We start from the raw sequence: 114,607 nt of genomic DNA on the forward strand, positions 1-114,607 counted from the left end.
CCGACCGCGCGGCCAGGGCCCGGGCCGTCGCGACGGCCCTGCACGCGAGGCTCACCGCCGCAGGGCTGACCGCCGCCCGCCCCGACGCGGCCGTCGTCTCCGTACGGGCGCCGTCGGCGGACGCGGCGGTGCGCTGGGCGGCCGACTGCCGCACGGCCGGAATCGCCGTGGGCTGCTTCCGCCCGCCGTCGGTCCCGGACGGCATCTCCCGGCTGCGGCTCACCGCCCGGGCCGACCTGACGGAGGAGCAGATCACGTCCGCGGTGGCCACGATCGCCGCCACCGCTCCCCAGGAGGCCTTCGCCCCGGTCGGCTGACCCGCGCAGCGGCGCGGTGCCCGGCCACGCCGTACGGGTCCCGAATTCACCGCTTCGAGCGACAGATATCTGCATATCCTGGCCGAACACCGTTACAGAGAGCTTCATCGGTGGCAATCTGGCGCGAAGCACAATCCCGGGCGGCCACGGCCGACCGGGGCGGGAAAGGGACGGCGTCGCCATGGCAGACCATCAGGAAGCAACCGTCACTCTGCCGAGCGATCCGGCCTCGGTCTCCTCGGCCCGCAGATATGTCGCCAGCACCCTCGCCGACTGGGGTCTGCCCGATGACACCGAGTTCGCCGACACCGTCCGGCTGATCATCTCGGAGCTGGCGACCAACGCCGTCCAGCACACGTTCGGCCAGTCGCCCACCTTCACCGTGGACCTGCGCCTCGAACGCGACGAGGAACTGCGCCTCGGCGTGACGGACAGTCACCCCCGCTGGCCCCAGCGGCTGCCCGCCGCCGTCCGGCAGGACAACGGCCGCGGCATGGTCATCATCCGGGCGCTGGCCAAGGAGTGCGGTGGCCGCCTCCAGGTCACCCCGACCGCCGAGGGCGGAAAGACGGTCCTGGTCGCGCTGCCGTGGGCGGTCCAGGTCCAGGGCCTCGCGGGCTGAGCACGTCGGTCGTACGGGGGCGGGGACGCGGGCGGGCGGGCGGCGGTCAGCCCGCCCCTGACCCGCCGCTTCCGCGCCCGAACCCGCCCCGCAGCAGGGCGAGCAGCGTCGCGGCGGCGGCCGTCGCCCGCTCGCCGTGGTGTACGACCGAAATGGTCCGGCGGAACGACGCGGGCTCCAGCCGTCGCACCGACAGCGGGGCCGACGACATCGACGCGACCATCTCCGGCACCACCGCCACGCCGAGCCCCGCGCTGACCAGCGCGCACACCAGGGCGTACCCGGGGGACTCGCAGACCACCGCCGGGGTCGCGCCGGCCTCGGCGAGCGCGTTCTCCACTCCGCGCCGAGGCGGATGCGTGGGCGCGCTGCTGATCAACGGCCGCCCGGCCAGCTCGGTGACCGCGAGCCGCCCGGTGCCCTCGGCGAGCCGGTGGCCGACCGAGGTCACCAGGACCAGCTCCTCGACCAGCAGGGGCTCGACGACGATCCCCACCGGCGGCGGGCCCGAGCCCGACGGTTCGTAGGTGTGGGTCAGGGCGAGATCGACGTCACCCGCGACCACCGCGGCGATCCCGCCGGGCGGTTCGTAGTCCGTGACGGCCAGCTCGACATCCGGATGGGCCCGCCGGAACGCGCTCAGAACCGGCGGCAGCAGATGGACCCCGGCCGTCGTGAACGTCCCCACCCGCAGCCTGCCCCCGGAGAGCCCGGCCAGCTGCGCCAGCTCGTGGCGCGCCTGGTCCAGCTCGTCCAGCACCCGCCGGGCCCGCACCGCCAGCAGCTCGCCCGCCGCCGTCAGCCGCGCCCCGCGATGGTGGCGCACCAGCAGCGCCGCCCCCGCCTCCCGCTCCAGCTTGGCCAGCTGCTGGGAGAGCGCGGGCGCGGTGTAGCCCAGGCGGGCGGCCGCCTTCGTGATCGATCCGGCCTCCGCGACCGCGACGAGCGCCGCGAGCCGTGTCGCGTCGTACATGAAGCGTTCCTTTAGGCAGACCCAGAAGATTGCAAGTACACGCTAAAGGCTCCGGCGGTCCAGGCTGGACCTCATGGACGCACAGCTGATCGCCTTCACGGGGGTCGCCGCCGGGATGGTCGCGCTGCCCGGTGCCGACTTCACCGTCGTCGTACGCAACGCACTGGCCTCACGCACCGCCGGACTGGCCACCGCCCTCGGCGTCGCCGGCGGGCTTCTGGTGCACACCGCGCTCGCGGTCGCCGGGCTCGCCGCGGTGCTGGTGACGATGCCCGTGCTCTTCCGCACCGTCCAACTGCTCGGCGGCGCGTATGTCCTCCACCTCGGGCTCAGCGCCCTGTACGCGTTCCACCGCCGACGCCGCGAGGACCCCGGCGCGACGCCGGACGACGCGCCGGGCCGGGCCGCGCCCAGGGAGTTCGGGCGGGCGCTGCGCCAGGGCTTCCTGACCAACGCCCTCAACCCGAAGGCCCCGGTCCTCTTCCTCAGCCTGCTGCCGCAGTTCGTCCCGCACGGGCAGCCGCCGCTGCCCAGGACCCTGCTGCTGGCGGCCGTCGTGGTGGCGCTGGCGCTGATCTGGTTCCCGGCCGTGGCGCTGCTCGTGGACCGGCTGGGCCGGTGGCTGCGCCGACCGCGTACCGCCCGCGCCATCGAGGGCGGCAGCGGTGTGGCGCTCACCGGTCTGGGGCTCGTGCTGGTGACCGGCCCGCTCCTGCGCTGAGGAGAGCGTCGCTCCCGCACGGAAAGAGAGCGTCCGGTCGGCGGGTCAGCGGACCCGTCCGTACCAGACGCTCTTGGACCAGATCTTCGCCAGTCGCACCACGTCCCCCGATTTGGGGGAGTGCCAGATCTTCCCCGACCCGGCGTAGATGCCCACGTGGTAGACGCCGCGCCCCGAATGGAAGAAGACGAGGTCGCCGCGTTTGCGCTGCGACTTCGGGATATGCCGGGTCTTGTTGTACTGCTGCTGTGCCGTACGCGGAAGCTTCTTCCCGGCCTTCTTGAACGAGTAGAGCGTCAGCCCCGAGCAGTCGAAGCGGCTCGGACCGGCCGCCCCGTACTTGTAGGGAGCCCCCTTCTTCGACGCGGCGACCTTCAGCGCCTTCGTCGAGTGGGTGGCGGCCTCGGCATCGTTCACCAGACCGGGCGCCAGCATCGCGGATGTCACGGCGAAGGTGAGTGCCGAGGCCGTTCCGACCCGGGCGAACAGAGACGGGACATGAACCTGCGCAGTCATGCGCAACCCTTCGTCAGCCGCCTGTGAAGGATGACCTGTCGGGTTCGGGCTGGCGAAGTTGCCCGGCCGTGATGCGGCTTCACCCCGAGGGCCTCCCGGTCTCCCGGTCGGCCCGTTGTGCTCGGGTCCTCCACTCCTGCCGATCCACTTCTGTCGACCAGTCATCCGGGCGGCGGCAGGACTCGGCGTCCGCCCGGACCGCCCCGCCGCGGCGGCGGGGGCTTGTCGTCCCAGGGATCTTGGCCTACTCGTCGCCGGATTTCCGCACTGAAACGGTGATATGTGAGTCTCCTCACCACTGATCCATACGAGTGGACAGGGAAGATCCGCCGCTGTCGACACGGCGGGCGCCCCGCCTCGCACCAGCAATGAAAGCGAACATTTCGAGCACGGTCCGCGCGCCGAACGCAAGTTGAGTCATCCCTCGTGAGGGTGATCGCCTAAGCCGAACGAGCGAGGAGAACTGATCGCCGGGCCGGGCGTGTCGTGCGGCTCCGCGACCGGTCCGCTCCCGTAACGCGCTCCCGGCGCGCGGAGCCGTTCAGTTGGCGGGAGGCGGCATGCCGACCCGGCCCGCCCTGCGCTCCCCGTCCAGGATGCGCAGGGCCCGCGCCAGGGTGGCCGCGTGGATCCGCGACTCGCCGCGTTCGTGCATCAGGGCCAGGGAGTCGCGCAGGGCCGCCGCCCCGGAGGCCAGGGCCTGGGCGGCCCGCAACGCGCTGTAGGTGTCGCTGCCGCGCGCCGGGTTGATCCGGCCCACCTGGTCGAGTACGGCCAGATAGCAGTCGACGAACTGCGCCTCCGCGCGGGTCAGTGCGGGCAGGGGCGGGAACTCCGGTGGGGGCATGGGCGGTTCACCTCGCGTCGTGCGGCAGGCTGGGGAGAGGGAACGGTTCAGCGGTTCTCCACGACGTGGTCGACCAGCCCGTAGGCGCGGGCGGCCTGCGCGTCGAGGATGGTGTCGCGCTCGATGTCGGCGGTGACCTGCTCGGCGGTCCGGCCCGTGTGCCGGACCAGCATGGCCGCGAACATCTCGCGGGTGCGCACCAGTTCGCGTGCGTGGATCTCCAGATCGGACGGCTGGCCCCGCATCGGTTCCTCCAGTGCGGGTTGCTGAATGACTACCCGCGCGCCGGGCAGGGCATGTCGGCGGCCCGGCGCCCCGGCCCCCAGCAGGGCGGCGGCGTAGGAGCCGGCCTGCCCCAGGCAGAAGGTCTCCACCTCGCAGGTCAGGTACTGCATCGTGTCGTAGACCGCAGCCATGGCCCCGAACGAGCCGCCGGGGGAGTTGATGTAGAGCGACAGCGGCCGGTCGGGTTCGGCGTGCTCCAGATACATGAACTGGGCGATCAGATCGCTCGCCGCGGTGTCGTCGATCGGGGTCCCGAGGAACACGATCCGCTCGGACAGCAGCTTGGAGTACGGGTCCAGCGTCCGGCTGCCGGTCGCGGTGCGCTCGGTGAACTCGGGCAGTACATATCGGGCGGCGGGGCGGATCATGGCGATGCCTCTCTCCTGGGTGCGCTGCCTGCGTACGCGGCTCAGTAAAAAATGTACAGGACGTACAGAAGGTTATGATGGGGACTATGGCCTATGAGATTCCGGTGACGCAAGCACGGGCGGAGCTCGCCGAACTGATCAACCGCGTCGTCTACGGCGGTGAACGCGTCGTCGTGACCCGGCACGGGAAGCCGCTGGTGGCGCTGGTGTCCGCCGCTGACCTGCAACGACTCGAAGCCGAGGAGGCCGCCGCCGAGGAGCAGGTGATCAGTTCGGTCTCCTCGATCGGCTCCGCCGCCTCAGCTCAGGGCGAACGCCGCCGCTTCGGCATCGCCGCCGAGCACCGCGGCCACGACGACCGCGACCTCTGACACCCGGGCCGCCGCGCGGGGCCCCACGGGTGGCGATGCCGGGTCCGTATACGACCCGCCCCCCGGCCGAAGGGCGCGCGGTGGCCTCGGCCGATGTCCACGGCTCCGCAAAAGGTCAGTTAACGCAACGGAAAAACTTCCGCCCTAACGTGCAATACCTGGTCGCGAGGACCCGTTTCCCCGGTCGGCGAACTGCCGGGCGGGGTTAGGGTCCCGCTGCGTCCGGAGCCAGGAGCCGGGCGGAAGACGATGAGGTGGAAGCGTGCAACTGACCCCGCACGAGCAGGAACGTCTGCTCATCCATGTGGCCGCGGACGTGGCCGAGAAGCGCCGGGCACGCGGGCTGCGGCTCAACCACCCCGAGGCCGTCGCCCTGATCACCGCCCATCTGCTCGAAGGCGCCCGGGACGGCCGCACCGTCACCGAACTCATGGCCTCCGGCCGCAAGCTCCTCACCCGGGACGAGGTCATGGACGGCATCCCCGAGATGCTCCACGACGTCCAGGTCGAGGCCACCTTCCCGGACGGCACCAAGCTCGTCACCGTCCACGACCCGATCGTCTGACGGGCCGCGCCGATGATTCCCGGAGAGATCCTGTACGGGGACGGGGACATCCCCCTCAACGAGGGCCGGACTGTCACCCGGCTCACCGTCCTCAACGCCGCCGACCGCCCCGTCCAGGTCGGCTCCCACTACCACTTCGCCGAGGCCAACCCCGGGCTCGCCTTCGACCGCGCGGCCGCCCACGGGCTGCGGCTGAACATCGCCGCCGGTACGGCCGTCCGCTTCGAACCCGGCATCCCCGCCGACGTCGAACTCGTTCCCCTCACCGGCCGCCGCGTCGTCCCCGGCCTGCGCGGTGCGACCGGAGGTGCCCTCGATGCCTGACCTCAGCAGGGCCGTGTACGCCGACCTGTTCGGGCCCACGACCGGAGACCGCATCCGCCTGGCCGACACCGATCTGTTCGTCGAGGTCGAGGAGGACCGCTCCGGCGGCCCCGGACACGCGGGCGACGAGGCGGTGTTCGGCGGCGGCAAGGTGATCCGCGAGTCCATGGGCCAGGCCCGCACCACCCGGGCCGAGGGCGCACCCGACACCGTCATCACCGGGGCCGTCGTCATCGACCACTGGGGCATCGTCAAGGCCGACATCGGCATCCGCGACGGCCGCGTCACCGGCATCGGCAAGGCCGGGAACCCGGACACCATGGACGGGGTCCACCCCGACCTGGTGATCGGCCCGGAGACCGAGATCATCGCGGGCAACGGGAAGCTGCTCACGGCCGGAGCGGTGGACGCCCACGTCCACTTCATCTCGCCGACCCTGATCGACCAGGCGCTCTCCAGCGGCATCACCACTCTGGTCGGCGGCGGCACCGGACCCGCCGAAGGCACCAAGGCCACCACCATCACCCCGGGCCCCTGGCACCTCGCCCGGATGTTCGAGGCGTTGGAGACCTTTCCCGTCAACATCGGGCTGCTCGGCAAGGGCAACACCATGTCCCGGGACGCCATGCACTCCCAACTGCGCGGCGGCGCCCTCGGCTTCAAGATCCACGAGGACTGGGGCGCGACGCCCGCCGTGATCGACGCCTGTCTGAACGTCTGCGAGGAGACGGGCGCCCAGCTCGCCATCCACACCGACACCCTCAACGAGGCCGGGTTCGTCGCCGACACCCTTGCCGCCGTCGCCGGGCGCACCATCCACGCCTACCACACCGAGGGTGCGGGCGGCGGGCACGCGCCCGACATCATCACCGTTGTCTCCGAGCCGTACGTCCTGCCGAGCTCGACCAACCCGACCCGGCCGCACACCGTCAACACCATCGAGGAACACCTCGACATGCTGATGGTCTGCCACCACCTCAACCCCGCCGTCCCCGAGGACCTGGCGTTCGCGGAGTCCCGCATCCGGCCCTCCACCATCGCGGCCGAGGACATCCTCCACGACCTCGGCGCGATCTCCATCATCTCCTCCGACTCGCAGGCGATGGGCCGGATCGGCGAGGTGATCCTGCGGACCTGGCAGACCGCCCACGTCATGAAGAAGCGGCGTGGAGCCCTGCCCGGGGACGGCCGGGCCGACAATCGCCGGGTCCGTCGCTATGTCGCCAAATACACCATCAATCCGGCGGTCGCACAGGGCATGGACCACGAGATCGGCTCGGTCGAGACCGGCAAGCTCGCCGACCTCGTGCTGTGGGACCCGGCGTTCTTCGGCGTCAAGCCGCAGACCGTCATCAAGGGCGGGCAGATCGCGTACGCGCAGATGGGCGACGCCAACGCCTCCATCCCGACACCCCAGCCGGTCATGCCCCGGCCGATGTTCGGCGCGCTGGGCCGGGCGGCGGCCCAGGGCTCCTTCAACTTCGTCTCCACGGCCGCCATCGAGGACGGTCTGCCCGAGCGGCTCGCCCTGAACAAGCGGTTCGTGCCGATCACCAGCACCCGGGGGGTCACCAAGGCGGACATGCGGGAGAACGACGCCCTCACCGACGTCCACGTCGACCCCGACAGCTTCGCCGTCACCATCGACGGGGAGCCGGTCGAACCCGCACCCGCGTCGGAACTGCCCATGGCCCAGCGCTACTTCCTCTTCTGAGCCGGACGGCCACCCATGTCACGAGCAGCCCTCCTCGTCCTCGCCGACGGCCGGTTCCCCGCCGGCGGCCACGCCCACTCCGGTGGCGCCGAACCGGCCGTCGCCCAGGGGCGCGTCCGCGACGCCGACTCCCTCGCCGCCTTCTGCCGGGGCCGTCTTCACACGACCGGGCTCACCTCCGCCGCCCTCGCCGCGGCGGCCGCCCACGGCATCGACCCGCTCGCCCTTGACGAGGCCGCCGACGCCCGTACGCCCTCGCCCGCCCTGCGGACCACCGCCCGGAAGCTGGGCCGACAGATGATGCGGGCCGCCCGCGCCACCTGGCCCAGTGCCGAACTCGACGCCCTGGCCGGGGCCCGGCCGCGCGGTGCCCACCAGCCCGTCGTCCTCGGGCTCACCGCGCGGGCGGCGGGCCTGGGCCCCGAGGACGCCGCGCACTGCGTCGCGTACGAGACCGTCAGCGGCCCCGCCACCGCCGTCGTCCGGCTCCTCTCCCTCGACCCCTTCCACGCCACCGCCGTACTCGCCCGCCTCGCCCCCGACCTGGACCGGATCGCCGAACGGGCCGCCGAGGCCGCCCGCCGGGGCATCGGCGCCCTGCCCGCCGCCTCGGCCCCGCTCCTCGACATCACCGCCGAGGCGCACGCCGCATGGCCGGTCCGCCTCTTCGCCTCGTAGCCCGCACACAGGAGTCCTCATGCACCTCGGACACACCCACGACGGCCCCGCCGCTGTCAGCGCCGACGCCACCCGCCCCGACGGAACCCGGCGCGCCCTGCGCATCGGACTCGGCGGGCCCGTCGGCTCCGGCAAGACGGCCACCGTCGCCGCCCTCTGCCGGGAACTGCGCGACCGGCTCTCCATCGCCGTCGTCACCAACGACATCTACACCCGCGAGGACGCCGCCTTCCTCCTCCGCAACGCCGTCCTGCCGCCCGAGCGCATCCAGGCCGTCGAGACCGGAGCCTGCCCGCACACCGCGATCCGCGACGACATCTCCGCCAACCTCGAAGCCGTCGAGGACCTGGAGGACGCGGTCGGCCCCCTCGACCTGATCCTCGTCGAGTCCGGCGGGGACAACCTCACCGCCACCTTCTCCAAGGGCCTCGTCGACGCCCAGATCTTCGTCATCGACGTCGCGGGCGGCGACGACATCCCGCGCAAGGGCGGCCCCGGCGTCACCACCGCCGACCTCCTCGTCGTCAACAAGACCGACCTCGCCCCCTACGTCGGCTCCGACCTGGAACGGATGGCCCTGGACGCCAAGCAGCAGCGCGGCGAACTCCCCGTCGCCTTCACCTCGTTGACCTCCGCCGAAGGCGTCGGGCCGGTCGCGGACTGGGTGCGCGCGCAGCTCGCCGCCTGGACCGCATGAGCGTCCGCGCCACGGCCCGGCTCCGCGCCGAGCCCGACGGACGGGGGTCCACCGTCCTGCCCGTCCTGGAGAGCGACGGGCCGCTCGCCCTGCGCCGCACCCGCTCGCCGCACCCCGCGTACGCCCGGGTCACCGTCGTCGGCGCGATGAGCGCCCCGCTGGGCGGCGACCGCCTCGCCGTCCGGGCGGAGGCCGCCGACGGCGCCCGGCTCACGGTCGACTCGGCGGCGGCCACCGTCGCACTGCCGGGGCCGCTCGCGGACGGCGAGCCCGCCACGTACACCGTGGAGCTGCACGTGGGGGAGGGGGCCGTCCTGCGCTGGCTCCCCGAACAGCTGGTCTCCGCCCACGGAAGCGACCTCCACCAGGCCACCCGGGTCGAACTCGCCGCCACCGGCCGCCTGCTGCTGCGCGAGGAGCAGGTCCTGGGCCGCCACGGCGAACCCACCGGGGCCCTCACCACCCGGCTCACCGTCCACCGCGCGGGCCGCCCCCTCCTCGACCAGCAACTGGCCTACGGACCCGGGGCGCCCGGCGGCTGGGACGGCCCCGCCGTGCTCGGCGGCCACCGGGCCGTGGGTCAACTGCTCCTGGTCGACCCGGCGTTCGGGGAGGCGCCGCCGCCCGCACGCCTCCTCGGGCCCACCGCCGCCCTCACCCCGCTCGCCGGGCCCGCCGTCCTGGTGACCGCCGTGGCCGCCGACGCCCGACTGCTGCGCTCCATCCTGGACGACGCGATGCACGAGCTGAAGGCCTGCCCGGAGTGAGGGAGGGCCGCCCGGGTCCCGTTCAGCGGCGGTCCCGGTCGTACGCCTCCAGCCAGGCGTCCTCCGCCGCGTAGTCGAAGAGACCCTCGCCGTAGTTCCTGAGCATCTTCGGGAACGCCTCCCGCCAGTCCCGACCAGCCAGCTCACCGGCGAGCCACTCCACCGTCTCCGGCAGCGACTCGGTATATCCCGTCACCGGCCGGTACCCGAGCTCCTTCTCGGCGGCCGTCATGTCGTACACCACGGGATACGGGATGCTCCAGGGGCTGTCGCCCACGGTGCCCTCGGGCGGCGCGCCGTCGATCAGCACCGTCTCCGTCTCCCGGCCGAGCACGTCGTCGACGGCCGACGCGATCTCCGCCACCGTGGGGGCCTCGGGGTCGCCCGCGTTCAGGACCCGTGAGCCCGGTCGCCGGGCGGCCAGCCGGATCAGCTCCGCCGCGTTGGAGACATGAACCGGGTGGAAGCGGCTCTCCCCGCCGTAGGCCAGCACCCGCCGCTTCCGGCCGTCGAGCAGCCGCTTCACCAGATACAGCTCGCGAGGCGTCCGGCAGTACGGGCCGTGGATCGCGCCCGCCCGCAGCAGGGTCACCGGCAGGGCGTCGCCCGCAGCCAGCAGTTCCCGCTCCAGCAGCACCTTCCGGGTACCGTACGAGGCGTCCCCCGGTGCCACCGTGCGCTGGGTCTCCGGCAGCGGCACCGGGTAGCGGGGGAAGCCGTCCGGCTCGGCCTGGGTGTCGAAATTGCGGCCCCGCTCGTCCTCGTACACCGCGCCGCTGGAGATCACGACCACCGAGCCGATCCGTCCGGCCAGCCCGGTCAGCTGCCGGGCATGCGCGCCGTCGAACGCCACCATGTCCACCAGCACGTCACAGCCGTCGCCCAGGGCTCTGCCGAGGGCCCCCTCCTCGTCCCGGTCGAGCGCGACCGCCCGGACCCCGTCGTCCCACCGCCCGTCCCGGCCGCCGCCCCGCGAGGCCGCGGTGACCTCCCAGCCGTCCGCGGTCAGCGCCCGCACCGCGGCCCGCCCGATCTGCCCCGTCGCTCCCAGCACCCATGCGTGTCCCTGGCTCATGCGCCCGACGCTAAGGGAGCGGGCCCCGTCCGGGCCAGAGCGCTCCGCTGACGGCGAATCCGCCGTCAGCGTCGCAGTCCGGGGAACTTCCGCGACGGCTCGGCCGCCTGCTCGGCCGCCTTCACCTTCGCCGCGTACTGGTCGACGTACTCCTGGCCCGACAGTTCGAGGATCGCGTACATGATCTCGTCCGTGACTGCCCGGATCGCGGCCTTCTGGTTCTCCATGCCCGCGTAGCGGGAGAAGTCCAGCGGTTCGCCGAAGCGGATCGCGACCCGCTTGATCTTCGGCACGAGTCGGCCGGGCGGCTGGATCTCGAAGGTGCCCACCATGGCGCAGGGGATCACCGGCACCCCCGCCGTGATCGCCATCACCGCCACGCCGACCTTGCCCTTGTAGAGCCGCCCGTCGTGCGAGCGGGTGCCTTCCGGGTAGATCCCCAGCAGCTCGCCCCTGTCCAGCACCCCGAGCCCCTCGCGGATGGCGGCCTGCCCCGCGTCCTTCCCGGACCGGTCCACCGGGATCTGGCCCGCGCTGCGGAAGAACGCGGCGGTCAGCCGCCCCTTGAGCCCCGGGCCCGTGAAGTACTCGGCCTTCGCCAGGAAGGTGATGCGGCGCTTGATGATGGCGGGCATGAGGAAGTGGTCGGAGAAGGAGAGGTGGTTGCCCGCGACGATCGCCGCGCCCTCCTCCGGAATGTTCCCCAGGCCCTCGATGCGAGGCCGGAAAAGCAGCCGCAGGACCGGCCCCAGCACGACATATTTGAGGATGTAGTAGAACACCTTGTGCGTCCACCTCGCTCTGCCGGGCCGGCGTCAGGGCTGCGTAGGGGCCCCGGCGCCCGCCCGCAGCGCACGGTCAGATGTCCTGGGTGGCCAGCATGCCGAGGGTGCACAGACCCAGCACCACCCAGCCGAACCACAGCCAGCCACTGCTTCCCAGCGCCACCGTGTACGCGGTCACCGTGACCAGCGCCCCGACGGTCATGTATCCCATGGTTTTCGTCGATCCGGACATGCGCGCACGCTCCTCGTCGGCCGCGCGGCCGTTGTCCCCATGGTCACCCCGGATGCGTCCCGGGCGCTACCGTCCGCGGGCCTGCAATGACGCCAGATAGGCGTTGTACGCCTCCAGCTCCTGGTCGCCGTCGCGGTCGGCGGCCCGGTCCGAGCGCCGGGCGGCGCGCTGCTCGGAGTGGTACCACTGGTAGACGAGCGCGATCAGGACCAGCACGGACGGGATCTCGCTGAACGCCCAGGCGATGCCGCCCGCCCAGTTCTGGTCGCTCAGGGCGTCGATGCCCAGCGAGGCGGGCGGATTCTCGTACGTCTTCACCATCGGCGTCGTCGCCATCATCAGCGCGATCCCGAAGAACGCGTGGAACGGCATCCCGGCGAACAGTTCCAGCATCCGCATCACATAGCCGGGGCGGTGCGGGCCCGGGTCGACGCCCATGATCGGCCAGAAGAAGACCAGGCCGACGGCGAGGAAGTGCACCATCATCCCGATGTGGCCGGGCTTGGAACCCATCAGGAAGTCGAAGATCGGCGTGAAGTACAGCGCGTAGAGGCTGGCGATGAAGATGGGGATCGTGAACGCGGGATGCGTGACGATCTTGATGTAGCGGCTGTGCAGCAGCTTCAGGAGCAGTTCGCGCGGCCCGGTCCGCCCCCGGCCCGCCGGCGGCAGTGCCCGCAGAGCCAGCGTCACCGGAGCGCCCAGGAGCAGCAGGATCGGCGACAGCATGCTGATCACCATGTGCTGCACCATGTGCACGCTGAACATGACCATGCCGTAGTCGTTGAGCTTGGTGCACATCACCAGCGCGATGCTCAGCACGCCCACGACGAAGAACACGATCCGGCTCACCGGCCAGCCGTCCCCGCGCCGACGCAGCCGCACCACGCCGTACCCGTACAGGGCGAGGGCGAGGAGGCAGCCGGTCAGGAAGAACGGTTCCAGGGAGAGCTCCAGCCCCCGTCCCAGCGTGAACGGCGGCAGATCCATGTTCATGCCGTGCCCGCTGTGATCCATCTGTTCACTCCCGATGGGGACACATCCCCGTTTCGTGCCGGTTGTCCGGTACAGCGTAGAACTGCCCCCGGCCGCGGTTGCGGCCGGGGGCAGTTCTCGGAGAGCGGGTGGCTACAGGACGCACTCCGCCTCGGCGTACCGCTCGGCGGGGACCGTCTTGAGCGTCTGTACCGCTTCGGCCAGCGGGACCATGGTGATGTCGGTGCCGCGCAGCGCGGTCAGCATCCCGAACTCGCCCCGGTGCGCCGCCTCCACCGCGTGCCAGCCGAACCGGGTCGCCAGGACCCGGTCGTACGCGGTGGGGGTGCCGCCGCGCTGGACGTGGCCGAGGATGACCGGGCGGGCCTCCTTGCCGAGCCGCTGCTCCAGCTCCCCGGCGAGCTGGGTGGCCACCCCGGCGAACCGCTCGTGGCCGTAGATGTCCTTGGTGCCCTGCTCGAACTGCATGGAGCCCGCACGCGGCTTGGCGCCCTCGGCGACCACCACGATGGCGAACTTCTTGCCCGCCGAGAAGCGTTTGCCGACCAGCTCGGTCAGCTCGTCGATGTCGAAGGGGCGCTCGGGCACCACGATGGCGTGGGCACCGGCGGCCATCCCGGAGTGCAGGGCGATCCAGCCGGTGTGCCGGCCCATGACCTCGACGATCAGCACCCGCTGGTGCGACTCGGCCGTGGTCTTCAGCCGGTCCAGCGCCTCGGTGGCGACACCGACGGCGGTGTCGAAGCCGAAGGTGACGTCGGTGGAGGCGATGTCGTTGTCGATGGTCTTGGGGACCCCGACGATGGGCAGCCCGGCCTCGGAGAGCAGGTTGGCGGCCTTGAGGGTGCCTTCGCCGCCGATCGGGATGATCGCGTCCAGGCCGAGGTCCGCGACATGGCCGCGGGCCCGCTCCACCCCGTCGCGCAGATGCGCGGGCTGGACGCGGGAGGAACCGAGGATCGTGCCGCCGCGGGCCAGGATCCCGCCCACCGCGTCGAGGTCGAGCTTGCGGTAGTCGGCCTCCAGCAGGCCCTTCCAGCCGTCGTGGAAGCCGATGACCTCGTCGCCGTGGTCCACCACCGCGCGGTGCACGACGGAACGGATGACGGCGTTGAGGCCGGGGCAGTCGCCGCCGGAGGTGAGTACGCCAATGCGCATGGCCCGAAAACCTTTGCAACGTGGGTCGACGACCGGACCACGTCGTCCGGTTGGATCCCCGCCACCCTACCGGCGCGGGGTGGCGGGACCGAACCGGACGTCCGCCTGCTGGACTCCGCTCAACCGAGCGGAAAACGCCTCATCAGGCGGGCTGTGTCGCGGCGGCGATCCGCTCGGCGCGCAGCGCCTCGTACCACCGGTCGTCCGTGGGCGGCAGCGCGTTCACGTCGAGGGCGAGCTTCAGCAGGTGATCGGCGATCTGCGGGTTGCGGGCCAGCACGGGACCGTGCATGTACGTTCCGAAGACGGTGTCGTTGTAAGCGCCCTCCGTGCCGTCCCCGGTGCCGTTGCCCCGGCCGAACCGCACCCGGGCGAACGGCCGTGCCGTCGGGCCGAGATGGGTGACGCCCTGGTGGTTCTCGAACCCGGTCAGCGGCTCCAGGCCGAGCTGTGGGTCGATGTCCGCCAGCACGTCGCCGACACACCGCGCACCCTCGCCGCGGGTCGAGACCACGTCGAGCAGACCGAGGCCCGGCTCGCGCTCACCGAGGTCGTTGATGAACTCGTGCCCGAGGATCTGGTAGCCCGCGCAGACCGAGAAGATGATCGCGCCGTTGGCCGCGGCCCGGCTCAGCCCGCCGTCGCGGCGCAGCCGCTCGGCCGCGAGGCGCTGCGGCCGGTCCTCACCGCCGCCGATCAGGTAGACGTCGCCGGACGTCGGCACCGGCTGGTCGCTGCGCACGTCCACGCGCTGCACGTCCAGGCCGCGCTGCCGGGCCCGCCGCTCCACGACCAGGGCGTTGCCCTGGTCGCCGTAGGTGCTGAGGAGGTCGGGGTAGACCCAGACCAGACGCAGACCGTTGTTGCTCATGCTTCGTCCTCTCCGGAGGTGGCCGGGGCCGGGGTCAGTTGCCGACATGGCGGCGCAGATCCTGGAAGGCGGTGTAGTTGGCGATGACCTCGATACGTCCGGGCGGGGCGTGCTGCACGGCCTCGTCGAGGTTCTCGCAGACCCGGAAGTCGAGACCGGCGACTTCCAGGCGGACCGCGAGGTCCAGCTTGCGGTCGCCGAGCACGAAGATCGGGTGACCGGCCAGCTGGGTGTAGTCCACGTCCCACAGCCAGGAGGTGTCCGTGCCGTCCGCGCCACGGGCGTTCACCGAGAGGATCACCGGTGTCGGCGGCGGGTCGATCAGCGAGAACGTCTCCAGCCAGCCCGCCGGGTTCTTCGCCAGCAGCAGGCGCAGCTCACGGTTCTGGAAGGTGACGACGTCGTACCGTCCGGCGACCGCCTGCACCTGGTACATCCGCTCCAGGGCGACCTGCGGCGGCACCCCGAAGACTGCGGCGACGGCGGCCGAACTTGCGGCGTTCGCCTTGTTGGCGCGGCCGGGCAGCTGGAGGTGGATCGGCCAGGCCGAACCGTGCGGGTCCAGGACGTAGTCGCCGTTGAGCGCCCAGCTCGGGGCGGGGCGCCGGAAGCCGCACTGCCCGCAGAACCAGTCGTCGCCGGGGCGCTGCATCACACCGCCGCAGGACGGGCAGGACCAGGCGTCGTCCTTCCACGCCTGACCGGCCGCCACCCACACCACGTTGGCCGAGGAGGAAGCCGCCCAGACGACCAGCGGGTCGTCCGCGTTCGCGATGATCACGGCCTTCGAGCCGGACAGGCCCTCGCGCCAGTGCTCGGCCATCATCCGGGTCTCGGCCGCGCGGTCCAGCTGGTCGCGCGAGAGGTTGAGCAGGGCGATCGCCTTGGGGGTGGTGTCGCGCGCGACACCGGCCAGATACTTCTCGTCGACCTCGATCACGCCGAACTTCGCGTCCGAGCCGCCGGCCAGCGCGGAGGTGATGCCCGCGGGCATGTTCGCGCCGAGCGCGTTCGAGACGACGGGCCCCGCGGCCCGCAGCGCCTCGGCGATCAGTCGGGTGGTGGTCGTCTTGCCGTTCGTCGCCGACACGAGGATCACGTCCAGGTGCTGCGCCAGCCGCCCCAGCAGGTCGGGGTCGAGTTTGAGCGCCACCCGGCCGCCGATCACCGATCCGCTGCCCCGCCCCGCGGCGCGTGACACCGCCGCCGCGGCCTTGCCCGCCGTCACGGCCAGCTTGGCCCGCGGCGACAACGGCTCCGTGTTGCCTGCCATCGTCCTAGATCCTCCTTGCATCGGTCCGCGCCCAGCCTATCGATGTCCGGCGCGGCGACCGCACCGCGGCACCACGGGAACTCCCGGGCCCGGCGGAACGTACGCTTGCCGCCATGCGAAACCGCCCGATCCCCGGCAGCTCCGGTCTCGTCCGAGAGATGAGTCTGCTCGGCGACCCGTTGCTCCACCGGCCCTGCGAGGACGTCACGGAGTTCGGTCCGTCGCTCGCGAAGCTGGTCGAGGACATGTTCGCCACGATGTACGCCGCACAGGGTGTCGGGCTCGCCGCCAACCAGATCGGCGTCCCGCTCAGAGTGTTCGTCTACGACTGCCCGGACGACGACGATGTCCGCCATCTGGGACATGTGGTCAATCCCGAACTGGTCGAGGCGGACGGACTCACCGTACGCGGACCGGAGGGCTGTCTGTCACTTCCGGGGCTGGAAGCGGGCACGGAACGCTTCGACCACGCGGTCGTGGAGGGCCTGACGATGACGGGCGAGCCGGTGCGGATCGCGGGCACGGGGTGGTTCGCCCGGTGCCTCCAGCACGAGTGCGACCACCTGGAGGGCACTGTCTACACGGACCGGCTGACCGGGCTGCGGCGGACCCGGGCGCTGCGCGCGGCACGGCGTGCGCCCTGGGCCCGTAACGGCTGAGCCGCCGTCTCTCAGAACCCCGGGCCGCCCGGGATGTCGCGGTCGCCCACCTCCGCGAGCCGCCCCCACAGCAGGTCGGCGAGGCTGTGCACCAGCCGCTCGCGGGAGCAGGGCCGGTCGGCGAGCCACCAGTCGCCCGCCGCGTGCATCATGCCCACGATGCCGTGACCCCAGATGCGTGCCATCTGCTCGCTGTCGGGCCCGAGGTCCACCCGCTCGACGATCACCTGGCCCAGCTCCTCGCCGAGGCGGCGCAGCAGCGGGGCGGAGTGGCGGCCGACGTCGAAGCCCTGCTCGGGCGAGGGGCCGGTGTCGACGGAGGCGGTTGCGTCGACGGCGTTCTCGGAGGGGTGCATCAGGAAGCGGTAGACCTGGGGGCGGGCCTCGATCGCGGCGAGATAGGTGTCGAGCGTGGACTCCACCCGTGCGCGGCGCTCCGAGGGGGCGTCCAGGGCCGCCCGCAGGGCGCTGAGGAGCGCGTCGGTGTGGCGCTTGGCCAGCGCGCGGTAGAGCCCGCCCTTGTCCCCGAAGTGGCGGTAGAGGATCGGTTTGGTGATCCCGGCCTCGGCGGCGATCGCGTTCATCGAGGCCTGCGGGCCGTCCCTGAGCACCACCCGGTCCGCGGCTTCGAGCAACTCGCGGCGTCGGCGCTCCGCCGCGGTCCGCTGTCGCTCCGCGCCTCGTGCGGTCTCCATGTCGTCTCTCCCACCCCTGCCGCGCGGTGCCGTCGCACCGCTCCTGCACGCCTGCGCAACGTAACACTCCGCCGCGTGGGCAGTTGATCGGCACTGGAGCGTTGACAGTTGCTACTTGCCAGTAACACACTGGGGTTACCGCAAGTAACGCACGCTTTTGCCGCAGTGCCTGGAGGGGAAACATGGCCGAGTTCACGCTTGACCTCAATGACGACCAGAAGCAGGTCCGCGACTGGCTCCACGGCTTCGCGGCGGATGTCATCCGCCCCGCCGCCTCGGAGTGGGACGAGCGTGAGGAAACGCCCTGGCCCGTCATCCAGGAAGCGGCCAAGGTCGGCATCTACTCCCTCGACTTCTACGCCCAGCAGTTCTTCGACCCTACGGGGCTCGGCATCCCCATGGCTATGGAAGAGCTGTTCTGGGGCGACGCGGGCATCGCCCTGTCCATCGTCGGTACCGGCCTGGCGGCCGTGGGCGTCCTCGCCAACGGCACCGAGGAGCAGATCGGCACCTGGATCCCGCAGATGTACGGCGACGCCAACGACGTGAAGGTCGCCGCCTTCTGCTCCTCCGAGCCCGACGCCGGCTCCGACGTCGCCTCCATGCGGACGCGCGCCGTCTACGACGAGGCCAAGGACGAGTGGGTCCTCAACGGGACCAAGACCTGGGCGACCAACGGCGGCATAGCAGGCGTCCACGTGGTCGTCGCCGTCGTCGATCCCGACCTCGGCTCCAAGGGCCACGCCTCCTTCATCGTGCCGCCGGACACCCCCGGCCTCTCCCAGGGCCAGAAGTTCAAGAAGCACGGCATCCGGGCCTCCCACACCGCCGAAGTGGTCCTGGAGGACGTCCGCGTCCCCGGCCACTGCCTCCTCGGCGGCAAGGACAAGCTCGACGAACGCCTCGCCCGCGCCCGGGAGCGCGCCAAGGCGGGCGGCGAGCGAGTGAAGAACGCGGCGATGGCCACTTTCGAGGCCTCCCGCCCGGCCGTCGGCGCGATGGCCGTGGGCACCGCCCGCGCCGCGTACGAGGTCGCCCTCGACTATGCGAAGACCCGCAGCCAGTTCGGCCGCCCGATCATCGACAACCAGGGCATCGCCTTCCAGCTCGCCGACATGCGCACCCGCATCGACGCCGCCCGGATGCTGGTCTGGCGCGCGTCCTGGATGGCCACCACCGGCAAGCCGTTCACCGCGGCCGAGGGCTCCATGTCGAAGCTCTACGCGAGCGAGACCGCCCGGGACGTCACCGCACAGGCGATCCAGATCCTCGGCGGCAACGGCTTCACCCGGGAGTACCCGGTCGAGCGGATGCACCGCGACGCGGCGATCTACACCATCTTCGAGGGCACCAGCGAGATCCAGCGCCTGGTGATCGCCCGCACCCTGTCGGGCATGCCGATCCGCTAGCGGACAGCCGGAAGGGGGGCCGCCCGGGAACGCGTCCCGGACGGCCCCCCTTCCCCTGCTCAGGAGGGCAGCTGCGCCTCGATCGCCGCCACGACCTCCGTCGCCTCCGGCTCGGTGCGCGGGCGGATGCGGGCCACCGGCTCCCCGGCCGGCGAGATCACGAACTTCTCGAAGTTCCACTGGACGTCGCCGGCCTCCCCGTCCGAGTCCGCCACCTTGGTCAGCTCCGCGTAGAGCGGGTGCCGGTCCCCACCGTTGACCTCGATCTTCTCCAGCAGCGGGAAGCTGACCCCGTACGTCGTCGAGCAGAAGGTCCGGATCTCCTCCGGGCTGCCCGGCTCCTGCCCGGCGAACTGGTTGCAGGGCACGCCGAGCACGGTCAGGCCCCGGTCCCCGTAGGTCTGCTGCAACCGCTCCAGGCCCTCGTACTGCGGGGTGAGCCCGCACTTGGAGGCCACGTTCACCAGCAGGACGGTCCGGCCGCTGTACGCGCCCAGCGTGGTCGGCTCGCCCGCGAGGGTGCGCAGCGGAATGTCGTGCAGCGTCATGAAGCTCTCCCTGGTCTTTGCGTGGTGGTGCTCATTGTGCCGTCCGCCGCTCACGGGGCGGCGAGCTCCTTGTAGTAGAAGGTGGTCGGCTTGAGGCTGCCCGCGGGATCAGCCGCGTATCCCGGCACGGAGCCGACCTTTGTCCAGCCCGCCTTGCAGTAGACCTGCTCGGCCAGGCTGCCGGACTCCGTGTCCAGGATCAGCAGCGTGATGCCCTCGGAGGTGGCGTACGCCTCCACGGCGTCCAGCAGCGCCCGGCCGAGTCCCTGGCCCCGGGCGGAGGGGCGGACCATCAGCTTGGCGACCTCCGCGCGGTGGCGGGCGTTCGGCAGCGGCGCGCGGACCAACGCGATCGTCCCCGACACCCGCGCGCCCTCCCGGGCGATCCAGATGCCGACCTGCCCGGCCGCCACCGCCCCGGCGCGCTCCCGCCACCAGACGGCGGCCGCCTCCCGGTCCAGCGGGGCCAGGAAACCGACCGAGGACCCCTCCTCGACGGTCTCCACCAGCAGCTCGGCCATCTCGTCGGCGTACGTGACCAGTTCGGGGGCGGTCACGTGGACGATCTCGGTCATGGGGAGGGACCTTTCACGAAACAGGAGCAGGAGGCGGGAGGAAACCCACGGGGACGATCACACCGCCTTCGGCCCTGCCCTGTCCACCGGCGCGGGCGTCAGCCGGAGGGTGACCACGTACGCCACCACCACCGCCACGATCACCAGGGGCATCACCGTAAGCCCCTCCTTGCCCAGCAGGAGCGTCGCCAGGAGCACCGAGGTCATCGGCAGCCGCAGCATCGCCACGCACATGGCTCCGATACCCATCGCGAACCCCGCGGTGAGATGAAGCCCCGGCAGATGGGACAGCGCGATGCCGGCCGCCGCCCCCACGAACATCGCGGGGAAGACGGGGCCGCCCCGGAAACAGCTCAACGAGGCGCAGTAGGCGAGCGACTTGCAGACGATGAGCAGCACCAGCGCGCCGACCGAGTACTCCGCGCTCGCGGACAGGAGATGGCCCAGGTCGTGCTCGCCCGAGTACAGCACCTCGGACGCGGCCTTGCCCGAGGTCTCGGCGTACACCAGCGCGAGCCCGCCGATGACCAGCCCCATCACCGCCGTGGCCACCACCGTCCTCCGCTCCACGCGTTCCTGCAGAGCCAGTGACAGCCGGCGGATGCCCGCACCGGCGAAGGCGGCCGCGACACCGAGAACCAGCGCCCACCCGAACCCGGCGAAGCCGGGGGCCGCCGCCGGCGGAACCTCCCCCAAGGACAGGGAGTAGGTGCCCAGACCCGTCCAGGAACCCAGCCCCGTGAAGATCAGCGCGCCGATCCCCGCGGAGAGCAGCCCGGGCACCAGGACCACGCCCAGCATCGGCCCGGCCAGCCCCGACACCTCCATCAGCAGGAACGCGCCCAGCAGCGGTGAACCCAGCAGGGCGCTCACCGCGGCGAAACTCCCCGAGGCCCCGACCAGGGCCCGCCCCTCCGGCGCCAGGTCCCGCTTGACGCGGCCCGCCGCCCACACGGCCAGCCCGCCGCCCAGCGCGATCAGGGGCGCCTCCGGGCCGAGCACGGCACCCACGCCCAGGGAGAGCAGCGCCGCGAGAGCGATGCCGGGCAGGTCCGCCGGGGCCGGGGCTCCGGTGGACACCAGCCCCTCCGCCGGCCGGTGCCCGCCCCGGCCCGGCAGCCGGCGGACGGTGAGTCCGACCAGGAGACCCGCGGCGCCGAGCAGCGGGACGGGCCACCACGACGGCGTCTCCTCGAAGCCCATCGCCCTCGGCAGCTCCGTGTACGTCAGCGACTGGAGCTCCGAGACCAGGGCGAGGAAGCCGAACGCGACCGCGGAGACGGGCACTCCGAGCAGCGCCGCCATCACCAGCAGCCCCGCGTACCTGCGTGTGCGGACCAGCTCGTAGGGGTCCTCCGATGCGGTGAAGGGTTTGCCCGGAGGCGTGGCCGGCATGATCTCGACTCCTCGACGTGACGACCCCGGGGAGGGGTGGCGGCCCCGGGAGGGTGCCCCCACGGGTCCACGCCGGAATACCACGCACCGGCGGACCGGGCGCCTCCCCGCCGCCGGAACACGCCCTCCGGTGCGGAAGGTCAGCCACCCGGCCCCGGCGGACCGTTCGCGGCGCCGCCCGCGTGCCCGGCCGGGCCGTCCGTCGGCAGCCGCCCCGAGGCCACCGCGTCGACCAGCACCCCGTGATCGAGCTCGTTGCGGTCCGCGTACGACTCCGCGAACGTGGCGAGCGCCCGGTCGAAGGCATCCTTGCGCCCCAGATAGGCGGCGATGGCGATCCGGTCCCCGGACCGGGCGTGGGCGCGGGCCAGGGTGGCCCCGCACACCTCGCCGAACGCGCGCATCCCCTTCGGCACCATCGACTCCGGTTCGGCGATGCCCTTCCAGTCGCGCAACTGGCGCACGTAGAAGTCCCGGTTCCGGCCGTCCAGGCCGTCGGCCCGCTCCCAGCCGAGGAAGATGTCGCTGGAGGCCTGCATCAGCCGTTGGCCCGCGACGACCCGCTCACCCTGGTTCTCGTACCGGCTCGCCCCGGTGTGCTCGGCCAGCACCGAGGGACCGGCCTCCTTGGCCTGGAGGAGAAGCGGATCCCCGCTGTCCCGGCCGAGCAGCAGGATGATCCAGCACCGGGTCCCGACGCTGCCCACGCCGACGACCTTGCGGGCCACGTCCACCAGTGCGAAGTCCTCCAGCAGACGGCGCCGGTCGGACGCCAGGCTGTGGGCGTAACCCGCCACCATGGCGCCGAACGCCCGGTGCGCCTCCTCACGTTCCACCCCGGGCATCAGATCGGTGAGCGGCACGACCAACGGCGGGTCCGCCGCGATCCGCAGCCGCCCCTCGACCACCTCGGCGAGCTTGCCGAAGGCTTGCAGGCTGTCCCTGGAGCGGGCCTTGCCCAGAGCCCGGTCCACGTTCCGGCGGCCCCGTCCGCTCAACTGCTCCGCGGCCACCGTACGCAGCCGTTCGGCGTCGGTCCTCGCGTACCACACGTCGAGATTGCGCATCCCGGCGAACCGGGCCATCGCCTCCCGGTACGAGCGGACCGCCGCCCGTACGATCACGGACCGCTCCCGGTCCGTGAAACCGTTGGCCCGCGCCGCGATGACCAGGCTGGCCGCCAGCCGTTTCACGTCCCACTCCCAGGGGCCCGGCAGAGTCTCGTCGAAGTCGTTGATGTCGAAGAGCAGATTCCGCTCGGGCGAGGCCAGCAGCCGGAAGTTCAGCAGGTGGGCGTCACCGCACAGCTGCGCCCGGATCCCCGAGTCCGGGGTGCCCGCCAGGTCGGCCGCCATCAGGGCGGCCGCGCCCCGGTAGAAGCGGAACGGGGACTCGGCCATGCGGCCGTAGCGGATCGGGACCAGCTCGGGAACCCGGTCCGCGGACTGCGCTTCGAGGACGGTCAGCGGGTCGGGGCGGCGCGGCGACGCTGTGAACTCCGCATGGCTCGACCGGGGAGCCCTCCGGCGCGCGGCCCTGCCCAGCGCTGCCCGTTCGGCCGGTGTCGCGTGAGGTGCGGCGCGCAGCGGCGCAGCGGCTTCCCGGTCCATGGAGTGCCCCTTCCGTAGTGCGTCACGCCTCTTCGGCGAGCCCGGCGACGACCAGGTAGAGGTAGAAGCTCGGCGGGTAGCGCCCCCCGGACCTGATGCGTGCCTCGACCTGCTCCCAGACCGGCGCCCGGCTCAGCGGCCCCAGCTCGCGCAGCCCTCCTTCGGTGGCCCTGCCGGAGAACGCCATGTCGACCGGCTCGATGACCAGGGAGCCCCGCTGGTCGAGCTGGACGGCGCGCAGCCGGTGCAGCACGTCGTTCGCCGCCCCCGTCAGCACGTCGCAGGCGATGGAGTCGCCGTCCGGATCGCGCGCGGCGTCGCGCTGGACGATGAGATCGAGTACGCAGGGGTCCCCGGAGAGCCGGCCGACGATCTCGTCGGTCAGGTCCGGCGGGCTCACCGCCCGGATGTGGATCATGTCCATCCCGGCACCTCCGCGGCTGCCTGCTCTGTCGGACGGAGCTCCGCCCGGCAGGCGGCCCGGAGCTCACTCCAGTAACGCGGCCCCGGCTCCGTTCGGCAAACCGGACAACCGCCCCGGGCGCACGGCACGGACGTGTGCCGCGCACCCGGGGCGGGAGTGCCGGATAGTGAGGGGACGGGGGCCCGATTCGACCGGGAGGCAAGGCGCATGGACCGGTATCCCCCGATCGCCGACCACGGGCTCGTGGGCGACCTCCAGACGGCCGCACTGATCTCCTCGCGGGGAGTCGTCGACTGGCTCACCGCCCCGAGACTCGACGCGCCCAGCGTCTTCGCCGCACTGCTCGACCACGACCGCGGCGGCTACTTCCGGCCGGCACCCGAAGGCCGCACGCACACGTGCAAGCAGCTCCAATACCCCGACACCGCGGTCGTCGTCACCCGGTTCCCGGCACCCGACGGCGTCGGAGAGCTCCTCGACTGGATGACCCCGATCCGCTCCGGCGGGCCGACCGACCGGCACCCCCCGTCCGCACCGTGCGCTCGGTACGCGGCACCGTGCGCTTCGGCCTGGAGTGCCGGCCCCGGTTCGACTACGGCCCCGCCCCAGCGGCGAACAACTGGGCAACCTTCCCCAGGCGTTCACCCATCTCTCGCTCATCATGGCGGCCCGCACCCTGGACGAGGCGCTCGACCGGCAGCGGGACCGCACCTGAGCCCGGACGCCCCCGCGGGCGGTCACGGAGCCGTACTGGCAGGATCGGGGGGTGGACACTCCCGATGCCTTCCCCGAACCGCTGCCCGGGGCCGCCGGAGCCGTCGGACGGCCCGTCCCACCGGGCTCGGCGGCCGACGACGGGACACCCGAAGGGCGCCGCCTCGTCCGCTGTCGGCTCTGCGGCCGTCCCCTCACCGGGACCGACTCCCGGCGGGCCGGCCTCGGGCCGTCCTGCGACGCCAAGCTGCACCCCGCACCGCCCGACATCCGCACCCGCCGCCACGAGGTCGACCAGGACCCGCTGCCGGGCACGTAAGGCGCTCTACCTGCCCTCCAGCCGCCGGAACAGCCCTTCCTGCACCACCGACACCAGCAGCTGCCCCGAACGGTCGTAGATCCGGCCGCGTGCCAGGCCGCGTCCGCCCGTCGCGATCGGCGACTCCTGGTCGTACAGGAACCACTCGTCCGCCCGGAACGGCCGGTGAAACCACATGGCGTGGTCCAGGGACGCCATGTCGAAGCCGCGCGGGCCCCACAGCGGCTCCACCGGGATGCGCACCGCGTCCAGCAGCGTCATGTCGCTCGCGTACGTCAGCGCGCACGTGTGCACCAGCGGGTCGCCGCCCAGCGGGCCCACCGCACGCATCCACACCGCACTGCGCGGATCGGCGTCCTTGATCTCCTCGCTCGTCCAGCGCAGCCGGTCGACGTAACGGATGTCGAAGGGCTGGCGCCGGGCCATCCGCTCCAGCGCCTCCGGCAGCGCTCCCAGGTGCTCGCGCACCTCGTCGGCGACCGTCGGCAGCTCCTCCGGGTCCGGGACGGTCCGGGCGGGCGGCAGCTGGTGTTCGAACCCCGCCTCCTCGGGGCGGTGGAAGGACGCCGTCAGGTTGAAGATCGTCCGGCCCTCCTGCACGGCCGTCACCCGCCGGGTGGTGAAGGACCGGCCGTCCCGCACCCGCTCCACCTGGTAGACGATCGGCACCCCGGGGCGCCCCGGCCGCAGGAAGTAGGCGTGCAGCGAGTGCACCGGCCGCTCCCCGTCGGTCGTCCGGCCCGCCGCCACCAGTGCCTGGCCCGCCACCTGGCCGCCGAAGACCCGTTGCAGCGACTCCTGCGGACTGCGGCCGCGGAAGATGTCGACCTCGATCCGCTCCAGGTCGAGAAGGTCGACCAGACGCTCGGCCGGATTCGTCATGCGCTCGCTCCCCACTTCGGCCTCAGGGGCCCGCTCACAGCTGGCCGACCTCGGTGACCCGGACGACCGCCCGGCCCTCCTCGTCGGACGCGGCCAGGTCCACCTCGGCCTGGATACCCCAGTCATGGTCGCCCGCCGGGTCGGCGAACGCCTGCCAGACCCGCCACAGCCCGTGCGCCGGGTCCTCCTCGATCTTCAGCAGCTTCGGGCCGCGCGCGTCCGGGCCGGTGCCGATCTCCTCGTGCGCGTCCCAGTACGCGTCGAGCGCCTCGCCCCACGCGTCCTCGTCCCACCGGGAGTCGCCGTCCAGCTCGCCCAGGTCGCGGACCCGGTCCAGCGCGGCCAGTTCCACCCGGCGGAACATCGCGTTGCGCACCAGCACCCGGAAGGCGCGCGCGTTCGCGGTGACCGGCTTGACCTCGTCGGCCCGCTCCTGGGCCTGCTCGGCGGTCTCCACCTCCGGGTTCGCCAGCTGCTCCCACTCGTCCAGCAGACTGGAGTCCACCTGACGCACCATCTCGCCGAGCCACGAGATCAGGTCCTGGAGGTCCTCGGACTTGATGTCGTCCGGGATCGTGTGCTCCAGCGCCTTGTACGCGCTCGCCAGATACCGCAGCACGATGCCCTCGGTCCGGGCCAGCTCGTAGTGCGAGGTGAACTCCGTGAAGGTCATGGCACGCTCGAACATGTCCCGGATCACCGACTTCGGCGACACCGGGTGGTCGCTCACCCACGGGTGGCTCCTGCGGTACACGTCGTAGGCGTGCCACAGCAGCTCGCTCAGCGGCTTGGGGTACGTGACGTCCTGGAGCCGCTCCATCCGCTCCTCGTACTCGACCCCGTCCGCCTTCATCTGCCCGACGGCCTCACCGCGCGCCTTGTTCTGCTGGGCCGCCAGGATCTGTCGCGGATCGTCCAGCGTCGACTCGACGACCGAGACCATGTCCAGTGCGGACGAAGGGGATTCGGCGTCCAGCAGATCGAACGCTGCCAGCGCGAACGTGGAGAGCGGCTGGTTCAGTGCGAAGTCCTGCTGGAGGTCGACCGTCAGCCGCACGATCCGCCCCTCGGCGTCCGGGGTCTCCAGCTGCTCCACCACCCCGCCGTCCAGCAGCGAGCGGTAGATGGCGATGGCCCGCCGGATGTGCCGCAGCTGCGCCCGGCGCGGCTCGTGGTTGTCCTCCAGCAGACTCCGCATCGCCTCGAACGCGTTGCCCGGGCGCGCGATGACCGCGAGGAGCATCGTGTGCGTGACCCGGAAGCGGGAGTTCAGCGGCTCCGGCTCGGACTGGATCAACTTGTCGAAGGTGGTCTCCGACCAGGCGACGAAGCCCTCGGGAGCCTTCTTGCGGACCACCTTGCGCTTCTTCTTCGGGTCGTCGCCCGCCTTCTTCAGCGCCTTCTCGTTCTCGATGACGTGCTCGGGGGCCTGCGCCACGACGAACCCGGCGGTGTCGAACCCGGCACGCCCGGCCCGGCCCGCGATCTGGTGGAACTCCCGCGCCCGCAGGGTCCGCACCCGGGTGCCGTCGTACTTGGTGAGCGCCGTGAACAGCACCGTACGGATGGGCACGTTGACACCGACGCCCAGCGTGTCCGTCCCGCAGATCACCTTCAGCAGACCCGCCTGTGCCAGCTTCTCCACCAGGCGGCGGTACTTGGGCAGCATCCCCGCGTGGTGCACGCCGATGCCGTGGCGTACGTAACGGGAGAGGTTCTGGCCGAACTTGGTGGTGAAACGGAAGGCGCCGATCAGGTCGGCGATCCTCTCCTTCTCCTCCTTCGTGCACATGTTGATGCTCATCAGGGACTGCGCCCGCTCGACGGCCGCCGCCTGTGTGAAGTGCACGATGTACACGGGCGACTGCCGGGTGTCCAGCAGCTCGGTCAGCGTCTCGGTGATCGGCGTGAAGCGGTACTCGTAGCTCAGCGGCACCGGGCGGGTCGCCGAGCGCACCACCGAGGTGGGGCGGCCGGTGCGCCGGGTCAGGTCCTTCTCGAACATCGAGACGTCACCGAGCGTCGCCGACATCAGCACGAACTGGGCCTGCGGCAGCTCCAGCAGCGGAATCTGCCACGCCCAGCCCCGGTCCGGCTCGGCGTAGAAGTGGAACTCGTCCATCACGACCTGGCCGATGTCGGCGTACTTCCCGTCGCGCAGCGCGATGGAGGCCAGCACCTCGGCCGTGCAGCAGATCACCGGGGCGTCCGCGTTGACCGAGGCGTCACCGGTGAGCATCCCGACGTTCTCGGTGCCGAAGAGCTTGCACAGGTCGAAGAACTTCTCCGACACCAGCGCCTTGATCGGCGCGGTGTAGAAGGTCACCTTGTCCTGGGCCAGCGCGGTGAAGTGCGCGGCCGCCGCCACCAGGCTCTTGCCCGAGCCGGTCGGGGTGGAAAGGATCACGTTCGCCCCGGAGACCACCTCGATCAGCGCCTCCTCCTGAGCCGGATAAAGCGTGATGCCCTGGCTCTCGGTCCATGACGAGAAGGCCTCGAAGAGGGCGTCCGGGTCGGCGGTCTGCGGCAACTGGTCGATGAGGGTCACGCCCCCATCTTGCCTGTCTTCCGCGCGGATGAGGGAACCGGCCGACGGCACCAAGATCATGGGCGATACGCTGCGGACTCAACCAGCCCGCGCCGCACCGGTGATGGGCACACGACGCACTGGGGGCGGAAGCGACCATGATGGGACCGGCACACTCTCTGTCAGGGGCAGCGGCCTGGCTGGGGGTGGGTGCGGCGGCCGCCGCCGCGGGCCACACGATGCCCTGGCCGGTCCTGGTCGTCGGGGCGCTGATCTGCGCGGGTGCCGCACTGGCCCCCGACCTCGACCACAAGTCCGCGACCATCTCGCGCGCCTTCGGACCCGTCTCCAAGGCCCTCTGCGAGATCGTCGACAAGCTCTCGTTCGCCGTCTACAAGGCCACGAGGAGCAAGGCCGACCCCCGCCGAACCGGCGGCCACCGCACCCTGACCCACACCTGGCTCTGGGCCGTCCTCATCGGCGCGGGCTGCTCCGCCGCCGCCGTCTTCGGCGGCCGCTGGGCCGTCCTCGGCGTCCTCTTCGTCCACCTGGTGCTCGCGGTCGAGGGCCTGCTCTGGCGGGCCGCACGGGTCTCCAGCGACATCCTGGTCTGGCTGCTCGGCGCCACCAGCGCCTGGATTCTCGCCGGAGTCCTGGACCAGCCGGGCCACGGGGCCGACTGGCTCTTCGACGCCCCCGGCCAGGAGTACCTGTGGCTCGGCCTGCCCATCGTGCTGGGCGCGCTCGTCCACGACATCGGCGACGCGCTCACCGTCTCCGGCTGCCCGATCCTGTGGCCCATCCCGGTCGGCCGCAAGCGCTGGTACCCGATCGGCCCGCCGAAGGCCATGCGCTTCCGGGCCGGCAGCTGGGTGGAGATGAAGGTGCTGATGCCCGCCTTCATGGTCCTCGGGGGAGTGGGAGCGGCGGCGGCCCTCAACTTCATATGACGCACAGGGCGCGCCGCGGTCGGGCGGCGCGCCCGGTGCCTCTTCGCCGAGGGCGCCTCCTCGGCGGGCGGCGTGCCCCGGCCCGTAGCACCATGGCCGCATGCTGCTCGCCGAGCTCGCCCGGGTGTCCCTGGAGGTCGCCGCCGCATCCGCCCGGTCCCGGAAGGTGGCGCTCCTGGCGGGTCTCTTCCGGGACGCCGCACCCGACGACGTGCCCGTCGTCATCCCGTATCTCGCCGGACGGCTGCCCCAGGGCCGGATCGGGGTCGGCTGGCGCACCCTCGGTGACCCCGTACCGCCCGCTGCCGCACCCACCCTCACCGTCACCGGGGTCGACGCGCGGCTGACCGCCCTCGCAGCCGTCTCCGGCACCGGCTCCCAGGCCCTGCGCCGGGAGCACCTGCGTGCCTTGTTCGCCGCCGCCACCGAGGACGAGCAGCGCTTCCTGCGGGCCCTGCTCACCGGCGAGGTACGCCAGGGGGCCCTGGACGCCGTCGCCGCCGACGCCCTGGCCCGCGCCGCCGAAGCCCCGCCCGCCGACGTCCGGCGCGCCGTGATGCTCGCCGGGTCGCTCCAGGAGGTCGCGCGGGTCCTCCTCGCGGACGGCCCCGGAGCGCTCGCCGCGTTCCGGCTCACCGTGGGAAGGCCCGTACAGCCGATGCTCGCGCACACGGCCGCCTCGGTCGGGGAGGCCGTCGACCAGCTGGGCCCCTGCGCGGTGGAGGAGAAGCTCGACGGCATCCGGGTGCAGGTCCACCGCGACGGCGACCGCGTCCGCGTCTACACCCGGACCCTCGACGACATCACCGACCGGCTGCCCGAGCTGACCGCTGTCGTCGCCGCGCTCCCGGCGGACCGCTTCATCCTCGACGGCGAGGTGATCGCCCTGGGGGACGACGGCAGGCCCCGGGCGTTCCAGGAGACCGCCGCGCGGGTGGGCTCACGACGGGACGTGGCCGGTGCGGCGGCGCACGTGCCCGTCGTGCCCGTCTTCTTCGACGCACTGTCGGTCGACGACACGGACCTGCTCGACCTGCCCTTCACCGAACGCCATGCCGCCCTGGAGCGCCTGGTCCCCGAGCACCTCCGGGTCCGGCGCACCCTCGTCGCCGACCCGGCGGACCCGGCGGCCCGCGTAGCCGCTGAGGCGTTCCTCGCCGAAACCCTGGAGCGCGGCCACGAGGGCGTCGTGATCAAGGACCTGGCCGCCGCCTACAGCGCGGGCCGCCGGGGTGCGGCCTGGCTCAAGGTGAAGCCCGTGCACACGCTGGACCTGGTGGTGCTGGCCGCCGAATGGGGGCACGGTCGACGGACCGGGAAGCTGTCCAACCTGCACCTGGGCGCCCGCCGCGCCGACGGTACGTTCGCGATGCTCGGCAAGACCTTCAAGGGGCTCACCGACGCCCTGCTGGCATGGCAGACCGAGAAGCTGGGCGAGCTGGCGACCGCTGACGACGGACACGTGGTGACCGTACGCCCGGAACTCGTCGTGGAGATCGCCTACGACGGGCTCCAGCGCTCCACCCGCTATCCCGCCGGGGTCACCCTCCGCTTCGCCCGCGTCCTGCGCTACCGCGACGACAAGACCGCCCAGGAGGCGGACAGCGTGGAAACGGTCCTCTCCAGGCAGCGGTGAGGGAGCCCCGCGAAGACGGCGGGGCTCCCTCGGGCGGTGGCGGTCAGTGCTGGATGACCGTCGACTCGATGTGCGCCTTGACCTGCTCGGGTGTCAGATAGGCGTCGGTGTACTCGAAGTCCCGCAGCGTCGCCGGTTTGCGGGACTGGAACCCCGTCCGTACGAAGTCGTCGCCGGCGACCGCGTTCAGCAGCCAGTTCGTCAGGACCCGGGTCTTGGCGACGTTCGTCCGCAGCGCCGACCAGTGGTAGCCCCGTGCCACCGCCTGCGCGGCCGTCCCGTGCAACTCGACACCCAGCGGCTTGGACACCGCGTCCCGGCCGCCCAGGTCGACGACGAGCCCCAGGTCCTTGTGGACGTAGTCCTTCGGTGGCAGACCGCGCAGCGAGGCGATCAGGTTGTCCGCCATCACCCGGCCCTGGCGCATCGCGTGCTGCGCGGTCGGCGGGCAGACCGCCCCGTCGCCCTTCGCCAGGTCGGGCACCGCGGCCGCGTCGCCGAGCGAGAACACCCCGTCCGTGCCGGGCAGTTTCAGCTGCGGCGTCACGGCGAGCCGACCGCGTACCGTCTCCGCGCCGAGCGTGGCGATCAGCGGGCTCGCGGCCACTCCGGCGGTCCAGATCAACGTCCGGCAGGGCAGCACCCGGCCGTCGGTGAACGTGACCTCCTCCGCCGCGGCCTTGGCGACGGAAACCCCGAGCGACACCTCGATGTTCCGCCTGCGCAGCACCTCCAGGGCGGCCTGCCCCAGCTTGTCGCCCAGCTCCGGCATCAGCTTGGGCGCGATGTCGATGAGGTGCCACTTGATCAGCCGGGGGTCCAGCCGGGGGTAGTGCCGGATCGCGTTCGTGGTGAGCCGCTGGAGGCAGGCGGCCGTCTCCGTGCCCGCGTACCCGCCGCCGACCACCACGAACTGGAGCCGGGAGGCCCGCTCGGCCTCGTCCTGGCTGGCGTCCGCCAGATCGAGCTGGGCGATGACGTGGTCACGGACGTACGCGGCCTCGGCCAGCGTCTTCATGCCCCGGGCGTGATCCAGCAGCCCGGGGATGTCGAAGGTCCGGGTGACGCTGCCCGCCGCCAGCACGATGGAGTCGTACGGCTCGTTCACGATCTCGTCCGTGATCTTCCGGATCACGCAGACCTTCGCCTTCGTGTCCACTCCGATCGCCCCGCCCGGCACGATCCTCGTCCGGTGGCGGCGGCTGCGGCGCAGCGACACCGCGACGGACTGGGGCGTGAGCACACCGGAGGCCACCTGGGGGAGCAGCGGCAGATACAGCTGGTACGAGAACGGTGTGACGAGCGTGATCCGAGCCTCGCCCGGAGCCAGCCTGCGCTCCAGGCGGCGTACGCACTCGACGCCTGCGAAACCGGCGCCGACAACGAGAATCCTGGGTGGTGCCACGGTCTGCGTCCCTTCTCGGGCTTGCGTGGTTCTGCGCTCGCCTGCCCCGTATGCCGGGTGATTCACCCTCATCCTCACCGGACGTCCAGGCATCCGCCTCCTGGCAGGGGTGAAACGGGGTCCGCCCACCGGGGGCGGACCGGCCCCGGAGGCCGGGGCGCCGGGCGGATTCGCCTGCGCACCTTGCCCGTTGAGGCGGGAATGGGCCGGTCGGCCGCATGCGAGGATGCTGCCGTGACCCCACCGCCCTCCCCGCCCGTGGCCGACTCCCCGCCCCGCGACCGAGGCCTGGGCCCCCGCGCCGCCGCGGGCCTCGTGTTCGGCTCGTCCGCCGCGGTCCTCGTGGTCGAGATCGTCGCGCTGCGGCTGCTGGCCCCGTATCTCGGCCTCACGCTGGAGACCAGCACCCTGGTCATCGGCATCGCCCTCACCGCGATCGCCCTCGGCTCCTGGCTGGGCGGGCGCGTCGCCGACCAGGTCGACCCGCACCGGCTCATCGGCCCCGCCCTGGGGGTGTCGGGCGTTGTCGTCGCGCTCACCCCCCCTGCTGCTGCGCACAACCGCGGAGTGGGCACCGCCGCTGCTCCTGCTGGTCGCGGCGGTGACCCTCCTGGTGCCCGGCGCCCTGCTCTCCGCCGTGACACCGCTGGTGACCAAGCTGCGCCTCACCAGCCTCGCCGAGACCGGGACGGTCGTGGGACGGCTGTCGGGGGTGGGCACCTTCGGCGCCATCGTCGGCACCGTCCTCACCGGATTCGTCCTGGTCTCGCGGCTGCCGGTCAGTGCCATCCTCATCGGCCTCGGGGCCCTGCTGGTGATCGGCGCCGCCCTGGCCGGCTGGCGGGCCCGCCGCTGGCGGCGGGCCTCGGCCGTGGCGCTGGCCACCGTCGTCGCCGGCTCCCTCGCCACCGCGTTCGCTCCCGGCGGCTGCGACGCGGAGACCCGCTACCACTGCGCCCGGGTCGTCGCGGATCCCGGCCGGGAGAGCGGCCGCACCCTGGCCCTGGACGGCCTGCGCCACTCCTACGTCGACGTCGAGGACCCCACGTACCTCCGGTTCGGGTACATCCGGGCCCTCGCGGCGGTCGTCGACACCACCTTTCCCGGGAGCGCGCCGCTCGCCGCCCACCACCTCGGCGGCGGCGGCCTCACCTTCCCCCGCTACCTCGCGGCCACGCGCCCGGGGACCCGCAGCCTCGTCTCCGAGATCGACGGCGGGGTCGTCCGCATCGACCGCGAACAGCTTCGGCTGGGCGTGTCCACCGGGATCGACGTGCGGGTGGAGGACGGCAGGCTGGGCCTGAGGCGGCTGGAGACCGACAGCCGCGACCTCGTCGTCGGTGACGCCTTCGGCGGCGTCAGCGTGCCCTGGCACCTCACGACCTCCGAGGCGCTCAGGGACGTGCACCGGGTACTCAAGGACGACGGGCTGTACGTCGCCAACCTCATCGACCACGGCGAGCTGGCCTTCGCCCGTGCCGAGGCCGCGACCCTCGCCTCCGTCTTCGAGCACGTCGCTCTCCTCGGCAGGCCCGCGGACATCGGCCTGGACCCGACCGCGAGCGTCGAGGGCGGCAACCTCGTGATGGTCGCCTCCGACCGGCCGCTCGACGCCCCCGAGATCCAGGAGGCCCTGGACACCCGGGAGACCGGCTGGCGGATCGCCACCGGTGACATCGTCGCCTCCTGGACCGGGGGCGCCCGGGTCCTCACCGACGACTACGCGCCCGTCGACCAGCTCCTCCAGCCGCACCGCACCCGAACGGTCCGGTGATCCTGTAGGTTCCACGGCTTCGTGCGCACTGACTCCTGCCGTAATGCTTGAACCCGGGCTTGATGCGCAATGCCGTTGCTAGGCAGTGGTGCGCAACCTTGGGCTGGTAGGTGACACGAAAGGGTACTCAGAGTGAGATATGCCGCGCGCTGACACGCGTCGCGGTGGGCCCGCGCTCCTCGCTTCAGCGGTGGCTGTGTGGAATGTCCCTCGCGGCGGTGCGAGCCGTGACACCTGGCATCAGGAAGGGCAGATCTCGGTCGGCAGGCCGTTGGAGAGTCCGCCGCGTTCGTCGTCGGTGAGATCACGGCCGAGGACGGAGCACAGGTGCCGCTTCCAGAGGGCGGGGTCTAGGCGGAACAAACCGATGCGGCCTCCAGAGACGGGTGAGCGCAGAAGCGCCTTGCCGTCCTTGGCGGCCGCCAGGAAGCCCTGCTTCTCCCCAAATTCGTACGTCTCCCGGTACGCGGGGTCGTCCGCCTTCAGGAAGCTTACGGAACTGTCGTTGGCCATGAAGAACCCGGAGCCCCCGATGCTACCCGCCGCCCACCGGTTAGGGGTCAGCGGCCCGAGCGGACCCACCACTCTCTTCGGCGGCTGCCCAGGTTGCACCGACCACAGCTCGACCAGGCCGCCTATGCTCTGCACGGCCGCGTAGCGCGAGTCCCTCAGGAACACGGCCGTGTTCAGGTCGACTCCGAGGCGTACACCAAGTCCTTTGTTCTCCTTGCCTGTTCGCAGATCGACAACGTGCACGTCCGGTTCGCCGCGCACGGTGACCCCCACGTACCCCGGCTCGGGGTGGTTGCCCACGAAGTAGTCCGGTCGGTCTTTCGTGGTGAGCTGAAGGTCACGTAGGTCGATCGGCGGCGTCACGCGGCGGCCCTCGCGAGCATCCCAGTGCTCGACGAGTGTGCCGGAGACTGTCAGGAGCCGATCGTCATCGAGGAAGCGGAAGACAACCAGTTCCGGCTTGCCGTCTTCGCCGACGGGAGGTTGTGACACGGTGAACTCGGTCACCCGGCGCAACGAGGGCAGTGCGCGAACCGTGATCCGGTTCAGGTCCGAGACATCCGCCACCAGCGTCTCGGCGTTGTTGACCCGGAGGGCCTGGTTCGCGTCCGGAGGCGTTTTGGCATCGCTGTCCACTTCGGCGAGAGTTCTCTCCTCCCCTTCTGTTTCCATGACGCGCAGACTGTCGCTGTCCTTGCCCACACGGACCACCATCCTGCTTCCGTCGCCGAGCAGCGTCGGAGGGCTGTAGGTGCTGACGTCCTCCAACTTTGCCAGCGCCCATCCAGTCACCGCGTCCTCGTTCCAGGTGACCATGACAGGCTCGCGCGAAGTCCCGAGAAGAGGAAAATTCTTGACGTCCTGCAGGCTGTCGGGCCCGAAGAACCGCTGAGTCCTGCCGCCGTCTCGAGTGTGGACCAGGTCCCACTCGCCCGTCGCGGAGAGCACCGCGAAGCGGTCGCCTTCCTCGTCAACGGCCACATCACTGCACGAAGTGTCGTCCCCGCGACGGTATTGGCCCAGCACCTCTCCGTCCGCCACGCGTACGGCCTGGTAGTGGGCCTGTCCGCCCACGTTGGGGTCAGGCTTGTCTTTCCGGCAGACGATCACCACGCTGCCGTTTCCCGACACTCCGATGCCATCGAATTCGAGGCCCTTTGCCAGTTCACGCATCGTCCCGGCACCGATATCGACAGCAACCACTGACTGCTTCAGGACCGACCCGGGGCTGCGCTGGGCCACGAGTGTGTTCCCGTCCGGGCCGAACCACACGTTCATAAGCCCGGAGACCTGGACCGGAAGCTCCCGAGGCTGTCGCGTCTCCAGGTCCCACACCTGCACCGGCCGCTTCGCCGACGACGCCGGCACGCCGACCAGTCGACGCCCGTCCGGGGAGAAGTCCATGATCTTGACGTTGAGCCATTGCGCACCCAAGGAGATGTTCTTGAGCGCACCGCTGAGCTGCTGTGGCGGCCCTACCAGCTGTTTCCCTGAGGGGGTCACGTCGTGCCAGACCACCACCCCGTCCACATCGCGCAGGTAGGCGATCCGTCGCCCATCCCTGCTGACCACGGGGGACAGGACGTGGTCGGCGAGGCGGAGTTGCTCCTGTCTGACCCTGCCCTTCGCCGTGCGGACGAAAAGGGTCGCGCGGCCGAACTTGGTCGTCACCAGCGTCACTCTGCCGTCCGCGCTCATGGCGGCCGCGTGGACTGGTCCCTCGGCCCCCGTCAGCACCCATTTCGCGTCCTTGAGTTCCTCGTACCGGCGCATCAGCGCACTGCGGGCCTCTTGTGTCGGAGCGGCCTCGTACGCCGCGAGCGCCGCCAGGGCAGCCTGCCCGGGGTTGCTGTCCGTCAAGTCGTCCGACTGCACCGCAAGCGTCCGGGACCGCCCCTCGGCCTCCCGGTGTGCGCTTACCTGTGATTCCTGCACGAGGAACGTGCCCAGCCCGGCGATCAGCAGAAGGGTCAGGGCCACCGCGACCCACCCCGCACGTGCCCGAACCTGCCGTGCCCGCTGGCGCTGACGGGCCAGCGCAAGGAATTCCCGCTGGTCCTTGGTCAAATCCGTCTCGCGTCCGTGCAGCCTCGCTTCCACGGCCGCGAGCTGAAGGGGGCCGGGCAGCAGATCGGCCGAGCCGTCCGCCTTTTGCCACCGCTCCAGATCGTGCTGTACCTCCGCCCGCCCCGTCAGGAAAGCAGCATCGGCCCGGACCAGCTCCGCCAGGGCCGGCCATACCGCGATCAAAGCCTCGTGGGCCAGCTCCGCGCTCTCCGGTCGGCCATCACCTCCGTACAGGACCAGCAGGCGCTGCTCGGCCAGCGCCTGCGCCAGGCGCCAGCGTCCTTCTCCCGCCTCTTCGCGTGTCAGGGCGCGCCGCAGCGGAGCCTCGCCGCCCGGCAGCACCCGCACCAGCCCCGTCAGCAGCCGTGCCGCTTCGGCCTCACTCTCAGGTGGGACGCACTTCCGCCACGCCTCCTCGGCATGGCGCCGCAGTGCGCCGGATACTCCGTCGATGTTCTCGTACGTCGCGGCCTGTAACCGTCCGGCGGCTCGTCGCTGCCACAACTGCGCCAGGACGAACCCCAGAAGTGGCAGAACTCCCGGCTCGCCGCCCGCATCGTCCAGGATGCGGCGGTCAAGCCCGGGGTCGTACTCGACCGCCGGAATGCGCTTGAGCGGTTCGGTGATCACCGCGTGCAGCTGGTCCCGGGCCATGGGAGTGAGCGGAAGTGTCACCCCGCGTTTCAGCGCGGGACCCAGGTGCGAGTGACTCAGTGCTGCGTCCATGAAGTCGGCGCGCAGGGTGACGAGAACCCGCAGGGCGGCTGGCTGCCGCTGCGGGAACAGCAGCTCGACCGTCTCGGTGAGCTCAGGCTGCGGGCGGTTCAACAGTGCCTCGGCCTGATCGAGTACGACCAACAACCGTGACGCCGGCCGTCCTGTTACCCGATGGAAGGTGTCCGCAAGCCCCAGCTCACTCAACCAATGGTCTACTTGGTCGGCGTTCTGCGCGCGCGGGGGCCGCCCGTACTCCCCCGATCTTGCGATCTCGAACAGCTCGGTGGCGAGCGCGGCCCGCAGGGAAGAGGAACGTGTCGCGTTGACCTGCAGAATCCGGTAGCCGTCCTGCCGCATCCTCGGCACCACACCGGCCAGCGCGAGCGACGACTTGCCGCAGCCCGACGGCCCGTACACCGTCACAGTGGGCTGATCGCCCCGCAGGGCGGTGACGACTCGCTCGATGTCGTCGTCCCGGCCGAAGAAGACATCCGCGTCGTCCTCCTGAAAGGCGGACAGACCACGAAAAGGCGTAGCCGGGCTCATGTACGGGGCGAGGTCGGGTACTTCCTTGAGTAAGGTTCTCGTCCGCAGGACGAACGCCTGCTGGGCCTCGCGGACCGACTGTGCCGCCACCATCATCCCGACGACAGCGCCCAGTTTGTTGTCCCAGACCGGGCTCCCGCTGAAACCCCCCTTGACGTGCACGGCTTCATCGTTGGCCCGCGAGAGCTGGATCCAGCCCGGGCGGGTGGGCCCCCGGAACCTGCCGCTCTGCCAGATCCCTTCCGGGTTTTCGTCGGTGAAGCCCACGGTGCGCGCATCGTGGTCCCATACGCCGCTCTGCGGGTCGGCCATGGGGAGCGGACGGGCTCCGGGAATCCGGTTCCGCAACCGCAGCACGGCGATGTCCCCGGTCTGATCGGGCCTGATCGGCATCCAGTGCTGGACCTCGGCACGGTGGTCGCCCCCGTCGACGCCGTCGGCGTTTCCGGCCAGCGGCACGTCGACCGTGACCTCGGTGCCGGCCTCCACCGTGTCCTCCCGGGGCCGGTCCAGCGCGTCCGACACCACATGAGCGCAGGTCAGCACCAGGTCCGCGGCGATGAGGAAGCCAGCGCCGCCGATCGCACCGTCCGGCCCCTTAACACGGACGACCGCCGCGACCAGTGACGGCTCCGCCTCCCCGGTGTCGTGCTCCTGAATCTCCGTCACTGCGCCCCCCGAGCCCCGTTGTCGCGCCTGACTGGGTCAACTTCACTGCGATGTATTCCCGTTGGGGTCGCTCGCGTCACTCCTGTTCCAGGTCAGGCTCACGGAGAAATTGGCCGCTGTCGCCGTGCTGGCAATGACCACGTCCGCCTCGGCCGACAGCGAAACCCCGAACTCCAGCGTGATCTCGTCCGGCGCGTTCGCCAGCCCTTGGAACCGCCCCACGAAGCTCTCCGCCACCGGACGCACGGTGTCCAGCATCTGACCGAACGACCGTTCGGCGCGCGCTATGGAGCGGCCTCCGCGCCCCACGCGGACCAGCGTCTCGTCCACCTCCCGGATCTGGACACGCACGGACTCGTCGCTGCCGTCCCCCAGGGGGACTTCTACCGTGTGGACAGGGCTGTCGCTCATGACTCTCCTCCGTTGCTCGGGAGTTGGAGATCGTAGCGGCAGGCCCCTCTCTGATCACAGACACCGACAACGATAGCTACGGACTGCAACGAATGCGCATCGAGCCTTGGATCTGCGCATTCATCGCGCATCCTCAGCCGACACCGCGCGCCGACTCGCGGATGCTGGAGATCCGGCGGGCCCGCCGCATCACCCGTGCCAGGACCGCCACAGCGACGCGTACGCGCCGTCCGCCGCGACCAGTTCGTCGTGGCTGCCCAGCTCGCTGATCCGGCCGTCCTCCACCACCGCGATCACATCCGCGTCGTGCGCGGTGTGCAGCCGGTGCGCGATCGCGATCACCGTGCGGCCCTCCAGGACCCGGGCGAGTGAACGCTCCAGATGGCGGGCCGCCCGCGGGTCCAGCAGGGACGTCGCCTCGTCCAGCACCAGCGTGTGCGGATCGGCCAGCACGAGACGGGCCAGCGCGATCTGCTGGGCCTGCGCCGGGGTGAGCGCGAAACCGCCCGAACCGACCTCGGTCTCCAGCCCCTCGTCCAGGGCCCTCGCCCACCCGTCCGCGTCGACCGCGGCCAGCGAGGCCCACAGCTCCGCGTCCTTTGCCCCGTCGCGGGCCAGGCGCAGATTGTCCCGGAGCGAGCCGACGAAGACGTGGTGTTCCTGGTTGACCAGGGCCACATGCTCGCGGACCCGCTCCGCCGTCATCCGCGACAGCTCCGCCCCGCCGAGTGTCACCTCGCCGGTGCGCGGGGCGTAGACCCCGGCGAGCAGCCGGCCCAGCGTCGACTTGCCCGCGCCCGAGGGCCCGACCAGGGCGAGCCGGGTGCCCGGAGCCACGTCGAGCGACACCTTGTGCAGGACGTCGACGCCCTCCCGGTACCCGAAGCGGACGTCGTCCGCCCGCACCTTCCGGCCGTCCGGGCCGATCTCGGCCTCACCCGCGTCCGGCTCGATCTCCCGAACGCCGACCAGCCGGGCCAGCGATACCTGGGCCACCTGGAGCTCGTCGTACCAGCGCAGGATCAGCCCGATCGGGTCGACCATCATCTGGGCCAGCAACGCCCCCGTCGTCAACTGCCCGACCGTGATCCACCCCTCCAGCACGAACCAGCCGCCGAGCAGCAGAACCGCGCCGAGGATCGTCACGTACGTCGCGTTGATGACGGGGAACAGGACCGAGCGCAGGAAGAGTGTGTACCTTTCCCACGCCGTCCACTGCTCGATCCGCCGGTCCGACATGGCCACCCGGCGGCCGCCGAGGCGGTGCGCCTCCACGGTCCGCCCGGCGTCCACGGTCTCCGCGAGCATCGCGGCGACGGCCGCGTAACCGGCGGCCTCCGAGCGGTACGCCGAGGGGGCCCGGCGGAAGTACCAGCGGCAGCCGACGATCAGCACCGGCAGCGCGACCAGCACGGCCAGCGCCAGCGGGGGAGCGGTCACGGCCATCGCGCCGAGCAGCAGCCCGGCCCACACGACACCGATCGCCAGCTGCGGCACGGCCTCCCGCATCGCGTTCGCCAGCCGGTCGATGTCCGTGGTGATCCGGGACAGCAGATCGCCGGTCCCGGCCCGCTCCAGGACGCCCGGCGGCAGCCCCACGGACCGTACGAGGAAGTCCTCGCGCAGGTCCGCGAGCATCTCCTCGCCCAGCATCGCCCCGCGCAGCCGCATGCTGCGGGTGAACAGGGTCTGGATCACCAGCGCGAGCGCGAAGACCGCGACCGTGCGCTCCAGATGCAGGTCGGTGACCCCACTGGACAGGTCCTCCACCAGTCCGCCCAGCAGATACGGCCCGGTGATCGAAGCGATCACCGCCACCGCGTTGACCGCCACCAGGACGGCGAACGCCCTTCGGTGCCGCCGCAGCAGACTCCGTACGTAGTTCCGTACGGTCGTCGGCGTGCCCACGGGCAGCGTGGTGGCCGACTCCGGGGCGGCGGGGTCGTACGCCGGGGGTGCGACGCCGATCATGCCCTCTCCTCGACTTCCTGGATGCTCTTCATGGCGGGGACCGCTCCGATGCCGTTCAGGGCGCTCGACGCGGCGGCCTCCTCGTCGGTCTCACGCGTGACGACCGCCCGGTAGCGCGGTTCGGTGCGCAGCAGTTCGCGGTGGACCCCGACGGCGACCACGGTGCCCTCGTGGACGAGGACCACCCGGTCGGCGGCGTCCAGCAGCAGCGGGGACGAGGCGAACGCGACCGTCGTACGGCCCCGGCGCAGCTTCGCGATCCCCGCGGCGACCCGCGCTTCGGTGTGCGAGTCGACCGCGGAGGTCGGCTCGTCCAGCACCAGCGCCTCCGGGTCGGTGACCAGCGACCGGGCCAGCGCGAGCCGCTGGCGCTGACCGCCGGACAGGGACCGGCCTCGCTCGGTGATCCGGGTCCGCATGGGGTCCCCCTCATTGTCGGGGGAGGCCTGCGCCAGGGCACTCAGCACATCCCCGCACTGGGCCGCCTCCAACGCCGCCTCCGCGGTGACCAGGCCCGAGGACGGGATGTCCAGCAGCTCCTGGAGCGTGCCGGACAGCAGCACCGGGTCCTTGTCCTGGACCAGCACCGCGGCCCGGGCGGCGTCCAGCGGGATCTCGTCCAGGGCGACCGCGCCGAGCAGCACCGACGGAACCTCCGCCGACGGCCTCCCCTCCTTCCCGTCCGCGCCGTCCTCTTCGCCGCTCTGCGCGTGTCCGCCGAGCCGTTCGGCCAGCCATCCCGCCTCGTCCGGGTCGCCGCAGACCACGGCCGTGAACTGCCCCTGGGGGGCCATCAGCCCGGTCGCCGGGTCGTAGAGATCGCCGGACGGCGTGACGCCCTCGACCGTGACGTCCCGGGAGCTGCGGTGCAGCGACAGCACCCGCACCGCGCGCTGGGCGGACGGCCGCGAGAAGGAGTACGCCATGGCGATCTCCTCGAAGTGGCGCAGCGGGAACAGCATCAGGGTGGCCGCGCTGTAGACCGTGACCAGCTGGCCGACGTCGACCCGGCCGTCCCGGGCGAGCGTCGCCCCGTACCAGACCAGCGAGATCAGCAGGATGCCCGGCAGCAGCACCTGCACCGCCGAGATCAGCGCCCACATCCTCGCGCTGCGCACCGCCGCCCAGCGGACCTCCTGGGAGGCGCGGCGGTAGCGGCCGAGGAACAGCTCCTCGCCGCCGATGCCGCGCAGCACCCGCAGCCCGGCGACCGTGTCCGAGGCCAGCTCGGTGGCCTGCCCGGCCTTCTCGCGCTGTTCGTCCGCGCGCCGGGTGGCGCGGGGCAGCAGTGGCAGGACGGCCAGGGCGAGCACCGGCATGGCGATCGCCACCAGCACGCCGAGGGAGGGGAGATAGACGACCAGGCCGACGCAGATCAGCACGAGGGCGGTGGCGGCCGCCGCGAAGCGGGAGAGCGCCTCGACGAACCAGCCGATCTTCTCCACGTCACCCGTCGAGACGGCGACGACCTCACCGGCCGCGACCCGGCGCGTCAGCGCCGCACCCAGCTCGGCGGTCTTCCGGGCCAGCAACTGCTGGACCCGGGCGGCCGCGGTGATCCAGTTGGTCACGGCGGTGCGGTGGAGCATGGTGTCGCCGACGGCGATCATGACGCCGAGGGCCAGGATCAGACCGCCGGCCAGTGCGAGGCGTCCGCCGGAGCGGTCGATGACGGCCTGGACGGCGAGGCCCACGGTGACCGGAAGACCGGCGATGCCCAGCTGGTGGAGCAGCCCCCAGGAGAGGGACTTCAGCTGGCCCGCGAGCTGATTGCGCCCGAGCCAGAACAGGAATCGGGGGCCCGAACGGACATCGGGGTCGCCGGGATCCGAATACGGAAGGTCGCGAATCTGCATGACGTCCCAGGGCTTGTGAACGGGGCTGGTGAAAACGGAGACCCCGTGGAGAACGGAGACCCCCATGGGCAGCGGGCATCTCCATGGACAACGGAGATCCCCCCGTGGATCTCGCTACGGGGTGACGTGCAAGGCTCCCTGTTCGTCCCGTTCCGGGGCAACCGGTTTTCCCGCCCGCTCCCGCCCGCTCCCGCCCGCTCCCGCTGTCCCGCCCTCACTGGCTCCGCCGCCCCGCGGGGTCCCGTGCCCGGTCGGCCCGGGACCCCGTGGTGCTACTCCGCGGGCTTCTCGGAGTCCACTCCGGACCGGGCCCGCTTCCACTCGCCCCGGGTGAAGTCCGGTATCGGCAGCGGTACGCCCTTGGCCTTGACGGACAGATGGCTCAGCGGCACGGGGGCCGTCCAGAGGGCCGCGTCGTACACGTCGAAGTCGGGTACCAGGCCGAGCCGCATGCACTGCATCAGCCGGAACACCATGATGTAGTCCATGCCGCCGTGGCCGCCCGGCGGATTGGCGTGCTCCTTCCACAGCCAGTGGTCCCACTCGGCGTACTTCGTGAAGTCGTCCCACCGGTGGTTCGTGTTCGTGGGCTCCAGATAGATCCGCGACGGGTAGTCCTCGAACACGCCCCGCGTACCGCCGAGGCTGTTGATCCGCGAGTACGGGTGAGGCGTCGACACGTCGTGCTCCAGGCGGATCACCCGGCCCTTGGCGGTCTGCACGAGGCTGATCGTCCGGTCGGCCCCGATGTACGACTCCTTCCAGCTCGGGTGGCCCGGCGGCATGTGCTCCTTGCGGTACTCCGCGAGCCCCAGCGCGGGCGTGCCGATGCTGGTGATGCTCACGGCCCGGTCGCCCCGGTTGAGGTCCATGTAGTTGGCGACCGGCCCGAACCCGTGATTCGGGTAGAGGTCGCCACGCAGCCGGGTGTGCCACAGCCGCCGCCAAGGACCCTCGTAGTAGTCGGGGTCGAACATCAGCTCGCGCAGATCGTGGTTGTAGGCGCCCGCGCCGTGCAGCAGATCGCCGAAGAGACCCGCGTGCGCCATCCGGAGCACCCGCGTCTCGTTCTTGCCGTAACAGCAGTTCTCCAGCTGCATGCAGTGCCGCCGGGTGCGCTCGGAGAGGTCAACGAGCTGCCACAGTTCGCCCAGGCTCATCGCGATCGGGCACTCGACGCCGACGTGCTTCCCGTTCAGCATCGCCGCCTTCGCCATGGGGAAGTGCAGCTCCCAGGGCGTCACGACATAGACGAAGTCGATGTCCCCGCGCCGACAGAGGTTCTCGTAGTCGTGCTCGTCCTTGGCGTAGATGGCCGGGGCCGGCTGACCGGCGGACGTCACCTTGGCGGCGGCCTTCTCCGCCTTCTCCCGGACCGGGTCGCACACCGCCACCACCCGGACGCCCGGGACGGCGAGGAAGAGGTCGATCATGCTGTTCCCGCGGTTGCCGAGGCCGATGATGCCGACCCGGATCACCGACCGCCGCTCGAAGGGCACCCCCGCCATGGTGCGGCCCTGCCGGGCGGGGGCGGCGGCGACCGCCTCCGGGGTGACCGCACCGGCGGCCGACGCGGTGCCCGCGCCCAGAGCGCCGAGACCGAGTCCGGCGCCTGCCACGCCCGCCGTGGTCCACAGCACCGAACGGCGGCTGGGGTCCTGCCGGTTCGCCTCGTCGGCCGCACCGCTGTGCGGGGGGAGGGCCTGCGGTTCCGGTGCGGGCCGGGCGTCGTCGTTCATCGAGCCTCCAGGTGGGGTTGGGGGTTCAGACGGTGCGCGAGAGCTGCCGCTCCCCGTGGACGAGCGTGTGCGGAAGCGGGTCTCGGTAAGGACCCTGGAGGGTGCGGCTGATGATGCGCAAGGGAGGTATTTGGACTCTCGTCCCCAAACCTTGGACTTTTCTCACAGCACGCGAAAGCCCCGACTGGTGCAACCAATCGGGGCCCCGGAACGCTCAGTTGTGCGCCCTTTCAGACGCTCATCGGGAGGGCGGCCGGGTGGCGCGCTCCAGCTCCACCAGGGCCGAGCGGTAGGGGTGTCCGGTGGCCCGTTCCATCCCGATCTCGCACATCCGGTTCGCCGACAGGTAGACGTCGTACGGGCGGCCGCCGACCTCGGTCGCCTCCTTCGCCGTCGCCGAATCAGTCAACTCCTTGTGCAGCATGCCCCGGTCGCCCGCGAACGCGCAGCACCGCGCGTCGTCCGGGACCACGACCTCGTCGGCACAGGCCGCGGCCAGCGCGCGCAACTGCGCCACATCGTCCAGGTGCCGCATCGAACAGGTCGGATGCACGACGGCCGAGCCGGTCCGCTCGACGACCCTCAGCTCCGGCAGCAGCTCATCGGCCGCCCACACCAGCGAGTCCACGACGGTCAACTCCTGGTGGAGCTCCCGGTTGTCCTCGCTGAGATGGGGCACCACCTCCTCGGCGATACCGAGCGTGCAGGAGGATGCGTCCACGACCAGCGGCAGGGCCCCACCTGCCGTCCAGCCCCAGGCGGCCTCCACGATGCGGTTCGCCATGACCTCGTTGCCCGCGTCGTACCCCTTGGAATGCCAGATCGTCGCGCAGCACGTGCCGGCGACGTCCCCGGGAATCCACACCGGCTTCCCGGCCCGCTCGGACACGGCCACCACCGCCTCGGCCAGGGACGGCCCCGGCCGGTCGCCCGGCCCGGCGAAGATCCGGTTGACGCAGGCCGGGTAGTAGACGGCGTGCGCCCCGACCCGGTCGGTGGGCGGCAGCCGCCGGGCCGCCGCACCGGGGATCTGCGGCAGCCACTCCGGTACGAGATCGGGGCGCACGGCCTTGCGGGCGAGCCGCGTCACGGCCTGGAGCGGCCGGTCGCCCACCCGCTCCCCGATGATGCCGGCCGCCGCCACGGCGAGCCGCGCCGAGGCCTCCACCACGCGGAAGTTCTTCGCGGTGAGCGCGGCGATCCGCTCCTCGCGCGGTGAGTGCCTGCGGTGCCGGAAGCCCTTCATCATCGCCCCTGTGTCGATGCCGACCGGGCAGGCGAGCCTGCAGGTGGAGTCCCCGGCGCAGGTGTCCACGGCGTCGTACCCGTAGGCGGCCAGCAGACCCGCCTGCACCGGTGAGCCGTCGGCCTGCCGCATCATCTCTCGCCGCAGCACGATCCGCTGGCGCGGAGTGGTCGTCAGATCCTGGCTGGGACAGGTGGGTTCGCAGAACCCGCACTCGATGCACGGGTCGGCGACCGCCTCCACCTGCGGAACGGTCTTCAGCCCCCGCAGATGGGCCGTCGGGTCCCGGTCCAGCACGATCCGCGGGGCGAGTACCCCCGCCGGGTCGATGAGCCGCTTGGTGCGCCACATCAGCTCCGTGGCGCGTGGGCCCCACTCCCGCTCCAGGAACGGGGCGATGTTGCGTCCGGTGGCGTGCTCCGCCTTGAGCGACCCGTCGAACCGGTCCACGACGAGGGCGCAGAACTCCTGCATGAACGCGGCGTACCGCTCGACGTCGCCCGGTTCCGCCGCGTCGAAGGCCAGCAGGAAGTGCAGATTGCCGTGCGCGGCATGACCGGCGACGGCGGCGTCGAACCCGTGGCGTGACTGGAGCTCCAGCAGCGCTTCGCAGGCGTCGGCCAGCCGGGCGGGCGGCACCGCGAAGTCCTCCGTGATCAGGGTGGTGCCCGCGGGCCGGGACCCGCCGACCGCCGCGACGAACGCCTTGCGGGCCGTCCAGTACCCGGCGATCGTGGCGGCGTCCCGGGTGAACGCGTTGGTCACGGACGCGGCCGGGGCGACCAGGTCCAGCCCGGAGACCACCGCGTCCGCCGCCCGCTCGAACGTCTCCTGCCCCGCCTCGTCGGCCGCCCGGAACTCCACGAGCAGCGCGGTCGTCCCCCGGGGCAGCGCCGCCCAGTCCGCCGGAACGCCCGGCACGCTGACCGAGGCGCGCAGGGTGTTGCCGTCCATCAGCTCGACGGCGATGGCCCCGGCCTCGTTGAACCGGGGCACGGCGGCCGCGGCGGCGGTGAGCGAGGGGAAGAACAGCAGGGCGCTGGAGATCCGCCGGTCCAGCGGCAGGGTGTCGAAGACGACCTCGGAGATGAAGCCGAACGTTCCCTCGGAGCCGACCATGAGCCCGCGCAGGATCTGTACCGGCGTCGCCCCGTCGAGAAAGGCGTCCAGGCGATAGCCGTTGGTGTTCTTGATCGTGTACTTGGCGCGGATACGGGCGGTCAGTTCCTCGTCCGCCTCGATCTCCGCCTTGAGCGCCAGGAGCCCCGCGCACAGCTCCGGCTCGGCGCGGGCCAGCTCCTCGTCGGCGGCCGGGTCGCCGGTGTCGACGACGGTGCCGCTCGGGAGGACGAAGGTGAGCGAGGCGAGCGTGCGGTAGGAGTTGCGGGTGGTGCCCGCGGTCATGCCCGAGGCGTTGTTGGCGACGACCCCGCCGAGGGTGCAGGCGATGGCGCTCGCCGGGTCGGGGCCCAGCAGCCTGCCGTACCGGGCGAGCGCGGCATTGGCCCGCATGACGGTCGTACCCGGCCGGATCCGCGCCCGCGCCCCGTCGTCCAGCACCTCGACGCCGGTCCAGTGGCGGCGTACGTCGACGAGGATGTCCTCGCCCTGCGCCTGGCCGTTGAGGCTGGTGCCCGCGGCCCGGAACACGACGTCGCGGCCCTTGCCGTGGGCGTACGAGAGGATCGCGGAGACGTCGTCGAGGTCCTCGGGGACCAGCACGACCCGGGGGAGGAAGCGGTAGGGGCTGGCGTCGGAGGCGTACCGCACGAGGTCGGACACCTGCCAGAGCACCTTGTCCGCGCCGAGCAGGGCGGTCAGCTCGGTGCGGAGGGGTTCGGGGGTGCCGGTCGCGCTCCGGTCGGTGACCCGGTCGACTGCGGGTTCGCGTGCCGTACCGGGGCGGAGGGCTTCGGGGTCGGGCTCCAGCAGCGGCATGGCGGCAATCCCCTCGGCGGCGCGGCGAGGTGCTCGGCGTACGGTCCGGCCCCGGTGGCCGCAGCTCCGCTCAGCAGGGGCGCGACGGCATGCCGTCGACCAGGGCGGACAGCAGACCGCCGAGCACCTCGCGCTGATCGGCGGTCAGTGGAGCCAGGATCTCCTCTGCGGCCGCCCGGCGCGCGCTGCGCAGGGACCGCAGGGTGGCGCGCCCCTCGTCCGTGATCTCGACGCGGACCACCCGGCGGCTGTCGGGATCCGGGGCCCGGCGCACCCGGCCGCTCGCCTCCAGGGCGTCGACCAGCGTCGTCACGGCACGCGGGACGACGTCCAGGCGCTGGGCCAGATCCGCCATCCGGGGGGCCGCGTCGTACTGCGCGACCGTCCGCAGCAGCCGGAACTGGGCCGGAGTGATCCCGATCGGCTCCAGCTGGCGGCTCTGGATGCGGTGCAGCCGACGGGTCAGCCGCAGCAGCTGCTCGGCGAGCATGCCGTCGGTGTCGTGAGAGCCGGGCAGGTCGGGGCGGCCGCCGGAGGAGCCGGGAGAGGCGTCGGCGGAACCGGGAGAGGCGTCGGCGGAACCGGGGGAATCTGGGGCGTCCATACGGGAACAATATCAGGACCTTGTTCATTGTGAGTATAGGTAACAATGAGCTAGGCTCTCCATGTGCGAGGGCCGGTCTGCCCGGCCACGGCCTCACGCCCGACGAAGGAGCCCATGAAACCCGACGAACCCACGTGGACGCCCCTGCCCGAGGGTCCCGACCGGCCGCCCGCCGAGCTGCGCCGCATCCTCCGCCTCTTCCGTCCCTACCGCGGCCGTCTCGCCGTGGTAGGCGTACTGGTCGGCGCTTCCTCCCTGGTGTCGGTCGCCTCCCCGTTCCTGCTGCGCGAGATCCTGGACACCGCCATCCCGCAGGGGCGCACGGGACTGTTGACCCTGCTGGCGCTCGGCATGATCCTCACCGCCGTGATGAACAGCGTCTTCGGCGTTCTCCAGACCCTGATCTCCACCACGGTCGGCCAGCGCGTCATGCACGATCTGCGCACCGCCGTCTACACCCAGCTCCAGCGGATGCCGCTCGCCTTCTTCACCCGCACGCGCACGGGCGAGGTCCAGTCCCGCATCGCCAACGACATCGGCGGCATGCAGGCGACGGTCACCTCCACGGCGACCTCGCTGGTCTCCAACCTCACGGCCGTCATCGCGACCGTCGTCGCCATGCTCGCGCTCGACTGGCGGCTCACCGTCGTCTCGCTGCTCCTGCTGCCCGTCTTCGTCGCGATCAGCCGCCGCGTCGGCCGGGAGCGCAAGAAGATCACCACCCAGCGCCAGAAGCAGATGGCGGCCATGGCCGCCACGGTCACCGAGTCCCTCTCGGTCAGCGGCATCCTCCTCGGCCGCACCATGGGTCGCTCCGACTCCCTCACCCAGGGCTTCGCCCAGGAGTCCGAGCGCCTGGTCGACCTCGAAGTGCGCGCCAATCTGGCCGGGCGCTGGCGGATGTCCACGATCGGCATCGTGATGGCCGCCATGCCCGCCGTCATCTACTGGGCGGCAGGCCTCACCCTCCAGTCCGGCGCCACCGCCGTCTCCCTCGGCACGCTCGTCGCCTTCGTCACGCTCCAGCAGGGGCTGTTCCGCCCGGCGGTAAGCCTGCTCTCCACCGGTGTGCAGATGCAGACCTCCCTCGCCCTCTTCCAGCGGATCTTCGAGTATCTCGACCTCACGGTCGACATCACCGAACCGGAGAACCCCGTCCGCCTGGAGAAGATCCACGGCGAGATCGCCTTCGAGGACGTCGACTTCAGCTACGACGCGAAGAACGGCCCCACCCTCACCGGTATCGGCGTGACGGTCCCCGCGGGCGGCAGCCTCGCGGTCGTCGGCTCCACCGGCTCCGGCAAGTCCACCCTGAGCTATCTGGTGCCCCGGCTGTACGACGTCACCGGCGGCCGGGTCACGCTCGACGGGGTCGACGTCCGCGACCTGGACTTCGACACCCTCGCCCGGGCGGTCGGCGTGGTCTCCCAGGAGACGTATCTCTTCCACGCCTCCGTCGCCGACAACCTGCGCTTCGCCAAGCCGGACGCCACCGACGAGGAGCTCGTGGCCGCCGCCCGCGCCGCACAGATCCACGACCACATCGCCTCCCTGCCCGACGGCTACGACACCCTGGTCGGTGAGCGCGGATACCGGTTCTCGGGCGGAGAGAAGCAGCGCCTGGCCATCGCCCGCACCATCCTGCGCGACCCGCCGGTGCTGATCCTCGACGAGGCGACCAGCGCGCTCGACACCCGTACGGAACACGCCGTGCAGGAGGCCATCGAGGCCTTGTCCGCCGGACGCACCACCCTCACCATCGCGCACCGCCTCTCCACCGTCCGCGACGCGGACCAGATCGTCGTGCTGGACGGCGGCCGGGTCGCCGAGCGGGGCACGCACGAGGAGCTGCTGGAGCGGGACGGCCGCTACGCGGAACTGATCCGCCGCGACGCCCACCGGGCTCCGATACAGGTCACCTGAACACCGCCGTGCCCCAGCGGCCCCTGAGGTGACCGGCGTGGCGCGAGTGCGGCATGATCGCCGCGCATGAGAGCTCTCCTCGGGGTGGAACTTCCCGGCTACCGCACAGTGGACACGGACACCTGGCTGAACGATCACGGCGATGTGCTGTCGCTGCACTGCTTCGACCTGCCGCCGGACCTGCCCGCCGCGCTCGAAGACGGCCCGTCCCTGCGGCACCGCCTCACCCACTTCACCGCGCAGGCGGCCTGCCCTTCCACGCGGCGGACCACGCCCAGTGGGACGCGGAGTTCCCCGACCACCCGCTCACCCGGGTCCGCCGGACGCTCGACGTGCTCGCGCAGGCCGTGACGGTGGCGCCCGAGTTCACCGCGCTGCCGCCCTTCGCCGCACCGCCCGCACCGTAGGCGGCTCCACGGGGGGCTCCGGCCGCCGGTGACGCAGCGGCGCCGCCGCTCCCGTGGGACGGGGAGCGACGGCGCCGGGCGGAGCTATGGTCAGACGAGCCAACCCACGAAGTGGACGACGCCGGCCAGCAGGTTGGTCAGGAAGTTCATCTGGTCTTTCTCCTTGGACGTGGTGCATCGGTGGGACTGCGCAGTAGCGGTCTGCAGCCCGTTGACTGCGCTCTGCAATCATTGCGCCCCGGACGAGTGAAGAGCAACGAATCCCCTGACGATCACGCGTTCAAGCGAACACCCGATCCCTTGTTCGTGTGTTCTGGTGCTCGTTTGTTCTGGCTGTGCCGTACGGCGTTCGTGTCGCCCGAGCCGACGCCGTGGTCGGGCTACCGGACGCAGCCCACACCCCGGGTTAACGTGCCCGCATGGTGAACGAGTCCCCGGACGCCCGCCCCCGCCCCCGCCGCAGACTCCGCCCGACGCGCCGAGGAAGGGTGGTCCTCGTCCTCGGGGCCCTGCTCGTCGTGTCGGCCGCCGTCCTGATCCCGCTGTCCCTCATCGGACCGGACAAGGGGAAGCAGCAGGAGACGCGGCGGCCGAGCACCCTGATGATCCCCGAGGGCCGTCGCGCCTCCCAGGTGTACGAAGCCGTCGACCAGGCGCTCGACCTGAAGCCCGGCAGCACGAGGAAGGCCGCCGCGACGGTCGACCTGGCTCTCCCCGACCAGGCCGAGGGCAACCCCGAGGGGTACCTCTTCCCGGCTACGTATCCACTCGACGCCACGACCACCCCCGCCGGGCTGCTGCGCTACATGGCGGACACCGCCCGCAAGCACTTCGCGGCGGACCAGGTCACCGCCGGATCCCAGCGCAACAACGTCTCCGTCTACGACACGGTCACGATCGCCAGCATCGTCCAGGCCGAGGCCGACACCGCATCCGACATGGGCAAGGTGGCCCGGGTCGTCTACAACCGGCTGCTCAAGGACATGCCCTTGCAGATGGACTCCACCCTCAACTACGCCCTGAAGCGCTCCACGCTGGACACCAGCGCCGACGACACCCGCATCGACAGCCCGTACAACAGCTACGAGCGCAAGGGGTTGCCGCCGACGCCCATCGGCAACCCGGGGGAGGAGGCCCTGAAGGCGGCCATCAGCCCCACCCCCGGCCCCTGGCTGTATTTCGTCACGGTCGGGCCCGGGGACACCCGGTTCACCGACAGCTATGACGAGCAGCTCAAGAACGTGGCGGAATTCAACGCCAACCGCCGGGCCGCCACGACGAGCTGACGGCGGCGACCGTCAGGGAGCCACCGCCCCGGCCCTCTCCGCATTCCGCCGGTGGCCGGCCTCCTCCAGCAGCCGCATGACCGACCGGACGGCGATGCGCCCCGCGCGATTGGCGCCGATGGTGCTGGCGGACGGCCCGTACCCGACCAGGTGGACGCGCCGGTCGCGTACCGCACGGGTGTCCTCGGCCCGGATGCCACCGCCCGGCTCGCGCAGCCGCAGCGGCGCCAGATGGTCGACTGCGGGCCGGAACCCGGTGGCCCACAGGATCACGTCCGCCTCGACGCTCCGGCCGTCGTCCCACTCCGCCCCGGACTGGGTGATCCGGTCGAACATCGGCAGCCGGTCCAGCACCCCCTGCTCACGGGCGCGCCGTACCGCGTCGGTGACGGGGAGCCCGGTCACGCTCACGACACTGCGCGGCGGCAGCCCGTTGCGTACCCGCTCCTCCACCATCGCCACGGCCGACCGCCCCCACTCCTCGGTGAACGGCCCCTCGCGGAAGACCGGTTCGCTGCGGGTCACCCAGAAGGTGGCGGCCGCGTGCCCGGCGATCTCCATCAGATGCTGCGTACCGGACGCGCCGCCCCCGACCACCAGGACCCGCTGCCCCGCGAACTCCTCCGGCCCCGGATAGTTCACCGTGTGCAACTGCCGCCCCCGGAAGGTCTCCTGGCCCGGGTAGCGCGGCCAGAACGGACGGTCCCAGGTGCCGGTCGCGTTGATCAGGGCCCGCGGCGCGTACGTCCCCTCGGACGTCTCCACGAGCAACCGCCCGCCGGGCCCTTCCCGTACGGCGCTCACCTCGACCGGCCGGTGCACCCGCAGGCCGAAGCGCTCCTCGTACGCGGCGAAGTACGCGCCGATCACCTCCGACGAGGGCCGGTCGGGGTCCGCGCCGGTCAGTTCCATGCCCGGCAGCGCGTGCATCCCATGGACCTTGCCGTACGTCAGTGAGGGCCAGCGGAACTGCCATGCGCCGCCCGGCCGGGGCGCGTGGTCCAGCACGACGAAGCCGTCGTCCGGCTCCAGCCCGGCACGGCGCAGATGGAAGGCGGCGGACAGCCCCGCCTGACCCGCGCCGATCACGACCACGTCCAGCTCGCGCACCCCATAATTGTTCACGCTTCTACTAACTCGCCGGGTGCCCGGGATCTTCCCGAGCGCCCGACCAGCACCCTCGCGAGGCCCGCCGCCCCCGCATCGCCGCGGAACTCAACGCCCTCCGGCGACCAGCAGCGCCGCCCTGCCCGGAACCGCCTCTCGGCGTCGCCACTGGCCCCGCCGAGCAGTGGCGACGCGGGAACGGTCGACAGCAGCCACCTTCGCGCCGGCTCGGGCGTGCCGGTCGGTGGTGGCCCACACCATGTCGCGCGAGGAGCCCCGCGAAACGGTGTGCGGCCGCACACCTCTGCTCCTCGGCCAGTCCGCGAATCCATGCGATCGTCTTCTTCGCGGCGGCGGGCGGCTCGCGACAGGTCGGATGGACATCCGCGTGCGCGGCGGTCACCGGCCCCGCGGCCGCCGAAGAACCGCCGAAGAAGATCTCCGGCAGCGGATCCGGCGGCAGTGTGGTCAGCCCGCCCTCCACCCGGTGGTGCTCGCCGTCGAAGTCGTACGGCTGCCCGCTCCACGCGCCCCGCACCACCGACAGGAACTCCGTGGTGCGCGCGCAACGCCGGTCGTGGTCGAGACGGCCCCCGAACCGCCGCTGCTCGGTCGAGCCGCCCCGGTCACCACGTTGAGCAGCAGCCGCCCCCGGGTGATCCGCCGATAGGTGGCGGCCATCTGTGTGTGTGGGGGGCACGGGTGAGATGGCCCCGGGCCGGAAGGCCACCAGGAACTTCAGCCGCTCGGTGTGCTGCGCGAGCGCCACCGTGGTCGGCCAGGCGTCCTCGCACCAGGTGCCGGCGGGCGTCAACACGGCCGCGAGGCCCAGCTGTTCGGCGGCCTCGGCGATCTGGTCCAGATAGTCGATGTCCGGGGCACGCACTCCGCTCACCGGGGTGAGCCGGTCGCGCTTGAGGCCGCCGTCGGTGTAGGCGGGCCGGTCGACGAGGGTACGGCCATCGCCCGCTCCGCCGGGTGCTCGAAGACCCGCTTCTGGGCCCGCTCCAGCCGGACGAGCAGGTCACCGATGGCCCGCGCCCTCTTGCGGTCCTTGAGCGATGCGGGCGAAGTGGCCCGGAAGCCGAGCCCGTTGACGACACCCTCGCCGGTCGTCAGCACCCCGGGCGTCCGCCGTACCCAGGATCCGCGAGGTGTACGGGTCCCAGATCGCCCAGGCGTCGACCTTGCACCGGCTGCACGCGGCGAGCGCGGCGGCGGGCTGGAGGTGGTTCAGCTTTACGTCCTGGATCCCGATCCCCGCCTGTCGAGCGAGGCGACCGGCTGGAAGCGGGCCGAACTGCCCTGCGCGACGGCGAGGGACCTGCCCTTGTCCCGGGGGCGGTGTGCCGCACCCAACGGGGCACGGACCGCAGCCACGCCCGGCGTTCGGATGCCGGGGCGATGGGCTCCAGACCGGGTGGCGCAGGGCTTTCGGGTGCTGGGGCCTTGTCCGGAGCGGCGGACAGGTCGGATGGTGCGTGACTGACGGCCATGGAGGCTTCAAGGGAGGGCCTACGGAGGCGGCGATCGAGGACGGTGACACGGCTCGGTGCCCGTCCGCGCCTCACGGCGACCGCTGCCCATTGGCCCGGAGGTCCGGGCAGCAGGAGCCCGCCGAACCGAACGGATCGGGAGACCGGCAGGAAGAAGCAGCCCACAACGGCGCGCAAGGCGGAAGGCACGGCCGCGGAGGCGAAGCGGGCGGCAAGACCCGGTCAGAGAATGCGCGAAGGGCGCTGAGAGAACGTCAGCAGCCGCGGCAGCGCGTGGCGGATGCCTCCGGCGGCAGGTCGATGTGACCGCGCGAGGCGAGCGAGCCGATCGGAACATGGCGCTGAACGCAGCCATCGGTTGGGACACGGAATGGTGTCTCGGAGCGTGGACGCGTCATCTCACTCGGGGGAGAGAAGATGGAGGCATGTCCGATTCCTTCACCACCACCGTCCTGAACATCACCACGGGTACGGCCGAGACCGTCACGGACCTGACCCGGGACTGCGAGGCCTTTCTCACCCGTTCGTCAGCCGGTCGGGACGGCCTGCTGAACATCTTCGTCCCCCACGCCACCGCGGGCATCGCAGTCATGGAGACCGGTGCGGGCAGCGACGACGACCTCCTGTCCGCCCTCCACCACCTGCTCCCGGCGGATGACCGCTGGCAACACCGCCACGGCAGCCCGGGCCACGGCCGAGATCACGTACTCCCCGCCCTCGTCCCGCCCCACGCCACCCTGCCGGTGATCGGGGGGCGGCTGGAGTTGGGGACGTGGCAGTCGGTGTGCCTGGTGGACACGAACAAGGACAATGCCGACCGTCAAGTGCGGTTGAGCTTCCTGGGCTGATCAAGCCGATCAAGATCGTCCTGGGCGTGGCCGCCGATTCGCCGTACGCTCCGGCGAATCGGGAGAAGGACGCGCGGTACCACCATTGCGTTCCTGCGGGCGGTGGAGGTGAACGTCTCCCACGGCCTTCCGCTGTCCCTGGCGGACCGGCGATCGCGCGGGCGGCCTCGGATGCCAAAGCGGTCGCGGCGATCCGCCGCCGCGCGGCCGACGTCGTGCCCCAGCTCGCCGCGCGCACCGGCAGGGACGGCCTCGAAAGTGCGGCCCCTCTTCGTCAACACATGGAGCACAACGGCCTCTGCCCGGGCGACATCCAGAACGCGGACGACCTGCTGCGGACTCTGCCGAAGGCGAAGGCGGACTACCGGCGCGACTTCCCCGCGGGGGCGCTGGCCCCGGGGCGCACCCTCAACTCGCCTCACGTCATGCGGTTCCAGAGCTCCGGGACGTCGGGCGACCGTCTCAACAGCGCCCAGCTCTCGTACGACCCGGCGCGTCGGCGGGCGACGGCCCTCGCGGTCAACCGTCGCTTCGACGGTCTCTGGTGTCCCGGCAGCAGACCCAAGGCAGGCCGGTTCGCCCACCGAGCCGCTCGGACGTGGAATGTGCGACAGGACTCTCGACCCTTGAGGACCGGATGCTCCCGGACAGAACCGTGGTGCTGTCCGTGGCCCACGACCTGACGCCACGCCCGAATGGCAGCTCGTCGAAGCCCTCCACGAGCTGGAGATCCGCCAACCCGACCTGCTGCTGGTCGACTCCGCACACTTCGCCTTCCTGGTCAGGTGGGGGCGGCGGATCACCTCGCCGCGCACCCTGCACTTGGTGAGCGGCTACATCCTCATGACGCGTGTGGCCCGTCGAGAGATCGACGCGTTCTCGGGCGGGACATGCCGGGCGTCGCCGAAGCCCCGGCCGAGTCGAGCGAGGTGGCGAGGTAGCCGCGGACGCGGGACCGTCAGGCGTGGTTGAGCCTTCTGCCGCCGGGAGCTTCGCGTACGTGTTCGCCCGCCCTCGATCGATCTGTCCAGCCGCACGTCGCACGTCTGAACGCGCGGGGACGGGGGTGTTCTCGGCACAGACCCGTCCGCCGGAGCTTCCGCGATGTCTGGAGCAGGCGAACCGCGCGAAGGGTCCGAGCGGACGGGGCACCCTGTAGCACCTCGGCGCCGGGACGAGGAGCGGCGGTCGCTCTCTTCGGCCTTGGGCCGCCGCGCCGGTTCTGGGGGAAGGAGTCTTCCGCCGACCGGGCCGGGTGCTGCCACCAGTCGCTCATCTGGGCCCACGGCCATCGTTGGTGACGCTCAGGCCTGCCGACGGACGATCAGACGCTGGAGCACGATGAAGGCGAGCAGGAGAGCGCCGATGACGATCTTCGTCCACCAGGAACTGAGGGTGCCCTCGAAGGAGATCAACGACTGTACGGTGCCGAGGACCAGCACCCCCACCACTGAACCCACCAGGTATCCGGTCCCGCCTGCCAGGAGGGTTCCTCCGATGACGACAGCGGCGATGACGTCGAGTTCCATGCCGACGGCGTGCAGGCCATAGCCGGAGAGCATGTAGAGGCTGAAGAGCAGGCCGCCCAGCGCGGCGCAGAAGCCGCTCACCACATAGACGCCGACCTTGGCCCGGCTGGTGGCCAGGCCCATCAGGCGGGCCGAGGACTCACTGCCGCCCACCGCGTACACGGTCCGGCCGAAGCGCGTCAGGTGCAGGACGTACAGGGCGGCCAGGACCACGGCCAGAGCGATCACGACGCTGTAGGTCAGGGTGATGCCACCCGGCAACGTGATGGCCCCGCCCGCGAACTCGCGGAAGGAGGGTTCGGTGATGGAGACCGATTCGACACTGATGAGGAAGCACAGCCCGCGGGCCAGGAACATGCCTGCAAGCGTGACGATGAAGGGCTGGACTTCGAAGTGGTGGATGACCAGGCCCATGAGCAGGCCCAGAGTGGCGCCCGATCCGAGGACAGTGATGATCGAGAGCAGCGGAGGCCAGCCCGCGTTGAGGGTGGCCGCGGCGATCATGGTCGAGAGGGCGGCGACCGCGCCGACCGAGAGATCGATGCCGCCGGTCAGGATGACGAAGGTCATGCCCACCGCGAGGACGATGAGGAAGGAGTTGTCGACGAACAGGTTCGCGACCACCTGCCCCGACGCGAAGTTCTCGTAGCGGACCGACCCGGCCCCGAAGGTGACCGTGAACACCGCGAAGGTGGCGACCACGGGCAGGAAACGCTGGGGAAAGCGTGCGGAGGAAAGAGCCAAGGCGCTCATCCGGCGGCCACCTCCTGGGAGCGGGGCGTAGGAGCTGCGGTCTTGCGGCGGGCGCGGAGCGTCTTCGTCGTGCGGGGAGACTGGAGCAGGCAGACGGCGATCACCACGACGGCCTTGAAGACCAGAGTGACGTTGGTCGGGACGCCGATGGTGTAGACGGTGGTGGTCAGCGTCTGGATCACCAGCGCGCCCACCATGGTCCCGGCGAGGGAGTACCGGCCCCCGGCCAGCGAGGTGCCTCCGATGACGACAGCGAGGATGGCGTCCATCTCGATCCACAGACCGGCGCTGTTGGCGTCGGCGGCGTTCACGTTGGAACTGATCATCAGGCCCGCGACACCCGCGCACAGGCCGGCGAAGACGTAGACCGTCCAGATGATCGTGCGTGAGCGTACGCCCGCGAGCTCGCCTGCCGTGGGATTGATCCCCACGGCTTCGATAAGCATGCCCAAAGCGGTTCGGCGGGTGATGAGGGCGACTGCCGTCAGGACGGCGAGGCTGATCAGGATCGCGATCGGCAGGATGAGGAAGCCTGAGCCGATCTGCCGGTACAGCGGATCCTTGACGGTGATGATCTGGCCCTCGGTGAGCAGCATGGCGCCACCACGACCCGCCGTCATCAGAACCAGGGTGGCGATGATCGGCTGGATTCCGAGGACGGAGACCAGGAAGCCGTTCCACAGCCCGAGCAGGATGCACACGCTCAGAGCCAGCAGGACCGCGGTCGCCGCGTCCCCGCCGCCGGATATGTAGGTGCAGGCGATCGCGCCGGCGATGGCGGCGACGGCTCCCACGGACAGATCGATGCCGCGGGTGGCGATGACCAGGGTCATGCCGACGGCGATCAGGAGCGTCGGGGCTCCGTTGCGCAGGATGTCGACGATGCTGCCGAAGAGGTGCCCGTCCTGGATCCGGAGTTCCACGAAGGAGGGCTCGAAGGCGACGTTGAGGACGATCAGCGCGGCGAGGGCGACGAGCGGCCACAGCAGCCGCGAGCGCGTCATGAGGCCACCGCCGCGGTGTCGTTGTCGCCCGGAGCGGCGATAACGGACATGATCTTGTCGACCGAGACGTCCTGCCCGGTCAGTTCGGCCACTTTGTGGCGATCGCGCAGGACGACGACCCGGTCGGACACGCGTACCACTTCCTCCAGTTCGGCGGAGATGAACAGCACCGCCATTCCCTCCGCCGCGAGATCGGCCACGACCTTCTGGATGTGCGCCTTGGCGCCGACGTCGATGCCCCGGGTGGGTTCGTCGAGGATGAGCAGCCGGGGCCGGGTGACCAGCCAGCGTGCGAGCAGCACCTTCTGCTGGTTTCCGCCGGAAAGGGTGCTCATGATGGCGCCGGGGTCGGCAGGGCGGATGTCCAGCTTCGCTATGTAGTCCTTCACCAGGGCGTCGGAGGTGCGGCGCGGGATGGGGCGTGCCCACCCCCGGGCGGCCTGCAGGGCGAGCACGAGGTTGTCGCGGACACTGAGATCGGCGAAGACTCCCTCGGCCTTGCGGTCTTCGGAGCAGAAAGCCACGCCCTGGGCGATCATCGCCCGGGGGTCGCGGGGGCGGCGTTCACTGCCGTTGATCGTGAGAGTTCCGGTATGCGCGCGGTCCGCGCCGAAGAGCACACGAGCCAGTTCCGTGCGGCCCGAGCCGAGCAGACCGGCCAGACCGACGACCTCCCCGGCATGGATCTCCAGGTCGACGGGTGCGATCGCTCCGGTGCGGCCCAGGGCGACGGCGCTGAGCAGCGGCGCGGTACCGGGAGCCCGAGCCTCCGAGCGTCGTTGCACCTCCTCCAGCACTCCCAGTTCGCGCCCGAGCATCGCTGCGACGAGTTCGATGTGGTTCATCTCGGAAGGCAGGTATTCGCCGACGAGTGAGCCGTTTCGCAGGACGGTCATGCGGTCGGCGATCTCATAGACCTGGTCGAGGAAGTGGGAGACGAACAGGACGGCGACTCCGTCGTCGCGCAGCACGCGCACGATGCGGAAGAGCTCGGCGACCTCGTCGGCGTCAAGGCTGGAGGTGGGCTCGTCCAGAACCAGGACGCGTGCGTCCACGACGAGTGCCCTCGCGATCGCCACGAGTTGCTGCACAGCGATCGGGTGGGAGCTCAGAAGAGAGGCGGGGTCGATGGACAGGCCGACGCGGGTGAGCAGTTCCCTCGCCCGCGCACGCATGGTCCGTCCGTCGATGTGTCCCAGTCGGCGTGGCTCGCGGCCCAGCAGGATGTTCTCCGCCACCGAGAGGTTGGGCAGGAGATTGACCTCCTGGTAAACGGTGCTGATCCCGGCTTCCTGAGCTTGACCGGGCGTGTTGAAGGCGACCGGTTCGCCATGCAGGTGTATGACGCCTGCTGTCGGAGGGTGTACGCCGGTGAGTGCCTTGATGAGGGTGGACTTGCCTGCCCCGTTCTCGCCCATCAGAGCGTGTACTTCACCGGGGAGCAGGCGGAAGTCGACGCCCGAGAGAGCCTTGACGCCGGGGAACTCGACGCTGATGTCGCGCATCTCGACCACCGGGGCGCCGGTGAAGGCTGAGGAATCGGTCATGACCCATGCTTTCGTCGTGGGTACGGTCCCTGCCACCGCCACGAGGTGCGCGAAGGCAGGAACCGGCGCTCCTGGATCAGTACTGCCGGTCGGGGAGGGCCTTCTTCGCCTGCTCGGGCGTGAAGGTGGTCTCCTCGGTGACCACCCGCTTGGGGACCTTCTCGCCGTCCACGACCTTCTTGGCGAGGTCCATGAGCTGGTCACCGAGGAGCGGATTGCATTCGACGATGTAGTTGATCTCCCCGTCGGCCAACGCCTGCATACCGTCCTTGACGGCGTCAACAGTGATGATCTTGATGTCCTGGCCGGGCTTCTTGCCGGCGGCCTTGATGGCTTCGATGGCACCCAGGCCCATGTCGTCGTTGTGGGCGTAGACGACGTCGACGTCGGGGTTGGAGCGCAGGAAGGCCTCCATGACCTGCTTGCCGCCGGAGCGGGTGAAGTCACCGCTCTGGGAAGCCCTGATCTTGATGTCGGGGCGTACGGCGATCTTCTCCTCGAAGCCCTTCTTGCGGTCGATGGCGGGCGCGGCGCCGGTGGTGCCCTGCAGTTCCACCACGTTGACGGGGCCTTTGGTGTTCTCGACGAGCCACTCGCCCGCCTTCTCGCCCTCCTCGACGAAGTCGGAGCCGAGGAACGTCTCGTACAGGGTGTCGTCGTCGGAGTCGACCGCGCGGTCGGTCAGGATCACGGGGATGCGGGCCCGCTTGGCCTCCAGTAGCACCGCGTCCCAGCCGGTCTCCACCACCGGGCTGAAGGCGATCACATCGACCTTCTGCTGGATGTAGGAGCGGATGGCCTTGATCTGGTTCTCCTGCTTCTGCTGAGCGTCGGAGAACTTCAGCTCGACGCCCGCGGTCTTCGCGGACTGCTGGACGGACTTGGTGTTGGCCGTACGCCAGCCGCTCTCAGCGCCGACCTGCGCGAAGCCCATGGTGATCTTGCCGTCCGCGCCGCTGTCACCGTCCTTGCCCGAGGTGCTGCCCGAGCCACACGCCGTCAGTGTGGCGAGCAGTAGAACGCTGACGCCTGTGGCGATCTTCTTCAACACTGCTTCCTCCGTGCTCAACTGTGCCCACTCAGGGTGGCGAGCTTTGTGTGACCGCAGTCACTGGTGCATCAGAGTGAGCGCTCACATATGCCCCGTCAACCCCTGGGACACCGCGATTTTCCGCGCCTGAGATGGGTGCGGGAGGTGGTGTATGTTAACGCTCATTGTTCAGTGCGCCTGAGGGTCAAAAGGCTCGGAGCGCCTCGCATCCGGATTCCGGCGGACGCGGGGAGGGGGCGCTGGCTGTCGGCCCCCAGCCTGGTTAAGGTTCAAGGTGGCGCGTCCCTGCGTGGTCCCTCACAGGTGTCGGGCAGGCGGAAACGGCGGAGTCAGGAGATGCAGGTGGAGGACGCCTCGGCGGCTGCCCGGGTACGCGAACCGGCGATGACGGATGTGGCGCGGCTTGCCGGGGTCTCCCACCAGACGGTCTCCCGCGTCCTCAACGGGCACCCCAATGTCCGGGAGCAGACGCGGCTGAGAGTGCGTGCCGCGATCACTGAGCTGGGATACCGGCCCAACCGTGCCGCGCGCACCCTGGTGACCGGCCGGTCCCAGCAGATCGGCGTGGTGGCGCAGAACTCGACCCTGTACGGGCCCACCTCGATGCTGGCCGCCTTCGAGCTGGCCGCCGCGGCCCAGGGCTTCGCGGTGAGCGTGCGACGGGTGCGCGTCCTTGACCGCTCCTCCATCGCCGCGGCGGTGGAACACCACCGCGACCAGCGGGTCGCCGGCATTGTGGTCATCGCTCCCACCGCGTCCGCCGACGAGGCGCTGGCGGAGATTCCGGCCGATGTTCCGCTCGTGGCCGTCGACGGGGACCCCGACCGGGGCGGAGCGCTGGTCACGGTCGACCAGGAGGCGGGAGCCTTCGCCGCCACCCGGCACCTGCTGGACGCGGGGCACCAGACCGTGTGGCACATCTCGGGTCCGCCGGACTGGTTCGACGCCGCGGGCCGGGTGCGCGGATGGCGGCGTGCTCTGCGGGAGGCCGGTGCGGAGATTCCCCCCGTCAGTTCCGCGGACTGGAGCGCCTCCTCCGGCTACCGCGCGGGTCAGATGCTGGCCCGCATGCCGGATGTGACCGCGGTGTTCGCGGCCAACGACCACCTGGCCCTCGGTGCCATCCGCGCGATGGCCGAGCGGGGCCGTTGCGTCCCGGGTGACGTGAGCATCGTCGGTTTCGACGACGTGCCCGAGGCCGAGTTCTTCTCGCCCCCGTTGACCACGGTGCGTCCGGACTTCGACGGGGTGGCCACCGAGACCCTCAGCCTTCTGCTGGCCCGGATCGAGGGCGAGTCAGGGCCTTCGCTGCGCACCCTCAACCCCACGCTCATCCCGCGGGAGAGCGTCGCGGTTCCGCGCGGCTGAGCCACGCCCTCGGCCGATCCCCCGAATCCGTACCTGAGCCTTACCTGAGCACGCTCACATGCTGAGCCTTTCCTGTCGGCGGATGTCTTGACGGTCGGATTGTTAGCGATAACACTTCGGGTGTCCTTCGGCGAACGATCAAAGGTGGCTTCATGGCCGACGAACCTGACTCCCTCGTAGTCGGTGTCGACTACGGCACGCTGTCCGGACGCGCCGTGGTGGTGCGGGTCCGGGACGGTGCCGAGCTGGGCACTGGTGTCCATGCCTACCGTCACGGCGTCATCGACCGGTCCCTGCCCGCGACGGGCCTCAGCTTGCCGGCCGACTGGGCGTTGCAGGTTCCCGAGGACTATCTCGACGTTCTGCGGATCGCCGTACCGACCGCGATCGCGGACGCCGGGGTCGATCCAGCTCGTGTGATCGGTATCGGGACCGACTTCACCGCCTGCACGATGGTGCCGACCACCGGGGACGGAACCCCGCTGTGCGACCTGCCTGAACTCGCCGGGAATCCGCACGCGTACGTCAAGCTCTGGCGCCACCACGCCGCCCAGCCGCAGGCCGACCGCATCAATGCCCTGGCGCGGGCGCGCGGGGAGAAGTGGCTGCCGCGGTACGGAGGACTGATCTCCTCGGAGTGGGAGTTCGCCAAGGCGCTGCAGATGCTGGAGGAGGCGCCCGAGGCGTACGCCGCCATGGACCGGTGGGTGGAGGCCGCCGACTGGATCGTCTGGCGGCTCACCGGGGCGTACGTACGCAATGCCTGCAGCGCCGGTTATAAGGGTATCCGCCAGGACGGCGAGTACCCCGCCGCGGACTTCCTCGCCGAACTGAACCCCGCCTTCGCCGACTTCGTGACGGAGAAGCTGGATCAGCCCATCGGCCGGCTCGGCGACCGGGCCGGCGGTCTGAGCGCCGAGGCCGCGGCCTGGACCGGGCTGCCGGAGGGCATCGCGGTCGCCGTCGGAAACGTCGACGCACATGTCACCGCCCCGGCTGCCGGGGCCGTGGAGCCCGGCCAGCTGGTGGCGATCATGGGCACATCCACCTGCCACGTCCTCAACGGCGACACCTTGCGCGAGGTCCCCGGCATGTGCGGCGTGGTCGACGGCGGCATCGTCGACGGGCTGTGGGGCTACGAGGCCGGACAGAGCGGAGTGGGGGACATCTTCGCCTGGTACGTCGACCACCAGGTCCCCGAGGGCTACTACGCACAGGCTCGGGAACGCGGCCTGTCCGTCCATGAACTGCTCACCGAACTGGCCGCGAACCAGAAGGTCGGTGAGCACGGTCTGATCGCCCTCGACTGGCACAGCGGCAATCGCTCGGTGCTGGTCGACCACGAGCTGTCGGGAATGGTTCTGGGGCAGACCCTCTCCACCCGGCCCGAGGACGTCTACCGTGCTCTGCTCGAGGCCACCGCGTTCGGCACGCGCACGATCGTGGAGACCTTCACCACCGCGGGCGTACCCGTCAACGAACTCATCATCGCCGGCGGCCTGGTGCGCAACCCGTTCCTGATGCAGCTCTACTCCGACGTCCTCGGCATGCCGCTGTCGATCATCCGCTCCGCCCAGGGGCCGGCCCTCGGGTCGGCGCTCCATGCGGCGGTGGCCGCGGGCGCGCACCGCGATGTCCGAGCTGCCGCTGCCGCCATGGGCTCGGTCGACCGAGCCGTCTACCGGCCTCGCCCCGAGGAAGCCGCCGCCTACGACCGGCTCTTCGCCGAGTACGTCGCCCTGCACGACCACTTCGGCCGGGGCGGCAGTGACGTCATGCGCAGACTGCGGGCCATGCGCCGCTCTGCCGTCGAACCGAAGGAGAAATGATGGGCGCCGTCGACAGCGTGAAGCACCTCCGGCAGATCGTCGCTGACCTGCACGGCGAACTGACGCGATACGGGCTGGTGATCTGGACCGCCGGAAACGTCTCGGCCCGCGTTCCGGGGGAGGATCTCATGGTCATCAAGCCCTCCGGCGTGTCCTACGACGACCTGAGCCCGGACACCATGGTCGTGACCGACCTGCACGGCAACCTGGTGGAAGGCGACCTGGCGCCGTCCTCGGACACCGCCGCCCACGCCTACGTCTACCGGCACATGCCCGAGGTCGGCGGCGTGGTTCACACGCATTCGCCCTACGCCACCGCCTGGGCCGCGCGTGGCGAACCCATCCCGTGTGTCCTGACCATGATCGCCGACGAGTTCGGCGGCGAGATCCCGGTCGGCCCCTTCGCGCTCATCGGCGACGACTCCATCGGACGCGGCATCGTGGACACCCTCCGTGACAGCCGCTCGCCCGCCGTCCTCATGCGCAGCCACGGCCCCTTCACCGTCGGCCGGGACGCGCGTTCGGCGGTGAAAGCGGCCGTCATGGTCGAGGACGTGGCCCGCACCGTCCACTTCGCCCACCAGCTGGGTACCCCGGACGCCATCGAGGCGGCCGCCGTGGACCGGCTCTACGAGCGTTACCAGAACGTCTACGGCCAGTGAGCCCACGAGGGGAAGACCGATGAACAGCACAACCCAGCCGCGGATCTGGTTCCTGACGGGAAGTCAGCATCTCTACGGTGCCGAGACCCTGAACCAAGTCGCGGAGCAGTCGGCCAGGATCCAGGAGATGCTGGCCGCTTCCGGACGGATCGGCGCCGTCATCGTGGGAATGCCGGTCCTGACCGAGGCCTCCGCCATCAGGCGGACACTGGAGGCCGCCAACACCGACCCGGCCTGTGTCGGGGTGATCGCGTGGATGCACACCTTCTCTCCCGCGAAGATGTGGATCTCCGGGCTCGACGCGTTGCGCAAGCCACTGCTGCACCTGCACACCCAGCTCAACCGGGAACTGCCGTGGTCGTCCATCGACATGGACTTCATGAACCTCAACCAGGCCGCCCACGGCGACCGTGAGTTCGGCTACATACAGACCCGCATCGGGGTGGCCCGCAAGACCGTGGTGGGTCATGTTTCCGATCCGGTGGTGGTCAGGCGGGTCGAGGGCTGGGTCCGGGCGGCCATCGGCTTCCACCGCATGCGCAGTCTCCGACTGGCGCGCTTCGGCGACAACATGCGCGACGTTGCCGTGACCGAGGGCGACAAGGTGGAGGCGGAGCTCCGGTTCGGCGTCAGCGTCAACACCTACGGCGTCAACGATCTCGTTGAACTCGTCGACGCCGTGACCGTCGGCGAGATCGACGATCTCGTCGACGAGTACTCCGAACTCTACAAACTCGCACCGGAGTTGACGCGAAACGGCGATCGTCACTCCTCACTGCGCTACGCGGCCGCCATCGAGGCCGGCCTGCGTCGCTTCCTCGTCCAGGGCGGCTTCGGCGCCTTCACCACCAACTTCGAGGACCTCGGCGGACTGCGGCAGCTGCCCGGCCTGGCCGTCCAGCGCCTCATGGCCGACGGTTACGGCTTCGGCGGCGAGGGCGACTGGAAGACCTCCGCGCTGCTCGCCGCCGCGAAGGCCATGGGCCCGCGGGCTTCGTTCATGGAGGATTACACGTACCACTTCGGGCCCGGCACGCCCAGGACCCTCGGTGCGCACATGCTGGAGGTGTGTCCCTCGATCGCTGACGCCCAGCCGTCCTGTGAGATCCACTCCCTGTCCATCGGAGGGCGTGAGGACCCCGTGCGCCTGGTGTTCGACGCCGCCGCCGGCCCCGCCACGGTGATCGGTCTGGCCGACATGGGCGACCGTTTCCGGCTCGTGGCCAACGACATCGATGTTGTGTTGCCGGATGAGCCGCTGCCGTGCCTGCCGGTGGCTCGGGCGGTGTGGGAGCCCCGGCCCTCGCTGTCCACAGCGGCCGAGTGCTGGCTGATGGCCGGCGGCCCGCACCACACGGTCCTCACCGCGGTGGGGTCGGACGTGCTGCGTGACTTCGCGCAGATGGCCGGTACTGAGCTGGTGATGATCGACGACACCACGACGGCCCATGACTTCGCGGACCGTCTGCGCTGGAACCAGGCCTACCACCGGCTGGCCCAGCGGCTGTGACCCGAACCGTAGGGTGATCCGCCTCTCCCTCGCATGGGAGAGGCGGATCACGGTTGTGCCGCGGGGCGCCTACGCGGTGGAGTGCGGCGAAGGCCCGGTCCGGCGCCGAGTTCACCGGTTGCACGTGCAGAAGGCGATCGGCACCCCCAGCGCCCATGAGCGTTAACGCTCACAACTGGATGCGACACGAGTCCTACGCGCTCGGGTGACCTTCGGAGTCACACCGGTGCTCGGGTGATGCGATGCCGAACGCGCACCGGGGCCGGTCGGCCGGCGACGGTCGGCACGATCGGGTGCGTGTCGGCGGCTTGGCGAACGGCCTTTTGCGTTCTTGCCCTGGGGGGGGGGGGGGGGGGGGGGGGGGGGGGAGTCTACGGAAGCCTGTCGTGCCGACCGGAGGATGGCGTTCGTGTGGCGCTCGCCCTGCCGAGGTCATGGTGTTGGGTGCGTCCATCCCGTCGGTGCCGATGAGGTGCACCCCGAGAGTCGCCCCGTGCTCACATCCCCCCTCCCCGCGCGGTGTTGATCCGATGCCGACCCGGCCATCGTCCGTCCGTGGTCGGCGGGGGAGAGGGGTACGCCGACCCCGGAGGTCGGCAGCCGCGGCTGCGTCGCGAGAACCGCAGGGTGGGGGAGGGGTGCCCGGCTTCCGTGACGGAGACGGCGGCGGCTTCCCGGGCCGTGCGGACGAAGGCCGTTCGTCGCCGGTGGACGTCACTCGTCGGGGAAGACTCCGGGAGGGGTCGGTCCAGGGTGGCCTCCGCGATGGTCGCGGTGGAGGCTGCTGCGGGAGGCCCGAGCGCCTTTGCCGCCGAGCGGCTGTCCATCGGGATGCCGGGAACGTAACCCGTGCGGTGGGTTCGTGAGTTCGCGCCGCTGGTGCGGAATGGCGTCGAAGGCCGCAGTCCTCTTCGCGGGGCCTCCCGTGGGCCGCCCGGTCACCCCGCCGCTGTCTGAGCCGTGGTGGCTCGGCGGGGCTGCCGGAGCTCTTCGCGCCGGATGTCGCCGCCGTGCGATCGGTAGAAGCGTGTCGAGTGGAATGTGCTGCGCTGGAGGCGCCGTCCAGCGGCAGGCTGCCTGTGGCGTCGGTGGGCGGCCTCTGCGGGATGCCCTGCTTTTGCCCCGTTCTTCGCGCCGACGGGCGTGCATCGCCGCGAGAAAAAGCCTGGTTCCTCTTGTACTGCAGTGATGCGAGCGCTAACAATCAGCTCGACCGAGGCTGTCGAACCCCGACCGCCTCCGCGACGACGCCCCGGTGGTGCGAGGACACGTGCTGCCGCCGAAGCCCTTCGGGACAGAAGCACCCTCAACGACGAGATTGCCAGGTAACGCCCATGACGAACTTCCGAGCCGCATCCCTCCTCCTGGCCGCGACCACCGGCTGCTCCCTGCTCCTCACGGCCTGCGGGCAGAACAGTGAGGGAGGAAGTCAGGAGTCGAAGGACGGGAAGGACCTCACCATTGGGATCTCCATGCCCACCAAGTCCTCCGAAAGGTGGATCGCGGACGGCGCCAACATGACCGCGGGCCTGAAGAAGAGCGGCTATCTCACCAACCTGCAGTACGGGGAGGACGACCCCGACCAGCAGGTGGCCCAGATCGAGAACATGATTACTCAAGGTGTCGACGCCTTGGTCGTGGCGGCCATCAACGGTGAGGCGCTGTCCAATGTCCTCCAGCAGGCGGCGGACGCCCGCATCCCGGTGATCTCCTACGACCGGCTCATTCTGGGATCCCCGCATGTCGCCTACTACGCCTCCTTCGACAACGAGGAGGTCGGCAAGCTCCAAGCCACCTACATCGTGGAGAAGCTGGGCCTGAAGGACGGTTCGAAGAAGGGCCCCTTCAACATCGAGCTGTTCGCCGGCTCCAACGACGACAACAACACCAAGTACTTCTTCAACGGCGCCATGGAGGTGCTGAAGCCCTATCTCGACAGGAAGCAGCTTGTCGTACGCTCCCAGCAGACCCGTCTCGCCCAGGTCACCACGCTGCGCTGGGACGGAGGAACGGCGCAGAAGCGCATGGACGACCTGTTGACCTCCTCCTATTCCACGGCCCGGATCGACGCTGTGCTGTCCCCTTACGACGGCATCTCGATCGGCATCCTGTCCGCCCTGAAATCCGACGACTACGGAAGTCCGGCCAAGCCGTTGCCGATCGTCACCGGCCAGGACGCCGAGGTCGCGTCCGTGAAGTCGATCATCGCGAATCAGCAGACCCAGACCGTCTACAAGGACACCCGCGCACTGGCGAAGGTCGCCGCGAACATGGTGACCGCCGTCCTCGACGGCAAGAAGCCCGAGGTCAATGACGACAGCACCTACGACAACGGCAAGAAGGTGGTTCCGGCCTACCTGCTCGACCCGGTCAGCGTCGACAAGGCGAACTACCGGAAGGTTCTGGTCGACTCCGGCTACATCAAGGCCGAGGATCTCCGTTGAGCTCCGCCGCATTCTCCTCGTCCTCGCCCTCGCCCTCGTCCTCGCACAGGCCTGCGGCCCGCCCCGTGCTGGAGATGCGGGCCATCGTCAAGACCTTCCCCGGCGTCAGAGCTCTGTCCGACGTGACCCTGTCCGTGAAGCGCGGCGAGGTTCACGCCCTGTGCGGAGAGAACGGCGCGGGCAAGTCGACGCTGATGAAGGTCCTGTCCGGAGTGCATCCGCACGGGACCTACGAGGGCGAGGTCCTCTTCGACGGCGAACCGTGCCGCTTCAAGGACATCAGGGCCAGTGAGCGGCACGGCATCGTCATCATCCATCAGGAACTCGCACTCGTTCCCCACCTGTCCATCGCCGAGAACATCTTCCTCGGCAACGAGCCGTCGCGGCGAGGAATCATCGATTGGCGCGAAGCGCTGAGGCGGGCCTGCGAGCTGCTGCGGCGCGTCGGCCTCGACGAGCACCCCGAGACCCGGGTGGCCGACATCGGCGTCGGCAAGCAGCAGCTTGTGGAGATCGCGAAGGCGCTGGCGAAGAACGTCCGGCTGCTGATCCTCGACGAGCCCACCGCCGCCCTCAACGACGAGGACAGCGCGAAACTGTTGCGGCTGATGCGGGAACTGAAGGACCAGGGAATTACTTCCATCATCATTTCGCACAAGCTCAACGAGATCGCGCAGATCGCCGACTCCGTCACCATCCTGCGCGACGGACACTCCATCGAGACCCTGGACGTCAGGGACCCGGCCACCACCGAGGACCGCATCATCCAAGGCATGGTGGGGCGGAACCTGGACAGCCGATTCCCCGACCGCACCCCGTACAAGGGCCCAGCGGACGTCAACCCGGTCCTGGAGATCCGGGACTGGACCGTACGCCACCCCCTGGACCACAGCCGCAAGGTCGTCGACCGGGTCTCGCTCCGGGTCCGCCGCGGCGAGATCGTCGGCCTCGCGGGGCTCATGGGCGCCGGCCGGACGGAACTCGCGATGAGCGTCTTCGGCCGCTCCTACGGCCGCTACGAGCAGGGGACCGTTCTCAAGGACGGCCGAGCGGTGCGCACCCGCACGGTTCCCGAAGCGGTTGCCAACGGCATCGCGTACGTCACCGAGGACCGCAAGCGCTACGGCCTCAACCTGGAGGACTCCGTGAGCCGGAACATCTCGCTCGCGTCCCTCCGCACGCTCGCCCGACGGGGCATCGTCGACGCCCACGAGGAGCGCAGAGTCGCTGAACGGTACCGGCGGACCATGGGCATCAAGGCCCCGGACGTCCTCGAAGCGGTCGGCCGACTCTCCGGCGGCAACCAGCAGAAGGTCGTTCTCGGCAAGTGGATCCTCGCCGGACCCGATGTACTCATCCTCGACGAGCCCACACGCGGTGTCGACGTGGGGGCCAAGTTCGAGATCTACACCGTGATCGACCGACTCGCCGCCGAGGGCAAGGCCATCCTCCTCATCTCCTCCGAGCTGCCCGAACTGCTCGGCATGTGCGACCGGGTCTACACCATGGCGGCCGGCCGGCTGACCGGCGAAGTCACCCGCGAGGACGCCACCCAGGAAGTGCTGATGCGGCACATGACGCAGGGCGTCCCCGCACCGTCGGCAGTCGGCGCGGGTACCGCCACCCCCAACGAAGGACATCAGAGATGAGCACCCCCGCCACCACGAAGACGACCGCTCCAGCGCCCCCGGGGGACGGAGCTGCCCGGCCCGCCGGGGTGCATGTGGCTCGCGTGCTTCTGGACGGCGTCCGGCGGAACATGCGCCAGTACGGAATGCTCCTGGCGCTCGGCCTGATCGTGCTTCTGTTCCAGGTGTGGACGGGAGGAGACCTCCTGCTGCCGCGCAACGTTTCCAACCTGGTGCTGCAGAACAGCTACATCCTCATCCTGGCCATCGGCATGATGATGGTCATCATCTCCGGGCACATCGACCTGTCAGTGGGCTCGCTGATGGCCCTGGTAGGTGGCGTGGGGGCCGTGCTCATGGTCGAGCACCACATCTCCTGGCCCGTCGCGGTGATCCTCGCCCTCCTGCTGGGGGCCGTCGCGGGCGCGCTCCAAGGGTTCTTCATCGCGTACGTGGGCATACCGTCGTTCATCGTGACGCTCGCCGGCATGCTTCTGTTCCGGGGTCTCACGGAGATCTTCCTCCAGGGCCAGACACTCGGCCCGTTCCCGGAGGGGCTGCAAAAGGTCGCCAACGGTTTCCTGCCGGAAGCGGGGCCGCCGACCAACTACCACAACCTGACTCTCCTCCTCGGCTTGGGACTGATCGCCTTCGTCGTGTTCCAGGAGGTGCGAGACCGTCGACGCCGGCGGGAGTTCGCACTGGAGTCGCTCCCCACCGGCCTCTTCGCACTGAAGGTGACGGCACTGGTCGCCGCCGTACTGGTCACGACCCTGTTGCTCGCCAGCTACAAGGGCGCTCCTGTCGTACTCCTGATCCTGGCTGTCCTGCTGGTCGGCTTCGGCTACGTGATGCGCAACGCGGTGATCGGCCGCCACGTGTACGCGGTGGGCGGAAACCTGCCCGCCGCGAAGCTGTCCGGGGTCAAGGACAAGAAGGTGACCTTCGCGGTGTTCCTCAACATGGGAATGCTCGCGGCGCTCGCCGGGCTCGTGTTCGCGGCCCGCTTCAACGCGGCCTCGCCCAAGGCGGGCGTGAACTTCGAACTGGAGGCCATCGCCGCCGCGTTCATCGGCGGGGCTTCGATGAGCGGTGGCGTGGGGACCGTGGCCGGCGCCATCATCGGCGGCCTGGTCCTCGGCGTGCTCAACAACGGCATGAACCTGGTCGGGGTTGGCACCGACTGGCAGCAGGTCATCAAGGGCCTCGTGCTGCTCGCGGCGGTCGGATTCGACGTGTGGAACAGGCGCAGAGCGGGCGTCTGACTCCACCCGTGGTGGCTGTCCCCGCCGATGGTCGACCGGCGCATGGAGGGCGGCTCCCCGGCGCAGCGTGCCGTCGCCGTCCGGGGGCAGTACGAAGTCGTGGTCGTACCCCATGCCCGCTGCCATGGGCCGACGCTTGGCGCGGGCCAGTGCCTCGGAGAGCCTGGGCGGCCGGCGGAGGTCGAACGCGGTGCCGGAGACGGGGAGACGCTCCCCGGAACGAGGGTGGCCTCCCGGGCGGCGGTGACGACCCTGGCGGCCGGCCCGTCCGCCGAGAACGGTGAGACAGCCACTCCCGTCGTCCCCCCCCGTGAAGCCCTGACCGAGATCTCGGACAACTTCGCGTACACGTTCCCCGTCGGCTTGATCACGTCCCTGAGGAACGGCGAACGGTAGCGACCGCTGCCCGGTGCTCGCGGGCAGGGCTTGAGGCGTGCTTCGCCCGCACGGGCTGCACAGGGAGGAACGCCCCGGGCGACGGCAGTTCGACGACAAGCCCTAGTTCGGCAGCGGGCCCCGCTTCCCTTCCGGCACGGCGTATCCGGGCACTGACGGCCAGCGAACGGTGAGCAGCACCGACTCTTCCTCTGCGAACCACGAGTGACCGATATCCCGTCCCCAGACGACGTAGTCACCTTGCTCTTCCAGAAGAACGCTGTGGCCGGGGAAATCGACCCGGAAGCGCCCACTGACGAGGACCAGGAGGGCTGTCCGTCTCTCGTCCTCGACCCACTGTGCTCGCTCGTCGCCGCGGGGGTGGACACCCCACTTGATCTCCACAGCTTGGCTGTGGCGCGGATCGTCCACGTCCTTGAAGTGTCCGAGTAGCCACCCTCGGTCCAGAGCCGCGTCCTTGCCCGCGTTGCCCACGTACACGCTGTCATCCACGCTTCGCCACGCTAGCAGTGGCCTGCCCGCCCCGTGCGGTCGGCCTGTGCGCCGAGGAGGACCGCGCAGCCGGCCTGCCCCTCGCTCCCGCGCGGAGACCCAGGAGCCAGGAAGGGTTTGGAGCGGATGCGTACGCGCGTTGACCTGTAACGGTGTTCGCTTCCGCTCACGCGGCGACCTTCTGATGACATGGCCGGTGGAGGGGGCGATCGAGTACCTTGGCGATTGACTTGACGGAGTTTGGTGGTGAGTTCCTCCCAATTTCCGCGATGTACCCGAGTTCCCTTGAACTGCTCGACCAGAGCGACGCGAAGTCGTGCGTCTTCTCGTCGTGGAAGACCCAGCCGGCGCCGTGGATGTAGATGACGACCGGCAGCGGGCCGGTGGCCCCCTTGGGCTTGATGATCCCGGTACGGCCGACCGAGCCGGCCCCGACGGCCGGCGCGCGGAAGGGCCGGCCAGGCGCCGTGCGCGGATCTCCCGCTGCAGGCCCTGGGCCGGCTCGGAGCGCGCCCGGGCCAGAGTAGCGCACGCGGCCCGCCTCCGGCGGTCGCCGTTGTCCCACGGAGGAACCTTGGCAACTGCTTCCGCGCGGAGATGACCGCCCCGTGTTCAGCCGTAGTAGGCCGTGCGCATCAGCTCCCGCATGTCGTCCAGCATCGGCGTGCGGGGGTTGGCCGGTGCGCACTGGTCCTCGTAGGCGTTGAGGGCCTGCTGCGGCAGCGCGTCCAGGAAAGCTCGTTCGTCGACCCCCAGCGTCTTGAACGTCGGCTCGATGCCGACGGCGTCGCGCAGGCGCTCGACGGCAGCGGCGAGGGACTCCACGCCCTCGGCCGGGGTGGTGGCGGGCAGGCCCAAGGCGCGGGCTATGTCCTGGAACCGTTCGGGAGCGCGGTAGTCCTCGTACTTGGGCCAGCCGGTCAGCTTCGTCGGGATGGTGCCGTTGTAGCGGATGACGTGGGGGAGCAGTACGGCGTTGGTGCGCCCGTGCGCGATGTGGAAGGTCGCGCCGAGGGTGTGGGACATGGCGTGGACGATGCCGAGAAAGGCGTTGCCGAAGGCCATACCGGCGATGGTGCCGGCGTTGTGCATCTTCTCCCGTGCTTCCGGGGCGCCCTCGCGGTCGGTGACCGCTGCCTCCAGGTGGTCGAAGACCAGGCGGATGGCGTGCAGCGCGAGACCGTCGGTGAAGTCGTTGGCGTAGACCGACACGTACGCCTCGACGGCGTGCGTGAGGGCGTCGAAGCCGCTGTCGGCAGCGAGGGCCGGGGGCAGGACGGTGGTGAGGAGGGGATCGATGATGGCCACGCTGGGCGTGAGCGCGTAGTCGGCCAGGGGGTACTTCTTGCCGGTGGCGGGGTCGGAGATGACGGCGAAGGGAGTGACCTCGGCTCCGGTGCCGGAGGTGGTGGGCACGCAGACCAGGCTGGCGAGCTTGCCCAGGGTGGGGAAGCGGAAGGCGCGCTTGCGGATGTCGGAGAACTTCTGTCGCATGTCGGCGAAGTCGATTCCGGGCTGCTCGTACAGCAGCCACATGACCTTGGCGGCGTCCATGGTGGAGCCGCCGCCGAGCGCGATGATCGTGTCAGGGCGGAAGTCCCGCATGAGGCCGGCGCCGTGCTGGACGGAGTCGATGCTGGGTTCGGGCTGGACGTTGTCGATGATCTGGAGGGTGACCGGTTCCCGGCGCTGCTGCAGTACGCGGCTGATGCGGTCGACGAACCCGAGGCGGGTCATGGTGGCGTCGGTGACGATGGTGACGCGGTGGACGTCGGGCATGGAGGTCAGGTAGCGGATGGCCTGCGGTTCGAAGTAGATCTTCGGTGGGACCTTGAACCACTGGAGGTTGTTGCGGCGGGTGGAGACTCGCTTGACGTTCAGCAGCTGGGCGGCGGAGACGTTGTTGGAGACCGAGGTGCTGCCCCAGGAGCCGCAGCCCAAGGTGAGTGAGGGCAGCAAGCCGTTGTAGATGCCGCCGATCGCGCCCTGGGAAGAGGGGGAGTTGACGATGATCCGTGCGGTCTTCATCCGCATGCCGTACGCCTCCGCCACGGCCGCGTCTTCCGTGTGGATGACGGCGCTGTGGCCCTGACCGTGGAAGGCGACCATGTCGGCGGCCAGGCCGAAGCCGTGACGTTCGTCCTCGGCCCGCAGCACGGCGAGCACCGGGCAGAGCTTCTCGCGGGTCAACGGCTCGTCGGGGCCGACGCGTTCGGCTTCGACGAGGATGACCGAGGTGTTCTTCGGGACCGAGAACCCGGCCCGCTCGGCGATCCACGCGGGGCTCTGGCCGACAGCGGCGGCGTTGACCTTGGGCTCGCAGCCACCCCCCGAACTACCGGTGGCCGGGAACAGGAAAGTCTCCAGCTTCGCCTTCTCCTGCGGGGTGGCCAGATGGGCGTGCAGGGTGCGGAACTCGGCGAGTGCCGCGTCGAAGATCGCCGTGTCCAGGATGACGGCCTGTTCGGAGGCGCAGATCATGCCGTTGTCGAACGACTTGGACAGCACCAGGTCGTTGACGGCCCTGCGCAGCTTGGCGCTGCGGTGGACGTATGCGGGGACGTTGCCGGCGCCGACGCCGAGTGCGGGCTTGCCGGCCGAGTAGGCGGCCTTGACCATGGCATTGCCGCCGGTGGCGAGGATCAGGGAGACCCCGGGATGCCGCATCAGCGTGTTGGTCGCCTCGACGGAGGGGGCCTCGATCCACTGCACGCAGTGCTCCGGTGCACCGGCGGCGATGGCCGCGTCCCGTACGACGCGGGCCGCTTCGGCGCTGCACCGCTGGGCGGAGGGGTGGAACGCGAAGATCACCGGGTTACGGGTCTTCAGCGCCATCAGTGCCTTGAAGATCGTGGTCGAGGTCGGGTTGGTGACAGGGGTGACCGCGGCCACCACGCCCACCGGTTCGGCGATCTCGACCATGTTCTCGATGTCGTCCCGGCCGATGACTCCGACGGTCTTCATGTGGCCCATGCTGTGCGTGACGTGCTCGCAGGCGAACATGTTCTTGGCGGCCTTGTCCTCGAAGACCCCGCGTCCCGTCTCCTCGACCGCCAGACGGGCCAGCGCGGTGTGCTGGTCCAGGGCTGCGACCGACGCCTTCTTGACGATGTGGTCGACCTGTTCCTGGGTGAGGCTCTCGTAGTCGGCGAGTGCCTTGAGACCGGCCGCGACCAGAAGGTCCACGGCGACCTCGGCGTCGGACGGGGCGTCGGTCCTGGCGCGGTCCTCGGTCCGTACGTCCTGGCGGGTCATGGTGGTGTGCCTCCGTTGTCAGGGGCCGCCGTGGTGTACGGCGGTGCCGGCCAGAAGCAGTGCGACGGTGAACCGCCCCGCTCTTGGCCCTCACTGTCCTTTGGTGCCGACTGCTGCGGGAGGACCCCGGAGGGCCTTCGTCGACGCCGTCCGGCCCGCCTCGGTAGGGACCGTCGGCCCAGGAGCCCGAGCCGCCGCTCGAGGCCGTTCGCCGCGGGCTCATCCGCTCCCGACGCGAGCGGGGCCGGCCGGTTCCGCACAGTCGTCGACGCGGAAGCCCAGACCGTTCACCACGCCGACCACACCTTCGAGGCGCCAGGCGGCGTAAACGATCTCCGGTACCCGGGAACGCAGTTCCACCCGGCCCTCGAGAGTGATGACACCGTCGCTGACGGATACGAGGACCGCGTCGGACGGCAGCGCCTCTGTGGCTCCGATGATCTCCTCGGTCACCTCTCGGCGGATGTCCTCGTCCGCACGCAGGAAGACCCGGAGAAGGTCGCGGCGGGTGGCGATGCCGATCAGGCGGTCGGCCTCGTCCACCACGGGCAGCCGCTCGACACCGCGGCGCTCCATGAGCCGGGCGGCGTCAGGTACGGACTGCTCCGGGTGCACGGTGATGGCCGGGCTGGACATCATGTCCTGTGCGTTCACGGCCAGGGGCGGGGCGGAGCCTTCCCGGTACGCCTGGGCGCGTACCAGGTCGCTTCCGGAGAGGACACCGAGGACCTTGTCGTCGGTGTCGACCACCGGCAGTCCGCTGATCCGGTGGTGGTCGAGCAGTCGCACGACCTCCTTGAACGGTGTCGTCGGGCCGACCTGCACGACGTCCCGTGTCATGACCTCACCGACAGTGCGAGGGGCCACCATCAATCCTCCTTCACGAGCATGGGCGAAGAGAGCCGGAACCGATGTCAGACTCCGGCGCCCCGCCACACCTGGCAGGCGCCGCGTGACGCCCGTTTCTGCAAGCCGTCCCGCCACGGGGACCGCGCGTTCGTCAGACAGGTGCCGCCGTGGTGAGTCCGTTCGGCAGCGGTCGCGGAGCGCTCGCATGGGGGCGGAGGTCTCAGGGGCACCGAGGTGCCGGGCGATCCGGTGCTCAGCTGCCCGTGACCGTGCCGCCACAGCTCAAGACTGCCGTGCTCCGCAGTCGCGTACCAGGGGCGGCCGGTCCCGGTGGGGAGGGCGACCCGGCCCTGGCCACAGGGCCGAGGAGCCCCGCGCCCCGGCTGGTGTCCGCTCCCCTCGGTCCCCTCCGGGGCGGCACGCCCACAAGGGCATAGCAGCCGAACGCGGCGCCAGGATCGGAGCCCGCTTCCTTCAGAACCAGGAGGCCGAGGTCGTCTCAGGATGCCCGGCATGGGACTGGCTCCCGAAGCGGAGCTCGTCAGCGCGGACCTGCGGTGACCTCACCGCTTTCGCCGACTTCGACCCTTGGCCGAGATCGCCGGTTCGGCCCCGTCCCCCTGGGGCTCGGCAAAGGACGCAAGCGGAGGGCCGAAGCCGGTCAGGCTCAGCCACTTCAGCACGATGGTGCTACGAGCTCTTCCGACTGGAGGAGGAGGCTCAGTCCGTGCCTGCCGACTCCGTCAGCTTTTCGAGCTGCGCGGCGATCACCTCGTCCGGGGCCTCGCCCGCCTTCTTGTGCGCGACCATGCGCACGAGCCGGATGAACGTCCACGCCGCGAAGAGCGGCAGTGCGCTCCCGCGTGCAGTTGGAGCAGCGCCGGCGCCGGTAACCGGGCAGGCGGTCGCCGTCGTTCGCTTCCGCCGGTCTGGCCGCCGGTCCTCAAGCGGTTCTGCCGGCCGCGCGGGGCTCGCGCAGCCTGCTGGCGGGCAGCCGGACGGCGTGCGGCCGACTCGGTCGGCACGGTCCGGCCGGGCGCGTCACGGAGCAGGCGAGCGGCGGCGGCGTACAGCGCGAGAACCGCCGCGGTGATCAGGAACGGTGTGGACATGCTGTTGGCGTCGACCAGCTTCACCGTGGTCAGGGCGCTGAGGGCGGTGCCGCCCGTACTCGCGCCGAAAACTCCGATGGCGAGACCGCGTCGCTCGGGCGGGAACCAGGCGCTCACGAGCGGAACGCCGACAGCGAAGGCGGTGCCGCCGATACCGAGGAAGAACCCGCCGATGAGCAGGGCGGTGAGGGAGGAGTGCCCGGCCAGGCCGAGGTGGAGCACCGGCACGGTGGTGGCCGCCGACACGATCGGGGAGCATGACCCGTCCGCCGAACCGGTCGGTCAGTGCGCCGACCGGGATCCGGCCCGGAGAACCGACGGCGACCGGCACCGCCACCAGCAGCGACTGCTCGAACGATGACAGGCCGAGCCTGTTCTTGAACCGAGGGCCGAGCGGGCTGAGCAGCGCCCAGGCCCAGAGGTTGACGGCGAAGCCGACGGTGGCCAGGGCCCAGCATCAGCCAGGCCCGCGCCCCGGATTGCCCACAGGACTCGGTCGGAGCGGCGGATGCGGCCGTCCGCTGCCGGGGTCCGCAGAAGGGGCCGACCGGCCCTACCCGGTGTCACACCGCGACGCGGAGAATGGCGGGATGCTCGAGAACGACGCCATCCGCATTCTCGACCGGCTGGAATGCCTTCGTCTGCTGGCCGAAGTGCCGCTCGGCCGGGTCGTGTACACCCGGCAGGCGCTGCCCGCGGTCCTCCCGGTCAACTTCTTCCTGGACGAGGACGACTCCGTTCTGCTGTACACCTCGGCGGTCTCCGACCTCGTGCAGGCCATTGATGGTGCCGTGGTCGCTTTCGAGGCGGACGAGTTCAGCGCGGCGACCCGGTCGGGCTGGAGCGTGGTCGTCACCGGTCGGGCCGGCGTGGTTGCCGAGCCCGCCGAGCACGAACGGCTCTCGCAGTCCGGCCCGCATTCCTGGATGCCCGTACGCGACGGTGTCTTCGTGCGCATCGAGTCCGAGTTGGTCACGGGACGCGAGATCGCAGGTACGCGCACCGCCGGCTGAGGCGGAAGCCGCGGGCGTTTCCGCATGCCTGTCCGGTCTGCGCAGCTGACCGGACACGGCCAACCGGGCGGGCGGCCCTCCCACCGGAGGCTGCCTTCCCGGGCGTTGCGGGCGATGCGGCGTACGCGGCCGCGCGCGGGGTGCGGCTGCCCTCGGGCTCGTACCCGAACCGGATCAGCAACCGCGGGCACCGCTGCTGCGAACCGTTCACCGCCGCCCGCAGATCCTTCCATTCCATCGCCTGGTGCGGCATGGAGGTGCGTATTCCGTACGAGGTCGCCGTGAGCAGCACGTGTTGCAGCGCTTGGCCCGCCCTCAGCCAGTCCTTGTGCCGGTCCGCGCCGTCCACAACAGTGCTACCGGCGCGTGGCGTTCGAAGTGCAGGGCAGGAAGGTGCGGCACGGGTAGCTGGCCGGTGAAGTCCCGCATCGGTATCCGGCCGGACGCGTCCAGGGCTCCCACCGCGGTGACGGGGATGCCGTACCCGGAGTCGGTTCCTGGGACGGTGAGCCAGCGGTGTGCCTCCGCAGTGCGGCCGGGGTGGGAGGCGTTGCGGACCTCGCCCGTCCGGGTCAACCGCAGCAGACGCCTGGTCCTTACGATGTCGGGGACCTCAAGACGCGCGCCCTGCGTGTGCTCCGCAGTGATCATCTCCGTCACGATCGCTTCAGGCACGGGGCGGCCGGTGAAGGGCATCCGGCTGCTGTGACGCCGTTCGACGGCCTCGTACAGTGGCCGCAAGGACGGGGGCCCGTCCTCGCCGCCCGCGGCCAGGTGCACGACGGCGAGCAGGTCGGGATCGTCCGTGGTGGGCAGCAGTAGCTCGTACAGCCTCCGTCGCTGATCAGATCGTCGGCCCCACGGCCCCCGCGCCGCCTGCGCTCAGGCTTCCGTGTGGGCCAGCCACAGGTCGGGGCCGAAGACCTCGTAGCGGATGTGGCGCGCCGGGACGCCCGACTGGATCAGCTGTGCCCTGACGGCCCGCATGAAGGGCAGTGAGCCGCAAAGGTAGACATCGGTGTCGGCTGACAGGTTCAGCCCTTTGAGATCCATCAGACCGGAGTGGGCGCCGGGCTCGGCAGCGGCGTTCTGCTCGTACCAGAACTCTGCCCGGGCGGCGGGCAGGCTGCTGACCAGGCGGTGGATGTCCGGGAGCAAGGCATGGTCTGCCGGAGAGCGATCGGCGTGCAGCACCGTGACCGGGCGGGTGGCTCCGGTCGCCGCGAGGTGTTCGAGCATGCCGACCATCGGGGTGCAGCCGATACCGGCCGAGATCAGCAGCAGAGGGTTGTCTGCGTCGTCGAGGACCACATCGCCGAACGGAGCGGACAGGGTGAGTTCGTCACCGGCCTCGACGGTGCGGTGCAACTGGTTGGACACCTCGCCCTCGGGCGCGTCGGACAGGCTCGCCACCCGTTTCACGGTGACCCGGCGCAGCTGGTCGCCGGGGGCGCCCGACAGGCTGTACTGGCGCACCTGGTGTATGCCGTCGGGCATCCGCACCCTGACGCTGACGTACTGGCCGGCGCGGGCGGGCGGCACGGGGCCCTCGTCGGCCGGGCGCAGCAGGAAGGAGACCACGTCGGGGGTCTCCTCGCGCCGTTCCACCACCGTCCACCGCCGCCAGGGGTGACGGGGGTCGATCTGCGCCTCCTGATAGAGACGGGCCTCCTGGGCGATCAGGGCGCCGGCCATGAGCCAGTACACCTCGTCCCAAGCGGCGGCCACCTGCGGCGTGACCGCTTCGCCGAGCACCTCCGCGATGGCATGGAAGAGGTACTTGTGGACGATCGTGTACTGGTCCTCGGTCACACCGAGCGCGGCATGCTTGTGGGCGATCCGGGAAAGCAGCGCGTCCGGCCTGGTCTCGGGATCGGCGAGCAGCGCCTGCGCGAAGGCGGCGATGGAACCGGCGAGAGCACGGCGCTGACCACCGCTGGCCTGGTTGCCGCGGTTGAACAGCCCGTCCAGCAGTTCGGGCTGCTCGGCGAACATGGTGCCGTAGAACCGAGCCGTGATCTCGTCCAGAGCCCCGCCGACGGCGGGCAGGGTTGCGCGGACGACGGCGGCCGAATCGGGCGAAAGCATGGGTCTCCTCGACAAGGTGGTGTGCAGGGGAACTGTGCTCACCATCCTGGCGGTCCTGGTGCCGGGCCAGATGGGCCGATCGGCCTTCCCTGTGGGGCCAACCGGCTCGGGGGCGTACTGGAGTCGCGCAACGGACCCGCCGGCCGGGTCGCGCGAGCGCGGAGACTCTGCGGCCCCTCGTCCGGAACGGGCCGTGCGTCCTCGCCCGGTCGGCCGTGACGTCCGCGGGCGTCTGATGCGCGGAAGACCTCACATGCCAGCGAGGCCCGGTCACATGATGTGCAGAACGTCCTTCACCGGTCGGCGAGGAGTGGCCGGGCCTCTCGGGCCGTAGCCGATACGCAGCACCATCTGCACTTGCCCCAAGCCCGATCCCGGGTCGCGTACCAGCAGCCGCAGCTCCGCGGTCTCCAGCGCGTGGGAGGTCAGAGAGGTCGCCAGCTCGGCCAGGGTGGCCTCCAGCAGTACCCGTTCCAGTGCCTGCCCGGCGTGCAACCAGTCCTCAGGGCCGTCACCGGAGGTGCTCAGCAAGGCCAGGTGCGGGGCGAACTCGAAGGTGGTGCTGCCACGGTCGGCCACCGGCCGACGTCCGGCGAAGTCCCGTACGGGGGCTCTGCCGTCCCGTTTGCGGGGCCCGAAGGCGTACTCGGGGACGCCGTCGACGGCCGTGTCCGCTTCCGGACCGAGCCGCGTCCAGCGGATGAGGTCCTCGCGGGCACCGGGGTCCATGGCGTCCCGGCTCTCCGCGTCGCGAACCAGGTCGAGCACCGTCTCGGCGTGCCAGGGGGCGGGGAAGTGCAAAGCTGCGGACTCGCGCGCGGCGGCGTCCTGCAGCATGCTCCGTACCTCTTCGGGAATGTCCGTCTCCGCGAAAGGGTGACGGCTGGTGTGCCGCTGCCGGATCCCCGGGTGCAGCCGCGCCAGGGCATCGTCCCGCTCGCGCCCGGACTGCTCGGCCAGATGGACGGCGGCGAGCAGCAGTGGGTCCTGCGGCTCGGGCAGCAGCCGGACGTCCGGGGCGAGGCCCGCGTGCGCGGCGGCGACACGCAGATTGAACAGCGCAGCCCCACAGCCGATGTGCAGCGCCCGGTCACCGGGATCGGAGCGCGGCATGGCCCGCTCGTCATCGGCGTACAGCAGCAGGAGGCTCTCGCCGGTCAGGAAGCGGAAGCGCCACGGCTGCGCGTTGTGCATGGAGGGCGCCGCCGTGGCCGCGGCCACCAAGGCGACCACTGTTTCCTCATCGACATGTCGCAATGCCACGCCTCCTCCTCTCTCGGACCGGAACGCGGCCTCCACTTACCGGGTGCCCAGTGAGCGGACCGGTGGACACAGCACATCACCGCCGTGGCCGCTCCGCACCCTGCGGGCCCACTCCGGTGTCCACCTCACGAGAGCGCGTGGCTCTGGGCCATCGGAACAGCGGCTGCCGCCGACGCGCGACGTCGACGGCCCCCGGCCGAACACGCAGGTGGCGGGCGATGCGGGGCACAGGCGCTGGAAGCCCGTTCGGTTCCGGAGCGAAGACTTCCGCCGACCGACGCGCCGAGGCATCTGTCCGTGGGAGGCCGAAGGTCCCGCCGGTCGGGGCCGCACGGGATCCGTCGGTGCCCTGACCGGCACTCCTCGCCGCCTGCCCGCACGACGAGTATCGGCAGTGACGAGACCGTCCGACGAGAGGACCTGCGATGACCGCGACGGTGACAGCCGTCCCCCGGACCGCCGACGCCTGGCGACAGTTCACAGGGAACGGGTGGCGTGCGCGTATCGACGTGCGTGACTTCATCCAGGCCAACTACACGCCCTACGAGGGCGACGCTTCCTTCCTGACCGGTGCCACGGACCGCACGCGGGCGGTATGGGAGAAGGTCAGCGCGCTGTTCCCCGAGGAGCGGCGCAAGGGCATCCTCGACGTGGACACCACCACCCCCTCCACCATCACCTCGCACGCCCCCGGCTGGATCGACCGTGACCGTGAGCTGATCGTCGGCCTGCAGACCGACGCGCCGCTGAAGCGGGCGATCATGCCCAACGGCGGCCTGCGCATGGTGGAGAACGGGCTGAAGGCGTACGGCTACGAGCCCGACCCCTTCGTGACGCGGGTGTTCGACACGTACCGCAAGACCCACAACGCCGGCGTGTTCGACGCCTACACCCCGGCGATGCGCGCCGCCCGCAGGGTCGGCATCATCACCGGACTCCCGGACGCCTACGGTCGCGGCCGGATCATCGGCGACTACCGGCGCGTCGCCCTCTACGGCACCGACCGGCTCATCGAGGCCAAGCGCGCCGAACGCGCCGGCCTCGACGGCAGGCCGTCCACCGCGGACGTCATCCGCGACCGGGAGGAACTGGCCGAACAGGCCCGGGCGCTGGGCGAGCTGACGGCGATGGCCGCGACGTACGGCTGTGACGTCAGCCGTCCCGCGGCTACCGCGCACGAGGCCGTGCAGTGGCTCTACCTCGGCTACCTGGCCGCTGTGAAGGAGCAGAACGGCGCTGCGATGTCGCTCGGCCGGACCTCCACCTTCCTGGACGTCTACCTGCAGCGCGATCTGGACGGCGGACTCCTCGACGAGACGGGTGCCCAGGAACTGATCGACGACTTCGTCATCAAGCTCCGCATCGTCCGCTTCCTGCGCACCCCCGAGTACGACGCGCTGTTCTCCGGGGACCCGACCTGGGTGACGGAGTCCATCGGCGGCATCGGTGCCGACGGCCGCCCGCTGGTCACCCGCACCTCCTTCCGCTTCCTGCGGACCCTGTACAACCTCGGCCCCGCCCCGGAACCGAATCTGACCGTGCTGTGGTCCTCGCGACTTCCGGACGGCTTCAAGAAGTTCTGCGCCCAGGTGTCCATCGACACCAGCGCCGTCCAGTACGAGTCGGACGACCTGATGCGGACACGCACCGGCGACGACACCGCGATCGCCTGCTGCGTCTCCGCCATGGCGGTGGGCAGGCAGATGCAGTTCTTCGGAGCCCGCGTCAACCTCGCCAAGGCACTGCTGTACGCCGTCAACGGCGGCCAGGACGAGATGACCGGAGATCAGATCGCCCCCGCGATGCCGCCCCTGACCGGTGAGTACCTCGACTACGACGAGCTGTCGGCCGCGTACGACCGCGTGCTGGACTGGCTCGCGCAGACGTACGTCGACGCGCTCAACGTCATCCATTACATGCACGACAAGTACGCCTACGAGCGCATCGAGATGGCGCTGCACGACTACCCCGTCCACCGCTTCATGGCCTGCGGCATCGCCGGCCTGTCCGTCGCCGTGGACAGCCTGTCCGCTGTCAAGCACGCGCGTGTCAAGGTCTTCCGCGACCGGACGGGGCTGGCCGTGGACTTCCGGACCGAGGGGGAGTTCCCGGTGTACGGCAACAACGACGACCGTGCCGACAGCATCGCCGTGGACCTGGTGGAGTCGTTCATGGCGAAGGTGCGTGAGCACCCCGCCTACCGCGACGCGGAGCACACCCAGTCCGTGCTGACCATCACCTCCAACGTCGTGTACGGCAAGCACACCGGTAACACCCCTGACGGCCGGCGCGCCGGACAACCCTTCGCTCCCGGCGCCAACCCGATGAACGGCCGCGACAAGCACGGCGTGGCCGCCTCCGCCCTCTCGGTGGCCAAACTGCCCTACGACGCCGCACGGGACGGCATCTCCCTGACCACCACGATCACCCCGGAGGGACTGGGGCACGTCCCCGGGGAACGCGCCGGTCACCTGGTCGGCATCCTCGACGCCTACGTATCCGCGGGCGGCTTCCACATGAACGTCAACGTGCTGAGCCGGGCCGTGCTGGAGGACGCCATGGAGCACCCGGAGAAGTACCCCGAGCTGACCATCAGGGTCTCCGGCTACGCGGTGAACTTCGTCCGTCTGACCCGCGAGCAGCAGCTCGACGTGATCAGCCGCACCTTCCACGGAGCACGGTGAGCACCAGGACGACAGGCCGGATCCACTCCTGGGACCTGTCCACCGGCGTGGACGGTCCCGGGACCCGGTTCGTGCTCTTCGTGAGCGGCTGCCCGCTGCGCTGCCTCTACTGCGCCAATCCCGACACCTGGCACATGCGCGACGGGCGGGAGGCCACCGTCGACGAGGTGATGGCGGAGATCGGCAGGTACCGGGGCTTCATCACCACGGCCGGGGGCGGGGTCACCGTCACCGGCGGTGAACCCCTGCTCCAGCCGGCCTTCACCGGGACGCTCCTGCGCCGCTGCAAGGAGGCCGGTCTGCACACGGCCCTCGACACCTCCGGACTCCTGGGGGCCCGGGCCCCGGACGAGCTCCTCGCCGACACCGACCTGGTGCTCCTCGACGTCAAGTCGTTCGACACCACCACCTACAAGAAGCTGACCGGCGGCGCACTCGCCCCCACCCTCAGCTTCGTGAACCGCCTCGATCGGCTGGGCAAGCGCGTGTGGATCAGGTACGTCCTGGTGCCCGGCTGGACCGACGACGCATCCGCCGTCGACGGGCTTGCCGCGTTCCTCTCCGGTCTGGGCTGCGTGGAGCGGGTCGACGTCCTGCCGTTCCACAAGCTCGGCACCGCCAAGTACGACGCACTGGGCGTCCCTTTTGCTCTGCGCGGAACGCCGATTCCCGACCCGGCGCTGGTGGACCGGGTACGGGGTCAGTTCCGCGAGCACGGGCTCGCGGCCCATTGACGCGGGCGAAAGTGGGGCCGACCGGCCCTGGTCCTGGGCCGTCCTACAGGATGAGGATGCCAGCACGGGACGAGGCACACGAGGAGCGGTCGATGGCGCACAGCGAGCAGGACGGCAGCACGGGCAGCCCGATCAGGGTGTTCCTCCTGGACGACCACGAGGTGGTACGGCGAGGGGTGCACGACCTACTGGAGGACGAACCGGGCATCACGGTCATCGGGGAAGCGGCGACGGCGGAGCAGGCATTGGTGCGGGTCCCCGCCCTGCGGCCCGACGTGGCCGTCCTCGACGTGCGTCTGCCCGACGGCGACGGGGTGACCGTCTGCCGTGAACTGCGCTCGACGATGCCGGACCTGGCCTGTCTGATGCTGACCTCCTTCGACGACGAGGAAGCACTGCTGGACTCGATCATGGCGGGAGCCGCCGGGTACGTCCTGAAGCAGATCCAGGGATCGGACCTGGTCACGGCCGTGCGGACGGTGGCCCGTGGGCAGTCGCTGCTGGACGCGAGCGCCACGACCAAGCTCATGGCACGGCTGCGCGGCGGACAGCCGGCCGAGGAGCCGGAGATGCTGCCGGGCCTGACCGACCGCGAGCGCGAGATCCTCGACCTGATCGGTGAAGGGCTGACCAACCGGCAGATCGGGCAGCGGCTGTACCTCGCGGAGAAGACGGTGAAGAACCACATCTCCCGCCTGCTCGCCAAGCTCGGCGTGGAGCGCCGCGTCCAGGCCGCGGTCATCGCCACCCAGGCCCGCGACCGTATGCGACCCGACGGGCGCTGAAGGCGAAGGCCCGGCGGCCGGGCCCGCACGGCTGAGACGGTCCCTCGTCCTGCTCCTGTTCGAGCCGTTACTGTGGTGGTGCACGGGACGGTGGCCAGGCGGTGCGGCGTTGGAGGAGTAGCGGGTGGAGAACGCCGAGGGAGTCCGTGAGGCACGGGTGCGACTGCCGCAACTGCGACTGGACGAGTTGCTGGAGGAGCTGCAGGCCCGGCTGGACGCGGCGCGCGGGACCCGGGACCGGGTTCACAGCCTGCTGGAGGCCGTGCTGTCGGTCGGCCGTGAGCTGGACCTGGAGCAGGCGCTGCGCAGTATCGTGGAGGCCGCGGCGGCCCTCGTCGACGCCGAGTACGCCGCGCTCGGGGTGATCGGCCCGGACGGCAAACGGCTGTCGGCTTTCCACACGGTGGGTGTGGACGAGGAGCAGATCGCGAGGATCGGACCCTACCCGGAAGGCCACGGCATCCTGGGCGAGCTCATCCGCCACCCGGAGCCGTTGCGTCTGCCCAAGCTCTCCGAACACCCTTCCTCCTACGGCTTTCCGGCCCACCATCCGCCGATGAACACCTTCCTCGGTGTCCCCATCCGGGTGCGCGACCACGTCTTCGGCAACCTGTACCTGACGGAGAAGCGCGGCGGGCAGCAGTTCGACGAGGACGACGAGTCGGTGCTCGCCACGCTGGCCGTGGCGGCAGGTGTGGCGATCGACAACGCTCGCCTCTACGAGGAGTCCCGGCTGCGGGAACGCTGGCTGGAGGCGAACGCGGAGATCACCCACACGTTGATGTCCGGTGCCGACCAGGGCGGGGTGCTGCCGCTGATCGCGGACCGGGCGAGGGAGATCACCGCTTCGGCCCTGAGCGTGGTGGCGATGCCGGTGAGCGGGACGGACACACTCGCCGTGGAACTCGCGATAGGCCAGGAGGCCGACGTATGGCGGGGGGTCGTCCTGCCGGTGGAAGGCACTCTCGTCGGGCAGGCGTTCGTTCACCGGGCTCCTGTCAGCACCGCGGACGTTTCACGTGACTCACCGCTCTCGGTCGGCCCGCCGCGCTCCGACGGGCTCGGACCGGCCGTCGCTGTGCCGATCGGCTCGCGCGACGAGGCCCAGGGAGTGGTTCTGCTGGCCCGGCAGTCGGGCGGCCGGGAGTTCACCGGCAAGGAGACCGAGTCTCTCCAGGTCTTCGCCGCGCAGGCCGCCGTCGCGATGGAGCTGGCGGAACGCCGTCAGGACGCCGAGCAGATCACGCTGTTGGAGGACCGCGACCGGATCGCACGCGACCTGCACGACCTGGCCATCCAGCGGCTCTTCGCCACCGGCATGACGCTGCAGAGCGCCGGGCGGCGCGTCCAGGACGACGTGGCTTCCGAGCGCATCCTGCGGGCGGTGGACGACCTCGACGAAACCATCAAGATCATCAGGTCGACGATCTTCGGCCTGCGTTCCCGCGACGACGGCACGGCGCCCGGCCTGCGCTCCCGCGCGGTGCGCGCGATCGGTGAGGCAGCTCCTCTTCTGGGCTTCGCCCCCAGCGTCCGTATGGAGGGCCTGCTCGACACGCACGTGCCCGGTAGGACCGCCGACCACGTCATGGCCGTCCTCACCGAGGCCCTGACCAATGTCGCCCGGCACGCCCGCGCCGACCGCGCCGACGTGGTGCTGGACACCGACGGCAAGCAGGTCCGCCTGACGGTCACGGACAACGGCGTCGGTATCCCGGCCGGAGGCCGCCGCAGCGGCCTGGCCAACATGGCGGAACGCGCGCGGAGCCTCGGCGGCGACATGGAGCTGCAGAGCCCGGAAGGAAAGGGGGCACGGCTCGTGTGGCACGCTCCCCTGGAACAGCCCTCGGGCACGGCGGAGGGTGCCCGTCCGGGCTCGTGAAGCGCGGCTCAGCTGCTGAGCGGTCCTTCGGCCCCTCTTCTCGGCGGCCGGTCGGCGTCCGTCCCGTCGCGGCTCTCCCCTTCCTGTGTGGCACGCGGTGCCGGTCGGTCCCCGGCGGTCCCGGTAGGGGCATCGTGCGCCCCTTCACGAGGGCGGCCTGAACGCCGGGGCAGACGTGGTGCAGGGGCGGCAGGACCCGGCAGCTCCGACTGGTCAATCCCGTGGCGAGACGTCGAGCGTGGCGGGGCTCCTCGATATTCCACTCCGTTGTGTACAGGTCCGAGTCGGCGGAGCCCGGGATGAAGCCTGCCCGACCCCGGCCCGTGGCCGCGCGTGCGCGCGGACCTTGCGGGACTGGTCCGGCCTGTTCGCTCGACCGCCCTGAACGCCCCTTCGTTTAGGGGCCGTTCAGCCCTGGACTGCGGACCTTCGGCGTCGGGTGCGCGGTGGCGCGGGCCGGAAGAGTGAGCGATGTCGGGAACCACTCGCACAGTGCTGAAGGGACCATCGTCATGGCCGTGCACCAGCCCACTCACCGCCGCTCACCTTTCCACCTGCCGTCGTTGCGCGGGAATCAGGCCGCCACCGGACCGGAGGCGGACGTGTCGGCGGGTGCCGGCACGCGTACCGCGCAGGCTTACGTGCTCGCCCCGGCGCGTGTGCTGATGGGCTTCGTCTTCCTGTGGGCCTTCCTCGACAAGACGTTCGGCCTCGGTTACGCGACCGCCTCAAGCAAGGGCTGGATCGACGGGGTTTCGCCCACCGCGGGCTTCCTCGGGCACGTCGCCGTCGGCCCGATGCAGTCGACGTTCCACGCATGGGCCGGTGCGGCCTGGGCGGACTGGCTCTTCATGCTGGGCCTGCTCGGGGTCGGGCTGGCTCTGACGGTGGGGGTGGCGCTGCGTCCGACGGCGCTCGCGGGAACGCTGATGATGGCGTTGATGTGGGTGGCTGAGTGGCCGCCCGCACAGCACCTGTCGGACGGGTCGGCGAGCATGTCGACGAACCCGTTCGCCGACTACCACCTGGTCTACGCGGTGATGCTGATCGCTCTGGCCGCTCTCTCGGCCGGCGACGTGTTCGGTCTGGGCCGGCTGTGGGCCAGGCTCCCGGTCGTCCGTGACCACGGGTGGTTGCGCTGAACTCGGCTGGTGGGGCGGGTCCGCCGAAGGGCCCGCCCCACCAGCCCGTCGACAGGGGCTATCGGCTCTCTTCCGGAACCAGCGGCCCCGGCCCCCGTGCAGCCCCCGCAAGACACGCTGAGAACAGACCGAATGACACAGGAGGTGGGCAGTATGGCCCGCTCGATCACTGTAGGACTCGACGGCTCGCCCGAGAGCCGGGCAGCAGCTGAGTGGGCTGCCCGCGAAGCGGCGCTGCGGAAGCAGCGGGTACGGCTGCTGCACGTGTGGCAGCCGGTGCCGGAGGCCATGGCCGAGGCTCCGCCTCTCGGCACCGAGACACATCAGCACTGGACCGAGCGGATTCCCCGGGAAGCCGCGCAGGAACTGAAGCTGCGTCACCCTGGCGTAGAGGTGACCACCGAGCAGCGGACAGGAGTTCCGGCCGAGGTTCTGCTCGACGCCACGTACGACGCGGAACTGTTGGTACTGGGTTCCCGCGCCCTCAGTGGCCTCGCGGGCTTCCTGGTCGGGTCGGTCGGCCAGTCGGTGGTCGCCCGGGCCGAGCTGCCCGTGGTGCTGGTGCGCGCCGGGGAACGGACCGCCGACGAGCACGTCGAGGACTCCGCCGGTCCCCCGTCCACCGCTACCGGTTCGCGGCCTGTGGTCCTGGGCCTGGACACCGACAGCCCCGACGACACGATGATCACTTTCGCGTTCGAGGAGGCGAGATGTCGCGATGCCACGCTGACCGTCGCCACGGGCTGGAACCTCCCGTCCTCCTACGCGTACAGCCTGGCCGCCGGGGTGGACCTCCGCGAGGACATCATCCGGGAGCAGGCCATGGCACTCACCGAAGTGCTGCTGCCGTGGAGGGAGAAGTATCCGGATGTGGAGGTGGCCGAGGTCTCGCGGCTCGGCAGTCCCGCCGGCCTTCTGATCGACGCCTCCCGCGACGCCTCCCTCGTCGTCGTGGGTCGGCGCGTGCGCCGCAGCCCTTTCGGCGCGCACATCGGTGCCGTCGCCCACGCGGTCATGCACCATGCCATCGCGCCGGTCGCCGTCGTCGCTCACGCCTGACGCGCGGACACGCCTGCTGCCACGACGGCCACCGGGCTCTTGTCCGCGCCGGTCCGGCATCGTCACCCGGCACGACACGCCGCAGGTCTTCCCGCACCGGACGCGGAGATCCACGAATCGGTGATCCGCATGGTGCTGGAGCACGGTCTGCGGAGTGTCTCCGGCGGCATCGCCGTGTTCCGGCCTGCTCACCGCTTCGACGATCGCCGGTTCGGCAACGGCACGAGCGTGCCGCGCGGCGCCGCGAACGACCGGCCGCGGTGACGGTGTGAGGTGGCCTGCCGCGTCTACGTAGCCCGAGCACGGCACGTGAGGGCGTTCTCCGGCAGAGCAGGGACGGTCGGCCCGACCGGCCTCTTCTGATCTCTGCCTGGGGCACCGGTTGTTCGCGAGCCTGGTCCGTACGAGCCGTCCACGACCCGGGCTCCCTGCCGACGATCGGCGCGGTCCGCGCCGCGCCGATCGCCCTTCCCGACCCTCCGAGCGACGCGGATGGCTGTGGGCCGAAGGGCCCTCACCGGCAGTCCGGAGGTCCTTGGGCACGGGCCTCTTACGGGTACGGGTGGCGCCTCGGCGCGGACCCGTCGGCTCTGCCGGGAAGGAGCGGCGGGAGCCAGGATGAGGGAGACCGAGGAGGAGTTGCCATGAGTGGTCTCAGGACCAGCGAAGAAGTCGACGTCCAGGTGCGCAACCGAGGAAGGGTGCCGGACGAGGCGGGCGCCTACGCCCGGAGGAAGGTGCTCGTGGTGATCAGCCATGTGAGCGAACCGGTCCTGTCGGCCCGCGTGAAGCTCACGCAAGCCGCCCATGCTTCGGCGGCCCGTCCGGCTACGGCTCAGGCGGTGGTGGACGTCAACGGCAGGCCCGTGCGAGCCCATGTCGCCGCGACCACCATGTTCGAGGCCGTCGATCTCCTGCAGGAACGCCTGACCGCGCGCATCGCCCGGGCACGGCGGTACAGGGTGCGCGGATCGCGCGGTGGAGGCCCGGACGACCGGACGTGGCGGGAGGGCTCGGGTCATGAGCACCGCCCGCACCGCCAGTACCTTCCGGCCGACGAGCGCCGCATCATCCGGCACAAGGCGTTCAGCCTGGCCCGGCAGACACCGCAGGACGCCGTGATCGACCTGGAGGCCATGGACCACGACTTCTGGCTCTTCACCGACCTGGCCTCAGGGCACGACAGCGTGGTCTACCGGGACGCTGTCGGCGGCCGGCACCGTATGGCGTCGCTCGGGACCACCGGCCGACAACGGGACTTCGAGGGACCGTTGAGCGTCAGCACGGTTCCTGTCCCCGAGAGCGATGTGGACGGGGCCGTCCAGCGACTGCGCCTGACCGGTCTGCCCTTCGTCTTCTTCCACGACACCGGCACCGGCCGGGGCAGCGTGCTCTACCACCGCTACGACGGCCACTACGGACTGATCACCCCGGTCCTGTAGGCGCACCGCCTCACCACCGTGCCGCCCCTTGCGGGACCGGACATCTCGCGGTCGACGGCCGGCGCGCCGCCGCCAGGCACCGCGCACGGGCTGTCGCGCTGTCCTCGCCTTCGTCCTGCCGCCGCTCCTCGACCAGACACACCCTGTATTCGGAGGAACCATGTCCCGACGTACCGTCATCGCCGCTGTGGACGGCTCGGCCGAGTCGCTCGCCGCAGCGGCGTGGGCCGCCCGAGAGGCCCGCCTGCGCGGTCTGCCCCTGCACCTCCTCCATGCCCGGCAGGACCGTTCGCCGCTCTTCAGCCCCGCCCTGGCGGGGGGCATCGGCACCGCGTCCGACGGAACCACCATGACCCGCCACGGGGCGGAGCACGTCCTTGCTGAGACGGCCGATCGGCTGGGGGAAAGGCATCCCGACCTCGACGTCAGCGTCGATCAGGTCATCGGGCGCCCCGCAGAGGTGCTGCTCTCCGCGACGGAGCAGGCGGAGGTCCTGGTGATGGGATCGCGAGGGCTCGGTGTCCTCGGTGGCTTCCTGGCCGGATCGGTGTCCACGCCCGTCATCGCCCGTGCCGAGCGCCCGGTCGTCGTCGTGCGGCCCGGCGGACGGGTCGAGGACGGGGCCGGTGGCGGCCCGGCCTCCAGCCAGTACCTCGACGTGGTGCTCGGCCTCGACCTCTCCCGGCCGTGTGACGAGTTGATCTCCTATGCCTTCGAAGCCGCCACCGCTCGCGCGGCCGGGCTGCGGGTCATCCACGGCTGGACCGCCCCGGCCGTCTTCGACCACGACCCCGCAGCCGCCGACCCCGGCCATCGTGTCGCCCGGGGACTGCGCGAAGCGAGCGCGCTCACGGACGTACTGCGGCCGTGGCGCGGCGCGTTCCCGCAGGTCGAGGTCACGGAACAGTGTGTCGTCGGCAGGGCCGCTCACCACCTCGTGGACGCCTCCTCCAACGCCTCCTTGCTGGTGGTGGGGCGGCGCATACGCCGCGCACCGTTCGTCACGCACGTCGGGCCGGTCACGCACGCGGTGCTGCACCACGCCGCGGCCCCGGTGGCAGTGGTCCCCCACCTGTGAGCGCGCACGGTCGGCTCCACGCGCGCTGAGAGACCGCCGTCTCCGCTTCCACGACACACCGGTTCCCCGTTGCGGCCCTTCCGGAGGTAGCGCCGTCCGCCGCGGCCTGAGACCGGTTGGAGGCCCCGTCGCACAGCGCGATCAGGGCCACTCAGGCCCACACCAGGGACGATCGGCCCCAGTGCCGGGTGCCGGCCCCGTGTGAGGCTCACACCATCACGTCATCGCATTCGCTGGAGTCTTCCCCCTTCAGCGGCAGCATCAGGAGGCAACATGTCCGGCATCATCACCGTAGGACTGGACGGGACCGACCACGCTGCTGCGGCGGCGGACTGGGCGGCTCAGGAGGCGGAGCGCCGGCGATCGGCCCTGCGACTGGTGCACGCCTGGGTCTGGCGCCCCACCGACGTGGCGTACGTCGGAGACCGGGCGGCCGAGGAGCGCTGGGTGCGAAACATGCTCGACGAGGCCCGGGCCCGCGTTGCCAGGGAGCACCCGTCCTTGGACGTCACGACGGAGCTGATCGTCGACGACCCGGTGCCCACCCTCCTGGCCGAAGCCGCACGCGCCGACATGCTGGTACTGGGTTCGCGCGGCTACGGCACCCTGACCGGCTACCTGATCGGTTCCGTCTCGATGAAGGTGCTGCGCCATGCGGCCGGGCCGGTCGTCATGGTCGGAAAGCCGCATTCCGGCACGCCCCAGCAGGCTCCGGAGGTGGTGGTCGGCGTGGAACCCGGGCAGACCGGTGACGCGGTCCTGGAGTTCGCCTTCTCAGCCGCGGCCGAACGCGGAGGGACCCTGCGTGCCGTACACGCCTGGAGCGTCCCGCCGGCCCTCGCCTGGGGTCCGGGTTCGTTGTATCTGGTCGACGAGACGAACGGTCTGGAGCAGATCAACAGGGAGGTCCTGGCCGAGGCCCTCAAGCCATGGCGGGACAAGTATCCGCAGGTCGAGGTCGTCGAGCAGTTCGAGACCGGCTCTGCCTCCGAGGTCCTGCTGTCCAACAGCGCCGATGCCGGCCTCGTGGTCGTCGGGCGGCGCAGCCACGAGGCGGGCCTGCGACGTCTCGGCCCGGTCACCCACGCCGTTCTGCACCACGCCACAGCCCCCGTGGCGGTCGTGCCTCACGACTGTCCCCCCAAATAGGACCGCAAATAGGACCGCGCCCGTATCTCCTCACCGCGCGGACGAAGGCGCGTCCGATGCCTTCTCTCCCGCGCCGGCCGGAGCGGCCTGGGCGGACCGCTGGCTGCCCCGGACCCGAGCGGTACCCGTCCGGTGCCGCTCGGCCCGGCGCGGTTGCGGCCGTCCGCTTCCGTCCCCCTCCGAAGCAACGGATGACTGCGGCTGAGCAACCCGGCCCCTCGGACCGCCGCACACCCGCGCCGATGGGGCCGGTCGGCCCCTGCGGGGGACCAGCGGCCCCTGCCCCGATGTCCGGCCGAACAGCGACGCTGGAACCAGAACATCCCAGACCGGAGGAGAGCATCATGGCCCGCACGATCACCGTAGGACTCGACGGATCGGCCGAGAGCGGAGCCGCTGCGGAATGGGCGGCGCGCGAGGCGAAGCTGCGTGACCTGCCGGTACGGCTGATGCACGTGTGGATGCCGGTGCCGGAACCGATGGCCCAGGCCCCGCTCCTGGGAGCAGAGACCCACCAGCACTGGACCGAGCGGGTTCCGCGCGAGGCCGCCGAAGGGCTCAGGCTGCGCCACCCGGGGGTCGAGGTGGGTACCGAGCAGCGTAGCGGGACGCCGGCCGAGGTTCTCGTGGAAGCCGCCCGCGACGCTGAGCTGCTGGTCCTGGGGTCCCGGGCGCTGAGCGGGCTCGGCGGATTCCTCGTGGGCTCCGTCGGACAGGCCGTGATCGCCCGGACCCAGGTGCCCGTGGTCCTGGTGCGCGCCGGGGAACAGGCCGCCGACGAGCACGTCATGGACCCCGCCGGCATTCCGTCCGCCGCCACCGCTTTCCGCCCCGTCGTCCTCGGGCTCGACAGCCCCGACGACGCCGTCATCGCCTTCGCCTTCGAGGAGGCGAAGCGTCGCGGGGCCGCCTTGTACGCGGTCCGGGCCTGGGACTCGTGGCCCTACGCCGTGTACACCGTCGGGCCGGGTTTCGAACACCACGAGGAGTTCTCCCGCCAGAGGGCCGACGCACTCGCCGAGACCCTGCGTCCGTGGCGGCAGAAGTACCCGGACGTCGAGGTCGTCGAGGTGTCCCGCCCGGGCAGCGCCGCCGCGCTCCTGATCGACGCCTCCCGTGACGCCTCCCTCGTCGTCGTAGGCCGCCGCATACGCCGTAACCCCTTCGGCACCCACATCGGTGCCGTCACCCACGCGGTGCTCCACCACTCCACCGCGCCCGTCGCCGTCGTCGCACACGACTGACGAACATCCGTACACAAGAGAACGAGGACATCATGAAGGCAGCGGTCGTACGGGAATTCGGTCAGCCCCTCGTCATCGAGGAGCGCCCCGACCCCGAGCCCGGTCCCGGACAGGTCCGCGTCCGCGTCGAAGCGTCCGGGCTGTGCCACACCGACATTCACGCCGCGCACGGTGACTGGCCCGTCAAACCCACCCCGCCGTTCGTGCCCGGCCACGAAGGTGTCGGCCTCGTCGAGAAGCTCGGCGAGGGAGTCGCTCATCTCTCCGTCGGCCAACGGGTCGCCGTGCCGTGGCTCGGCCGCGCGTGCGGGCGCTGCGAGCACTGCCTGTCGGGCTGGGAGACGCTGTGCGAGAGCCAGGTCAACACCGGTTACGGCTGCGACGGCGGATACGCCGAGAAGATGCTGGCCTGGGCCGACTTCGCCCAGCTGGTGCCCGAGGGCGTCAGCGCCATCGACGCCGCCCCGCTGACCTGCGCGGGCGTCACCACCTACAAGGCCCTGAAGGTCGCAGGCGTCCGGCCCGCACAGCTCGTCGCCATCTCCGGCGTGGGCGGTCTCGGCCATCTGGCGGTTCAGTACGCGAAGATCGCCGGCGCCACCGTCGCCGCCATCGACGTCACCGACGAGAAGCTCGAACTCGCCCGGGAACTGGGCGCCGACATCCTCATCGACGCCCGTACCCAGGACGTCGGGGCGGAGCTGAAGCGGCACGGCGGCGCCCACGCAGCCCTCGCCCTCGCGGTCAGCCCGGCCGCGTTCGAAGCCGTGAACTCGGGTCTGCGGCGCGGTGGGAAGCTCGTCATGGTGGCCCTGCCCGCGCACGGCACCATCCAGGTGCCCATCTTCGACACCGTGCTCAACGGCACCTCGGTGATCGGCTCCATCGTCGGAACCCGCCAGGACCTCGCGGAGGTATTCCAGCTCCACGCGGACGGCCGGACGAAGGTCATCCAGGAGACCCGACCGCTCACCGCCGTCAACGAATCGATCGACGAGGTGCTGCACGGCAAGGTCAAGGCCCGCATCGTCTTCGACCTCGGCGCGGGAGGCTGAGAGCGATGAACCTGCCTCTGATCGTCGGCGTCGACGGCTCCGAGCCCAGCCTGCGGGCCGTCGACTGGGCGGCCGACGAGGCCGCCCTGCGCCGGGTGCCCCTGCGGATCGTGTACGCCTCCTTGTGGGAGCGCTACGAAGGGCCCGCACTCGCGCCGGAGGTGGGCAGCACGTCCGGGCGTGTCGCCGCGGAGGACATCCTCGCGGCCGCGGCCGAGCGGGCGCTGCGCCATCATGCCGAGCTGCCCGTGACGACCGCCAACGTGCTGGAGGAGCCTGAGCACGCCCTCGTGCGCGAAAGCCGCGACGCGTCCGCCGTGGTCGTGGGCACCCGTGGACGCAGCGGTCTCGCCGATCTGCTCCTGGGCTCCGTCAGCCTGACCGTGGCCGCACAAGCGCACTGCCCGGTGATCGTGATCCGCGGCAACCACAGCAACCGCGCTGTCGGCGGGGGCCGGGACCACATCGTCCTCGGAGCGGCCGATGCGCCGACAGCGGCCGTGGACTTCGCCTACGCCGAGGCGAAGCGGCGCGGTGTCGCGTTGGAGGCGGTACGGGCGTGGCGGTGCCCCATGCACGAGACGGTCGACCACCCTCTGCTCACGGGTGGTCCCGAGCGCCTGCACGAGGAAGGGGCGGCCAAGGAGCTGGAGGAAGCTCTCGCCGACGCTCCCGCTGAGGTTCGGTTGCGGCGGCGCACAGCGGAGGGCCCCGCCCACAGGGTCCTCCTGGCCGCCTCGCGAGACGCCGGCCTCCTCGTCGTCGGCCGACGACGAGGAGGAGGCCTGGGGCCCCGTCTGGGACGGGTCGCCCACACGGTCCTGCACCACTCCGGCTGCCCTGTCGTGGTCGTGCCGGAATCGGAGTGAGGGGGAGGTTCCGAGGCGGGACGGCGGGGAGAGTGCATCGGCTTCTGCCAGGCGGTGGCGTGCCCCCGTTCACCCGCGACACACGGGTGCAGCGACGACCGGAGCGCCCGCGGTGACGGGACAGCTGGACTGCCGGGCTGTGAGGGAGTCGCTGGACGGTGCCCCGGGGCGCTCAAGGACCGCGGTCGGTCCGGTCAGCGGCCGACGTTGCGGGCTCTGCGGTCAGCACGAGGTCGGAACGGTAGGTGCGGCGGTCGCTGTCCCGGTCGGCGCAGGTGATCAACGTCAGTGTGGGGGTCATGGCAGGGCCGTAGGCGCGGTGGGAGGGGAAGTCGTCCTTGGCCCACACCTTCATCGCGGTGACGTCGAAGTGAGCGGTGGTCCCGTCCCGACGGAGAATCATCATCAGGGACCCCTTGCGCAGGGCGCCCAGGCCGTAGAAGGCGGCGGGGCCGGAGCATGAGTCCAGGTGGCCCACGACGACGGCGTCTTCGTTCCGCAGACTCTTGGCGGTTTCGTCGTTGACCGTGATGGTGCGGTGGCAGGTGTACGAGGCGCCCTTGGGGAAGCGGTCGGCCGTGCGGACCGAGTGGTCGGCCCTGGTGTCGCCGGTGGCGTGAGCGAGGCGCCGATCTTGCCGTAGAGGGGCAGGCTGTCGGTCGTGTTGAGGCTGAGCTGTCCGTTGTGCTGCCGGGCCGCGCAGGCCGACGGGCGCTGGCCCTTGGCCCCGATGTGGAAGTGCTGGGCGTGCGGGGCGTCTGCGCCATCCCGGACGCGCATTCGGGGGGGCCGGTGGAAGTGCCGCTGAGCCCTTGCCGGCGGGGCGCCGTGCATGTCCGGGCGGTGCACGGTCCTTGCTGAAGGCGGGGGGCGGCTCTTGTTCGGTACGGGCGGAACGTCCGCGCGCAGGTGGAGCCTGGGGAGTGTCGGCAGTCATGCCGTGAGCGACGACGCCTTGTAGGGGCGTGGTTGTTCAGCAGGAGATGCTCCATCGACCAGGACCGAGGTGGTCCGCCGGTCGACCGGCGGACCACTCACTGCTCGCCTTGTGCGCGGCACGGGACGTCCGGCGGCGTGCGAAGGGCGTGCTCACGCTCCGGCTTCGTCGCCGCGATGAGCGTTCGGGTTGAGCAGCCGCTCTCGTGTCGCCCGGAGTCGGCATGCGACCACCGAGCCGACCCAGACAGCGATCGAGCGCCCGAACTCCGCGTCCGCGGCACACATGGCCCGTACGGTCGCCGCGTCGAACTCCCAGGCGCGCACCTGGCTCAAAGCCTGGGCGCCCAACTGCCACCGGTAGGGCGGAAAGTGCCAGGACCATCCGAGAAGCTCCTCATGGCCCAGAGAATCGATGGTCGGGGCCGACTGCCCGAGGGCTTGTGAGTCGAGGGCGACCGTGCCGCTCCGGATCACCCAGAACCGGTCTGCGGGCTCGCCCTCCACAAGCAGACGGGCGCCCGGCTCGAAAACGGCTTCCCGGGCCGTGCGCATCAGCCGGTTCCGATGTGCGGTCGGCAGGGCCGCGGTCATCATGGTGGTGATCATCGTGCCGGTTCCCTTCTTCCTCCGACGGCTGTCCGGCCTTGGCATGCTGCCGGTCGGAATCGCATGCGCCTATATCGCATGCGCCTATGTCGAGGACTCTTGACTCAGACTGCCCCCAGCAGGGGGTATGAGCGATGTGCCGATCGGCCCCGTTGGGGAGCCGTCCGGCCTCACTGGACTGCCCGGTTGTACCGCTGCGCCCCCAGGAGGAGCGCCGGACGAGGGAGAAGCGCGGGATTCAGCTTTGCGGTGGCCCGCTCCGCAGGGCCGTGCGCCCGGTCCTGGGCCGCGTGCTGTCGCAGGCTCATACGGTGGTACTTCCAGGCTGGACGCCAACCTCATGGGGGCGTGGTGCCGTCTGGCGGATCAGGACACCGGTGTGCTGCGGCGTGGTGAGCGCCTCGCATCGGAGGGGCGCGGTCCCGTGAAGCGGGTGATGACGGGGCCGGCCACGGCGAGCAGGAGGACATAGGCGGCCACCAGGGCGCCGAGCCGGTCATGCCCGGTGCCCATGAGGCCGATGATGACGATGGAGAACTCACCCCGGGCGATGAGCGCGGTTCCTGCCCGCAACCGTCCTCGGCGTCCCACTCCTTCGCGGCGTGCCGCATACCAACCGGACGCCACCTTGGTCGCGGCGGTGACCACGGCCAGGAGCAGGGCGACCGGAAGTACCGGCAGCAGCGAGTCCGGTGGAATGGACAGGCCGATGGCGAGAAAGAACACGGCGGCGAACAGGTCTCGCAGCGGACTCAGTACCTTCCGCGCCCGGTCGGCCGCTTCACCCGTGAGGGAGAGCCCGACCAGGAAGGCGCCGACCGCCGCCGAGACGTGGACGGCCTCCGCGAGGGCCGCGACCACCAGTGTCACGCCCAGGACGCGCAGCAGCAGCTGCTCCGCGTCGGGGTGCGACAGCAGTCGTCCAAGGTGATGCCCCCACCAGTAGGACAGGGTGAGCGCGGCCGCCACCGCGCCCAGGGCCAGCAGCACCCCGAGCAGGGCCTGCTGCCATGTGCCTCCGGCGGCCACGACGGCGAGCAGCGGAAGGTACGCGGCCATCGCGAAATCCTCCAGCACCAGCACGGACAGTACTGCCGGGGTCTCGCGGTTGCTCATCCTCCGCAGGTCGCCCAGGAGCCGGGCGATGATGCCCGAGGAGGAGATGTAGGTCACGCCGGCGAGCGCGAGGACGCCTCCTGCGTCCAGCCCGAACAACCATCCCGCCACCGCGCCGGGGGTCGCGTTCAGTACGAGGTCGACCCATGCCGAGGGCAGGTGGCGACGCAGGCTGACCGTGAACTCCGGCACGGTGAAATCGAGACCGAGCACCAGCAGTAGAAGAACGACGCCGATGCCCGCGCCGGTCTCCACGAAGGAGCCGGCTGCCGGGACGGGGGCGATTCCTCCCTCGCCCAGCGCCAGGCCCGCCAGGAGATACAGCGGGACCGGGGACAGCGCGAAGCGTCGCGCCAGCGTGCCGAGCAGACTCAGGAAGGTGAGGATGATGCCCAGCTCCAGCAGCAGGGCGACCGAGATATGCACCCGCTCAGCCCCGGACGAGCTGTTCCACTGCGGCGATTCCCTCGCGGGTCCCGATCACCACCAGTACGTCCCCCGCACTGAGGACCTTCTCCGGCCCGGGGGACGGGATGACCTCCTCACCGCGGACGATCGCCACGATCGACGCTCCCGTCCGCGTCCGTGCCCTGGATTCTCCCAGTGGGCGGCCGACGAACGGGGTGCCTGCGAGCACCTCGACCTGCCCGGCGCTGAGCCCGGGCACCTCTTTGGTCAGATCCGCGAACCGCTCGGCGATGCGCGGCGCGCCCAGGATCTCGGCGAGGACGTCGGCCTCCTCGCCGGTGAGCCGGAACACGGCCCGTGCCTGATCCGGGTCCCCCTCTCCGTAGACCGCCAGCTCGAAGTCGCCCGAGCGCCGTGCGACCACACCGACCTTGTCGCCCTCCAGATTGACGAACTCGTAGAGGAGTCCCACACCTGGCAGTAGCACTTCGTTGACGTCCACGTGCACTCATCCCATCCGCCGTTACTTGGTTGTCGTGCGGCTCGGTACCCGACCGTCGTGCCCTAGGTATTCGGCACCCGAGGACAACAGCTCAAGTTCCGGCCTCGGCCGCGGAGTCCCACAGGGCACTCTTCCCCGCCTTGTGCTGGGGCCGGCAGGGTCCGAACGGCCCCGGACGGAGGGCCGGACGGGCCCCCGTACGACAACTGGCTCCGGCCGGGTTGCCGGAGCTGTCGTGTCGGACGAGCGTGGCGGGCCGGTCGGCCCTGAAAGTGGCCCACACGCCCCATGGCAGGGAGAGCACGTGTGGGGTGAGCTGGGAGACGAGAGTCAGGCGGTCCGTACGTAGGAGGCATGATGAGCGGTCTGGTGGCTGTGGGTGTGGACGGGTCGGAGTCGAGTTTCGCCGCGGTGGAGGCGGCGGCTCGGGAGGCGCGGGCGCGCGGGGCAGGGCTGCGGGTGGTGCACGCGCTGGTCTGGCCGGTGACGTACGTGCTTCCTCACCCTTCTCCGGGAGGCGCGTCGCCGTTGGGGCCGCCGCCGATGGATCCGTCGGAGGACGGGCTTCGGAAGATGGCCGGGGGGCTGGTGGCCGAGGCGGTCGAGCGGGCGCGGGCGGTGGCGCCGGATGTCGAGGTCAGCCACGCCGTGGTGACCGGCGAGCCTCTGACCGTCCTGGAGGCGGAGTCCCGCGCGGCCGAGCTGGTCGTGGTGGGGTCCCGGGGGTTGGGCGGGTTCGTCGGGCTGCTGGCCGGGTCTACGGCGGTGCACCTCGTGGCACACGGGCGGTGTCCGGTGCTGGTGGTTCGCGAGCAGCCCTTCGTGGACGGTCCGGTCGTGCTGGGCGTCGACGGCTCGGCCGCGGGCGCACCGGCGGTCGATTTCGCCTTCGCCACGGCGGAGCGGCGGAAGGCCCCCCTGGTGGCCCTGCACGCCTGGACGACGTGGAACGCGCCACTGCCCGCTCCACAGGACGCTTCCGCTCCGTACGCCAACCCACCGGGCGCTCTCGCCGAGGAGGAGGAAACACTGCTGTCCGAGGCGCTCGCGGGCTACCGGGCACGGTATCCGGACGTGGTGGTGGAGCGCCGGGTGGTGCACGGCCGAACGCGCGAGGCTCTGATCGACGCGAGCCGCTCCGCACAGCTGATGGTGGTCGGCGCTCGAGGGCGCGGCGGGTTCGCCGGACTGCTGCTCGGCTCGGTCAGCCAGGCCGTGCTGCACCACGCCCACTGCCCGGTCGCGGTGGTGCGGGCGGCAGGCGCGGGGCACTGACCACGCTCCGGCGCGGGGCCGGCCGGCGCGTTCCGGGGGGGCTGACGCGGACTGCCGAGCAGACGGTGATGACGCCGCGGGGCATGTGCGCGCAGAGCGGGTGCCCCGCTCGGTCGCGACGACATCAGGGCCGCCTTCAGGACCGAGTGGTCCTGAGGGCGGCCCGTTGGTCCCTGGGCGCAACGGATGGGCTGCGACAAGGATGAGCGTCAAGGAGCCGCGCATCGGCGGCGCCCAGGACGGGAGACTGTAATGACTGATCCGGTGATCGTAGGGGTGGATGGTTCCGCTTCAAGCCTTGAGGCGGTCGACGTGGCGGCTCGTGAGGCGCGCCTGCGTGGTGCCCCATTGCGGATCGTGCACGCATTCGGCCATGCGCCCGGACACCGGCCGGCCGGCGGGCCGCCGTGGAGCCCGGCCGACCACGGTGTGGAGCCGATGGCCCGGGGAGTGCTGGCCGATGCCGAGGAGCGGGCCCACGCGGCGGCACCGGGCGTGGCCGTGACCCGGTCGGTGGTGGCGGGGGAGCCGTTGGAGGTGATGGAGATCGAATCGAGGTCGGCTTCCTTGGCCGTCGTCGGCAGCCGGGGACTGAGCGGGTTCTCGGGGTTGCTGCTGGGCTCGACGGCGGTGCATCTGGCCGCGCACGGCCGTTGTCCGCTGATGGTGGTGCGAGGCCGCACCGAGCCGTCCGGAGCGGTGCTGCTGGCCGTCGACGGCTCCGATGCCGGCGGTGCGGCGGTGGAGTTCGCGTTCGCCGAGGCCGCTCTGCGCGGGGCACCGTTGGTGGCCCTGCACGTCTGGAACACCTGGAGCGAGCGCGCCTACGAAGGCCCCGGCGACCCCCTCAACGCCATGGTGGTGGACATCGAACGGCTCCGAGAGGCCGAACAGCGTCTGTTGGACGAGACGGTCGCGCCCTGGCAGAAGGTCTTTCCCCACGTCACGGTGGAGCGGCGGCTGGAGCGTGCCCGGATCCGCCCGGCCCTACTGGACGCCAGCAGCGACGCCCAACTGGTCGTCGTCGGAGCCCGGGGACGCGGTGGTTTCACCGGCCTGCTGCTCGGCTCCGTCAGCCAGGCTCTGCTGCACCACGCCCACTGCCCCGTCACCGTGGTCCGCGGCCAGGGGTGACCGTGCCTCAGCAGACCACGACCGAGAGCAGCGCTCTGCCGGTACCGGGGGCCCGGAGCCGGATGCGCACCGACGCGACGCCGCCGACGTGGCCGGCTCGCTCGCAGTGGTTCCGGCACGTGGCCTGACCACTGCTGACGCCGAACGACGGGCCGACGCCTGGGGCGCCAACGAACTGGCCGAACCGGTCCGCCGGCCGCAGTGGTTGCGCCTGCTGGACCAGTTCCGCAGCTGGCTGATCGGTATCCCTGGCGAGCGGTGCGAGAACGGTCGGGTCGTTCGGAGGCGCGGAGTACGAGGCACCATCGAACCGCCGACTCTGGAGGCTGAAGAAGTGACAGGGAGAATCGGCACGGTCACGGTGGTCCTGGGGCCCTTGCCCTTCTCAATCCCACCGGGATCGGCCAGGCGGTGCGTGCGCTTGCCCACTCGTGCGTGCACGACTTCCTCGGGTGGGCCGCAGTCGTGTCGGCGGCTCTCCTGACAGCTCCGGTCGGTCGAAGGTGACGCCCGTCTGACGCTCCGGGCGCCCACGCGGTGCACGAGCAGTCCAAGAATGCCTTCTGACCTGCTGTTTCTTACGGTGGGCGCAAGCTGGCGTCTTCGAAGAACGAGGCGCCGGGAAGGGCGGTCACAGTCTCCTTGTCGGCGTTGATCAGGCCGGGGTCGACCCCGCTATCTCGTGCGGAGCCGCATGGCGTGGAGTGTGGGGCGGGCGTAGCGTGAACCGGGGGCGAGGTACTGCATGTGGGGGTTTACATGCATCATTCCGACTTGCCGGGAGGTAGCGGCATGGTACGGAGTATCCGCAACACCATAGGAATCATCTTGGCGGTCGTCGGCGCTGCCGCGGCCCTCTGGGCCCCATTTCGCAGTTGGTACAACGGTCGGGTCGGACACGACTTCCGAGTCTGGGAACTCTTCACCGGAGCGGGCGTGACGGACTCGGGCGCGGGACTGTTCGCATCCATGTTCCTGCCCCTCCTGGTCGGCGCGGTCCTCACGGTTCTCGGAGTGGTGTTCCGATCGCGACTGCTGGTCCTCACCGCCGGAATCATCACCCTCGGGTTCGCCATCCTTTGGATGGTGCGACAAGGGCAGGCTGAAGGCAGTCTGACGGTAACGGGCGACAGCGACGGGCTCGGCAGCGGAGTGGGGCTCGCCCTGCTCGGTGGTCTCCTCATGCTGACCGGCGCGGCCGTGATGGGTGGCCGTGAGCGCAGGGCCGTGCGCAAGGCGCGCGACGAGCAGGACCAGCAGGAGCGGAACGTGTTGGACCACGAGGACCGGGACAGTCGCGGCGCCGAGGCCGAGCGCCCGTACGACATGGCCGCCCGGGACCAGGAGACACGGGACGTGGCCGGTGCCGGTTCCGCCCGCCGTACCCCATCGGGAGAGGGCGGTCCACCGCAGCGCATGGTCCGGCGGCCGGAGCAACAGGCGTCGGCACCGCGCGGTCTGCCGGTTCCGGCCAGGGACTCGGACAGCGGTGATCGAGGGCGCGAGGGTTCCGACCGTACGCAGTACGAGCAGAACGATGCGGCCGGTGGTTCCCACGACTCGAAGAAGGGCCGCTCGGGAGGGTCGGACGGGTCGCAGTGGTGACAGGCTCAGGAGGCGTCCAAGAGAGCTGACGAATCCAGCTCGGCCACCGCCGCCCCCTGGTCGGCACGGCAGTCATGTGAGACGGTGAAAGAAGCATCCGGACCATGGGCAGCAGTTTTTCCTGCTGTCCACGGTTGGTTGAACAGACATCAGCGCGTGCGAGCTCTCGAAATCTCGCATGCAGCCGCGCCAGCACCCCAGCCCCCGGTGCGCGCCGCTCGATCATTTTTGGGGGCCACGCCCGTGCGACCGTCTACGAACTCCAGGGAAGACCACGAGCGGGACGCTGTGGTCTCCCGAGAGCCGCAAGGCGCAAAGCAGGAAGTACTCCATCTTCGCCGCGAGGTGGACGGGCTGAGACGAGCACTCCAGACCCGCCCCATGATCGACGTGGCGCTCGGCATGGTGATGGCGACCGAGGGATGCTCGTTGGACGAGGCCTGGCTGATCATGGTGAATTCCTCCCAGCGAACCAACACCAAGCTCCACACGCTCGCACTGCGCCTCACGGAAAGTTCCGCGAGCCCGATATCGCCCGGGTTTTCGCACAGCGCGCGGCCTGCCTGGTCCCGCAGTGACGAGGCAGGCGGCGCGAACGCGGCGGCGCCGGATCGCGTCAACCCAGTGGCGACATGACTCCGGTGCATTCACCAAGCCCGTACTGAACGGGGGCGGAGCAGGAGAAGGCTGCTCGAGTAGCCACCGAATCGCGCACGGCGGATCGCGTCCGCTATGAGAGCGGACGAACCGAAGAGAATTCCCCACCCGGAGCGAGCCAACACGCTCCACAAACCACCGTTCGACCGACACTGGTCACGTTCTTGGCTCTTCCCTCGAACCGCGGTGGACCGCCCAACAGCGGCATGCCCGGGTGCTGGCCAAGAGAGGTTCGCGCTTATGGCTGCACAAGTCTTCGTCCGCCCCGAGCGGACGACCGGGAGTGATTTCGCCCGGCTGTCGAAGAAGATCGCCGACCACGGTCTGATGACCCGGCGCCCCGGCTACTACGCGGCCCGCATCGCGGCCGTGACCGCACTCTACGCAGGAGGCTGGACGGCCTTCGTCCTCGTCGGCGCCAGCTGGTGGACCCTGGCCGTCGCCGCGTTCCTGGCCGCGACCTTCGGCCAAGTAGCCCTACTGGCCCATGACATCGCCCACCGTCAGGTATTCCGGCTGCGCAAGGCCAGCGAGACGGGGGGAAGGATCGCCGCGAACATCGGCATCGGTATGGGATACGGCTGGTGGCAGAACAAGCACACCCGCCACCACGCCAATCCCAACCACGACGAACTCGACCCCGACATCGAACCCGACCTGATCGTCTGGTCCCAGGGCCAGGCCCGCTCGGCCCAGGGGCTGCCCCGCCTGATCGGCCGCTTGCAGGCCTATCTGTTCTTCCCCCTCCTCACTCTGGAGGCGTTCAACCTGCACGTGGCGGGTGTCCGGGCGCTGGCAGACCGCTCGCTCAAGCACCGGCCACTGGAGGGAGCGCTGCTCATCGGCCACTTCGCGGTCTACCTGACCGCACTGTTCCTGGTGCTGCCGCCCGGCATGGCGATCGCCTTCCTCGCCGTTCAGCAGTGCCTCTTCGGTGTGTATCTCGGCTCGGTCTTCGCCCCCAACCACAAGGGCATGCCGATCCTGACAGGAAAGGACCGCCCGGACTTCCTGCGCCGCCAGGTCCTCACCTCACGCAACGTCCGGGGCAACTGGTTCACCGACATCGCGCTGGGGGGACTGAACTACCAGATCGAACACCACCTCTTCCCGAGCATGCCCAGCCCTAACCTGCGCAGGGCACAGATCATCGTGCGGCACTACTGTGACGAGCTGAGCGTTTCCTATCTGGAGACGGGCTTGATCACCTCGTACCGGCAGGCGCTCCGCAGCCTCCACGAGGCGGGCGCCCCACTGCGCCGCACCCCGGCCGCCGCTTCCTGAGCGCCGCTCCTCCGTACCCTCCGGGCGGGACGGGGAGCAGCGCCCAGGCAGGTGACGTCCACGTAACAGCCACAGCGTGATCCGGCATCTCCCGGTCATCGGCCTACGGGGGTAGCCCTCCGCTGCGACAGGGCCTAGCCTGAGCACCGCGCCCCTGCCCCCGGCCGTTTCTGACCTTACGGCCGAAAACAGGTGGAGATCATGGCGCACCACAGTCCCGCCCAGTCGCCCCGCAGCAGTCCTCCCAGCGGTGTGCCGGAGGTCCGGCGGGTGCGAGCGCGAGAGGCGCTGGTCGACTACGACTGCCACGGTGACGCCCTCTTCTCCCTGGCTCTCCTTCTGTGCCGGGACGTCGACCTGGCCGCCGACGCAGTCGTCGCCACACTGACCCTGGTGGACGGGACGCCATCCGAGCCTTGTCCGAACGGGGCGCGGCGTCAGCACCTCGCGGCGGACCTGTGGAACCGGTGCGCGCGTGTTCCCGACGGGCGGCTACCGGAACCTGCTCCGTACCTCCGGTCGCACCGGAACCGACCGTCCCGCGAACAGGACCAGCCCGAGCAGTACTTGGCTGTGCTCGGGCTGGTCCTGTTCGGCGCTCACACCTATGGGCAGGCTGCCGCGCTGATCGGTCTGCCGGCCTCTTCGGCCGCCGTGCGGTCGCGAGCCCTCCTGCACCACGCCGCGAGCGTAGCCAGCCACCGCTGGACGTAAGAGGCACGGGCCCCGATACCGGGTTGCCCACCGTGGTCTTGGGGGCCGCAGAGGGCAACCGGAGTCGGCAGCGCCGTGGCCACGAAAGGCCTCCTCACCACGGCGCTGCCACGCATAACCCGACCGGGCGTTCACCCCGGGCCGTTCCACCAGGCCAGCCCCGACCAACAGGCTCGAAGCGAGGATGGCTGATGCAGACTCCACCACTCCTCCACGTCGACCGGCGCCAGGAGGAAACGCGCACCGTCATCGTTCTGGCCGGGGCGATGGACAGGGACTCCGTCCCCGTGTTCACCGCGGCGATGGCTGAGGTCTCGCGTGCCGAGGCCGCGGCCGTTCACGTGGATCTGAGCGCCGTCGCGTTCTGCGACTGCGGTGGACTCACCGCTCTCCTCACGGCAGCTCAGGACAGTCGGACGGAGGGGCGGAAGTTTCAGGCGCATGCTCCGTCCCCGGCAGTCCTTCGCCTGTTCACCCTGACCGGCACCGTCGGCATTCTTCTCGGGCCGGGGTTCCGCACCTCCGGTCCGGACGAGACCGCCGCGAAGCGCTTCGAAGATCGATCCCCTGCCCCGCCGGTATGATGGGGAGTCCGAAAGGTGGCCGCCTGTGCTCAGCCCCGAGATGACCCGGATCCTTCGGGACCTCCACACGGACGTCGGGCCGGGGCTGGACGTCGGCTGTGTAGCGGTTCTCGGCATGGACCACCTCGTGGTGTCCTTGGTGGTCGAAGGGCACATCACGGAACAGTTGTGGTCCTCCGACTCCGTGGGTGCCTCGTTCGAGGACCTCCAGTTCACCTTGGGCCAGGGCCCCGGCCCGGATGCCCTTCGCACCAGCCAGACGGCGGCGGAACACGATGTGACAGCGTTGGGAGCGGCACGATGGCCCACCCTCGTTCCGGCGATGGCCCATCTGCCGATCGGGGCCATGTTCTGCCTCCCGCTGGCCCTCGGCGGCATCTCCGTCGGCGTCCTCACCGCACTCCGCGCGTCCCCCGGGCCCATGAGCGGCCAGGAGATGGATGACGCCCTCGGTCTCGCAGCAGCCCTCACTCTCCAGTTCCTCGGCGGGGCAGGAACGCGAGGCGAGACCTGGTTCGACGCGCAGCCGGACGGAGAGCTGCACCGTGCTGTCGTCCACCAGGCCACCGGCATGCTCAGTGTCCAGCTCGACCTTCCGCTGGGCGAGGCACTGCTCCGCCTGCGCGCGTACACCTACAGCCACGACCGTTCCATCATCGAAGCCGCTGAAGACGTCGTCTCCCGGCGGCTCCGACTCGACGACGACCGTCCGGAACCCGAATCATCCAAGGAGACGAGGGGATGACATCCATGTCCCGCGAGCAACAGGTGTCAACAGTATTCGTGCAGGTCGCGGACTCCCTCATCGATGACTTCGACCTCATCGAATTCCTTGAGGGGCTGTGCGCCCACTGCGTCAGTCTGCTCGACGTCTCCGCGGTCGGCATTCTCCTCGCCAACGAAAAGGGGCTCCTGCATACGATCGCCGCGTCGGACCAGAACACGCACCTGCTGGAACTCTTCGCCATACAGCACGACGAAGGCCCCTGCCTCGACTGCTACCGCGCCGGCGACGCACGCATCAACATCGACCTGCACGATCCCGTGGCCAACGAGAACTGGCCCGCGTTCGCAGACCAGGCCCGGCGCAGCGGCTTCCAGACGAGCCACGTCTTTCCTCTTCGCTTGCGTGACCGCGCCGTGGGGGCGATGAACCTCTTCCACACCGGCCGGCAGTCGCTGACCCCCCAGGACGCTTCACTCGCCCAGGCGCTCGCGGACGTCGCGACGATCGCGATTCTCCAACAGCGCGACCTCGGACAGGAGCAGTTGGAGAAGACACAACTGCAACGTGCCCTGTCCAGTCGCATCGTCATCGAGCCGGCCAAGGGGATCCTCGCCGAACGCTGGAACGCCACTCCCGACGCGGCGTACGACGCTCTGCGCACCTATGCCCGAGCACGCCGACTACGCATCTCCGACTGCGCCCGCCACATCATCGACCAGACCCTCGACACCGACGAGATCCCGCACGTCTAGCATCCTGCGGACGTGCACCGTCCCTTGCGCCGGATCCTGATCGCCGCCGTCCAGGGTGTCATCTTCGCCGTGGACAAGGCCATGGTCGAGCGCACCGACGCGCAGCCACCCGGCGCCTGACGGGGACCTGGCCGGGCTGACGGGCCACGGGGCGGCCCCGGGCAACCGCCAGCCGCCTCGGGCCTGTTCACGATGCCCTCCTCGACGGGGTCGGCCCGGGGGGAACTTCGGCGGTGCGGTAACCGCTATGACCGCGAAGGTGTTTGGGCCCGCCGATCAGGGACAGACGCTGGTTCGGCGTGCTTAGGCAGACAGGCACACACTCACGGGAGCGGCTTCTCCGGCCATCCTGAGGTGTCCTAGTCATGGCCCTCCCGTGCTGTACACGATAAGCAGCCATCGGGAGATGCGAATGCGTAGCACATCGCAACACCCTCGGATTTCCGCCGACGCACCGGAGAATGGACCGCGGGCGCTGTCAGGTACGACAGACGCACAACTGCGTGCGCGCGGGGTCTTCATGTCAGAGTCGACGGCCGGGGATCCGACCATGCCGATATCCGCGGAGGCTCCGGCCGCGATCGCCGTCATCGCTCCGGCGACGCTTCCGCGGATCGAGGAACCCGGGAAGATCGCCCCGAAGGACGCACGGGGGCTGGGGTCCCTGTTCTTCGAGCAGTTGCAGGTGCTCGAAGAGGGCACACCGGAGCACCAGTACGCCCGGAACACGCTGATCGAGATCAATCTGTCCCTGGTGCATTTCTCGGCTAGGAGATTTCGCAACCGTGGCAGCGGTGAGATGGAGGACATCGTCCAGGTCGGCACGATCGGGCTGATCAAGGCGATCGACCGATTCGAGCTCAGCCGTGAAGTGAAGTTCACCTCCTTCGCCATCCCCTACATCGTCGGGGAGATCAAGAGGTTCTTCCGCGACTCCACCTGGGCCGTCCACGTGCCGCGCCGTCTGCAGGAGCTTCGCGTCACCCTGGCCAAGACCCGTGAAGAACTCGCCGGCCGACTCGATCGCGACCCCAGCGTCGCCGAACTCGCCCAGTACCTGGACCTCACCGCGGAAGAGGTCATAGAGGGCCTCATCGCCTCCAACGGCTACACCGCCGGCTCCCTGGACCTGCCCATCGGCGCCGAACACAACGGATCCGAGAACGTCACCTACGGAGATGTGAAGGGCGACGTCGATCCGGCCATGGAACTGGTCGAGAACCTCCACGCGCTGGCGCCGCTGCTGGAGGATCTCGACGACCGGGACCGCGAGATCGTAGCCATGCGCTTCGGCCAGGAGATGACCCAGGCCCAGATCGGTGAGTATCTCGGCATCTCCCAGATGCAGGTCTCCCGACTCCTGACCCGCCTGCTGGCCAAGCTCCGCAGGGGCATGCTCAGCCAGAACTGAGCATGGTCAGCCCTCACCGGTACGAAAGTGACTGCCCGCGACGCCCGACGTCGTCGCGGGCAGCCACCGGGCTCATGGCGGGCGGGAAACCCGGGCGGGCAGCGGGACATGCCCTGCAGGTGGATCTTCGAGCCGTACTTCCCCCGGTCGACAGGATTCGGACCTGTCAGGTCCCCCTTTTCAGGGCCCGCATGTTCACCGAGTCGATCGCGCACCGCGACCAGTCCAGCTCGCCGCGGGCACCCAGTTCGTCAAGGACCAGGCGGTGGAGCTTGGCCCACACCCGTGCCTCCGGCAGCACCCGCTGGAACAACTCCCACAACTCGTCCGGCACCAACCGCTCAACGATCCCCACCATGGCTCACGGAATACCGAGCTATCCAAATGAGATTGCCTCTTACAGTAGTACGCGTCGCCACACGGATAGTCCGGGTTGCCTCAACGGATGTTGGTGGACACCAACAAGAACAACCCGGATCGCACGGTCCGCCTCAGCTTCCTGGGCTGACGAAGCGGTCCGCCCAGGCCCGTACCACGCCGACCGGTGCATGCAGAAGCGCCTGGGCGATTTCAGCCCCGTCGAGTTCGAAGAGAAGTGCCAGGCGCCAGGCCGAGCGGAGCGACCGAACGAGCGAACCTGATCCCCGCTCGGGACAGCCCTTAGCCTCGAAGTTTCACGACGTTCGCACCGCACCCACTATCCGGCCGCGTCGAGCTGATCGAACCGTGCCAGTGTCTGGCGGAAAGCGTCCGGCTCGATACCGAGGGGCGGGGTGAAGGAGTGCCGGAGGCTCGCCACCAAGTACACGGCGAATCCCAAGACGGTGCCGAGGAGAACCATCACCAGCATATGCCGCGGACCGGCGTTGATACCGACCAATGCGGGGAACAGGACGACCAGCACGGCTGTGGCGATCAAGGCGTAGAAGATCGGAACCGGGACAGCCCATCTCATGTCACTGGACCGCTGATTCCGGGACACGATCACGTCGTCCAGCTCGGTTCCGACCACTTCCTTGGCCTTCTCCTGCTCATCGTCCGCTGTCCGCGCGTGCGTAACGAGCAGTCGCGCCTCGTCGAGCGCGCTGGCGGCCCGCAGACTCATCTCCTGGTTCCTCATGAGAGACCATTCAGGCCCAGCCACCTCCCGCGTGTACGTCCTCAGTTGCTCACGAGTCTGTGAACGGACTTCCAGCGGCAGCCCGCGGGCATCGGCGTAGGCCGCCTCCAGATTCCTGGCCTCCTGATACGTGTGGTCGACGGCGGAATTGCGCTGCTGCCAGGAACTCGCCACCAGGAAAGCCGCCGTCAGGACGAACAACGCCAGTGTCGCACTTCCCACGAAAGTCAGTGCGGGAGCTTCCAGATGCGCCTTCTTCGAGGCCTCGCTGCGCGACAGCGCCCACGTCAGTCCGCACGCTGTCGCCGCACCGAGAAACGCGTACAAGAGACCCCAGCCGAGCATGTCAGTTCTCTTTCTTCTGGGACTGCGAACTGCGTGAGTCGAGAGTCATTGCCACCAGGACAGCGGGGACGATGACCATCAAGAAGGCCATGATCGCCCAGTCCAGAGTGTTCACGAGTCCGCCGCCGGTCGGCGGGGACGGCAAGGCGGACCGGGCCGCGCCCTGCGGGCGTGAGGCGGGGGAGGCGGTCGGCGTGGTGACGGGGCGGTCGCCGGGAACCGGTCCGCCGGGGCGTGATCCTGGTGGGAATCGCTGTCCGGGTTCGGCGAGGTACGGCGGTGCGAGGAACTCACCGGCCACCCCCGCCTCGGCAGCGGCCGCTCCGGATACGGCGAATGGCGCCCGGGGGCCCGGTGGAAGTACGCCGGTCACGGGGTCCGCACCGCCAGGTCCAGGGCCGGGAGCCGTCGAGCCCTCTAGCGGGAGTGCGGGAAGAGTCGTGACGAGAGGAGGTGTGGCACGGGGAGGGGATGTGGGCGGGAGTCGCCCGTCCGGGCGTGTCGCCGAGGATGTGGCACGGGGAGAGGCTGTGGCCCGGGTTGGCCCGTCCTGGCGAGCCGCGGCGGGCGGGCCGGGCACGGAGTATCCCGCCGCCGCCTCGGCCGCGAGCGCGAGCGGGGGTAGCAACGATCCCGTAGTGGAAACCGCTCGGTCTGCCGTGGTACCGGATGCCCGAGCCACAGATGCATGACGACCAGGACTGTCCGGAGCCGCCGCCCAGCACTCGACATTCCCGCCAGTCGGCAAGCGCTTGGGAAGGCCCGCACCCGAAGAGCACTTCAGCGTACCGGCCTCGCGCAACAGCGGGTCCCGTAGTCGCAGGTTCTCCAGCCCGGCGGGGCCGGTGTACGTCAGACGATAGAAGAGACGTTTCTGCGACGCCGAACGGCGCAGGGTCAACTTGGCGGAGTGGGCGTTGTACCCCGCAGAGGTGGCGACCTGGGCGCGGCCGTACTCCTTCCTTGTCGCGACGCCCGTTGCCGTGACCTGACCGATGTGACGTCCTGCCAGGGCGACGATCGTCGCGCGGCACGTCATCGTGCCCAGCGGCTTCAGAGAAGTCTGGGGACACCGAATGCTCCCGCCGGTGACCTGGGCATCGCGCACCTCGATATTCCGCAGCCCGTATTCCGCCAGATTCCGCAGTTGGTATACGCGAATCAACTGCTGCCGCTCCCGGACCTGAACTCCGGGAGCGGTGACACTGTTGGTGGATACTGCCATTTTGAGTGCGTCCCTGTCCGTACCTCCCATCGGCACTGAACCGAGCAGGCACACCGCGACGCCAGACAACAGCATTGCCCGTGTCACACCAGACAGCTTGCGACCGAATCTCACGCACTTATTATGCGATCAAGGGATCAACTTAGGAATTCGCCACACGGAGGGCACCTCGACCGTTCCACAGGCCGTGTTCGGAATCTCGCTGGTGGACACGTGAGGTCGTCGGGGCTGGGTCGGCCGCGGTGAGCCGGGGGATCACTCTCGTGAACCGTTCATGGTCTGACGGCATATCCGGCAGCTCTGGTCTCAGGCTCGTGGGCCGCGGGCCCGGCAGAGCGAGACGCGGCCTGACTCCCTCCGCCTGCCCGGGCTGCGGCAACAGCGCCGCCAGCGAATCCGCTGGAGCATCGATATACGCACCGAGCTTCGGCAGCGCCTCGGTAGCCACCCGCGCCGCATGCCGCGCCTGCTGTCAGGCGTGCAACCGCCCGAACGTCACGACGGCCTCCACTGCCAACCCGCCGCCGGCGCCGTACAGCGCGCCCTCGGCCCCTGAAAGCAGCCGACCTCCTCCGCGCGAGCCCGACACCCGCCGAGACGCCTTGCGTGCCAGCGGAATCCAGCGACGTATCAGTTGAACTGGCCTTGTTCCTAAAGAAGTTCCGCCTTTCCGGTGGAACATGGCCGGATCGCGACGGGGCAGCGCCCCGCTGAACACGGGCCCGGGGACGGAAGCCCGCGGCAGCGTGGTCAGCGAGCGGGGCGCGGCCATGACACCGCGGACAGCGCCTTGCCGACCACGGCAGCGTGATCGCGGCCTCCCGCGCCGCAGACGCGGCCCGGCAACCGGTGTTGTCGGTGGGATGCTGCCCACCGGCCGCACCGCGGACGGTGGGTTCCGCGTCGCGGGCATGCGGCCCCGACCCCGGCCCCGGCCCCGGCGAGGCCGGGCCCCAGCGCCGAGGCGCGGAGTCCGCCCGCGTCGGCCGCGACCGCTCGGG

General features: G+C 70.6%; 95 protein-coding genes, 8 pseudogenes and 1 riboswitch. Of the genes and pseudogenes, 54 read left to right on the forward strand and 49 right to left on the reverse strand.

Annotated elements, in window-relative coordinates:
• Together CIB93_RS11750 and CIB93_RS11755 are read left to right on the forward strand one after the other, a co-directional pair.
• Positions 1–317 (forward strand): aminotransferase class I/II-fold pyridoxal phosphate-dependent enzyme (locus CIB93_RS11750; RefSeq protein ID WP_143660027.1); only part of this gene is annotated, 317 nt, incomplete at its 5' end.
• A 181-nt stretch (positions 318–498) separates the two neighbouring features.
• Positions 499–939: an ATP-binding protein gene (locus CIB93_RS11755; RefSeq protein WP_096626731.1), complete on the forward strand. Its 441-nt coding sequence runs from the start codon at positions 499–501 to the stop codon at positions 937–939.
• 46 nt (positions 940–985) lie between these two features.
• Here CIB93_RS11755 and CIB93_RS11760 read toward each other — a convergent pair whose 3' ends face one another.
• Positions 986–1,912: a LysR family transcriptional regulator gene (locus tag CIB93_RS11760; protein WP_096626732.1), complete on the reverse strand. Its 927-nt coding sequence runs from the start codon at positions 1,910–1,912 to the stop codon at positions 986–988.
• 73 nt (positions 1,913–1,985) lie between these two features.
• Here CIB93_RS11760 and CIB93_RS11765 point away from each other — a divergent pair, with 73 nt between their 5' ends.
• Entirely contained in the window at positions 1,986–2,633 is a 648-nt protein-coding gene (locus CIB93_RS11765; RefSeq protein ID WP_096626733.1) for a LysE family translocator, read from the forward strand.
• A 45-nt stretch (positions 2,634–2,678) separates the two neighbouring features.
• Here the strand turns inward: CIB93_RS11765 and CIB93_RS11770 are convergent, their stop codons facing one another.
• From CIB93_RS11770 to CIB93_RS11780, 3 genes are all read right to left on the reverse strand, one after another.
• Complete coding sequence (locus CIB93_RS11770; protein ID WP_096626734.1) at positions 2,679–3,149, reverse strand: C40 family peptidase; 471 nt, start codon at positions 3,147–3,149, stop codon at positions 2,679–2,681.
• Positions 3,150–3,152: 3 nt separating this feature from the next.
• A riboswitch (cyclic di-AMP (ydaO/yuaA leader) is annotated at positions 3,153–3,315 on the reverse strand.
• Between the two features lie 375 nt (positions 3,316–3,690).
• Positions 3,691–3,996 carry a hypothetical protein gene (locus CIB93_RS11775; protein ID WP_096626735.1) on the reverse strand — a complete coding sequence of 102 codons (306 nt, stop codon included), beginning with the start codon at positions 3,994–3,996 and terminating at the stop codon, positions 3,691–3,693.
• 47 nt (positions 3,997–4,043) lie between these two features.
• The gene (locus CIB93_RS11780; RefSeq protein ID WP_096626736.1) at positions 4,044–4,649 is read right to left on the reverse strand and encodes an ATP-dependent Clp protease proteolytic subunit; all 606 of its coding nucleotides are present in this window, start codon (positions 4,647–4,649) and stop codon (positions 4,044–4,046) included.
• An 86-nt stretch (positions 4,650–4,735) separates the two neighbouring features.
• Here CIB93_RS11780 and CIB93_RS11785 point away from each other — a divergent pair, with 86 nt between their 5' ends.
• The 7 genes from CIB93_RS11785 (at position 4,736) to CIB93_RS11815 (ending at position 9,765) form a co-directional block, all read left to right on the forward strand.
• A complete protein-coding gene (locus CIB93_RS11785) occupies positions 4,736–5,020 on the forward strand; it encodes a type II toxin-antitoxin system Phd/YefM family antitoxin (protein WP_096626737.1) in 285 nt (94 codons plus the stop codon).
• Positions 5,021–5,282: 262 nt separating this feature from the next.
• A complete protein-coding gene (locus tag CIB93_RS11790) occupies positions 5,283–5,585 on the forward strand; it encodes an urease subunit gamma (protein ID WP_096626738.1) in 303 nt (100 codons plus the stop codon).
• 12 nt (positions 5,586–5,597) lie between these two features.
• Positions 5,598–5,909 (forward strand): urease subunit beta, encoded by a 312-nt coding sequence (locus CIB93_RS11795; RefSeq protein ID WP_096626739.1) that lies wholly within the window; start codon positions 5,598–5,600, stop codon positions 5,907–5,909.
• Positions 5,902–7,623 (forward strand): urease subunit alpha, encoded by a 1,722-nt coding sequence (locus CIB93_RS11800; RefSeq protein WP_096626740.1) that lies wholly within the window; start codon positions 5,902–5,904, stop codon positions 7,621–7,623. The genes CIB93_RS11795 and CIB93_RS11800 overlap by 8 nt, the downstream gene beginning before the upstream one ends.
• Positions 7,624–7,638: 15 nt before the next feature.
• On the forward strand, positions 7,639–8,301 hold the full coding sequence (locus tag CIB93_RS11805) for an urease accessory protein UreF (protein WP_096626741.1): 663 nt from the start codon (positions 7,639–7,641) through the stop codon (positions 8,299–8,301).
• A gap of 19 nt (positions 8,302–8,320) precedes the next feature.
• Positions 8,321–8,998: an urease accessory protein UreG gene (gene ureG, locus CIB93_RS11810; protein WP_096626742.1), complete on the forward strand. Its 678-nt coding sequence runs from the start codon at positions 8,321–8,323 to the stop codon at positions 8,996–8,998.
• Entirely contained in the window at positions 8,995–9,765 is a 771-nt protein-coding gene (locus tag CIB93_RS11815; RefSeq protein WP_096626743.1) for an urease accessory protein UreD, read from the forward strand. The genes ureG and CIB93_RS11815 overlap by 4 nt, the downstream gene beginning before the upstream one ends.
• Before the next feature lie 22 nt (positions 9,766–9,787).
• On the opposite strand, the gene CIB93_RS11820 is transcribed toward CIB93_RS11815, so the two are convergent.
• The 7 genes from CIB93_RS11820 to CIB93_RS11845 all read right to left on the reverse strand — a co-directional run bounded on the left by CIB93_RS11820 (position 9,788) and on the right by CIB93_RS11845 (position 16,155).
• Positions 9,788–10,840 (reverse strand): NAD(P)-dependent oxidoreductase, encoded by a 1,053-nt coding sequence (locus CIB93_RS11820; protein WP_257002147.1) that lies wholly within the window; start codon positions 10,838–10,840, stop codon positions 9,788–9,790.
• A gap of 65 nt (positions 10,841–10,905) precedes the next feature.
• On the reverse strand, positions 10,906–11,622 hold the full coding sequence (locus CIB93_RS11825) for a 1-acyl-sn-glycerol-3-phosphate acyltransferase (protein WP_096626745.1): 717 nt from the start codon (positions 11,620–11,622) through the stop codon (positions 10,906–10,908).
• A 76-nt stretch (positions 11,623–11,698) separates the two neighbouring features.
• On the reverse strand, positions 11,699–11,857 hold the full coding sequence (locus CIB93_RS37860) for a hypothetical protein (protein ID WP_179500068.1): 159 nt from the start codon (positions 11,855–11,857) through the stop codon (positions 11,699–11,701).
• Positions 11,858–11,923: 66 nt separating this feature from the next.
• Positions 11,924–12,874, reverse strand: a complete 951-nt coding sequence (locus CIB93_RS11830) for a cytochrome c oxidase assembly protein (RefSeq protein ID WP_096626746.1) — start codon at positions 12,872–12,874, stop codon at positions 11,924–11,926.
• Positions 12,875–12,985: 111 nt separating this feature from the next.
• Positions 12,986–14,011, reverse strand: coding sequence for a 6-phosphofructokinase (locus CIB93_RS11835; protein ID WP_096626747.1), 1,026 nt, complete (start codon positions 14,009–14,011; stop codon positions 12,986–12,988).
• A 142-nt stretch (positions 14,012–14,153) separates the two neighbouring features.
• Positions 14,154–14,882, reverse strand: a complete 729-nt coding sequence (locus tag CIB93_RS11840) for a type 1 glutamine amidotransferase (RefSeq protein WP_096626748.1) — start codon at positions 14,880–14,882, stop codon at positions 14,154–14,156.
• Between the two features lie 34 nt (positions 14,883–14,916).
• Positions 14,917–16,155 carry a MurT ligase domain-containing protein gene (locus tag CIB93_RS11845; protein ID WP_096626749.1) on the reverse strand — a complete coding sequence of 413 codons (1,239 nt, stop codon included), beginning with the start codon at positions 16,153–16,155 and terminating at the stop codon, positions 14,917–14,919.
• A gap of 113 nt (positions 16,156–16,268) precedes the next feature.
• Here CIB93_RS11845 and def point away from each other — a divergent pair, with 113 nt between their 5' ends.
• Positions 16,269–16,814: a peptide deformylase gene (gene def, locus CIB93_RS11850; RefSeq protein ID WP_096626750.1), complete on the forward strand. Its 546-nt coding sequence runs from the start codon at positions 16,269–16,271 to the stop codon at positions 16,812–16,814.
• An 11-nt stretch (positions 16,815–16,825) separates the two neighbouring features.
• Here def and CIB93_RS11855 read toward each other — a convergent pair whose 3' ends face one another.
• Positions 16,826–17,509, reverse strand: coding sequence for a TetR family transcriptional regulator (locus CIB93_RS11855; RefSeq protein WP_096626751.1), 684 nt, complete (start codon positions 17,507–17,509; stop codon positions 16,826–16,828).
• A 182-nt stretch (positions 17,510–17,691) separates the two neighbouring features.
• Between CIB93_RS11855 and CIB93_RS11860 the strand changes: the two genes are divergently transcribed.
• Entirely contained in the window at positions 17,692–18,918 is a 1,227-nt protein-coding gene (locus CIB93_RS11860; RefSeq protein ID WP_096626752.1) for an acyl-CoA dehydrogenase family protein, read from the forward strand.
• Positions 18,919–18,977: 59 nt separating this feature from the next.
• Here the strand turns inward: CIB93_RS11860 and CIB93_RS11865 are convergent, their stop codons facing one another.
• From CIB93_RS11865 to CIB93_RS11885, 5 genes and pseudogenes are all read right to left on the reverse strand, one after another.
• The gene (locus CIB93_RS11865) at positions 18,978–19,466 is read right to left on the reverse strand and encodes a glutathione peroxidase (protein ID WP_096626753.1); all 489 of its coding nucleotides are present in this window, start codon (positions 19,464–19,466) and stop codon (positions 18,978–18,980) included.
• A gap of 50 nt (positions 19,467–19,516) precedes the next feature.
• Positions 19,517–20,041, reverse strand: coding sequence for a GNAT family N-acetyltransferase (locus CIB93_RS11870; RefSeq protein ID WP_096626754.1), 525 nt, complete (start codon positions 20,039–20,041; stop codon positions 19,517–19,519).
• Positions 20,042–20,098: 57 nt separating this feature from the next.
• Positions 20,099–21,436, reverse strand: a complete 1,338-nt coding sequence (locus CIB93_RS11875) for a chloride channel protein (protein ID WP_096626755.1) — start codon at positions 21,434–21,436, stop codon at positions 20,099–20,101.
• Between the two features lie 140 nt (positions 21,437–21,576).
• On the reverse strand, positions 21,577–23,046 hold the full coding sequence (locus tag CIB93_RS11880; protein ID WP_096626756.1) for a DUF2252 domain-containing protein: 1,470 nt from the start codon (positions 23,044–23,046) through the stop codon (positions 21,577–21,579).
• A 37-nt stretch (positions 23,047–23,083) separates the two neighbouring features.
• Positions 23,084–23,470, reverse strand: a pseudogene (locus CIB93_RS11885) (DUF389 domain-containing protein); the annotation flags it as partial.
• A 207-nt stretch (positions 23,471–23,677) separates the two neighbouring features.
• Between CIB93_RS11885 and CIB93_RS38820 the strand changes: the two are divergent.
• The 3 genes and pseudogenes from CIB93_RS38820 to CIB93_RS11895 form a co-directional block, all read left to right on the forward strand.
• Positions 23,678–24,075: pseudogene (locus CIB93_RS38820) on the forward strand (trehalase-like domain-containing protein); the annotation flags it as partial.
• Positions 24,045–24,185, forward strand: a complete 141-nt coding sequence (locus CIB93_RS37865; protein ID WP_179500069.1) for a hypothetical protein — start codon at positions 24,045–24,047, stop codon at positions 24,183–24,185. The pseudogene CIB93_RS38820 and the gene CIB93_RS37865, both read left to right, overlap by 31 nt.
• 51 nt (positions 24,186–24,236) lie before the next feature.
• On the forward strand, positions 24,237–24,503 hold the full coding sequence (locus CIB93_RS11895; RefSeq protein ID WP_096626757.1) for a DUF6011 domain-containing protein: 267 nt from the start codon (positions 24,237–24,239) through the stop codon (positions 24,501–24,503).
• A gap of 6 nt (positions 24,504–24,509) precedes the next feature.
• Here CIB93_RS11895 and CIB93_RS11900 read toward each other — a convergent pair whose 3' ends face one another.
• Both CIB93_RS11900 and CIB93_RS11905 read right to left on the reverse strand, forming a co-directional pair.
• Complete coding sequence (locus tag CIB93_RS11900) at positions 24,510–25,385, reverse strand: acyl-CoA thioesterase II (protein ID WP_096626758.1); 876 nt, start codon at positions 25,383–25,385, stop codon at positions 24,510–24,512.
• A gap of 34 nt (positions 25,386–25,419) precedes the next feature.
• Positions 25,420–27,993 (reverse strand): RNA helicase, encoded by a 2,574-nt coding sequence (locus tag CIB93_RS11905; protein ID WP_179500070.1) that lies wholly within the window; start codon positions 27,991–27,993, stop codon positions 25,420–25,422.
• A 77-nt stretch (positions 27,994–28,070) separates the two neighbouring features.
• Here CIB93_RS11905 and CIB93_RS11910 point away from each other — a divergent pair, with 77 nt between their 5' ends.
• Positions 28,071–28,862, forward strand: coding sequence for a metal-dependent hydrolase (locus CIB93_RS11910; RefSeq protein WP_096626760.1), 792 nt, complete (start codon positions 28,071–28,073; stop codon positions 28,860–28,862).
• 100 nt (positions 28,863–28,962) lie between these two features.
• Entirely contained in the window at positions 28,963–30,498 is a 1,536-nt protein-coding gene (locus CIB93_RS11915) for an ATP-dependent DNA ligase (RefSeq protein ID WP_096626761.1), read from the forward strand.
• 43 nt (positions 30,499–30,541) lie between these two features.
• On the opposite strand, the gene CIB93_RS11920 is transcribed toward CIB93_RS11915, so the two are convergent.
• On the reverse strand, positions 30,542–31,903 hold the full coding sequence (locus tag CIB93_RS11920; protein WP_096626762.1) for an NAD(P)/FAD-dependent oxidoreductase: 1,362 nt from the start codon (positions 31,901–31,903) through the stop codon (positions 30,542–30,544).
• Positions 31,904–32,104: 201 nt separating this feature from the next.
• On the opposite strand from CIB93_RS11920, the pseudogene CIB93_RS11925 reads away from it, so the two are divergent.
• A pseudogene (locus CIB93_RS11925) lies at positions 32,105–33,677 on the forward strand (fused MFS/spermidine synthase).
• 240 nt (positions 33,678–33,917) lie between these two features.
• On the opposite strand, the gene CIB93_RS11930 reads toward CIB93_RS11925, so the two are convergent.
• The 7 genes from CIB93_RS11930 to CIB93_RS11960 all read right to left on the reverse strand — a co-directional run bounded on the left by CIB93_RS11930 (position 33,918) and on the right by CIB93_RS11960 (position 47,954).
• Positions 33,918–38,189 (reverse strand): trypsin-like peptidase domain-containing protein, encoded by a 4,272-nt coding sequence (locus CIB93_RS11930; protein WP_096626763.1) that lies wholly within the window; start codon positions 38,187–38,189, stop codon positions 33,918–33,920.
• 42 nt (positions 38,190–38,231) lie between these two features.
• Positions 38,232–38,600, reverse strand: a complete 369-nt coding sequence (locus tag CIB93_RS11935) for a CU044_2847 family protein (protein WP_096626764.1) — start codon at positions 38,598–38,600, stop codon at positions 38,232–38,234.
• Between the two features lie 189 nt (positions 38,601–38,789).
• Positions 38,790–40,571 (reverse strand): ABC transporter ATP-binding protein, encoded by a 1,782-nt coding sequence (locus CIB93_RS11940; RefSeq protein ID WP_096626765.1) that lies wholly within the window; start codon positions 40,569–40,571, stop codon positions 38,790–38,792.
• Positions 40,568–42,427 carry an ABC transporter ATP-binding protein gene (locus CIB93_RS11945; RefSeq protein WP_096626817.1) on the reverse strand — a complete coding sequence of 620 codons (1,860 nt, stop codon included), beginning with the start codon at positions 42,425–42,427 and terminating at the stop codon, positions 40,568–40,570. The genes CIB93_RS11940 and CIB93_RS11945 overlap by 4 nt, the downstream gene beginning before the upstream one ends.
• Before the next feature lie 272 nt (positions 42,428–42,699).
• Positions 42,700–44,166: a Gfo/Idh/MocA family protein gene (locus CIB93_RS11950; RefSeq protein WP_096626766.1), complete on the reverse strand. Its 1,467-nt coding sequence runs from the start codon at positions 44,164–44,166 to the stop codon at positions 42,700–42,702.
• A gap of 238 nt (positions 44,167–44,404) precedes the next feature.
• Positions 44,405–47,350: an FAD-binding and (Fe-S)-binding domain-containing protein gene (locus CIB93_RS11955; protein ID WP_096626767.1), complete on the reverse strand. Its 2,946-nt coding sequence runs from the start codon at positions 47,348–47,350 to the stop codon at positions 44,405–44,407.
• A gap of 70 nt (positions 47,351–47,420) precedes the next feature.
• Positions 47,421–47,954 (reverse strand): MarR family winged helix-turn-helix transcriptional regulator, encoded by a 534-nt coding sequence (locus tag CIB93_RS11960; RefSeq protein WP_179500071.1) that lies wholly within the window; start codon positions 47,952–47,954, stop codon positions 47,421–47,423.
• 114 nt (positions 47,955–48,068) lie between these two features.
• Here CIB93_RS11960 and CIB93_RS11965 point away from each other — a divergent pair, with 114 nt between their 5' ends.
• From CIB93_RS11965 to mltG, 3 genes and pseudogenes are all read left to right on the forward strand, one after another.
• On the forward strand, positions 48,069–49,877 hold the full coding sequence (locus tag CIB93_RS11965; RefSeq protein WP_096626768.1) for an ABC transporter ATP-binding protein: 1,809 nt from the start codon (positions 48,069–48,071) through the stop codon (positions 49,875–49,877).
• A gap of 66 nt (positions 49,878–49,943) precedes the next feature.
• Positions 49,944–50,284, forward strand: a pseudogene (locus CIB93_RS11970) (hypothetical protein).
• A 419-nt stretch (positions 50,285–50,703) separates the two neighbouring features.
• Positions 50,704–51,570, forward strand: a complete 867-nt coding sequence (mltG, locus tag CIB93_RS11975) for an endolytic transglycosylase MltG (protein WP_096626769.1) — start codon at positions 50,704–50,706, stop codon at positions 51,568–51,570.
• A 12-nt stretch (positions 51,571–51,582) separates the two neighbouring features.
• Here mltG and CIB93_RS11980 read toward each other — a convergent pair whose 3' ends face one another.
• Genes CIB93_RS11980 through CIB93_RS39595 form a run of 3 tightly spaced genes read right to left on the reverse strand, consistent with a single transcriptional unit; the run spans position 51,583 to position 53,799 of the window.
• A complete protein-coding gene (locus tag CIB93_RS11980; protein WP_257002148.1) occupies positions 51,583–52,680 on the reverse strand; it encodes an NAD(P)/FAD-dependent oxidoreductase in 1,098 nt (365 codons plus the stop codon).
• A gap of 22 nt (positions 52,681–52,702) precedes the next feature.
• The gene (locus CIB93_RS11985) at positions 52,703–53,572 is read right to left on the reverse strand and encodes an LLM class flavin-dependent oxidoreductase (protein ID WP_096626771.1); all 870 of its coding nucleotides are present in this window, start codon (positions 53,570–53,572) and stop codon (positions 52,703–52,705) included.
• Positions 53,569–53,799, reverse strand: coding sequence for a hypothetical protein (locus tag CIB93_RS39595; protein ID WP_373558738.1), 231 nt, complete (start codon positions 53,797–53,799; stop codon positions 53,569–53,571). Before CIB93_RS39595 ends, CIB93_RS11985 begins: the two co-directional genes overlap by 4 nt.
• 799 nt (positions 53,800–54,598) lie before the next feature.
• Here CIB93_RS39595 and CIB93_RS11995 point away from each other — a divergent pair.
• Positions 54,599–55,021, forward strand: coding sequence for a secondary thiamine-phosphate synthase enzyme YjbQ (locus CIB93_RS11995; protein WP_096626772.1), 423 nt, complete (start codon positions 54,599–54,601; stop codon positions 55,019–55,021).
• Between the two features lie 1,304 nt (positions 55,022–56,325).
• Here the strand turns inward: CIB93_RS11995 and yjfF are convergent.
• From yjfF to CIB93_RS12020, 4 genes are all read right to left on the reverse strand, one after another.
• Entirely contained in the window at positions 56,326–57,303 is a 978-nt protein-coding gene (gene yjfF, locus CIB93_RS12005; protein ID WP_096626774.1) for a galactofuranose ABC transporter, permease protein YjfF, read from the reverse strand.
• Positions 57,300–58,307, reverse strand: coding sequence for an ABC transporter permease (locus tag CIB93_RS12010; protein WP_096626775.1), 1,008 nt, complete (start codon positions 58,305–58,307; stop codon positions 57,300–57,302). Before CIB93_RS12010 ends, yjfF begins: the two co-directional genes overlap by 4 nt.
• Positions 58,304–59,854 (reverse strand): sugar ABC transporter ATP-binding protein, encoded by a 1,551-nt coding sequence (locus CIB93_RS12015; protein ID WP_096626776.1) that lies wholly within the window; start codon positions 59,852–59,854, stop codon positions 58,304–58,306. Before CIB93_RS12015 ends, CIB93_RS12010 begins: the two co-directional genes overlap by 4 nt.
• Positions 59,855–59,930: 76 nt before the next feature.
• On the reverse strand, positions 59,931–60,902 hold the full coding sequence (locus tag CIB93_RS12020) for an ABC transporter substrate-binding protein (RefSeq protein ID WP_257002149.1): 972 nt from the start codon (positions 60,900–60,902) through the stop codon (positions 59,931–59,933).
• Positions 60,903–61,241: 339 nt separating this feature from the next.
• On the opposite strand from CIB93_RS12020, the gene CIB93_RS12025 reads away from it, so the two are divergent.
• The 7 genes from CIB93_RS12025 (at position 61,242) to mmsB (ending at position 71,611) form a co-directional block, all read left to right on the forward strand.
• Positions 61,242–62,273, forward strand: coding sequence for a LacI family DNA-binding transcriptional regulator (locus CIB93_RS12025; RefSeq protein WP_096626778.1), 1,032 nt, complete (start codon positions 61,242–61,244; stop codon positions 62,271–62,273).
• Between the two features lie 152 nt (positions 62,274–62,425).
• Entirely contained in the window at positions 62,426–64,102 is a 1,677-nt protein-coding gene (araB, locus tag CIB93_RS12030; RefSeq protein WP_096626779.1) for a ribulokinase, read from the forward strand.
• Positions 64,102–64,764 (forward strand): L-ribulose-5-phosphate 4-epimerase, encoded by a 663-nt coding sequence (locus CIB93_RS12035; RefSeq protein WP_257002150.1) that lies wholly within the window; start codon positions 64,102–64,104, stop codon positions 64,762–64,764. The genes araB and CIB93_RS12035 overlap by 1 nt, the downstream gene beginning before the upstream one ends.
• A 19-nt stretch (positions 64,765–64,783) precedes the next feature.
• On the forward strand, positions 64,784–66,274 hold the full coding sequence (gene araA, locus CIB93_RS12040; RefSeq protein ID WP_096626781.1) for an L-arabinose isomerase: 1,491 nt from the start codon (positions 64,784–64,786) through the stop codon (positions 66,272–66,274).
• Between the two features lie 1,334 nt (positions 66,275–67,608).
• On the forward strand, positions 67,609–68,718 hold the full coding sequence (gene chvE / locus CIB93_RS12045; RefSeq protein WP_096626782.1) for a multiple monosaccharide ABC transporter substrate-binding protein: 1,110 nt from the start codon (positions 67,609–67,611) through the stop codon (positions 68,716–68,718).
• A gap of 74 nt (positions 68,719–68,792) precedes the next feature.
• Positions 68,793–70,367 (forward strand): multiple monosaccharide ABC transporter ATP-binding protein, encoded by a 1,575-nt coding sequence (mmsA, locus tag CIB93_RS12050; protein ID WP_096626783.1) that lies wholly within the window; start codon positions 68,793–68,795, stop codon positions 70,365–70,367.
• Positions 70,364–71,611, forward strand: a complete 1,248-nt coding sequence (mmsB, locus tag CIB93_RS12055) for a multiple monosaccharide ABC transporter permease (protein WP_096626784.1) — start codon at positions 70,364–70,366, stop codon at positions 71,609–71,611. The genes mmsA and mmsB overlap by 4 nt, the downstream gene beginning before the upstream one ends.
• Positions 71,612–72,109: 498 nt before the next feature.
• Here the strand turns inward: mmsB and CIB93_RS12065 are convergent, their stop codons facing one another.
• From CIB93_RS12065 to CIB93_RS12085, 5 genes and pseudogenes are all read right to left on the reverse strand, one after another.
• A complete protein-coding gene (locus CIB93_RS12065) occupies positions 72,110–72,499 on the reverse strand; it encodes a signal peptidase I (RefSeq protein ID WP_096626786.1) in 390 nt (129 codons plus the stop codon).
• Positions 72,500–72,812: 313 nt separating this feature from the next.
• Positions 72,813–72,935 (reverse strand): annotated as a pseudogene (locus CIB93_RS38825) (esterase); the annotation flags it as partial.
• A 176-nt stretch (positions 72,936–73,111) separates the two neighbouring features.
• Positions 73,112–75,754, reverse strand: coding sequence for a bifunctional acetaldehyde-CoA/alcohol dehydrogenase (adhE, locus tag CIB93_RS12075; RefSeq protein ID WP_096626787.1), 2,643 nt, complete (start codon positions 75,752–75,754; stop codon positions 73,112–73,114).
• A gap of 219 nt (positions 75,755–75,973) precedes the next feature.
• Complete coding sequence (locus tag CIB93_RS12080) at positions 75,974–76,624, reverse strand: CBS domain-containing protein (protein ID WP_373558739.1); 651 nt, start codon at positions 76,622–76,624, stop codon at positions 75,974–75,976.
• A gap of 968 nt (positions 76,625–77,592) precedes the next feature.
• Positions 77,593–78,173 (reverse strand): annotated as a pseudogene (locus tag CIB93_RS12085) (MFS transporter); the annotation flags it as partial.
• Between the two features lie 132 nt (positions 78,174–78,305).
• Between CIB93_RS12085 and CIB93_RS12090 the strand changes: the two are divergent.
• Positions 78,306–78,728 carry a pyridoxamine 5'-phosphate oxidase family protein gene (locus CIB93_RS12090; RefSeq protein ID WP_096626788.1) on the forward strand — a complete coding sequence of 141 codons (423 nt, stop codon included), beginning with the start codon at positions 78,306–78,308 and terminating at the stop codon, positions 78,726–78,728.
• Between the two features lie 315 nt (positions 78,729–79,043).
• Here the strand turns inward: CIB93_RS12090 and CIB93_RS39410 are convergent, their stop codons facing one another.
• From CIB93_RS39410 to CIB93_RS12105, 3 genes are all read right to left on the reverse strand, one after another.
• A complete protein-coding gene (locus CIB93_RS39410) occupies positions 79,044–79,379 on the reverse strand; it encodes a hypothetical protein (protein WP_143660028.1) in 336 nt (111 codons plus the stop codon).
• A 231-nt stretch (positions 79,380–79,610) separates the two neighbouring features.
• Positions 79,611–80,816 (reverse strand): globin domain-containing protein, encoded by a 1,206-nt coding sequence (locus CIB93_RS12100; RefSeq protein WP_096626790.1) that lies wholly within the window; start codon positions 80,814–80,816, stop codon positions 79,611–79,613.
• Between the two features lie 270 nt (positions 80,817–81,086).
• The gene (locus tag CIB93_RS12105) at positions 81,087–82,079 is read right to left on the reverse strand and encodes a nitroreductase family protein (RefSeq protein WP_096626791.1); all 993 of its coding nucleotides are present in this window, start codon (positions 82,077–82,079) and stop codon (positions 81,087–81,089) included.
• Positions 82,080–82,504: 425 nt separating this feature from the next.
• On the opposite strand from CIB93_RS12105, the gene pflB reads away from it, so the two are divergent.
• The 13 genes from pflB (at position 82,505) to CIB93_RS12165 (ending at position 97,202) form a co-directional block, all read left to right on the forward strand.
• A complete protein-coding gene (gene pflB / locus CIB93_RS12110; protein ID WP_096626792.1) occupies positions 82,505–84,763 on the forward strand; it encodes a formate C-acetyltransferase in 2,259 nt (752 codons plus the stop codon).
• Positions 84,760–85,497, forward strand: a complete 738-nt coding sequence (pflA, locus tag CIB93_RS12115; RefSeq protein WP_096626793.1) for a pyruvate formate-lyase-activating protein — start codon at positions 84,760–84,762, stop codon at positions 85,495–85,497. The genes pflB and pflA overlap by 4 nt, the downstream gene beginning before the upstream one ends.
• Positions 85,498–85,589: 92 nt before the next feature.
• Positions 85,590–86,282, forward strand: a complete 693-nt coding sequence (locus CIB93_RS12120) for a response regulator transcription factor (RefSeq protein WP_096626794.1) — start codon at positions 85,590–85,592, stop codon at positions 86,280–86,282.
• 124 nt (positions 86,283–86,406) lie between these two features.
• Positions 86,407–88,164: a GAF domain-containing protein gene (locus CIB93_RS12125; RefSeq protein WP_096626795.1), complete on the forward strand. Its 1,758-nt coding sequence runs from the start codon at positions 86,407–86,409 to the stop codon at positions 88,162–88,164.
• Between the two features lie 512 nt (positions 88,165–88,676).
• Positions 88,677–89,306, forward strand: a complete 630-nt coding sequence (locus CIB93_RS12130) for a DoxX family membrane protein (RefSeq protein WP_096626796.1) — start codon at positions 88,677–88,679, stop codon at positions 89,304–89,306.
• A gap of 153 nt (positions 89,307–89,459) precedes the next feature.
• A complete protein-coding gene (locus CIB93_RS12135; protein WP_096626797.1) occupies positions 89,460–90,365 on the forward strand; it encodes a universal stress protein in 906 nt (301 codons plus the stop codon).
• Between the two features lie 129 nt (positions 90,366–90,494).
• Positions 90,495–90,629, forward strand: a complete 135-nt coding sequence (locus tag CIB93_RS38835; RefSeq protein ID WP_257002152.1) for a hypothetical protein — start codon at positions 90,495–90,497, stop codon at positions 90,627–90,629.
• 380 nt (positions 90,630–91,009) lie between these two features.
• A complete protein-coding gene (locus CIB93_RS12140) occupies positions 91,010–91,807 on the forward strand; it encodes a sigma 54 modulation/S30EA ribosomal C-terminal domain-containing protein (RefSeq protein ID WP_096626798.1) in 798 nt (265 codons plus the stop codon).
• Between the two features lie 160 nt (positions 91,808–91,967).
• The gene (locus tag CIB93_RS12145; protein WP_096626799.1) at positions 91,968–92,885 is read left to right on the forward strand and encodes a universal stress protein; all 918 of its coding nucleotides are present in this window, start codon (positions 91,968–91,970) and stop codon (positions 92,883–92,885) included.
• A gap of 273 nt (positions 92,886–93,158) precedes the next feature.
• Positions 93,159–94,034: a universal stress protein gene (locus CIB93_RS12150; protein WP_096626800.1), complete on the forward strand. Its 876-nt coding sequence runs from the start codon at positions 93,159–93,161 to the stop codon at positions 94,032–94,034.
• Between the two features lie 344 nt (positions 94,035–94,378).
• Complete coding sequence (locus CIB93_RS12155) at positions 94,379–95,278, forward strand: universal stress protein (protein ID WP_096626801.1); 900 nt, start codon at positions 94,379–94,381, stop codon at positions 95,276–95,278.
• Between the two features lie 32 nt (positions 95,279–95,310).
• Positions 95,311–96,333, forward strand: a complete 1,023-nt coding sequence (gene adhP / locus CIB93_RS12160; protein WP_096626802.1) for an alcohol dehydrogenase AdhP — start codon at positions 95,311–95,313, stop codon at positions 96,331–96,333.
• Positions 96,334–96,338: 5 nt separating this feature from the next.
• Complete coding sequence (locus tag CIB93_RS12165; RefSeq protein WP_096626803.1) at positions 96,339–97,202, forward strand: universal stress protein; 864 nt, start codon at positions 96,339–96,341, stop codon at positions 97,200–97,202.
• 172 nt (positions 97,203–97,374) lie between these two features.
• Here CIB93_RS12165 and CIB93_RS12170 read toward each other — a convergent pair whose 3' ends face one another.
• From CIB93_RS12170 to CIB93_RS12185, 4 genes are all read right to left on the reverse strand, one after another.
• A complete protein-coding gene (locus CIB93_RS12170) occupies positions 97,375–98,139 on the reverse strand; it encodes a sortase domain-bontaining protein (RefSeq protein ID WP_096626804.1) in 765 nt (254 codons plus the stop codon).
• Positions 98,140–98,291: 152 nt separating this feature from the next.
• Entirely contained in the window at positions 98,292–98,747 is a 456-nt protein-coding gene (locus CIB93_RS12175) for a cyclic nucleotide-binding domain-containing protein (RefSeq protein WP_096626805.1), read from the reverse strand.
• A gap of 366 nt (positions 98,748–99,113) precedes the next feature.
• A complete protein-coding gene (locus CIB93_RS12180; protein ID WP_096626806.1) occupies positions 99,114–100,289 on the reverse strand; it encodes a cation:proton antiporter in 1,176 nt (391 codons plus the stop codon).
• Between the two features lie 4 nt (positions 100,290–100,293).
• Entirely contained in the window at positions 100,294–100,773 is a 480-nt protein-coding gene (locus CIB93_RS12185) for a cation:proton antiporter regulatory subunit (RefSeq protein ID WP_096626807.1), read from the reverse strand.
• A 357-nt stretch (positions 100,774–101,130) separates the two neighbouring features.
• Between CIB93_RS12185 and CIB93_RS12190 the strand changes: the two genes are divergently transcribed.
• The 3 genes from CIB93_RS12190 (at position 101,131) to CIB93_RS12200 (ending at position 103,666) form a co-directional block, all read left to right on the forward strand.
• Positions 101,131–102,048: a universal stress protein gene (locus CIB93_RS12190; RefSeq protein ID WP_096626820.1), complete on the forward strand. Its 918-nt coding sequence runs from the start codon at positions 101,131–101,133 to the stop codon at positions 102,046–102,048.
• A gap of 252 nt (positions 102,049–102,300) precedes the next feature.
• The gene (locus CIB93_RS12195; protein WP_179500072.1) at positions 102,301–103,182 is read left to right on the forward strand and encodes a universal stress protein; all 882 of its coding nucleotides are present in this window, start codon (positions 102,301–102,303) and stop codon (positions 103,180–103,182) included.
• Complete coding sequence (locus CIB93_RS12200) at positions 103,091–103,666, forward strand: cation-transporting P-type ATPase (protein ID WP_096626808.1); 576 nt, start codon at positions 103,091–103,093, stop codon at positions 103,664–103,666. Before CIB93_RS12195 ends, CIB93_RS12200 begins: the two co-directional genes overlap by 92 nt.
• Positions 103,667–103,778: 112 nt before the next feature.
• Here CIB93_RS12200 and CIB93_RS39600 read toward each other — a convergent pair.
• Positions 103,779–103,862 (reverse strand): annotated as a pseudogene (locus tag CIB93_RS39600) (succinyl-CoA--3-ketoacid-CoA transferase); the annotation flags it as partial.
• A 289-nt stretch (positions 103,863–104,151) separates the two neighbouring features.
• Here CIB93_RS39600 and CIB93_RS12205 point away from each other — a divergent pair.
• The 8 genes from CIB93_RS12205 (at position 104,152) to CIB93_RS12240 (ending at position 110,916) form a co-directional block, all read left to right on the forward strand.
• Complete coding sequence (locus CIB93_RS12205) at positions 104,152–104,787, forward strand: hypothetical protein (RefSeq protein ID WP_143660029.1); 636 nt, start codon at positions 104,152–104,154, stop codon at positions 104,785–104,787.
• Between the two features lie 345 nt (positions 104,788–105,132).
• Positions 105,133–105,423, forward strand: coding sequence for an ANTAR domain-containing protein (locus CIB93_RS12210; RefSeq protein ID WP_257002154.1), 291 nt, complete (start codon positions 105,133–105,135; stop codon positions 105,421–105,423).
• 261 nt (positions 105,424–105,684) lie between these two features.
• The gene (locus CIB93_RS12215; protein ID WP_096626810.1) at positions 105,685–106,728 is read left to right on the forward strand and encodes an acyl-CoA desaturase; all 1,044 of its coding nucleotides are present in this window, start codon (positions 105,685–105,687) and stop codon (positions 106,726–106,728) included.
• Between the two features lie 201 nt (positions 106,729–106,929).
• A complete protein-coding gene (locus tag CIB93_RS12220; RefSeq protein WP_143660030.1) occupies positions 106,930–107,442 on the forward strand; it encodes a hypothetical protein in 513 nt (170 codons plus the stop codon).
• A gap of 191 nt (positions 107,443–107,633) precedes the next feature.
• On the forward strand, positions 107,634–108,026 hold the full coding sequence (locus tag CIB93_RS12225) for an STAS domain-containing protein (protein WP_096626812.1): 393 nt from the start codon (positions 107,634–107,636) through the stop codon (positions 108,024–108,026).
• Positions 108,027–108,051: 25 nt separating this feature from the next.
• Positions 108,052–108,771 carry an ANTAR domain-containing protein gene (locus CIB93_RS12230; protein ID WP_096626813.1) on the forward strand — a complete coding sequence of 240 codons (720 nt, stop codon included), beginning with the start codon at positions 108,052–108,054 and terminating at the stop codon, positions 108,769–108,771.
• Positions 108,768–109,505: a GAF and ANTAR domain-containing protein gene (locus CIB93_RS12235; protein ID WP_096626814.1), complete on the forward strand. Its 738-nt coding sequence runs from the start codon at positions 108,768–108,770 to the stop codon at positions 109,503–109,505. Before CIB93_RS12230 ends, CIB93_RS12235 begins: the two co-directional genes overlap by 4 nt.
• Positions 109,506–110,055: 550 nt before the next feature.
• Positions 110,056–110,916, forward strand: a complete 861-nt coding sequence (locus CIB93_RS12240) for a SigB/SigF/SigG family RNA polymerase sigma factor (RefSeq protein ID WP_096626815.1) — start codon at positions 110,056–110,058, stop codon at positions 110,914–110,916.
• A 116-nt stretch (positions 110,917–111,032) separates the two neighbouring features.
• Here CIB93_RS12240 and CIB93_RS39605 read toward each other — a convergent pair.
• Positions 111,033–111,184 (reverse strand): annotated as a pseudogene (locus CIB93_RS39605) (IS5/IS1182 family transposase); the annotation flags it as partial.
• 429 nt (positions 111,185–111,613) lie between these two features.
• Positions 111,614–112,381 carry a DUF4239 domain-containing protein gene (locus tag CIB93_RS12250; RefSeq protein WP_096626816.1) on the reverse strand — a complete coding sequence of 256 codons (768 nt, stop codon included), beginning with the start codon at positions 112,379–112,381 and terminating at the stop codon, positions 111,614–111,616.
• Between the last annotated feature and the right edge of the window lie 2,226 nt (positions 112,382–114,607).

Source organism: Streptomyces sp. WZ.A104, assembly GCF_002382885.1.
Lineage (GTDB): Bacteria > Actinomycetota > Actinomycetes > Streptomycetales > Streptomycetaceae > Streptomyces.

Bases quoted from the DNA above. Each gene is read 5' to 3' on its own strand.
- CIB93_RS12225 (WP_096626812.1), top strand. From the start codon at position 107,634: ATGCAGACTCCACCACTCCTCCACGTCGACCGGCGCCAGGAGGAAACG.
- CIB93_RS11780 (WP_096626736.1), bottom strand. From the start codon at position 4,649: ATGATCCGCCCCGCCGCCCGATATGTACTGCCCGAGTTCACCGAGCGC.
- CIB93_RS11835 (WP_096626747.1), bottom strand. From the start codon at position 14,011: ATGCGCATTGGCGTACTCACCTCCGGCGGCGACTGCCCCGGCCTCAAC.
- adhE (WP_096626787.1), bottom strand. From the start codon at position 75,754: ATGACCCGCCAGGACGTACGGACCGAGGACCGCGCCAGGACCGACGCC.
- CIB93_RS11915 (WP_096626761.1), top strand. From the start codon at position 28,963: ATGCTGCTCGCCGAGCTCGCCCGGGTGTCCCTGGAGGTCGCCGCCGCA.
- CIB93_RS12215 (WP_096626810.1), top strand. From the start codon at position 105,685: ATGGCTGCACAAGTCTTCGTCCGCCCCGAGCGGACGACCGGGAGTGAT.
- CIB93_RS12135 (WP_096626797.1), top strand. From the start codon at position 89,460: ATGGCCCGCTCGATCACTGTAGGACTCGACGGCTCGCCCGAGAGCCGG.
- CIB93_RS12015 (WP_096626776.1), bottom strand. From the start codon at position 59,854: ATGACCGATTCCTCAGCCTTCACCGGCGCCCCGGTGGTCGAGATGCGC.
- CIB93_RS12150 (WP_096626800.1), top strand. From the start codon at position 93,159: ATGTCCGGCATCATCACCGTAGGACTGGACGGGACCGACCACGCTGCT.
- CIB93_RS11955 (WP_096626767.1), bottom strand. From the start codon at position 47,350: ATGCCGCTGCTGGAGCCCGACCCCGAAGCCCTCCGCCCCGGTACGGCA.
- CIB93_RS11815 (WP_096626743.1), top strand. From the start codon at position 8,995: ATGAGCGTCCGCGCCACGGCCCGGCTCCGCGCCGAGCCCGACGGACGG.
- pflB (WP_096626792.1), top strand. From the start codon at position 82,505: ATGACCGCGACGGTGACAGCCGTCCCCCGGACCGCCGACGCCTGGCGA.
- CIB93_RS11950 (WP_096626766.1), bottom strand. From the start codon at position 44,166: ATGAACGACGACGCCCGGCCCGCACCGGAACCGCAGGCCCTCCCCCCG.
- CIB93_RS12195 (WP_179500072.1), top strand. From the start codon at position 102,301: ATGACTGATCCGGTGATCGTAGGGGTGGATGGTTCCGCTTCAAGCCTT.
- CIB93_RS11765 (WP_096626733.1), top strand. From the start codon at position 1,986: ATGGACGCACAGCTGATCGCCTTCACGGGGGTCGCCGCCGGGATGGTC.
- CIB93_RS12090 (WP_096626788.1), top strand. From the start codon at position 78,306: ATGCTCGAGAACGACGCCATCCGCATTCTCGACCGGCTGGAATGCCTT.
- CIB93_RS11755 (WP_096626731.1), top strand. From the start codon at position 499: ATGGCAGACCATCAGGAAGCAACCGTCACTCTGCCGAGCGATCCGGCC.
- CIB93_RS12235 (WP_096626814.1), top strand. From the start codon at position 108,768: ATGACATCCATGTCCCGCGAGCAACAGGTGTCAACAGTATTCGTGCAG.
- CIB93_RS37860 (WP_179500068.1), bottom strand. From the start codon at position 11,857: ATGTCCGGATCGACGAAAACCATGGGATACATGACCGTCGGGGCGCTG.
- yjfF (WP_096626774.1), bottom strand. From the start codon at position 57,303: ATGAGCGCCTTGGCTCTTTCCTCCGCACGCTTTCCCCAGCGTTTCCTG.
- CIB93_RS12240 (WP_096626815.1), top strand. From the start codon at position 110,056: ATGCCGATATCCGCGGAGGCTCCGGCCGCGATCGCCGTCATCGCTCCG.
- CIB93_RS11910 (WP_096626760.1), top strand. From the start codon at position 28,071: ATGATGGGACCGGCACACTCTCTGTCAGGGGCAGCGGCCTGGCTGGGG.
- CIB93_RS11965 (WP_096626768.1), top strand. From the start codon at position 48,069: ATGAAACCCGACGAACCCACGTGGACGCCCCTGCCCGAGGGTCCCGAC.
- CIB93_RS11795 (WP_096626739.1), top strand. From the start codon at position 5,598: ATGATTCCCGGAGAGATCCTGTACGGGGACGGGGACATCCCCCTCAAC.
- CIB93_RS11770 (WP_096626734.1), bottom strand. From the start codon at position 3,149: ATGACTGCGCAGGTTCATGTCCCGTCTCTGTTCGCCCGGGTCGGAACG.
- ureG (WP_096626742.1), top strand. From the start codon at position 8,321: ATGCACCTCGGACACACCCACGACGGCCCCGCCGCTGTCAGCGCCGAC.
- CIB93_RS12165 (WP_096626803.1), top strand. From the start codon at position 96,339: ATGAACCTGCCTCTGATCGTCGGCGTCGACGGCTCCGAGCCCAGCCTG.
- CIB93_RS12220 (WP_143660030.1), top strand. From the start codon at position 106,930: ATGGCGCACCACAGTCCCGCCCAGTCGCCCCGCAGCAGTCCTCCCAGC.
- CIB93_RS11820 (WP_257002147.1), bottom strand. From the start codon at position 10,840: ATGAGCCAGGGACACGCATGGGTGCTGGGAGCGACGGGGCAGATCGGG.
- CIB93_RS12175 (WP_096626805.1), bottom strand. From the start codon at position 98,747: ATGATCACCACCATGATGACCGCGGCCCTGCCGACCGCACATCGGAAC.
- def (WP_096626750.1), top strand. From the start codon at position 16,269: ATGCGAAACCGCCCGATCCCCGGCAGCTCCGGTCTCGTCCGAGAGATG.
- CIB93_RS11855 (WP_096626751.1), bottom strand. From the start codon at position 17,509: ATGGAGACCGCACGAGGCGCGGAGCGACAGCGGACCGCGGCGGAGCGC.
- CIB93_RS11805 (WP_096626741.1), top strand. From the start codon at position 7,639: ATGTCACGAGCAGCCCTCCTCGTCCTCGCCGACGGCCGGTTCCCCGCC.
- araB (WP_096626779.1), top strand. From the start codon at position 62,426: ATGGCCGACGAACCTGACTCCCTCGTAGTCGGTGTCGACTACGGCACG.
- CIB93_RS11945 (WP_096626817.1), bottom strand. From the start codon at position 42,427: ATGCAGATTCGCGACCTTCCGTATTCGGATCCCGGCGACCCCGATGTC.
- adhP (WP_096626802.1), top strand. From the start codon at position 95,311: ATGAAGGCAGCGGTCGTACGGGAATTCGGTCAGCCCCTCGTCATCGAG.
- CIB93_RS12130 (WP_096626796.1), top strand. From the start codon at position 88,677: ATGGCCGTGCACCAGCCCACTCACCGCCGCTCACCTTTCCACCTGCCG.
- CIB93_RS38835 (WP_257002152.1), top strand. From the start codon at position 90,495: ATGGTGCTGGAGCACGGTCTGCGGAGTGTCTCCGGCGGCATCGCCGTG.
- CIB93_RS11830 (WP_096626746.1), bottom strand. From the start codon at position 12,874: ATGGATCACAGCGGGCACGGCATGAACATGGATCTGCCGCCGTTCACG.
- CIB93_RS11880 (WP_096626756.1), bottom strand. From the start codon at position 23,046: ATGGACCGGGAAGCCGCTGCGCCGCTGCGCGCCGCACCTCACGCGACA.
- CIB93_RS12250 (WP_096626816.1), bottom strand. From the start codon at position 112,381: ATGCTCGGCTGGGGTCTCTTGTACGCGTTTCTCGGTGCGGCGACAGCG.
- CIB93_RS12145 (WP_096626799.1), top strand. From the start codon at position 91,968: ATGTCCCGACGTACCGTCATCGCCGCTGTGGACGGCTCGGCCGAGTCG.
- CIB93_RS12010 (WP_096626775.1), bottom strand. From the start codon at position 58,307: ATGACGCGCTCGCGGCTGCTGTGGCCGCTCGTCGCCCTCGCCGCGCTG.
- CIB93_RS11940 (WP_096626765.1), bottom strand. From the start codon at position 40,571: ATGATCGGCGTCGCACCCCCGGCGTACGACCCCGCCGCCCCGGAGTCG.
- mmsA (WP_096626783.1), top strand. From the start codon at position 68,793: ATGCGGGCCATCGTCAAGACCTTCCCCGGCGTCAGAGCTCTGTCCGAC.
- CIB93_RS11935 (WP_096626764.1), bottom strand. From the start codon at position 38,600: ATGAGCGACAGCCCTGTCCACACGGTAGAAGTCCCCCTGGGGGACGGC.
- CIB93_RS12205 (WP_143660029.1), top strand. From the start codon at position 104,152: ATGTTCCTGCCCCTCCTGGTCGGCGCGGTCCTCACGGTTCTCGGAGTG.
- CIB93_RS11875 (WP_096626755.1), bottom strand. From the start codon at position 21,436: ATGCCGGCCACGCCTCCGGGCAAACCCTTCACCGCATCGGAGGACCCC.
- CIB93_RS12035 (WP_257002150.1), top strand. From the start codon at position 64,102: ATGGGCGCCGTCGACAGCGTGAAGCACCTCCGGCAGATCGTCGCTGAC.
- CIB93_RS11800 (WP_096626740.1), top strand. From the start codon at position 5,902: ATGCCTGACCTCAGCAGGGCCGTGTACGCCGACCTGTTCGGGCCCACG.
- CIB93_RS39410 (WP_143660028.1), bottom strand. From the start codon at position 79,379: ATGATCACTGCGGAGCACACGCAGGGCGCGCGTCTTGAGGTCCCCGAC.
- CIB93_RS11760 (WP_096626732.1), bottom strand. From the start codon at position 1,912: ATGTACGACGCGACACGGCTCGCGGCGCTCGTCGCGGTCGCGGAGGCC.
- CIB93_RS12100 (WP_096626790.1), bottom strand. From the start codon at position 80,816: ATGCTTTCGCCCGATTCGGCCGCCGTCGTCCGCGCAACCCTGCCCGCC.
- CIB93_RS11905 (WP_179500070.1), bottom strand. From the start codon at position 27,993: ATGATCTTGGTGCCGTCGGCCGGTTCCCTCATCCGCGCGGAAGACAGG.
- mmsB (WP_096626784.1), top strand. From the start codon at position 70,364: ATGAGCACCCCCGCCACCACGAAGACGACCGCTCCAGCGCCCCCGGGG.
- CIB93_RS11995 (WP_096626772.1), top strand. From the start codon at position 54,599: ATGTCCGATTCCTTCACCACCACCGTCCTGAACATCACCACGGGTACG.
- CIB93_RS11870 (WP_096626754.1), bottom strand. From the start codon at position 20,041: ATGACCGAGATCGTCCACGTGACCGCCCCCGAACTGGTCACGTACGCC.
- CIB93_RS12190 (WP_096626820.1), top strand. From the start codon at position 101,131: ATGAGCGGTCTGGTGGCTGTGGGTGTGGACGGGTCGGAGTCGAGTTTC.
- CIB93_RS11865 (WP_096626753.1), bottom strand. From the start codon at position 19,466: ATGACGCTGCACGACATTCCGCTGCGCACCCTCGCGGGCGAGCCGACC.
- mltG (WP_096626769.1), top strand. From the start codon at position 50,704: ATGGTGAACGAGTCCCCGGACGCCCGCCCCCGCCCCCGCCGCAGACTC.
- CIB93_RS11845 (WP_096626749.1), bottom strand. From the start codon at position 16,155: ATGGCAGGCAACACGGAGCCGTTGTCGCCGCGGGCCAAGCTGGCCGTG.
- CIB93_RS11860 (WP_096626752.1), top strand. From the start codon at position 17,692: ATGGCCGAGTTCACGCTTGACCTCAATGACGACCAGAAGCAGGTCCGC.
- CIB93_RS12155 (WP_096626801.1), top strand. From the start codon at position 94,379: ATGGCCCGCACGATCACCGTAGGACTCGACGGATCGGCCGAGAGCGGA.
- CIB93_RS12170 (WP_096626804.1), bottom strand. From the start codon at position 98,139: ATGACTGCCGACACTCCCCAGGCTCCACCTGCGCGCGGACGTTCCGCC.
- CIB93_RS11840 (WP_096626748.1), bottom strand. From the start codon at position 14,882: ATGAGCAACAACGGTCTGCGTCTGGTCTGGGTCTACCCCGACCTCCTC.
- CIB93_RS12025 (WP_096626778.1), top strand. From the start codon at position 61,242: ATGCAGGTGGAGGACGCCTCGGCGGCTGCCCGGGTACGCGAACCGGCG.
- CIB93_RS11960 (WP_179500071.1), bottom strand. From the start codon at position 47,954: ATGGACGCCCCAGATTCCCCCGGTTCCGCCGACGCCTCTCCCGGTTCC.
- CIB93_RS12140 (WP_096626798.1), top strand. From the start codon at position 91,010: ATGAGTGGTCTCAGGACCAGCGAAGAAGTCGACGTCCAGGTGCGCAAC.
- CIB93_RS11775 (WP_096626735.1), bottom strand. From the start codon at position 3,996: ATGCCCCCACCGGAGTTCCCGCCCCTGCCCGCACTGACCCGCGCGGAG.
- CIB93_RS12120 (WP_096626794.1), top strand. From the start codon at position 85,590: ATGGCGCACAGCGAGCAGGACGGCAGCACGGGCAGCCCGATCAGGGTG.
- CIB93_RS11900 (WP_096626758.1), bottom strand. From the start codon at position 25,385: ATGACGAATCCGGCCGAGCGTCTGGTCGACCTTCTCGACCTGGAGCGG.
- CIB93_RS12080 (WP_373558739.1), bottom strand. From the start codon at position 76,624: ATGGTGGCCCCTCGCACTGTCGGTGAGGTCATGACACGGGACGTCGTG.
- chvE (WP_096626782.1), top strand. From the start codon at position 67,609: ATGACGAACTTCCGAGCCGCATCCCTCCTCCTGGCCGCGACCACCGGC.
- CIB93_RS11785 (WP_096626737.1), top strand. From the start codon at position 4,736: ATGGCCTATGAGATTCCGGTGACGCAAGCACGGGCGGAGCTCGCCGAA.
- araA (WP_096626781.1), top strand. From the start codon at position 64,784: ATGAACAGCACAACCCAGCCGCGGATCTGGTTCCTGACGGGAAGTCAG.